Source organism: Colwellia psychrerythraea (assembly GCF_000764185.1).
Classification (GTDB): domain Bacteria; phylum Pseudomonadota; class Gammaproteobacteria; order Enterobacterales; family Alteromonadaceae; genus Colwellia; species Colwellia psychrerythraea_B.
This window is the reverse complement of record NZ_JQEC01000042.1, coordinates 1-115,343: the sequence shown is the minus strand read 5'-3', so window position 1 is coordinate 115,343 and position 115,343 is coordinate 1. Positions and strand designations below refer to the sequence as shown.

General features: G+C 38.5%; 89 protein-coding genes and 1 riboswitch (1 of these 90 running past the window's edge). Of the genes, 52 read left to right on the top strand and 37 right to left on the bottom strand.

Annotated features, from left to right (window positions below; genetic code table 11):
* From GAB14E_RS08050 to GAB14E_RS08120, 17 genes are all read left to right on the top strand, one after another.
* Positions 1–335 carry the 3' portion of a prepilin peptidase gene (locus GAB14E_RS08050; RefSeq protein WP_033083067.1) on the top strand. The gene continues 154 nt to the left of window position 1, outside the view, so 335 of the gene's 489 nt are visible here — the last part of the coding sequence; its start codon lies off the left edge, out of view; it ends in the stop codon at positions 333–335.
* Between the two features lie 26 nt (positions 336–361).
* Entirely contained in the window at positions 362–1,255 is an 894-nt protein-coding gene (gene cpaB, locus GAB14E_RS08055; RefSeq protein WP_033083066.1) for a Flp pilus assembly protein CpaB, read from the top strand.
* 1 nt (position 1,256) lies between these two features.
* A complete protein-coding gene (locus GAB14E_RS08060; protein ID WP_197061223.1) occupies positions 1,257–2,696 on the top strand; it encodes a type II and III secretion system protein family protein in 1,440 nt (479 codons plus the stop codon).
* 20 nt (positions 2,697–2,716) lie between these two features.
* Positions 2,717–3,319 (top strand): CpaD family pilus assembly lipoprotein, encoded by a 603-nt coding sequence (locus GAB14E_RS08065; protein ID WP_033083064.1) that lies wholly within the window; start codon positions 2,717–2,719, stop codon positions 3,317–3,319.
* Positions 3,319–4,614 (top strand): cellulose synthase operon protein YhjQ/BcsQ, encoded by a 1,296-nt coding sequence (locus GAB14E_RS08070; protein WP_033083063.1) that lies wholly within the window; start codon positions 3,319–3,321, stop codon positions 4,612–4,614. Before GAB14E_RS08065 ends, GAB14E_RS08070 begins: the two co-directional genes overlap by 1 nt.
* On the top strand, positions 4,614–6,101 hold the full coding sequence (locus tag GAB14E_RS08075; RefSeq protein ID WP_231562068.1) for a CpaF family protein: 1,488 nt from the start codon (positions 4,614–4,616) through the stop codon (positions 6,099–6,101). Before GAB14E_RS08070 ends, GAB14E_RS08075 begins: the two co-directional genes overlap by 1 nt.
* The gene (locus tag GAB14E_RS08080; RefSeq protein ID WP_033083062.1) at positions 6,098–7,030 is read left to right on the top strand and encodes a type II secretion system F family protein; all 933 of its coding nucleotides are present in this window, start codon (positions 6,098–6,100) and stop codon (positions 7,028–7,030) included. Before GAB14E_RS08075 ends, GAB14E_RS08080 begins: the two co-directional genes overlap by 4 nt.
* 12 nt (positions 7,031–7,042) lie before the next feature.
* Positions 7,043–7,942, top strand: coding sequence for a type II secretion system F family protein (locus tag GAB14E_RS24220; RefSeq protein WP_156115747.1), 900 nt, complete (start codon positions 7,043–7,045; stop codon positions 7,940–7,942).
* A gap of 71 nt (positions 7,943–8,013) precedes the next feature.
* Positions 8,014–8,802, top strand: a complete 789-nt coding sequence (locus GAB14E_RS08085) for a tetratricopeptide repeat protein (RefSeq protein ID WP_197061222.1) — start codon at positions 8,014–8,016, stop codon at positions 8,800–8,802.
* Between the two features lies 1 nt (position 8,803).
* Positions 8,804–9,286 carry a TadE/TadG family type IV pilus assembly protein gene (locus GAB14E_RS08090; RefSeq protein ID WP_231562076.1) on the top strand — a complete coding sequence of 161 codons (483 nt, stop codon included), beginning with the start codon at positions 8,804–8,806 and terminating at the stop codon, positions 9,284–9,286.
* Complete coding sequence (tadF, locus tag GAB14E_RS08095) at positions 9,270–9,896, top strand: tight adherence pilus pseudopilin TadF (RefSeq protein WP_033083059.1); 627 nt, start codon at positions 9,270–9,272, stop codon at positions 9,894–9,896. Before GAB14E_RS08090 ends, tadF begins: the two co-directional genes overlap by 17 nt.
* Positions 9,886–11,199 (top strand): TadE/TadG family type IV pilus assembly protein, encoded by a 1,314-nt coding sequence (locus GAB14E_RS08100; protein ID WP_033083058.1) that lies wholly within the window; start codon positions 9,886–9,888, stop codon positions 11,197–11,199. Before tadF ends, GAB14E_RS08100 begins: the two co-directional genes overlap by 11 nt.
* 11 nt (positions 11,200–11,210) lie before the next feature.
* Positions 11,211–11,747: a TlpA family protein disulfide reductase gene (locus GAB14E_RS08105; RefSeq protein WP_197061221.1), complete on the top strand. Its 537-nt coding sequence runs from the start codon at positions 11,211–11,213 to the stop codon at positions 11,745–11,747.
* Positions 11,744–12,364 carry a DUF4266 domain-containing protein gene (locus GAB14E_RS25355; protein WP_052093796.1) on the top strand — a complete coding sequence of 207 codons (621 nt, stop codon included), beginning with the start codon at positions 11,744–11,746 and terminating at the stop codon, positions 12,362–12,364. Before GAB14E_RS08105 ends, GAB14E_RS25355 begins: the two co-directional genes overlap by 4 nt.
* Before the next feature lie 35 nt (positions 12,365–12,399).
* Positions 12,400–13,599 carry a DUF3570 domain-containing protein gene (locus GAB14E_RS08110; protein ID WP_033083057.1) on the top strand — a complete coding sequence of 400 codons (1,200 nt, stop codon included), beginning with the start codon at positions 12,400–12,402 and terminating at the stop codon, positions 13,597–13,599.
* Between the two features lie 58 nt (positions 13,600–13,657).
* Positions 13,658–14,557 (top strand): FAD:protein FMN transferase, encoded by a 900-nt coding sequence (locus GAB14E_RS08115; RefSeq protein ID WP_052093794.1) that lies wholly within the window; start codon positions 13,658–13,660, stop codon positions 14,555–14,557.
* The gene (locus tag GAB14E_RS08120) at positions 14,557–15,441 is read left to right on the top strand and encodes a hypothetical protein (protein ID WP_033083056.1); all 885 of its coding nucleotides are present in this window, start codon (positions 14,557–14,559) and stop codon (positions 15,439–15,441) included. The genes GAB14E_RS08115 and GAB14E_RS08120 overlap by 1 nt, the downstream gene beginning before the upstream one ends.
* A 150-nt stretch (positions 15,442–15,591) precedes the next feature.
* Here the strand turns inward: GAB14E_RS08120 and GAB14E_RS08125 are convergent, their stop codons facing one another.
* Positions 15,592–20,241, bottom strand: coding sequence for an Lcl domain-containing protein (locus tag GAB14E_RS08125; protein ID WP_033083055.1), 4,650 nt, complete (start codon positions 20,239–20,241; stop codon positions 15,592–15,594).
* A gap of 575 nt (positions 20,242–20,816) precedes the next feature.
* Between GAB14E_RS08125 and GAB14E_RS08130 the strand changes: the two genes are divergently transcribed.
* The 3 genes from GAB14E_RS08130 (at position 20,817) to glpK (ending at position 27,814) form a co-directional block, all read left to right on the top strand.
* The gene (locus tag GAB14E_RS08130) at positions 20,817–21,254 is read left to right on the top strand and encodes a hypothetical protein (RefSeq protein WP_033083054.1); all 438 of its coding nucleotides are present in this window, start codon (positions 20,817–20,819) and stop codon (positions 21,252–21,254) included.
* Positions 21,255–21,664: 410 nt separating this feature from the next.
* Positions 21,665–26,092, top strand: a complete 4,428-nt coding sequence (locus tag GAB14E_RS08135; RefSeq protein WP_035126778.1) for a collagenase — start codon at positions 21,665–21,667, stop codon at positions 26,090–26,092.
* A gap of 240 nt (positions 26,093–26,332) precedes the next feature.
* Complete coding sequence (glpK, locus tag GAB14E_RS08140) at positions 26,333–27,814, top strand: glycerol kinase GlpK (protein ID WP_052093792.1); 1,482 nt, start codon at positions 26,333–26,335, stop codon at positions 27,812–27,814.
* A 108-nt stretch (positions 27,815–27,922) separates the two neighbouring features.
* On the opposite strand, the gene dsbC is transcribed toward glpK, so the two are convergent.
* The 11 genes from dsbC to GAB14E_RS08185 all read right to left on the bottom strand — a co-directional run bounded on the left by dsbC (position 27,923) and on the right by GAB14E_RS08185 (position 47,576).
* Positions 27,923–28,723, bottom strand: a complete 801-nt coding sequence (gene dsbC, locus GAB14E_RS0123170; protein WP_052093790.1) for a bifunctional protein-disulfide isomerase/oxidoreductase DsbC — start codon at positions 28,721–28,723, stop codon at positions 27,923–27,925.
* Positions 28,724–28,920: 197 nt separating this feature from the next.
* The gene (locus tag GAB14E_RS23755; protein WP_035126776.1) at positions 28,921–31,032 is read right to left on the bottom strand and encodes a M20/M25/M40 family metallo-hydrolase; all 2,112 of its coding nucleotides are present in this window, start codon (positions 31,030–31,032) and stop codon (positions 28,921–28,923) included.
* A 515-nt stretch (positions 31,033–31,547) separates the two neighbouring features.
* Entirely contained in the window at positions 31,548–32,549 is a 1,002-nt protein-coding gene (locus GAB14E_RS08145; protein ID WP_033083053.1) for a transposase, read from the bottom strand.
* 525 nt (positions 32,550–33,074) lie between these two features.
* Positions 33,075–33,449, bottom strand: a complete 375-nt coding sequence (locus tag GAB14E_RS08150; RefSeq protein WP_033083052.1) for a hypothetical protein — start codon at positions 33,447–33,449, stop codon at positions 33,075–33,077.
* Positions 33,450–37,526 carry an RHS repeat domain-containing protein gene (locus tag GAB14E_RS08155; protein ID WP_033083051.1) on the bottom strand — a complete coding sequence of 1,359 codons (4,077 nt, stop codon included), beginning with the start codon at positions 37,524–37,526 and terminating at the stop codon, positions 33,450–33,452. It abuts the gene before it with no gap.
* Positions 37,526–39,682, bottom strand: a complete 2,157-nt coding sequence (locus GAB14E_RS08160) for an Ig-like domain-containing protein (RefSeq protein WP_033083050.1) — start codon at positions 39,680–39,682, stop codon at positions 37,526–37,528. The genes GAB14E_RS08155 and GAB14E_RS08160 overlap by 1 nt, the downstream gene beginning before the upstream one ends.
* Before the next feature lie 370 nt (positions 39,683–40,052).
* Positions 40,053–41,396: a sensor histidine kinase gene (locus GAB14E_RS08165; protein WP_033083049.1), complete on the bottom strand. Its 1,344-nt coding sequence runs from the start codon at positions 41,394–41,396 to the stop codon at positions 40,053–40,055.
* On the bottom strand, positions 41,386–42,747 hold the full coding sequence (locus tag GAB14E_RS08170; RefSeq protein WP_033083048.1) for a sigma-54-dependent transcriptional regulator: 1,362 nt from the start codon (positions 42,745–42,747) through the stop codon (positions 41,386–41,388). Before GAB14E_RS08170 ends, GAB14E_RS08165 begins: the two co-directional genes overlap by 11 nt.
* Before the next feature lie 236 nt (positions 42,748–42,983).
* Complete coding sequence (locus tag GAB14E_RS08175) at positions 42,984–45,476, bottom strand: ABC transporter permease (RefSeq protein ID WP_033083047.1); 2,493 nt, start codon at positions 45,474–45,476, stop codon at positions 42,984–42,986.
* Positions 45,473–46,204, bottom strand: coding sequence for an ABC transporter ATP-binding protein (locus GAB14E_RS08180; protein WP_033083046.1), 732 nt, complete (start codon positions 46,202–46,204; stop codon positions 45,473–45,475). Before GAB14E_RS08180 ends, GAB14E_RS08175 begins: the two co-directional genes overlap by 4 nt.
* Positions 46,205–46,337: 133 nt before the next feature.
* Entirely contained in the window at positions 46,338–47,576 is a 1,239-nt protein-coding gene (locus GAB14E_RS08185; protein WP_033083045.1) for an efflux RND transporter periplasmic adaptor subunit, read from the bottom strand.
* A 509-nt stretch (positions 47,577–48,085) separates the two neighbouring features.
* Between GAB14E_RS08185 and GAB14E_RS08190 the strand changes: the two genes are divergently transcribed.
* The 7 genes from GAB14E_RS08190 to GAB14E_RS08220 all read left to right on the top strand — a co-directional run bounded on the left by GAB14E_RS08190 (position 48,086) and on the right by GAB14E_RS08220 (position 58,108).
* Positions 48,086–48,514, top strand: a complete 429-nt coding sequence (locus tag GAB14E_RS08190) for a hypothetical protein (RefSeq protein ID WP_033083044.1) — start codon at positions 48,086–48,088, stop codon at positions 48,512–48,514.
* Positions 48,515–48,535: 21 nt separating this feature from the next.
* Positions 48,536–49,258, top strand: coding sequence for a 16S rRNA pseudouridine(516) synthase (locus GAB14E_RS08195; protein WP_033083043.1), 723 nt, complete (start codon positions 48,536–48,538; stop codon positions 49,256–49,258).
* A gap of 138 nt (positions 49,259–49,396) precedes the next feature.
* Complete coding sequence (locus tag GAB14E_RS08200; protein ID WP_033083042.1) at positions 49,397–49,699, top strand: hypothetical protein; 303 nt, start codon at positions 49,397–49,399, stop codon at positions 49,697–49,699.
* A gap of 69 nt (positions 49,700–49,768) precedes the next feature.
* Positions 49,769–52,375 carry an EAL domain-containing protein gene (locus GAB14E_RS08205; protein ID WP_231562067.1) on the top strand — a complete coding sequence of 869 codons (2,607 nt, stop codon included), beginning with the start codon at positions 49,769–49,771 and terminating at the stop codon, positions 52,373–52,375.
* 241 nt (positions 52,376–52,616) lie between these two features.
* Positions 52,617–56,456 (top strand): bifunctional proline dehydrogenase/L-glutamate gamma-semialdehyde dehydrogenase PutA, encoded by a 3,840-nt coding sequence (gene putA, locus GAB14E_RS08210; RefSeq protein WP_033083145.1) that lies wholly within the window; start codon positions 52,617–52,619, stop codon positions 56,454–56,456.
* 137 nt (positions 56,457–56,593) lie between these two features.
* Positions 56,594–57,070 carry an Lrp/AsnC family transcriptional regulator gene (locus GAB14E_RS08215; RefSeq protein ID WP_033083041.1) on the top strand — a complete coding sequence of 159 codons (477 nt, stop codon included), beginning with the start codon at positions 56,594–56,596 and terminating at the stop codon, positions 57,068–57,070.
* 195 nt (positions 57,071–57,265) lie between these two features.
* Positions 57,266–58,108: an HDOD domain-containing protein gene (locus tag GAB14E_RS08220; protein ID WP_033083040.1), complete on the top strand. Its 843-nt coding sequence runs from the start codon at positions 57,266–57,268 to the stop codon at positions 58,106–58,108.
* A 216-nt stretch (positions 58,109–58,324) separates the two neighbouring features.
* Here GAB14E_RS08220 and GAB14E_RS08225 read toward each other — a convergent pair whose 3' ends face one another.
* On the bottom strand, positions 58,325–59,230 hold the full coding sequence (locus tag GAB14E_RS08225) for a hypothetical protein (RefSeq protein WP_033083039.1): 906 nt from the start codon (positions 59,228–59,230) through the stop codon (positions 58,325–58,327).
* Positions 59,231–59,480: 250 nt separating this feature from the next.
* Here GAB14E_RS08225 and GAB14E_RS08230 point away from each other — a divergent pair, with 250 nt between their 5' ends.
* Both GAB14E_RS08230 and GAB14E_RS08235 read left to right on the top strand, forming a co-directional pair.
* A complete protein-coding gene (locus tag GAB14E_RS08230; RefSeq protein WP_033083038.1) occupies positions 59,481–60,905 on the top strand; it encodes a sodium-dependent transporter in 1,425 nt (474 codons plus the stop codon).
* 133 nt (positions 60,906–61,038) lie between these two features.
* Entirely contained in the window at positions 61,039–61,938 is a 900-nt protein-coding gene (locus GAB14E_RS08235; protein ID WP_033083037.1) for a class I SAM-dependent methyltransferase, read from the top strand.
* Here GAB14E_RS08235 and GAB14E_RS08240 read toward each other — a convergent pair.
* Positions 61,919–62,854: a DNA ligase gene (locus GAB14E_RS08240; protein ID WP_052093788.1), complete on the bottom strand. Its 936-nt coding sequence runs from the start codon at positions 62,852–62,854 to the stop codon at positions 61,919–61,921. The genes GAB14E_RS08235 and GAB14E_RS08240 overlap by 20 nt on opposite strands.
* A gap of 139 nt (positions 62,855–62,993) precedes the next feature.
* Here GAB14E_RS08240 and GAB14E_RS08245 point away from each other — a divergent pair, with 139 nt between their 5' ends.
* Positions 62,994–63,545: a hypothetical protein gene (locus GAB14E_RS08245; protein ID WP_231562066.1), complete on the top strand. Its 552-nt coding sequence runs from the start codon at positions 62,994–62,996 to the stop codon at positions 63,543–63,545.
* 8 nt (positions 63,546–63,553) lie between these two features.
* Here GAB14E_RS08245 and GAB14E_RS08250 read toward each other — a convergent pair whose 3' ends face one another.
* Together GAB14E_RS08250 and GAB14E_RS08255 are read right to left on the bottom strand one after the other, a co-directional pair.
* On the bottom strand, positions 63,554–64,276 hold the full coding sequence (locus tag GAB14E_RS08250; RefSeq protein ID WP_081967843.1) for a DUF3581 family protein: 723 nt from the start codon (positions 64,274–64,276) through the stop codon (positions 63,554–63,556).
* A 104-nt stretch (positions 64,277–64,380) separates the two neighbouring features.
* A complete protein-coding gene (locus tag GAB14E_RS08255; RefSeq protein ID WP_033083035.1) occupies positions 64,381–64,659 on the bottom strand; it encodes a GIY-YIG nuclease family protein in 279 nt (92 codons plus the stop codon).
* A 67-nt stretch (positions 64,660–64,726) separates the two neighbouring features.
* On the opposite strand from GAB14E_RS08255, the gene arfB reads away from it, so the two are divergent.
* From arfB to GAB14E_RS08270, 3 genes are all read left to right on the top strand, one after another.
* Complete coding sequence (gene arfB / locus GAB14E_RS08260) at positions 64,727–65,140, top strand: alternative ribosome rescue aminoacyl-tRNA hydrolase ArfB (RefSeq protein ID WP_033083034.1); 414 nt, start codon at positions 64,727–64,729, stop codon at positions 65,138–65,140.
* Between the two features lie 130 nt (positions 65,141–65,270).
* A complete protein-coding gene (locus GAB14E_RS08265; RefSeq protein WP_033083033.1) occupies positions 65,271–66,122 on the top strand; it encodes a DUF2797 domain-containing protein in 852 nt (283 codons plus the stop codon).
* 114 nt (positions 66,123–66,236) lie between these two features.
* Complete coding sequence (locus tag GAB14E_RS08270; RefSeq protein ID WP_033083032.1) at positions 66,237–67,088, top strand: HDOD domain-containing protein; 852 nt, start codon at positions 66,237–66,239, stop codon at positions 67,086–67,088.
* 121 nt (positions 67,089–67,209) lie between these two features.
* Here GAB14E_RS08270 and GAB14E_RS08275 read toward each other — a convergent pair whose 3' ends face one another.
* From GAB14E_RS08275 to GAB14E_RS08295, 5 genes are all read right to left on the bottom strand, one after another.
* The gene (locus tag GAB14E_RS08275; RefSeq protein WP_033083031.1) at positions 67,210–68,883 is read right to left on the bottom strand and encodes an FAD-binding protein; all 1,674 of its coding nucleotides are present in this window, start codon (positions 68,881–68,883) and stop codon (positions 67,210–67,212) included.
* Between the two features lie 70 nt (positions 68,884–68,953).
* Positions 68,954–69,796 (bottom strand): PEP-CTERM/exosortase system-associated acyltransferase, encoded by an 843-nt coding sequence (locus GAB14E_RS08280; RefSeq protein WP_033083030.1) that lies wholly within the window; start codon positions 69,794–69,796, stop codon positions 68,954–68,956.
* Between the two features lie 89 nt (positions 69,797–69,885).
* On the bottom strand, positions 69,886–71,136 hold the full coding sequence (locus GAB14E_RS08285) for a pyridoxal-dependent decarboxylase, exosortase A system-associated (protein ID WP_033083029.1): 1,251 nt from the start codon (positions 71,134–71,136) through the stop codon (positions 69,886–69,888).
* Between the two features lie 31 nt (positions 71,137–71,167).
* The gene (locus GAB14E_RS08290) at positions 71,168–72,772 is read right to left on the bottom strand and encodes an acyl-CoA ligase (AMP-forming), exosortase A system-associated (RefSeq protein WP_033083028.1); all 1,605 of its coding nucleotides are present in this window, start codon (positions 72,770–72,772) and stop codon (positions 71,168–71,170) included.
* A gap of 99 nt (positions 72,773–72,871) precedes the next feature.
* Positions 72,872–73,711 (bottom strand): patatin-like phospholipase family protein, encoded by an 840-nt coding sequence (locus GAB14E_RS08295; RefSeq protein WP_033083027.1) that lies wholly within the window; start codon positions 73,709–73,711, stop codon positions 72,872–72,874.
* 197 nt (positions 73,712–73,908) lie between these two features.
* Here GAB14E_RS08295 and GAB14E_RS08300 point away from each other — a divergent pair, with 197 nt between their 5' ends.
* On the top strand, positions 73,909–74,673 hold the full coding sequence (locus GAB14E_RS08300; protein WP_033083026.1) for a S1 family peptidase: 765 nt from the start codon (positions 73,909–73,911) through the stop codon (positions 74,671–74,673).
* 292 nt (positions 74,674–74,965) lie between these two features.
* Here GAB14E_RS08300 and GAB14E_RS08305 read toward each other — a convergent pair whose 3' ends face one another.
* The 3 genes from GAB14E_RS08305 to gpmI form a co-directional block, all read right to left on the bottom strand.
* Positions 74,966–75,745, bottom strand: coding sequence for a divergent polysaccharide deacetylase family protein (locus GAB14E_RS08305; RefSeq protein ID WP_052093787.1), 780 nt, complete (start codon positions 75,743–75,745; stop codon positions 74,966–74,968).
* A 153-nt stretch (positions 75,746–75,898) separates the two neighbouring features.
* Positions 75,899–77,008, bottom strand: coding sequence for a murein hydrolase activator EnvC family protein (locus tag GAB14E_RS08310; RefSeq protein WP_231562065.1), 1,110 nt, complete (start codon positions 77,006–77,008; stop codon positions 75,899–75,901).
* Positions 77,009–77,193: 185 nt separating this feature from the next.
* Entirely contained in the window at positions 77,194–78,756 is a 1,563-nt protein-coding gene (gpmI, locus tag GAB14E_RS08315) for a 2,3-bisphosphoglycerate-independent phosphoglycerate mutase (RefSeq protein WP_197061220.1), read from the bottom strand.
* A 201-nt stretch (positions 78,757–78,957) separates the two neighbouring features.
* Between gpmI and GAB14E_RS08320 the strand changes: the two genes are divergently transcribed.
* Genes GAB14E_RS08320 through gpsA form a run of 4 tightly spaced genes read left to right on the top strand, consistent with a single transcriptional unit; the run spans position 78,958 to position 81,294 of the window.
* Complete coding sequence (locus GAB14E_RS08320) at positions 78,958–79,383, top strand: rhodanese-like domain-containing protein (protein ID WP_033083023.1); 426 nt, start codon at positions 78,958–78,960, stop codon at positions 79,381–79,383.
* A 56-nt stretch (positions 79,384–79,439) separates the two neighbouring features.
* Entirely contained in the window at positions 79,440–79,700 is a 261-nt protein-coding gene (gene grxC / locus GAB14E_RS08325) for a glutaredoxin 3 (RefSeq protein WP_033083022.1), read from the top strand.
* A 46-nt stretch (positions 79,701–79,746) separates the two neighbouring features.
* Positions 79,747–80,241: a protein-export chaperone SecB gene (gene secB / locus GAB14E_RS08330; protein ID WP_033083021.1), complete on the top strand. Its 495-nt coding sequence runs from the start codon at positions 79,747–79,749 to the stop codon at positions 80,239–80,241.
* A 48-nt stretch (positions 80,242–80,289) separates the two neighbouring features.
* Positions 80,290–81,294, top strand: coding sequence for an NAD(P)H-dependent glycerol-3-phosphate dehydrogenase (gene gpsA, locus GAB14E_RS08335; protein WP_033083020.1), 1,005 nt, complete (start codon positions 80,290–80,292; stop codon positions 81,292–81,294).
* Positions 81,295–81,366: 72 nt separating this feature from the next.
* Here the strand turns inward: gpsA and trmL are convergent, their stop codons facing one another.
* Positions 81,367–81,831, bottom strand: a complete 465-nt coding sequence (gene trmL, locus GAB14E_RS08340) for a tRNA (uridine(34)/cytosine(34)/5-carboxymethylaminomethyluridine(34)-2'-O)-methyltransferase TrmL (protein ID WP_033083141.1) — start codon at positions 81,829–81,831, stop codon at positions 81,367–81,369.
* A 138-nt stretch (positions 81,832–81,969) separates the two neighbouring features.
* Here trmL and GAB14E_RS08345 point away from each other — a divergent pair, with 138 nt between their 5' ends.
* Complete coding sequence (locus GAB14E_RS08345; protein WP_033083019.1) at positions 81,970–82,878, top strand: cation diffusion facilitator family transporter; 909 nt, start codon at positions 81,970–81,972, stop codon at positions 82,876–82,878.
* 43 nt (positions 82,879–82,921) lie between these two features.
* Here GAB14E_RS08345 and GAB14E_RS08350 read toward each other — a convergent pair whose 3' ends face one another.
* The 5 genes from GAB14E_RS08350 to rsgA form a co-directional block, all read right to left on the bottom strand.
* Positions 82,922–83,926, bottom strand: a complete 1,005-nt coding sequence (locus tag GAB14E_RS08350; protein ID WP_033083018.1) for an alpha/beta fold hydrolase — start codon at positions 83,924–83,926, stop codon at positions 82,922–82,924.
* Between the two features lie 121 nt (positions 83,927–84,047).
* Entirely contained in the window at positions 84,048–86,189 is a 2,142-nt protein-coding gene (locus tag GAB14E_RS08355) for a M56 family metallopeptidase (protein ID WP_033083017.1), read from the bottom strand.
* An 18-nt stretch (positions 86,190–86,207) separates the two neighbouring features.
* On the bottom strand, positions 86,208–86,588 hold the full coding sequence (locus GAB14E_RS08360) for a BlaI/MecI/CopY family transcriptional regulator (RefSeq protein WP_033083016.1): 381 nt from the start codon (positions 86,586–86,588) through the stop codon (positions 86,208–86,210).
* 157 nt (positions 86,589–86,745) lie between these two features.
* Positions 86,746–87,579, bottom strand: coding sequence for an archaetidylserine decarboxylase (gene asd / locus GAB14E_RS08365; protein ID WP_033083140.1), 834 nt, complete (start codon positions 87,577–87,579; stop codon positions 86,746–86,748).
* A 63-nt stretch (positions 87,580–87,642) separates the two neighbouring features.
* Positions 87,643–88,701 carry a small ribosomal subunit biogenesis GTPase RsgA gene (gene rsgA / locus GAB14E_RS08370; protein WP_033083015.1) on the bottom strand — a complete coding sequence of 353 codons (1,059 nt, stop codon included), beginning with the start codon at positions 88,699–88,701 and terminating at the stop codon, positions 87,643–87,645.
* A 115-nt stretch (positions 88,702–88,816) separates the two neighbouring features.
* Between rsgA and orn the strand changes: the two genes are divergently transcribed.
* The 5 genes from orn to GAB14E_RS08395 all read left to right on the top strand — a co-directional run bounded on the left by orn (position 88,817) and on the right by GAB14E_RS08395 (position 95,911).
* The gene (gene orn, locus GAB14E_RS08375) at positions 88,817–89,362 is read left to right on the top strand and encodes an oligoribonuclease (RefSeq protein WP_033083014.1); all 546 of its coding nucleotides are present in this window, start codon (positions 88,817–88,819) and stop codon (positions 89,360–89,362) included.
* A gap of 98 nt (positions 89,363–89,460) precedes the next feature.
* Positions 89,461–91,242: a DUF885 domain-containing protein gene (locus GAB14E_RS08380; RefSeq protein WP_033083013.1), complete on the top strand. Its 1,782-nt coding sequence runs from the start codon at positions 89,461–89,463 to the stop codon at positions 91,240–91,242.
* A gap of 288 nt (positions 91,243–91,530) precedes the next feature.
* Positions 91,531–91,613, bottom strand: a riboswitch (cyclic di-GMP riboswitch).
* A 255-nt stretch (positions 91,614–91,868) separates the two neighbouring features.
* Entirely contained in the window at positions 91,869–93,668 is a 1,800-nt protein-coding gene (locus GAB14E_RS08385; protein WP_231562064.1) for a tetratricopeptide repeat protein, read from the top strand.
* A complete protein-coding gene (locus GAB14E_RS08390; protein ID WP_033083011.1) occupies positions 93,668–94,204 on the top strand; it encodes a hypothetical protein in 537 nt (178 codons plus the stop codon). Before GAB14E_RS08385 ends, GAB14E_RS08390 begins: the two co-directional genes overlap by 1 nt.
* Before the next feature lie 93 nt (positions 94,205–94,297).
* Positions 94,298–95,911: a GGDEF domain-containing phosphodiesterase gene (locus GAB14E_RS08395; RefSeq protein WP_033083010.1), complete on the top strand. Its 1,614-nt coding sequence runs from the start codon at positions 94,298–94,300 to the stop codon at positions 95,909–95,911.
* Between the two features lie 9 nt (positions 95,912–95,920).
* Here GAB14E_RS08395 and rraA read toward each other — a convergent pair whose 3' ends face one another.
* Positions 95,921–96,406 carry a ribonuclease E activity regulator RraA gene (rraA, locus tag GAB14E_RS08400; protein WP_033083009.1) on the bottom strand — a complete coding sequence of 162 codons (486 nt, stop codon included), beginning with the start codon at positions 96,404–96,406 and terminating at the stop codon, positions 95,921–95,923.
* A gap of 210 nt (positions 96,407–96,616) precedes the next feature.
* Between rraA and GAB14E_RS24210 the strand changes: the two genes are divergently transcribed.
* Positions 96,617–98,620: a putative bifunctional diguanylate cyclase/phosphodiesterase gene (locus tag GAB14E_RS24210; protein WP_052093786.1), complete on the top strand. Its 2,004-nt coding sequence runs from the start codon at positions 96,617–96,619 to the stop codon at positions 98,618–98,620.
* Between the two features lie 296 nt (positions 98,621–98,916).
* Positions 98,917–100,776 (top strand): methyl-accepting chemotaxis protein, encoded by a 1,860-nt coding sequence (locus GAB14E_RS08405; RefSeq protein ID WP_033083008.1) that lies wholly within the window; start codon positions 98,917–98,919, stop codon positions 100,774–100,776.
* 105 nt (positions 100,777–100,881) lie between these two features.
* Here GAB14E_RS08405 and GAB14E_RS08410 read toward each other — a convergent pair whose 3' ends face one another.
* The 5 genes from GAB14E_RS08410 to priA all read right to left on the bottom strand — a co-directional run bounded on the left by GAB14E_RS08410 (position 100,882) and on the right by priA (position 106,209).
* Positions 100,882–101,259 carry a gamma-butyrobetaine hydroxylase family protein gene (locus tag GAB14E_RS08410; RefSeq protein ID WP_033083007.1) on the bottom strand — a complete coding sequence of 126 codons (378 nt, stop codon included), beginning with the start codon at positions 101,257–101,259 and terminating at the stop codon, positions 100,882–100,884.
* A 60-nt stretch (positions 101,260–101,319) separates the two neighbouring features.
* Positions 101,320–102,651: an HslU--HslV peptidase ATPase subunit gene (gene hslU / locus GAB14E_RS08415; protein WP_033083006.1), complete on the bottom strand. Its 1,332-nt coding sequence runs from the start codon at positions 102,649–102,651 to the stop codon at positions 101,320–101,322.
* Positions 102,652–102,735: 84 nt separating this feature from the next.
* Positions 102,736–103,254: an ATP-dependent protease subunit HslV gene (gene hslV, locus GAB14E_RS08420; RefSeq protein ID WP_033083005.1), complete on the bottom strand. Its 519-nt coding sequence runs from the start codon at positions 103,252–103,254 to the stop codon at positions 102,736–102,738.
* An 83-nt stretch (positions 103,255–103,337) separates the two neighbouring features.
* Positions 103,338–103,913 (bottom strand): SPOR domain-containing protein, encoded by a 576-nt coding sequence (locus GAB14E_RS08425; protein WP_033083004.1) that lies wholly within the window; start codon positions 103,911–103,913, stop codon positions 103,338–103,340.
* 85 nt (positions 103,914–103,998) lie between these two features.
* Positions 103,999–106,209: a primosomal protein N' gene (priA, locus tag GAB14E_RS08430; protein ID WP_033083003.1), complete on the bottom strand. Its 2,211-nt coding sequence runs from the start codon at positions 106,207–106,209 to the stop codon at positions 103,999–104,001.
* A 283-nt stretch (positions 106,210–106,492) separates the two neighbouring features.
* Here priA and rpmE point away from each other — a divergent pair, with 283 nt between their 5' ends.
* Positions 106,493–106,705, top strand: coding sequence for a 50S ribosomal protein L31 (gene rpmE / locus GAB14E_RS0123155; protein WP_033083002.1), 213 nt, complete (start codon positions 106,493–106,495; stop codon positions 106,703–106,705).
* Between the two features lie 182 nt (positions 106,706–106,887).
* Here the strand turns inward: rpmE and GAB14E_RS08435 are convergent, their stop codons facing one another.
* A complete protein-coding gene (locus tag GAB14E_RS08435) occupies positions 106,888–109,449 on the bottom strand; it encodes a zinc-dependent metalloprotease (protein WP_033083001.1) in 2,562 nt (853 codons plus the stop codon).
* Positions 109,450–109,772: 323 nt separating this feature from the next.
* Between GAB14E_RS08435 and GAB14E_RS08440 the strand changes: the two genes are divergently transcribed.
* The 5 genes from GAB14E_RS08440 to GAB14E_RS08460 all read left to right on the top strand — a co-directional run bounded on the left by GAB14E_RS08440 (position 109,773) and on the right by GAB14E_RS08460 (position 115,235).
* The gene (locus GAB14E_RS08440; protein WP_052093822.1) at positions 109,773–110,393 is read left to right on the top strand and encodes an RNA polymerase sigma factor; all 621 of its coding nucleotides are present in this window, start codon (positions 109,773–109,775) and stop codon (positions 110,391–110,393) included.
* Positions 110,386–110,976, top strand: coding sequence for a hypothetical protein (locus GAB14E_RS08445; RefSeq protein ID WP_052093785.1), 591 nt, complete (start codon positions 110,386–110,388; stop codon positions 110,974–110,976). The genes GAB14E_RS08440 and GAB14E_RS08445 overlap by 8 nt, the downstream gene beginning before the upstream one ends.
* A 79-nt stretch (positions 110,977–111,055) precedes the next feature.
* Positions 111,056–112,021, top strand: a complete 966-nt coding sequence (locus GAB14E_RS08450) for a DUF4097 family beta strand repeat-containing protein (protein ID WP_033082999.1) — start codon at positions 111,056–111,058, stop codon at positions 112,019–112,021.
* A gap of 201 nt (positions 112,022–112,222) precedes the next feature.
* Positions 112,223–113,641 carry a replicative DNA helicase gene (dnaB, locus tag GAB14E_RS08455; RefSeq protein ID WP_033082998.1) on the top strand — a complete coding sequence of 473 codons (1,419 nt, stop codon included), beginning with the start codon at positions 112,223–112,225 and terminating at the stop codon, positions 113,639–113,641.
* A gap of 676 nt (positions 113,642–114,317) precedes the next feature.
* Positions 114,318–115,235: a hypothetical protein gene (locus GAB14E_RS08460; protein WP_033082997.1), complete on the top strand. Its 918-nt coding sequence runs from the start codon at positions 114,318–114,320 to the stop codon at positions 115,233–115,235.
* Positions 115,236–115,343 lie beyond the last annotated feature (108 nt).

The window sequence follows — 115,343 nt, the reverse complement described above, 5'->3', positions numbered from 1 at the left end:
AGTTACTTGTTAGTGCACAGTTTTATGACTTCAGTCTGCGAATGATTACTGCTTTTTTGATTATAGTGGCGGCATTACCTGTTTATTACTTGGGTGGCTTAGCAGCAGGGGACATCAAATTTATTGCTGCATTATCGGTGTGGTTTGAATTTGAACAACTCAAGATTTTCTTACTACTAACAACACTCGTTGGCGGTTTACTAGCGCTAATAATTATCGGTTACAACGTAAGTTTGAACTTATTCAACTCACGTGACAAAGGTAATAAAACAACCATTATTACAGTTCCCTATGGCATCGCTATCTCACTTGGCGCGGCCTTTGTTTTAATTTAATTACAGATTTAGGAGTGCTGGTTTAGATGTTTTCGACCAGAAATATAATTTATTTAACTTTTAGCATCGCCGTTATTGGTGTTATTGGTATTTATTTACAGCTTAGTGGCACAAATTCACAAGCAATCAACGCTGTTATAGCCCATGATGAAAAAATTTCGGTATTAACTCTTAATACCGACTTAGATGCCGGCCAAGCCCTTTTAGCGCAGCATTTTAATTGGCAGTTAATCTCAGAGACACGAGCGCAAAAGCTTGTTGGTCTCATTAAGCGACAAGACTTTAACTTAGCAAGATTTAAAGGTGCTATTAGTCGCTATTCACTGAGTAGTGGTGATTATGTCCGTCTTGATAGTCTAGTTTTGCCCCATGATAGTGATTTTTTAACTAGCTCATTAACTAAAGATAAACGGGCTATGGCAATTAAGGTTGATGCCCAATCAGCTATTGCAGGCTTAGTTAGCCCAGGAGATAGGGTTGATGTGATTTTTTATCACAAACTAAAACGTAGTGAAGAGCAAGATGCTTGGCAGCTTGCTGCAAGTGCTTCAGTAAGGCAATTGGTTGTTAATGTGCGCTTAATTGCCGTTGACCGTCAACTCAACAAACAAGAAATTGATACCGATAACAATAGTAAAATTAAATATGATGATCACAGTACAGTAACCCTAGAAGTCAGTGTAAAGCAGGCGCAAAGGCTAGCAATAGCACAACAATTGGGTCGATTAAGTTTATTATTACGTGGTTCATCAGGACAATATGCCCAACTTGGTACCACTGAAAAACATAGCACTGATACCGTTTTTTCCGATATTTTACCGCAATTTGGCCAACATGCGCAGCGCGCACATATGGTCCTGATGCAAGGTGAAAAACAGGTACTTAGTCATGCTAAAGAAAAGCAATCAGGAGATGAATAACATGCGCTATTTATCTTTTATCAACCAAGTTAAATTAGTCTTATCTAGTTTGTTGTTTATCTATGCTGGGCAGAGCGTAGCATTAGAATTAAGCGTAAGTGAAGGTTATTTAATTAACTTACCCAGTAAAGCCACAACTATATTTATCGCTAATCCAAATATTGCCAGTTATCAGGTGCCAGCAGCTAATAAAATTTTTGTCTTTGGTCGTCAAGCGGGTAGTACTAACTTATATGCCCTTGATGGTAATGGTTCAGTGATTTTTTCAGACATAATCAAAGTGCAACACGATACTCGAGCACTCAATGCGCAAGTTACAGAATTGTACCCACAAGCAAGAGTTGAAGCTATTTCAAACAATGGCCAGTTATTGTTAAAAGGCACAGTCCCCTCAGCTATTATGGCAACCGCGGTAATTGAATTAGCGCGTAGCTATATGGTTTCGGCTAATAATGAAGCTGCCAGCGCGGGCGAGCAAAAAAATGCCAGTAATAGTAGCAATAATCAAGTATTAGAGCCTATTAATCAACTGGCGGTCACTTTACCTAATCAAGTCAATATCCGAGTACGTATTGCCGAGGTTGCTCGTACCGTTACTACCCAATTAGGTTTACATCCAGGTGAGAATTTTTTAGGTATACAAAATGCCAATTGGAGTCAGGCTAGTCTTGATAGTTCGAGTATGGATATCAATCAGGCAGTCGGTAAAGTGGTTGGTGTTGATATCTTTGGCAGCTTAAATAAAATTTTTGGTTTGAAGCTTAACTCTCACACCATAATGTTAGATGCTCTAGCAAAAGAAGGAGCTGCAAAGCTATTGGCCGAGCCCAACCTAACCGCTATGTCAGGCGAAACAGCTACTTTTATGGCGGGTGGAGAGTTCCCTGTTCCGGTGAGCTTAACGCAAAATAATCAAGTCGTTATTGAGTATAAAAAGTACGGTGTGTTACTTAATATAACCCCAACAGTGTTAAGTGACAGGCGTATTAGTTTAAAAATCGAACCCGAGGTCAGCAGCTTAGATTTAAATAGCGCGCAGACTTTTAATGGTTTATCTGTGCCAGGAATCAAGGCTAGGCGTGCAAAAACTACCGTTGAACTAGCCAGTGGCGAGAGCTTTATGCTGGCAGGATTATTGATGAATGACGAAAGTAATAGCGTCAGCAAATTTCCTTTTCTTGGTGATATTCCCGTGCTTGGCGCTTTGTTTCGTTCCACTAGTTACAATCGCAACGAAACAGAGTTAGTCATTATCGCCGAAGCCTACGTGGTCGAGCCATCACGTGAAAAAAATCTTGCCCTGCCGACCGATTTTTATACGCCATATAGTGATTTAGAACGTCTATTTAATGTTTCTTGGCAACAAGATGCTTTAGTGCCGAGTTTATCGGTTGATGACAAGCAACCTAGGTTGCTTGGTGACAACGGTTTTTACTATTGATAGCCACAAGAAGAAATTTTATGTTATTCCAGACACCGACAATGATATTAATACTGCTAGTTTTAACGGGCTGTAGTTATACACTTCCTCAGTATACTGAAGCCCCAGTAACGGCTAAGGCCGTTGCTATAGAGTTGGAGCTTGTTAATGCGCAACTGGAATTAGTGCCCTTAGGTCAAGCATTCAATAGCAAACAACAAATGCAATTGCACAGGTTTATTGCCCTGCAAGGTAATAGTTACCCCCAACGCGTCATCATCGCGGCTAATGAGCCGTTAATTACGCGTCACCAAGAGCAATTACGTCAATTGTTATTAAATCAGGGCGTACAAGCAACTAATATTGCTTTTCGTTATAGCGAAAAATCGGTTAATAGCGTCATTATTATTAGTGAATACTTTCGTGCCGTAGCGCCAGCTTGTCATCAAAGTGGCTATGCTGATTTAGGCTGTGCTAGCAGTCGTAATCTCGCCATGATGGTTGCTGATCCTGCGCAGTTAATACGCGGCGCTAGTTTAGCACCAACAGATGGTGTTAAAGCGACAGAGGCGGTTAAACGATATCGTTACCCGACTGAGGCGCCGAAAAGCGAAACCTTAGTTGATTTGACTAAGGTGAAATAATGACGAGTTCAGTTATCAATGCCTCAAAAAGCATTAAGCAACACAAAAATCAGCCTCAAGCAGATAGCCTACTCGCTTTTGTTACGGATAAAAGCAATGAGTTGTTATTGAATAAAGTGTTCAGTAACTTTTCAAGCTCTATGGCAAGTCTTAACGATGGCACACAGGGAAAACACGGCGCTACCACTAAGGCTATCAATGGCAATATAGATGCTGCCATTAGCTATTTGCGTGATAATCAATCGCCAAGAATCCTCATTGTTGATATCGATGATGAAGAGCAAGTAATTACCTCAATAAATGCACTAGCGCATGTATGTGAGCCCGGTACTCGTGTATTGGTTCTTGGCAGTAGTGACAATGTTGATTTATACCGTGAATTGAAAAATCTAGGTATCGATGACTACTTATGCAAACCATTAAATCAATCCTTATTGTTGCATGCCCTAGGCCGAGCCACTGGAAAAGTCCAACAAACAGCAAGAGTAGGTAGTGGTAAAAGTGTCGCTATTGCTGGTTGTTGTGGTGGCGTTGGTGTTTCAACCATAGCAGCAAACTTAGCTAGAGCATTTGCTAATCATGGCGCTAAAACCTTAGTCACTGATTTAAATTGTTATGGCGGTGATATCGACTTACTGCTTAATGCTAACTCAAATGCAGGTGTTGGTTTGGTGCAGTTACTTAATGAACAACAAAATGTTGATAAGTTACTGATAGAAAGATCTTGTTTACAAATCGAGCAGCGTTTGTATTTACTAAAATCTCTAGGGCAAAAGTATCATTTTGATAGCCAAAATTATCAGAAGTTAGCGCAAGTACTGGCTGAAGAGTTTAACTATTTGTTATGGGATTTACCGGCGCACTTACTGATTGAGCAAGGTATTGCCGACACTTTATTTAATGCCGATGTGCAAGTGCTTGTTTGTAGCCCAAGTTTGGCAAGTTTACGTCAGTGCAAAGCTTTATTAACTCAGTTGGGTGAACAAAGATATGCACAACGCACTTTATTGGTATTAAACCTATTGCATGGCAATAGTGAACACAGCCTATCACAAGCCATGTTGGAGCAGCACATAGGGCGCAGCTTTGACCATGTCTTGCCTTATGCGCCTAAAAAGGTGCTAAAAGCGGCTGAGCTGGGTGAATCTTTATTAAGTGAAGTTCATGGTGTTGGTCGAAGTTTATTGGCATTAAGTGAAGATATTTTAGGGGTTAGCCAACAAGCTAATAACTCATTGTTCGCACGCATTATGCCTTTACGCAACTGGTATAAAAAAGCCAGTGGGAAGGCGTAATGTTTGGCCGTAAAGTGAGTGGACCTCAAGGTCAACTCACTCAACCAAATACTGACCAGATGGCAGCGTTAGCTATTACTGATAATATTTTAGTTGCAGAGTCAGAACAACATGAAGATCAACATTTATCGAGAAGCTTCAAAGGCATAGCTACACAAGAAGGACAAGCAAACCTGCGTCATAATAACAGTGCAAGCATTATGTCGAACAATACTGTAGATGTTGAAATAGACTCAAATATATATCAACTGATCCGTGAAGAAATTTTTGCCAGTATTGACCCTTCAGTTGCCACCAAGTTAAAACATGAAGAGCTAACCGAGCGAATTTTACACGCGGTGACATCAATTGCCAATCAACAGCGCTTACCATTAACTTACCAAGCACAGCAGCAAATAGCGCAATTATTATTAGCAGATATGCTCGGCTTAGGCCCGCTACAGTCTTTGCTTGATGATGACAGTGTTAATGATATTTTGATTAATGGCTTTGATAAAGTTTATGTTGAGCGAAATGGTAAGTTATCACTTACTAACGCTAAATTTCGAGATGAAAGCCATTTATTGCATGTTGCACGCCGTATAGCCTCAGCAGTAGGTCGTCGTATTGATGAAAGTAAACCTATGGTTGATGCCAGATTAGCCGATGGTAGCCGGGTAAACATTGTCATTCCGCCGCTAAGTTTATCTGGAACCAGTATTTCAATCAGAAAGTTCTCTACCATGGGGTTACAGTTACAGCACTTAGCCGATAAAGGGGCTATGTCGACAGGCATGGTTAATTTTTTGAAAATCATTAGCCACTGTCGACTTAATATCTTAGTTTCTGGTGGTACAGGTGCGGGTAAAACAACACTGCTAAATGCTTTGTCATACCAAATTGATGAGCAAGAGCGCATTGTTACTATTGAAGATGCCGCCGAGCTTAAATTACAACAAGCTCATGTGGTAACCCTTGAAAGTCGTCCCGAGAGTTTAGAAGGTGGCGCTGAAGTATCTCTTCGAGATCTCCTGAAAAATGCCTTACGCATGCGGCCAGATCGCATCATCATAGGTGAAGTTCGTGGTGAAGAAGCTTTTGAAATGATGCAGGCAATGAATACTGGTCATGATGGTTCAATGTCTACTTTGCATGCTAACTCTGCGCGTGATGCTTTGATTCGATTAGAAAATATGTTGTTAATGGGACAAGTGAATTTACCGCCTATAGCCCTTAAAAGGCAAATGAATTCAGCCATTGATATCGTTATGCACGTTGAGCGTATGCGTGACGGTAAACGCCGTATTACCAGTATTAGTGAATTGGTTGGCATTGAAGGTGAAAACTTATTAGTGCAAGACTTGTTTAGTTATAAATTTAGTCGTGAGTTAACCAGCGGTGAACTCGATGGTGAATTCATCAGCCATAAAATACAGCCTCATTGTCTTGATAAAGTTCGATATTATGGCCTTGAAACTCAAGTGTTACAGTCACTGGAGTTGTCATGATTTTGTTATTGCTAATACTTATTTTTTTAGCAATAGCTTGTGTAGTTTATTGGTTTAAATATCAAAAAGACCGACATCTACATTTATCTCGCATTAATCGTTATCTTGACTTAGCGCCCGCAAAACCTAGTGGCAGTGTTGAGGTTTTATTATTTAATAAAACTAGCCAATACCAAGGCTGGCGGCTGTGGCTATTTACTTATCAACAACGATTACTTGCCGTAGTACCCGTGAAGCTGGCAAGGAAACTTGGTGTAGTTGCGGCTTTGTTGGCTCCTATTTTATGGTGGCTTACTGCCATATTGCCGATTTATTGGCAGCTAATAGTGATTGTTAGTTGCTACACTTTTACCTGTTTGGTTATCGTCCGTTGGTTGCAACAGCGGCAACGACAACGTTTTGAAGCTGATTTTCCCACGGCCATTGCCAGTATCAGCCGTGCGGTAAGTGCCGGTGTATCGGTACCTGCAGCCATTGCTCATGTAAGCCAAGAAATACCAGGCCCGGTCGGAGATACTTTTTCCCGTATTAATGACTTATTAGCGATAGGTATTTCAATGGATCAAGCCTTACAAGATGCAAGTTTGCGAGTAAAGCTAGCCAGCTTTAAGTTTTTTACCGTGACACTGCTGTTAAATCAGCATGCTGGTGGTCAATTATCACAAATATTAAGACAATTGATGGAAAACCTACATCAGCGCAAAGCCTTGCAGCAGAAGGTTTTATCTATGACAGCTGAGCCTCGTACCTCAGCAAAAATTATTGCGACAATGCCGCCGTTATTTCTTTTGCTATTTTGGTTTAAAGCTCGATACATTTTTGATTATTTACTTTATGACGAGCGTGGACAAGTGATAGCTATATATTCCGCTATTAGTATCGTTTTAGGGCTTTATATCATAGCTAAAATGAGCAAAGTCGATGAGTAGGGAGTATTAGTTTTGGCTAATTTATGGATGGAAATCAGTATTTTTCTTTTTGTTACTGGTTGCAGTTTAACCTTGTTACTCGCCAAAAAATCTTTGCGTGAAGAGCGACAACAACAACGTTTACAGCGTCATATTCACAATAATAGGCAAATTGATGCCACGGGTGATTTACTTTTTGCCAATAAAGATGATGTGCACTGGTTAAAAAAAGAAACGGCAAAGATGCAAGCTGCGCTTCATGGCGCTGGTTTTTTTCAAGCTAATGCGTTGTGGTATTTATTACTGACAAAACTGTTTTGTGCCTTATTAGCATTTGTATTGGCGTGGACTTTTTTAGGATATGAAACGGGGACGGGTAGTAGCAAGTTATGGTTATTTGCTGGTATGGCCTTTATAGCTAATTTAATGCCAGATTATTACTTAGAGCATATACAAAAGCGAAATCAGACAGAGATTTCTCAAGCTTTACCCGACAGTTTAGCGCTGTTAGTCATTTGCTTAGAGTCAGGGGCAACACTTGAGCGTGGCCTTACCATGGTCAGTGAGCAATTAGTTGATGTATATCCACAACTGTCTAAGCAATGGCAATTAACGCTGGCACAGATGAAAATTGATCCGGATAAAAAAGTAGCATTAGCCGCTTTGGCTGAACGTAATCCATTAGAAGAGATTAAGGCACTGGTTACTGTGTTGATTCAAGCGGAGCGTTTTGGCTCACCGTTGGCGCTAACATTGCGTAATTTCTCAGGTGAAATTAGAGAGTTACGCAAACTTAAACTAGAAGAAAATATCGCTAAACTGAGTTCTAAAATTACCCTACCTATGTTGCTATTAGTCTTTTTACCCTTGTTACTTATTTTAGTTGCGCCGCAAGTGGCGCTGTTAGTTGATGCCCTTAAAGGAATGCAATAGTGAAGAACAAATTGATAACTAAGCCACTAGCTAAGCCAATAAAATTTATATTGCTAATACTGAACATTTTTATGTCTACTTTATTAAGTGGTTGTCAAACGCCAGCGCCAGAAATTAAAGCGAACTTATCTGAAACTACCTTGGCTAATATTGCCCTGCAAAGTGGTGATATGCGCAGCGCTATAGCCTTATATCAAAAGATATTGCTTAGTGCCGAACAGCAGGTAAATGAAGACAAGGACTATACCGAGAGCACAGCTGAAACCGCGGATAGGGTTCATATCTTATTATCTTTAGGTTTAGCGTATCGGGCTATTGAGCAAAATGAATTAGCGGTGCACTACCTTAAAAAAGTCACTGAACAGTCGGAAAAAAACTTAGCTGCATGGCGTCAATTAGGGCTGAATTATTTAGATCAGCAAGATTATAAAGCGGCAGAGCAAGCATTTAGTCACGCGATTGCTATTAATGCTTTTGATAGCACAAGTTTGAATGGTTTAGGTGTAAGTTATAGCTGGTTGCAATCTTACCAAGCTGCCCATCAATACTTAATGCAAGCTCTGGCATTATCCCCCGGCAGCTTAGAATTTAAAAATAACCTCGCCTTAAATTATATTTTACGTGAACAATATTTAGCGGCAATAAAATTATTATTACCTTTATATCAGCAGCAACGCAGTAGTGAAAAAATGCGCAATAACTTGGCTTTTGCTTTAACCCTTAACGGTAATGAAAAACAAGCGAAGCGGGTTTTGGCTAATGATTATAATCAAGAGCAAATTGAGCAGAATATAAAATATTATCTGCAATTTAGTCATACCAGCAAACTTGATTTAACCACGAGGCAAGACCTTGGTTAATGTGAATATGGGCAGTTGGCAACATGGTCAGCATAAACGTACTAAACACTATAAACAACGGGGCAGCATGGTGCTGGAAGTCGCTTTTTTATTGCCAATATTTTTATTTATTGTGTTTAGTGCTTTAGAACTGGCGCGCGGCCTTATTTTGTATGCCAGCCTTAATCATGTAGTGAGCGAAGCGGCTCGCCAAGTAAAGTTATCTGCTGCCTCGGGTGCTAATTATCAAGGCAAACTATTACAAGCAATAAAGGCTAATCCCGCTTCATTATTAGACAGCAGTAAACTGATGGTTGAGCAGGCTAAATTTTATAGTTCGCCAGAGGAGCTTGCTAACCAAGAGGCAAATAATAGCGTTGTAGATAAAAATGGTTTGCTGGCTAAATATAGCGTTTCTTATCAAGTGACTTTACTGAGTCCTTGGTTGCAAGATTTGTTTCCTTTTAGTGCTGACATTTTGGTGAAACATGAACCAGAACGCTAATTCTAATTTTAATCTTAAGTTGCGGGCTAACTTGAGTCTTAATACTTCATCCGTCCACCGTTGCTTTGCTCAGCAACAAGGTGTTGTGCTGGTAGAGTTTCTTGCGGTATTACCCTTTTTATTGATGATCGTTTTACTGACATTTGATTTAACCAGTTATTTGCAAAAACAGAGCAAACTTGAGCGCTTAAGTTATAGCTTAGCGACCATTATTAGCCACAGAGAGCAATATTATGCTGAAGATGCGCTCTCTGATGAACTGCCACTTACTCAAAAGCAAGTCACTGAGTTAACACGTATTGCCCGTAATGAATTGTCGCAACAGGATATCGCGGTAAAGGTCTATGAATTTAACAATCAATATGCTGGTGGTGAGCCTATTAGTTTTAGTCATGGTAGTGGTGATTGTGCTTGGCGTAGCGCTGGTGTCGTTGCCGAGAATTTACCACAAGCAAGTAATGGCACAGTTGAGCCTGGATTATTTATGGTACAGCTTTGCCAAGACATCAAGGGGACGAGTTTATTTGCCAAGTTCAGCAACTCCAGCGATTTTAGTCATTTATATGCCCGTTCAGTGATGGTGAAAAGGGAGAAACGACATGATAACTAAGCGTATAAAAAGCTTACCTTATTGCACAGTCTCTTTACAAAAACAACGGGGAATTATTTTTGTTGCGGCATTATTGGTTGCCTTGCCGTTAATTGCTTTTGGCGCGACGGCTATTAGTGTTTCTGCTATTTTTGCCAAACAAATACAGCTGGGTAATGCCAGTGAAGTGGCCAGCATGTATATCGCTTCACGTGAAGATAAACAAACAGGCTCTGATTTATCGGCAGCGACAGCAATTATCAAACAGTTTAATGGCTTAGCTGATATCAATACTGACAGTGTTCATATCAGTAATGAAAATGGTGTTTATCAGCTAAGCATTACCAGTGAGTCTGAAAATTTTTTACTGGGTGAACAAGAAGCTATTAATATAAAAGGTTCAACTAATCTTGTCAGTGGCGTTAACCAACATAACCTCGAACTCAGTATTATTATGGATTACTCCGGCTCTATGTACGGAGAAACTGATGAGATGCAAGCAACATTGGCACAGCTAACTGATTTACTTACCATTGAAAATGGTCAATATCAGCAAGCCAAGGTGGCGATTACACCGTTTAGTGATGGTATTACTCTCTCATTAACGGGTGATTATTATGAACAGTCAAATCACTGCTTTGAATATTTAACCAGTAGTAGTAATGACATCTGGAGCCCAAATTACCCTTGGATAAGCCAATACCTAGATTATGGCCAATTACAACAATCAGTAGATGCCAATTTAGAGTTGGAAAGTAAAGAGTCTGGTTGCTCTGGCCCCAATGCTGCACGAATATTATTAACCAATGAGCAAGCAATCATCGACCAAGCCATTGTTGATGCTGGCAAAAGCAATGCACCAAGTGGTGGCACCAGTATAGATCAAGGTTTGTTATGGGGCCTGCGTATGTTAACGCCACAATGGCAAGAATATCAAACACTCTCAGATGAAGCGTTACCAAGCGAATTTAATGTTGTCGGCACAGAAAAGGTAGTCTTGCTCATTTCTGATGGTGACCCAGGCGGTAGTACTCCTTGGTGTAAGTTAATTGAGCAAGAGAGCCGGTATTCCGCGGGTGGTTACGATATTTGTCGTTTAGATAAACTACCGCTGTGCAGTTATATCAAGGAGACCCTTGGTGTACGTATAGTCTCCTTGTATTTCCCTAATAGTTACAACGACCAAGAAGCTGAGCAGCGTATGCGTTATTGCGCCAGCGACAACTCTTTTTATACCGCAAATTACGCCAGTGACTTAAAAGGCGTTTTTAAAGAAATTATTGATAAATTAAATGATGAACGCACCTTAGTGCTAACCCCTTAATGAGGCCCCAGATGAACACTAGATATTTCCCCAATAAGCAATATTTGACCCAATTACCGGTAGATAAAATTTTCAAAGGCACTATGGCGGTATTACTTAGTTTAACTATGTTACTTGCCATGACAGGCACTGCACAAGCATTGCAGCGCGGTGATAGTTTACCTGAAGAGTTGGCAAATAAATTAGCATTAGATCCCGAAAAAATTACTATGGTTGATTTTTTTGCCTCTTGGTGTGTTTCTTGTCGCATAGAACTACCTGAAGTTGATCATTTGTCAAAAGAGCTAAAAGGTGAAAGCGTGGAGTTTGTTGGTATACAAGTTGATGAAGATGTTGAAGTAGGAACAAAGTTTTTAAAAGAAATAGGGTTATCGTTCCGTGTTATCGACGATCAAAGTCAGCAAGTGATTGGTGTTTTTGAACCTATTGGTATGCCAGCCTTGTATTACATTCAACATAATAAAGTTTTGGGCATTAGGTTTGGTGCTATCCCGCAAATTGGCGAGGTCATCAAGCAGGATTTAACCCAATTGGGAGCGCTTAAGTGAATTTGGTTATTAACCTGGTAATCAGCGCTGTAGTACTGGTTTTTTCAGGGCAAGTTATTGCTGCAGAAAAACTAGCGGTACTGACAGCTGATAAACAAGTGATCAGCGAAGAATCCAGTTATGCCCTTGCCCAAGAAAGTAGTCAAGCAACAAGTAATGCTCGGGTGGTGAAAAAATACAAAACTAAGGGCCGTACTAGTGCAACAAATCAGTATCCCACATCTGATCAACACACCAATCAAGGTAGGAAACATGGAAGCGGACAAGGTCAATCGTTGGCAAAAACTACCTTGGCTGAAAAGACGAACACCAATGGAAATTCAGAAGGATCAGCTAAGCAGATTAAACCTTTGTTGACATTAGTGGCAATAGATCAAAAGCCACCACCGTCGGTTAGCCCAGCAGGGCAATGGCTAAATAAAGGTTTTACTTGGATTGATGATTGGTTTATCGACAAAGAAGTGAAACCTTGGCAAAAAGCTAAATTAGCTGAGCCAGTTATGTTGCCGGGCGGTGTTGCACCCGTGATGAAAAAGTTTTCTAGTAAAATATATATTTCAAAAGCGGCCACGCTTGGCGGCGATGGTGTTGCTGGTGGTGGTTGTGGTTGTAAATAAAGTGCATTTATTTACAACGAGCGAAGAGAGAAGTTATGAATAAAAAAATTAAAATCAGTGTACTGGGTTGTACCGCGATTAGCGCTGGTTTAGCGCAAGCAGAGCAAGTATTGTCATTACATCAAATGCAATATCAAGAAGATGACGATCGTATTAAAGTTGCTGATACCTCACTGGCATTAAAACTAGATTTTGGTGTCGATTATAGTTTGGACTTATCACTGGGTTATGATTCGGTAACAGGTGCATCTCCGACTTGGCAAATAGCGAACACAACTGGACTTTCAGGCACTGAGCTTGAACAAGGGCAAGCTATGACCGATGAAACCTTACTCGGCTACGCCCATGATGTTAGTCAGTACCAAATAAAAAGAGTGCCATTAGAAGATACCAGGAAGTCAGCAGCAGCTTCGTTAACCGTTCGTGATAGTTATCGAAATGAATGGTCTTTTGGTTTAGCTCATTCAAAAGAGAGTGATTACAAAAGTAATAGTGTTTCCGCCTCGTATTTGATGTTTTTAGATAAAGGGAAGAATCGCTCAGTTAATATAGGTTTAGCTTATTTGAATGATGAGACCTTGGTGTTTGGCACCGGTTATCAAAGTCGTACTGAGGAAAAAATACAAGTGATTAACTTTGAAACAGGTCTTACGCAAGTATTATCCCCGACCAGTATTTTTGATTTAAAACTGTTTTTTAACCATGATAATGGTTATTTAAGTAATCATTATTTAACTATTTTACGCGGTATAGACCTTAACGAAGATAACATCATCACCGATGATGAATATTTTTTAGCCGCCGATAGCAGACCTGATGTGCGCAACGGTTATGGCACTAAATTGAGTTATTCAACACAATTTTGGTCATGGCTTACTGGGCAGTTTAGTTACCGCTATTATCAAGATAGTTGGAGTATAAAATCACATACTGTCAGTGCAAGTTTAAGTTTTGAAGTGTTTGATGGTTTATTTATTACACCTGAATATGTTCGCTACCAGCAAAGCCAAGCAGATTTTTATCTTAACCCAAATGTCAAAGAGCCTTATTTCTCTGCCAGTGGTGAAGGGAGTAATGATACTCGCTTAGGTGATTTCTCCGCTGATACCTATGGTTTAACCGTCAGCTATCAAGTAAATAATGAATGGCAGCTTGATTTATCGGTAAACCGCTATCAACAAACCAATCAATTTGCGGCTAGCTGGGCAGTATTGGGAGTGAATTATCGTTTCTAGTCATCAAGCGGTAGTTTCTTCCAAGCAAAAGCAAATTTATAGTTGGCAGTTTAATGCGATGACGGTTAACTGCCAATTGTTGTTAGTGGCGAGTGATAAAAAACATGCTGATAAAGTCGCTAGGGATGTACAAAAACAAACGTTGGCGTTAGAGAAAAAATATAACTTTTATCAGCCTGACTCTTGGTTAAATCAAGTGGTGAATAATCGCGCCTTATCGCAAGTTCATCTTGAGCCTGATAGCTTAGCCATTTTTACTCGCGTGCATGAGTTATCACAAGCAAGCCAAGGTATATTTGATATTTGCATTGGTACCATTAAAAAAGCAGCCGCGCACATGCCGCAGTTAACTAAGTCGCAGTTATTTACCAAATACCAAGAGGCTATGGGATTGGCTAGTTGGCAAGTGAGTGGTAATTTTTTACAGTTTAATGACAGTAATACTCAGTTTGATTTGGGTGGCGTGGTTAAAGAATACAGTGTTGATCTTGCTATGGCGTTATGCAAAAAACAGGGCATAACGGCGGGCTTAATAAATTTTGGTGGCGATATTATTTCTTGGGGCTGTAAGCCGGATAACAGCGCTTTTCGCGTCGCGATTCAGCACCCTAAAGTTGCAGACAAAATTTGTGGCAGTATTTCTCTGACTGATCAGGCATTAGCTAGTTCGGGTCATTATCATAGAAAGTTTTCTTTTGGTTGTGAGCAAAGCTCACATATTTTGGCGGGTCAAGGTGTTGCCCAGCAAGTACTCGCTGTTTCTGTGTTGAGCCAAAGTGTCCTTACCAGTGGTGTATTTAGTACGGCACTAAGTATTGAGCCAAACCTATTAAAGGGCAGTTTTGCTCAACAATATATCAAAGCAATATTTATTGATGAAGCAATGGGCTTTCATCAAGATATTGAGTTTTTATCAAATTCAGTCTGTTTTAATAACAGTCTCAAGGAAAAAATTTAATGAACAAGCAACAAACGGCAATTAAGTTATCGCCATTAACATTAACCCCGTTAGCATTCGCCATTACCTTAGGGTTAACAATTGCTAATCCAAGTGCGGTTCAAGCAAAAACGTATCAACTGCAAAGCGCTTCAAATAAAAACCTTTCAATGGACGATTTTTCATATCAAGAGAAGTTCTCATGGTCAATTTTTGCTGGTGTCACTAATGGTGGAGATACCATAGCCCTTGGTGATACCGAGGTGACTTATAGTCGAGATGGAGAGCAGGTAACTGGAGTTAGCTACAGTGAAAAACTTAAAACGGGCGGCTTTGCCGTATTAGGGCTAGGTGCAAATTATATAATAGATGAGCGTTTTAGCATTCAGTTAAACGGTGCTTATCATTGGGATCGTATTAGTGATCCTGATATAAAATTTACTCGTCTTGAACTGGAGCTTATCCCTTACTACCAACTTACCGATACTTTGCAGCTTGGCTTAGGGCTTGTTAGTCACCTTAATATTAAGTTAGATGAGCAATCTACACCGCTTTTGGTAAAATCGGCACGAAGTGAAGAAGATACTGAATTACGAGTATTTAACGAATTCCCTGAAATGTTAATGCCACAGGCACAAGGACTCATTGATGGACAAACACGCACCGATGATGATTTAGTCATTAACACACAAGCTGATTTTAGTACTGCGACAGGTTATTTGGCCTCACTGGTTTATCAGTTACCACAATGGCACAGTAAGGTGGAATTTAGAGCGGTATTTATTGATTATAAAGCCGATGTGACTAGCAATATTACTAACCCACAGCAGGTTCTAGACACTAACACAGGTGAAGTGGCGTTTGATGCCCGCCATGCAGGTATTTATTGGCACTTTGTTTTTTAGTTATTTATTGCAAATAAGCTAATAATATAAAACCGACTAAACGTCGGTTTTTTGTATCAGGACTTTTGTTGGTTTAAGCTGATTTCGATTAAGTTTAGGTAATAAAAAACCTCGAACCAGTCGAGGTTTTTTTATTAACCAGTAAGGCTGCTATTTAACACATATAAAGCCTTGGTTGGTGCTGACATTTTTACTAGCATAATCAACATTCCATACACCGCTACTAACTCTAATTGAGTAGGCATAACTGGGCCATGAATCTTTTTCTTTAAGCCAATATTGTAAGCTTCTGTCCATACTTAAGCCCGCTTCCATTGCAGTCCAATCAATACTGGTATCTTTTGAAATAAGTGCTGCGCCTAAGCTTAGACAATGTGCTATAGCGTCATCATGTGTTTTCCCTTCATTAACTATAGTATAACAAAGGCCATTATCCTGATAACCGATACAGCCACTTTGGGAAATATATTCTTGCTGCGCTTGTAATGCTTCGCCCGTCGGAAAATATTCAGTTGGTTGGGCTTTAATTCGAACCTGCATGTCACCAATAGCTATCTTTGCATCGTTAAGTGCTTGTGGATTGTTGCTAACATCGTACCATTTAATCCCACCATCAATCGTGTATTGATAGTCGCTTGGGGTCGGGAAGCCGCTGACATAATCCCAACCAAAGCTGTTAATATCGGCGCTATCAACGACTACACCATTCGTTGGAGCAGCTGGTGCAGCCTTAGTTGGTTCACTTATCATCATGTAAGTATATTGATAAGGCGGCGCACCATTATAACTTTTACGACTACAGCTTGAGCTATTCTCGCTACCATTTAGTGACAAGCAACGATTTCGTGAATATGACCCAATATCACGAGCTAAATAATAATCTTTATCGTTACTATCATCACTAGATACAGTCCAATGCTGAAAGAAATCATGGTTCAGCGGGCTAGTATATAGTGATTGTAACTGTGCCAACGTTGGTAATTGCCAATTTGTCTTTCCACATAAAGGTTGTGGTGCAGTATTTAGTTCATTGGCAATATTATTGCTTTCAACTGTGCCATCATCGTTAAGGCCAGTGATTTTAGCGACGGTTTGATAACGGCTACTAACATCTGCAGTTTTTGGCAACTGCCAAATGAGGCCTGATTGATCTTTAGCACAAAAGGCATCTGCGATATCGGTGACGACATTGCCATCATTGTCTAATAGTTGTTGCTGTTTTTGGCGATATAAACGAGCAAAGGTTAAGTAATTTTGGTCACCTTGATTACTGATATTACGGTTATTAGAATATCCACTTTCTGTGCCCGAATATTCATAGGCGGCATGCTGGGTATTTGATGATGCGGATTGATTACTCCAATAAAAATAATCTTCAATAGAGGCTCCTTGATGATGAGGAAATGCCGTAATATCGATGGTTTTTTTACTGTCGGAGTAATCAGCAGTTGCTAATGACGCTAATAGATCTGGTGTTGGGATAGTCCAATCACTAAAACCACAAATGGCATTGCTGTTGTATTGTTCTTGTAGACCATCTGCTTCGGTTAAATTTTGTCCGCTACCACCGGCATAAGCGACATTATCAATACTACCACTAGTGCCTTTTTCCATTAGCGACCAAATACGGCCTTTATCGTTGTGTCTAAGATCAGTAACACAGCGCCAGCCTTGTTGGAACGTGGCTGATGTCGGCATATAATGGCCCGCTAAATCGAGTTTTGCAAAATGTGTACCGACCATAGCATCAGCGACAGTTGTGACAAATCCCGCTTGGTATGCGGTCTCAAATGCTTGTTTAATGCTTTGATGATCATTAATAAAGCCTGCCTCGCTAAATGGCAATACTGCAGCATCAAGGTTGGATTGTGTTAATGTCAGCTCAGCTAAGGCATCAACATGTAATGCCGATGGTAATGCATTTAATAGACTTTGGTATTGACTTAATTGCTTGTTGGCTAAGGTAAATTGCTCGTTTACTTGATACCAGCTCGTTGCTGCTTGCATTGCCAGGTTGTATTGCTCACTACCACCTAGGGCATTTATAGCTGCTGGGTAACTAGCATGTGCTGTTGTTAATGCTGCTGTTGAGCTATCAAGATCAGTTTTACTCGCTAAGGCTGCATTAATGTTTATTAAGGTTTGCTCTAATTGGCTTAATTGCTGTTGCAAGGAAATTAATTGTTCATCATTATTTTGTTGCTTGGTTAACTCTGTTGTTGCCAAAGTTACTGCCGCTTGTGCCGCTTGTTTTTCTACAGCAGTTGCTAAAGTATCTTGACTGACAAAGCTTGCTAAAAATGACAAGCTATTAATGTCATTAGTGCTGGTGACTAATTGCGCGTTAACTAATGTAGTGCCAGTAGTTAAGCTTGTCTGGCTAGCCACTAAGTTATTATTTATTGCAAGGTAATTGGCAACGCTGGTTGCGCTAGTGTATGAAGCTAAAAGTGCATCAGCATCTAAACGGGCAGTATCATAATCACTGGTATTACTTGCAATTTCAGTTTGCAGTTTAGTTACTAACGCATTAATTTTAATAATCGCTTGGCTAGCACCAGGATATTGCCATCTTAATAAAATACCCGCTGATTCATAACTGCTGTAACTTCCTTGTACTACAGCATTTTTGATCATTATTAGCTGATCAGAGTCATTTTTGGTGAAAAATTTATCATAACTACCTTCAAAATCAGCAAGTTCGCTATCAGCTTCAGTTTGCGCTAGGGTAATTAATTCGCTTTCAGATAATAATTGCCAATCACTGATGCCACAGGCTTTTTTATTTATCGCTTCAGTAATTTTTGTTTCAGCATCGCTTCCATAGCTACTATTAATTTTGATCCAGTAAGTTGGGGTTGGAGCATTGTGATCAATTAAACAGCTAGTCTCGGATGTATTCCAGCTACCGTAAGTTGTTAACGACTCTGACTCTTTCGCTTTATTCATCCAGGTATAAGGTAGTGCGACAAAAAGGCTATCATCATCGCTATCTGCAACCCAACTAATTTCACCGGCGGCAGCACCTTGACCGTTAGCAAGCTCTTTTACCCGAACGCCGACATCAGCCCTTGCATAAGCTTGATGGCCGACATGTTGGGTTTTACTGGTGGCATCCTGCCAAGTCACGCCTTTGTTGTTGGTATATTCATAATGTTCAATTTCTGGAAATTGGCCTAACATCTCCCAGCGTATTCCATTATTTTTATACATATATTGTATAGTTACGGCTTTTGGTGCTGGTCCTAGGTTAGGAGTAAACGCTTCTTGGTTACTTAGCGTGGTACCGGCAAGGTTACCTGCGGCTAGGTTGTTAGTAACCCTAACTTGCACTTGGTTTATTGCATAGGTCTTTTCTGTTAAGACGATTGGGTTAACAGTTACTGCTTGCCAAGTTTTACCATTATCGCTTGAATACTGATAATTGCTTAATTTGCTAAAGTCAGGAACCAGGTCAAAGGCGAATGTGCTGCTAGTACCAACATCACCGTTAGTGACAGCGCCATTATTTGGTGCGATGGGCACTAAGTAATAAGCGGTACTGCTCGCTAATATTGCACCGGCATTACGAGATGTTTTACTGTCAGCTTTTACTCGAACTTGTACTGTTCCTGCTGGATAATACTGGTTCGTTAAAAGCAGAGGATTAGCATTTACATCATGCCAGTTTGTGCCGTTGTCACTTGAGTATTGATAGTCACTTATTTGGCTATAACCAGTAACAAGAGTCCAACCAAATGTATTGGCTGCATCGTTAACAACAGCATTTGTTGGTGCTGAGGGATTCATTATTGTTGGTGGCGTAACTGGGGCAGGCGTCACTGGATCAGGTGTCACTGGGTCAGGCGTCACTGGATCAGGCGTCACTGGGTCAGGTGTCGCTGGGTCAGGTGTCACTGGGTCAGGTGTCACTGGATCAGGTGTCACTGGATCAGGTGTCACTGGGTCAGGTGTCACTGGATCAGGAATAATAACAGGGGTAATTTTTCCGTTATCAACTTCGTTTTTTGAAACAATTAAACTTGGTGTGTTTTGTAAAAAAAGTTCAGCAAGTGTGTTGATTTCATCACCTGTGCTAATAGCATTATTGACTTGCTCATTTATCTCTTCAATGGGTAAGTCTGCTAATTTATCGGTAAATAACTTGCTTACTTGAGGTCTTTCTTCATCGCTAGTATTGCTTGTCGATTGCGCCAAACCTTGGGCGATAATATCAGTAATTACTTGAGACAAAGTATGGAGGTCACTGTATTTTTTTCTTTGCTCAGTAGTTAAGTTTAGGTCATTTTTTGCCGCGACAAAATCACTATAAAGCATGCTGCTATCAATTAAACCTAGTTGCTGTACTAGCACTTGTTCAGCTTGTGTTTTATTACCTAAAGTCTGCATTTTTGCATAAACGAGAGTGGTAAGTGGTGAAACCACTTCAGGCTTTTTATAATCACTTAATAAGTAATAGGCTTGTTCAATAGTTTTTTCTGGATAATCACTATCGATGCTAACACCTGCCGAAGTGGTAACTAGTAATGGCGCTTTAACAGTTAACTCCTCAGGAGCAACTATTTCGAATCGACCATCTTGGTCAGTAAGTACTTGATACTCGCTGTCGCCATCACACTGAAAGTTATTGTTTAAATCTATACACGCTTTTGCCATGGCTAAGTAACCATCGACGGCAACACCTGAAATTTTCTGAATTGCTGCTACTGGCTCGGGCTCTGCTTTATTGTCTGAACCACAACCAGTTAAACCTAACAATATCGAAGAAAGTGCCAGCAATTGGGGGCTGATAAGTTTCATGAGTTATTTCCTTTATTAACTAAATATACTTAACCTTGAATGCTATTAAGTTCTTTGTTTAATAAAAGAAAGATTAAGCTATTTGTTAAGTATCGGTAAAAAATTCATGCGAATTATAATGCGAATCGTTATCATTTGTAAGTGTTTGTGTTGTTATTGTCGATAATTTATTGATTATTTGTCCAATGTGGTCTACTTGAGTGATAAATTGTGTTTTTTCTACTGCTGAGTCAGTTGTCTTCCGTAACGCTATATTGACTTTTTAGAGGTTGGAGCCAGTATTTCTGCTTATAAGAATGGGAGAGTCTCTAGTCTTATTTGTCAGAAACTTTGGCTTTATTTAAAGGTTGCTTCATTAATCGATGTGCTAATTTCTATAGTGAAAATCCAGCAGGTTAAGCTACTGACATAGAATGAAATTAGTGAGGAAGTAGAAAGGTATTTTTAAAGCCGTAGATGATTTTTCAAAACTATAGTGCGGTGACGGGAACATAATTAGCCTTGCACAAAATTCAAATTTCATGCTAGCTTATTGTATTCAATATACAGTCTTTTTGCTAATTGGAGTTTATAAAGTGAATAAAAATAAAATAGCCCTTGGGGTCTTATGTGCAGTACTCGCCAGTGGCTTTGTATACCAGCAAATGTCATTATCAAACCAAGATCAGCAAGGAACTAACCGCAGCTCCGCTGAAGAAGTGAATAAACCCACTGTAGCGAGTGCAATTGAAAATAGCACTCCCACAACAACTCATAGTGGCATCGACAGACCTTTGTTAGCACCCCCTCAACCAAGTGACATACACGTTAATACTGACAGTAGCTCCGTAACTAGCAGTAAAACTAAAGACAGAGTAGTTGCACAGTCGCATCAACTGCCAGCTGATCATCGCAGTGCTTCGCAGCCAAAAGCACATGGCCATGAAAACCAACATAGACACCCCGAAGATAACTCTTTATTACCACCGGGAGAACCGAAAAAACCGCTACCAACCGAAGAGGGTAACGGTTAATTCTAATTAATTACTGATAGGGATATCAGTAGTTTTTTGATGATAATGTCGTTAATTTTATAACTCAGTTCACCTAGTCCACTTTAAATTTCTGTTACTCACTTCTGCTTTTCTATCAAATCTGACCACTTTTCCTACTTTCAACGTCTAATTATTTACATGTTGTAACATCCTAATAACAAACGATAAAACACTTATTAATAAAGTACGAAGAAATTCTTAGTTATTTATAACTTGAATATTGTATACAAAATATTATATAAAACGTGTAGAAACATTTTTACACACTTGTTTCTATCAGAGAGGGATGTACGCGTTAGATGCAATTTGAGCAATAAAAAATATAACAAGCTTGCATTGCCACACGGACGAAATACCTAATCGCTATAATAAGAATAGGCTTAAGAAATATGAAACTAACAGCAAAGAAGACACTACTCGCAAGTGCGATATTTTTATCGTTAAATATGGCAAGCGCTCAAGCAGCTCAAATGTGTGGGGCTAAAACTTTAGACCGTCAAGGCGAAGTTCCTGCCAATCAAACTCACTGTATTACGGATTACGGACATTATTTGTATGTAACTGTACCTTATGAAAACAGTAACGTAACTATTACCACTTCCGGCGGCACATTCAACGGCAGTGATGCTGGTATTAAGCTGTATGACGGTAATGATTGGAGCGGAAATGTTGAGTTAAGCAGTACTAACCCAGGTACAAATGAAGAGAGCATTACTTTTGTTTCTCGTGCTGGCGAGCGTTACTTCAAAGTTGATGGCAATATTGAGCAAACTAGCTTAACCGTTACTATTAGTGGTGGTGATGTACCGCCGCCAATGGGCGACTATGTTATCTACAATACCAATGTTGTTGTTAATGTACCTGCTGCTTCTATTTCTTCTAAAGCAGAGTACAGCTCGGCTGTTTCTGCCATTTTAGTCGGCAGTTATGATGATTTTGCTGGTATTGCGGGTGCAGCTAATGATCCTATTAATGGCGTTTCAGATGCCATACATTATTTAGCAAAAGCTGACGATTTAGCTGACCCTGATCTAAACCAATTATTATATTTCTTAGCCTCTTATAAATACAATGCAGCTGCAATGACTGATGCAGAAGCATCAAAGCTAAGCACAGCATTATTAGCGGTAAGCCAAATGAGCAACTTTATTGCTCCAGCTGGCAGCGTTATCCAAGAGGGTTATGCAGCGGCACTAACAAACTTTAGAAATGATGCAAGTGCGGCTTATTTTAAAGACCACCTTCCGCATTTATTAGCCGTCATTCAGTATTATTCAGTGCAAACTAATCCATTTGGTATTAGCAATGGTGGTGATACTACCATGGCACTAATGGGCGCTCTTGGTGATGCTGCTTATTATGGTGATGCAAGTATAAAGTCAGCTATTAATACTAATATGTTAGATGTGTTATCAGTAATGCGTTCGTTTATCTTCTTAGGTGAAACGTCTTTAGATATGCGTTGGTCTACAGAAGCAGACAGAAAATGGATCATGCCTCACTCATTTATTACTATGGGTAAGTTAGCATCAATTGCTAGTGATGAAGCGAAAGCGCGCTTTGACAGTACTATATTAGAAGCTCGTACAAAGGTTATTGCAACTATCTCTGTTGTAACAACTGAAACAATTATCACCAAAAAATACTTAGAAAATGCTGGACGTACGTGTTCAGTAGGTGATCCGTTATTTGGTAGCTGTGTTGTACCACCAAAAGAGTCTGATATTTTAACGGTTAGTTATGACTGTACTGCTAATATCACTATTCGTGCACAAGCTTCTATTAGCCAAGCAACACTTGATCAATCTTGTGCTGATATGGCATTACAAGAAACTGAATTCCATGCTTTTTTCAATACCGCAGGTACGCCGGTTACAGGGGACATAAATGAACATATTGAAGTTGTTGCCTTTGCTAGTCCTGAAGACTATGAAAAATATGCGCCAGAATTTTTTGGTATTGCTACCGATAATGGCGGCATGTATTTAGAAGGCACACCAACAGCGCAAGGTAACCAAGCACGCTTTATAGCCATGCAATGTCCTGACTCTTGGTTAGGCTCTTCATGTCAATATATTGATCAAATATATAACTTACGCCATGAATTCGTTCATTACCTTGATGGCCGATATAATAAAGCTGGTTCATATGGCACTTTTGATCCAAACGCAGCCTGGGCTGAAGGTATGGCTGAATACATGGCCATGGGTAAAGGTCATACTCGTACATTGAAAACGCTGAAAGGTGAAACTATTCCACCATTGTATAACATCGTCTTTATGGGATATGAGTACGATAACTTATATCCTTGGGGCTACTTTGCAATGCGTTACTTAGGTGAAGAGCATAAAAATGAAGTAGAACTTATTGCTGCAACGCTAAAAGCTGGCGACAATGCTGCTTATAAAGCCGCTCTTAAAGGTGCAGTAGAACGTACTGGTGCTGGTTTTGAAGCTTATATGCTGGCCAACTCTGAAACTGTTGCGCCAATTGCTGCACAAATACCTGCACAGGATATGATTGGTAGTTGTGATTTAGCACAACAATATACTCGTTATTTTGATGCAGCAACCACCAACTTTAGCTTTACCAATACTACCGATACACCCGTGTCACTATTCTGGGTCGATAGCACAAAAGGTACAGCTAACTTTGGTAAGAATTACAAAACACTTAACCAGGGTGACAGTTATACTTCTAGTTCTTGGAAAGTGGGCGATCGCATGATGTTATCTGATAACAACATGAATTGTTTAGGTGTGGCGATAATGGCTGAAAATGATAATACTTTCACCATTAATGCTGATTTAGTAAAAGATGTTGTACCTGAAGTGATTCCAGCAATAAATGAAATGGGAAGTTGTGCTTTAGCACAGCCGCATTTGATTATGGACCAATCACATGAATTTACTATTACCAATACCTCAGATACCGCAGTGCGTTTATTTAGAATTGATAATGCTAAAGGTTCTATCATCACTACAAGTGGTGGTACTGGCTTTACTCATGGTTATGGTGTATTAGCTCCAGGTGCTACTTATAACAATGCTGTTTGGTATGGTGATCGCCGCTTAATGGTAACTGACAACAGCTTAAACTGTTTAAGTGTTGGTGTGTTAAACAATGCCGTTGCTAGCTTTACTGTTGACCAAACTATGGTTGCTAATGCCGCTGCTGCAGAAGTTATTCCAGCAGCAAATACCATTGGCAGTTGTGCATTGATGCAACAACATTTAACCGGCCCATTTGAAGCTGACTTCTCATTCATCAATAACAGCGATAAGCCGGTTCGAATTCATCGCGTTGATAATGAAACGGGTGAGCTAAATGTTGACTTTGGCTTTACTACCCTTGCCACTGGCGAAAGCTATGACAGTGTAGCTTCATGGAAATGGTTCGGTAATCGTCGAGCTGCCATTACAAATGAAAGCAACCAATGTTTAGGTGTTGCGGTAATGACAGAGGAAAATACCAGCAATGATTATATTATTACTAATGAACTAGGTGGCGGCGGTACTCAGCCACTAGATTCAGATGGTGATGGCGTAATTGATAGCTTAGATGCTTTCCCATTTGACCCGACTGAAACCGTTGATAGCGATGGTGATGGTGTAGGTGACAACGCTGATGCCTTCCCATTTGACGCATCAGAAACTAAAGATACTGATGGTGACGGAATTGGTGACAATAGCGACCCAACGCCAAATGGTGATGTAGATACTGACGGAGATGGTCATTTAGATAGTGTTGATGCTTTCCCAAATGATCCTACTGAATGGGCTGATAGTGATGGAGATGGTCATGGTAACAATAGTGATGCATTCCCTAACAATGCCGCTGAATGGTTAGATACAGATGGTGATGGTGTTGGTGATAACAGTGACGTATTCCCAACAGATGCAACAGAATGGGCTGATAGCGACTTAGATGGTTTTGGTAATAACAGCGATGCTTTCCCTAACGATGCAACTGAATGGTTAGATACTGACGGTGATGGTTTTGGTAATAACAGTGATGTTTTCCCTAACGATGCAACTGAATGGTTAGACTCAGATGGTGACGGTATGGGTGATAACTCTGACCCGTATCCAAATGATGCAACCAACGGCGGCGGTGTTACCGTACCTGATTGTGGCGCAGCAACTATTACTAGTGGCAAATTAACGCTGGAAAGTAACGAATGTGTTGCTGGTGGTCGTGGTTCATTTTATGTATGGGTTGAACAAGATAATACCAACTTATTCTTAACCACTGCGGGTGGTAATGGTGATGTAGGTATCTATTTCAACGCTGATAACTGGGCGACTAAAGATAACTATCAGTCAGCTTCTGCAGCGACAGGTACAGTGCAATCATTACAAGTTACAGCAAACCGAGGCTGGCGCTACATTACATTAGATAGTGCAAATAGCTATGCTGATGTAACGTTTAAAGTGAGCTTATCTGGTGATGTTGCACCACCGGTAGAGCCACCTGTAACTGGCACAATTGCTAATGCATGTACCACTTCTGCACCGTTTACTTATGGCGCTATCGCTTCTGGTACAGCACTTTGTACAGGTAATGGCCATAATAGTTACTACGTCTATTTAGATAATAGCGTTACTAGCATTGAAGTGAATACGGCACATGGTAATGGTGAAGTAGAGCTTTATACGGGAACTAGCTGGCCAACAGCTGCTAGCCACACGCAAAAGTCTACAACTGCCGGTACTACTGTACAAAGCATCACTGTTAATAACCCTCCAACAGGTTGGTTTTACATTGCAGTTGAGAGCACAGGAAGTGACGTAGCAGTACAAGTTGATGTGAAATAACTTGTTAGCATAAAAAGCTAAAAAGAAGTAATTACTGGTAACGGTATTTACTAAAAATAGAACGGGCCTTTTGGCCCGTTTTTTATATCTATCAATAAACTACGCCTTACTTCCCTTAAAATTCGTTAATAGCGTTGGTTATATTTTTGTTTTATCCTAGCTAAACTTCAATAAGTGCAACCTTTTCCTTTTTCGCAGTGGGTTAACGAGTTCAATAAAGTAACAGTTAAGGTTTAAATAATGATTCTAGCTATAGATCAAGGTACTACAGGAACAACCATTAGCATTACCACGAGTCAAGGCCAAGAAGTGGGGCGCGCCTATAAGGAATTTCAGCAGTATTACCCTAAGCCAACTTGGGTTGAACATGATCCGCTAGAAATTTGGCAAGTAACCCAAGATGGTCTTTTGCAGGCTCTAGAGGCTGCAGAATTAACCGCCGGTGATATAAGTTGTATTGGTATCACTAACCAAAGAGAAACCACAGTTGTTTGGCATAAAGAGACTGGTGAGCCATTATATAATGCCATTGTTTGGCAGTGTCGACGTTCAGCAGAGCTTTGCCAACAAATTAAGAAATCAGGTAAAGCAAATTGGCTGCATCAAAAAACAGGCTTGATGGTTGATGCCTATTTTTGTGCGACAAAATTGCAATGGTTATTCAATGAAAAGCCAGAATTAAAAGCCTTGGCAGAGCAGGGTAAACTTGCCTTTGGCACTATAGACTCATGGCTGATGTGGCAGTTAAGTGGCGGAGAGGCCCATTGTACTGATCACAGTAATGCTTCGCGCACCCTATTTTACAATATTCATCAGCAAAAATGGGATGATGACCTACTGGCTTTTTTTGATATTCCTAAATCAATATTGCCAACCATTAAAGCCTCGGCAGGTTTGTTTTGTCATAGCTCCGCGAAAGGTTTTCTTGGCGTAAAAATTCCAATTACCGGTGTTTCTGGCGATCAGCAATCCGCTTTATTTGCTCAACAATGCACCCAAGCGGGTATGATCAAAAATACCTATGGCACTGGTTGTTTTATGCTGATGTACACCGCAGACCAAGCATATTTTTCTGATAACGGTTTATTAACAACAATTGCTTGTGATAAAAATGGGCAGCCAGCGTATGCACTTGAAGGGGCTGTATTTATTGCTGGCGCAGGGGTGCAATGGTTAAGAGATCAATTGCAACTTATTGACCATGCTGATGAAACTGAAGCATTGGCGTTAAGTGTTACTGATAATAACGGTGTTTATTTTGTGCCAGCCTTTAGTGGCCTTGGCGCACCTCATTGGAATATGCAGGCTAGGGGGCAGATCTCAGGTCTTACCCAAGGCTGTACTAAAGCGCACATTGTCAGAGCGACGTTAGAAGCCATTGCCTTTCAAAGTTATGATCTGATGCAGTTGATGCAACAAGAAAGCTCGATAAAAATTAAACAATTAAAAGTAGATGGCGGCGCTTGTGCTAATAATTTTTTGATGCAGTTTCAAGCTGATCTATTAGACATTACCATTAACCGACCTGCCAATATTGAATCCACTGTGCTGGGAGCGACAATTTTAGCGGCAATGGGAAATAACATTTGGTGCGCCGAAACTGTGCCAGAAATTCTGTATGGTAGAGGAGATAGTTTCAGCGGACAATTACCAAAAACAGCCTGTAATAGTTTGGTGGCTGATTGGCATAATGCTGTCAAGAATTGCCTTGTGGATAAATAAACGATACCACTAGCCAATAAATTTTTTTGAATGCAGTGTAACCCCTAAATCACGATGCAGTGAAAAATATGCGCTGATCTATCAAAGGTGGTTCATCAACTTTACTGTTCACTGTAATTTATTAGCGCTTTTCTTTAATATTGATAACAATGCTGGTGCTGATTTATAGCCTGCGATTAAGGTGCCATCATCTAATATGATCGCGGGTGTTCCTCTGATACCAAATGATTTTCCTGCGTTATAGTGTGCTTTCACCGGGGATTTGCAATTTTCCACGGGTTTAATGTGTTTCCCCTTATTGAGTTTTGCTGCGGTGAGTGCTTTTTGAGGATCATCACTGCACCAAATATTTGCTAAGTTGCTAAAGCCTGAACCTTTTAAGCCATACCGGGGATAAGCCATATAACGTATGGTAACTCCCGCAGCCAAGTAATCATCAATTTCGTGATGTAATTTACGACAGTAACCACAGGTGATATCAGTAAAAATCGTTACAGAAAACTTCTCGCTTGGCGATTTATAGATGATTGTAGAGTCATGATTTTTACTCACTGCTTCAGCACGTAACTGCTTTATGGCGTTTGTTGTTATATTAGTACGGCTTTTTATTTCAATGACACTGCCTTTAATCAAGTACTTACCATCAGCGCTAATATACATAACCCCTTTGTCGGTTATTAACTCTTTTAAGCCCGAAGTGACATTATTGCTTACTGAATTAACTTTGATACCCAAGCGTTTAAGATCGTTAACTAGGGCTGGAGAAAGCTTGCTTGTATTAGTATTAATCGTGGCTTTTACGGGGGTAATCATTATCACGTTACTGTCACTAGCATAGGATGTAATGGTTATATTTATCGAAGCTAACCCTAATACTATCAGCAGGTTTTTTAAATGAAAGTTTGTCATAGTAAGCTCTTAGTCAGTTTATTATTCTAGCTATACCTAGATCGGTTGGCAGGTTTGTTGTTTAACTGTTTGTTATTTTACTTTTTATAACTTAACTGTTTGAAATGACTGGTAAAGGTGTTATCAGTAACTGCAAGAGCTGATGCTTATTTCTAACAGTCATTTCTCGCGCAGTTACTTGGTAATGGCAGTGAGTATTATTCAGCAGTCGCCGTTAAGGTAACTCCTTCAAAAGAGCCCCAAGCAGAGAGCACAATATAATAACTCCCCATTTGTGTAGCTTCAATAGTACACAACTCATTGGTATCAGAATTACTTGAACCGCAATCTTTATCCCACATCACCGGTGCTTCACCAAACTTAACAAATAAGTCGACATCACCTGTACCGCCCAATGTTTGTACTTTTAGCGTTTTACCGGCTTCAACATCTAGGGTAAAGGTAAGCTTTTCTGTACTGCTTAAGTTACTTTCATTTAAACCAGTATCATTGCTACAACTTTGCTGCTCAGGTGTTTCAGTACAATCAATGGGACAAGTATTGCTTGCTTGGCAATCATTTACAGCAGCATAAGTAGCAATTAATGATAAGTCATCAAAGCTATCAAATGCGTGCACCATTACATGGTAAGTACCTACTTGTGGCTCATCTATAGTGCACTCTTCATTTGATGAAGAGGTATAACCTCTGCAGTCATAAACCGAAGTAGTCGGCTCTGCGCCATATTGAAGGTATAAGTCAGCATCTCCATTTCCTTGTGACGTTGTTGCAATGCTTAATAGTTGCGTATTCTCAGGTACATCAATGGTAAAATATTCCATCTCTTTATCCGCTAATGACAGCGATACCGCGCCGCCATTTACTAACACAGTAGTTGTTGGTTCTTCAATACAGCTAGGCTCATTGACATTGTCAGGATTTTCACAAAAACAAGGCTCATCAATTTCACAGATAACAACACAGCTTGGGTGATCAGCATTTACTGGGTTTTGACAAAAACATGGCTCACTGATACTACACGACGGAATTTCGCCGTCATTTCCGCCCATTTTATAAGCGAACAACAAACCCATTTGAGCAAACTTGATTGGTTGGTCGATATGACCATTTTCTACAGTATCTGAAGGTAAATGTAGATTAGGGTTGAAGCAGCATAATACCCCTTCTTCATGTTCATAAGGTGCTTCAAATGGGAATGATGCGGGGAAACCTTGTTCATGGAATGGATAGTGATCTGAACAACCGTATCCACATTCTGTTTCGCCATAAGTAACATCGGGTAGGTAGTCATCGATAATACTTTTTAATAACTGATTTTGTGAAACATCGGTTAAGTCAGTAACAAAATAAATGTCTTTGCTCCCACCTTTATATAAAGTCATATCAAGGTTAAGCATACCCAAAACATTCACACCGGCATTTTTATAGGCTCTTGATATTTCGCCTGAGCCTAAAAAACCATTCTCTTCACCAGCAATACCCATAAATTGGATAGTACGCAGTGGTTTGTAGTTTGTATCGCTCAATACACGCATGATTTCGGTGATAGTTGCGACACCTGAGGCATTATCATCAGCTCCTGGAGCAAGATCAGAATTCATAGAACGATTCGCTATTGAATCAATATGAGCACCAATGATGACTATTTCATCTTTTAAAATGGCATCTGAGCCTTCAATAGTTGCTATGACGGTAGATTGATCTGTCCACAAATGTTCATATTGTGTCACCGTGATATCGGTATGACTTGCCGTCATATTTGACCAGGTATCAAATAACCAATTTGAAGCGACTACCCCGCCAGGTTCATTATTTTTACGGGTATCAACTAAGTTCGAAAAATCACTTGCTAGATCAATAATATTGCTTTGCTCCAATAAAGGAACATTAGTAGCAGCCCAATCGGATGCATCGTTTATCAAATGTCTTTCTACCAATTCAGGCTCAATCAGACTGTTAATTGATATTTCATTGCTCGCTAGTATGTTCATTTCAGCTAACGCGACAGGAAGCGATGTTTGAACATATAAACCACCGCAGCGATGTGAGTCTTGATGATGTGCTGTAGACGCTTGTTCAATTTGAGCCATGGTTAATTGAGCGGTAGTGACCTTGCCGATAGTAATTTGATTAAATGAATCTTGCCCTGGTAATTTCGCTACTTTGGTGAATATATTTTGTGCTTCTGATGCAGGGAAGCTAGTCCAATGTAAGGTATTGTCCTTAACGGTAATATCTATGGGTTGTAACTGCGTTGCAAATGTCATGGTTGATGCCATAGCAAGTGCACATAAAGTGAATATTTTCATCGTTTACCCTCGAATTTATTAGAGCCAATTATGTTTTTATTTTTATTAAGTTTTACTAACTAAGTTAATTGGTAGGTGTTTTTATACGCTAATAAAATTATAAAGTACTTGCATGAGGGAATGATTGCGAACTTGCTAAACTATTGTCTTTTATTAGCAATAAACACCCATAAATCAAACGATAACGACATATAAATCATATGAAGTTAAAATCAACAGATGTTATCACCATGCATATTCACCTTGGTCTAACGTGATGCTTAAGTATGAGCAATACTGTTAAAAGAAGGGGGAGCTAAGCACTAAAAAGTTCAGCTTTAAGGCTCTTAAATTCAATAGTTTTTAAGTTCAATAGTGGGCCAACTGAGGTGGGGGGTAATTATCACAAGCAAGGTGAAATGGCTTAGTTGGAAGTGGGTTACAACCTTATTGCGACATAGTTTCGGCATAGTTTCGGCATAGTTCGATATAATTACGACTTGCCATCGTGCAGTCAACAAATGTCTTATTAATAACTAAGAGAACAGTTTTTGACAAATAGATACGGTAGCGCGTTTTTTTAAATGTTGATGTTGGCAATATTTACTTAATGCTTCTTTATTACCAACAGCACCATGAAAGCACTTTCTAAACTGAGTCGCTAATATCAACCAGTTTTCAGGGTTAATGTTTAATCTTATTAATAACTCTGCTTGGTTATCATCAATATATCCGCTTTTATCTTCTCTTATACAACGGCCGGTAAGTTCAACAAGTTGGATATAATCAGTTAACTCAAAGGGTAAACCTTTAGGCATATTACTTTTTGGGTTGCCAATAAAAGGCAATAAACTAGGAGGTTGCTGCTGTTTTTGTTCTTTCATTTCGCCATTTAACTTACATACAGCACCAATTCGCTGTTTTATACTGGTGTAACTTGATGATTCAGGCGTTTTAGCTATGCTGGCTCTGACTGGGTTTAAATCAACATAAGCCATGCATGCAGCCAATGCGGCTTCATCAAGTAAGGCCTGTGATTTAAAGCGGCCTTCCCAAAATCGACCCGTGCAGTTATCTTCTTGGTTAGCTTGTCTGGCAATGGACTCGTTTAATAAACGCATAAACCAACTAATATCCATTAACCGCTGACGATATATTTCCGCAGTATCCACGACCATTTTTTGCAAGGGTTCAATTAACGTGTCGCCACGCAAATACTGTTGAGTTAGTAGAGTACCTTTAAACAACGTATGCCAACGACTTAGTACTTCATCCATTGACCAAGATAAAGCTTGTTGTTCATCGACAAATAACACCATATGGGTATGATTGCTCATCACCGCATAAGCACAAATATCAATAGCAAATATCTGACTAAGCGCTAAGAGTTTATCTTCAACCCACGCTCGTCTATGTTCGAAACTTTGCCCTGTAGTTTTGTCTTCACCGCAAAGAAATGCTCTGCGTACACAACGTGAAATACAATGATAATAAGGGGTATCAATTAAACTGATTTGTTGCTTTCTTGGTGTAGCCATAATCATCACCTTTAGTGATTTGTTGATGATTATTTAAGCGTAGTTTAGAAGATAGCAAAACACCATTTGAGTGGGTGTCTGCTATTTACTACTTGTTTTCATGGTTTCTCTAAGTTTATAGAAGATAGCAGAATACCATTTGAGTGGGTGTCTGCTATCTACATTTCTGCTCAATGATAATAAGGGGTATCAATTAAACTGATTTGTTGTTTTCTTGGTGTAGCCATAATCATCACCTTTAGTGATTGTTGATGATTATTTAAGCGTAGTTTAGAAGATAGCAAAACACCATTTGAGTGGGTGTCTGCTATTTAGTTATGAGTGGGTGTCTGCTATTTATCCTGGTGTCTGCTATTTATCAGGTGTCTGCTATTTATCACGATTATTCAAAATAAGACGCTATAAACAATAAAGCCCCGACGAGCGAGGCTTTAGATAAAGCTGTATTAGTTCAGCTTAGTTTCAACTTTTACTGAGCTGTTCTAATTTAGGGATGTCCCTTTTTATTTCTTATTCTTATTCTTTTTACATTCTTTTTATACTTTCTACTTTTTCATCACCAAAATAACTTCTGGAAAAGTATATATTTTCATTATCAATACTTTTTAAATTAATAACATCAGACTTGGCTTTTAATGCTCTCAAATCAAAAGTATCTAAATTAACCTCTGTGAGAACGAAACCATTAAAAAAGATACTTTTTTTTCTAACTGGTATATATAAACAGCGATCTTTCACCAAAAAAGGCCCACCAAAGTACATTGACGGGAGAATTAATTTATCACCTATAAACAGCCGACCTATTGTTGGTCCTCCTTGACATACCTCCTGTCGGTATTTAACACTAACTATATCTCCGGATAAAGTGGTTATATCACTATAAAAAACGGGATCACTCATTTACCTCACCACACTAGTTGATTTCCCAACTACCTTATTAGAGTTTATTAAAAATTGAACTAAACCACCAGGATAGCGAAAACCTTGTGAGCCAACAAGCCCGAAAGTAATGGGTGTACCTTTAGGAATAGTGCCTATAGTTAGAGTTGTTAATGGGTTCCATGATGGCTTAATTGCATTAAAAGTTCTATTTACAAATACTCCACTCCCAACTCTGAGTCCCCAATGTTGTGCTTCAGTAGCTCCGATAGAACCAAATCTTTGTACTGATATATTGACAGGGGTTTTAATCGTGATACCGCCTAATAAAAAACCTTTTGCCGTAGTAAAAACACCTTGAAATAATGAAGCCCCACCGACTAGATAGCAAGTAGGGCAAATAGTATCAACACCAGGTTCATCAATTGGTGCAGGAGTTTGTGTTATTGGAGGCATTGCAGGTATATCAGCTTCTTTAATAGTGTTACTCGAACTATAATCAGTAACACTCACTCCACTACAGCCCCTGTCTTCATCTTTGTACTTACCACATAAGCCTGTAGGATCACTCATATTAACCGGATCATTGCCCACATAACCATACCAGTTCATACCATCTTTGTAGCCAATAGGATCTGTCTGCATAAACCGCCCAAGCTTTGGATGATAAACCCGTGCTTTGTAATAATATAACTCGGTGCCCGGTAACAAAATCTGGCCAGTATATCTAAAGCGCGAAGTACTGCTATTGATCGGCTCACCAAAAGGTCCATATTTGTGTGTGCCACTTATACTACCTGTTTTAGTTGTCTCGGCAATAATTGAACCGCGCTCATTGGCGAGTAAATAGGTCGGGTTCGTTGTGCCTGAGCCAACATACCACACTAAAGGATCATCCGTGCCTATACCATGCACATAACGGTTTATTAAGGTACCAGTACTGTTATATTCAGCAACTAATTCATCACCATCGTATAAAAAGCTGGTTTTGCTGCCATTTAGGGTAGAGCTTTGTAAACGCCCAGTAGGGTCGTAAGCCAAACTTAACGCCGTGCCGCTTTTTGCTGCGGAGGTTAACCTATTATGAACATTGAAATTATAGGTCCAGCCATCATAGTTGGTTAAGTTACCCGTTAAGTCATGATCAACATTCTTACCACCGACATTGGTATATTGGTTTAAATTATTTACGTCATATACTTGTGTGCTTTGGCTAGGAATATTAATTTGAAAACTGTCATTACTGACTTCTCGGCTAACAATTTGGCTAGCAGCATTGTAAGTAAAGTTGGAATTATTAATCAAGTTATGATTAAAGTCAGTAACGCGGCCAAGTGTATCTTGGCTTATCGATGACGTTACGCCGTTATTGCGAGACATCGAGGTTAATCGGCCTAAATTGTTATAACCGTAGTTAACTAAAGAGGTTGTATTATTTTCTTTAATCGCTGTTAAGGCACCGGTGGCGTCATAAACATAATGAATATTAAAGCCATCATCATGGGTCAGTTTTTCGCGACGACCAGCAGCATCATAATCATAGGTTAAGGTGCGTGCATTTGAGGTACTTGTTTTTAAACGACTTAAATCATCATAAGTGTAAGCTACCGTATCAGTGCCTCTTTTAACTGAGGTTTGTCTGCCTATGGCATCATAAGCAAAGATTATACTGCTTTCCCCTGGTACTAAGGTGTTCTTTTTGGCATTGATGGCATCATAATTGTGCGTCAAGGTAAGGCCGTCACGCTTGCGCCAAGTTTTTACATTACTATTAGCGTCATACGTATTTTGTTCGTAAGTGTTATCTGGAAAAAAGGTAAACTCTAATCTATCAAAGTCATCGTAATTATAAATAGTTTTGTTACCGTTACCGTCTTTACGCGAAATAACTTGACCGTTTTCGGTATAACCAATTTCAATATCGATGCCTTCAACCGCAGTAGCATAACCTGAAACCGTTTTAGTTAAGCGCGATAAGCTATCATAGCTATTTTTTGTGATACGGTCTGGACCAAAGTCACCTTCACTGCCTAAACTACAAGCTGAGCTAGGTGCACTGCTAAAGGCTGCCGAATTCATCCTTGTTACTTTACATTCCACTCGATTAGCGCTGTCGTATGATACTTGTGACAGGCTGTCAATTTTACTGCTGGTGCCAGCCATGGTTTTAGTAAGCAAACCAAGGCTGTTAAAGCTGTTAGTGATGACATTATTAACAGTAAAGCTTGAGGTCATTGTTGTGGTTATTGGCGCACTCACTGCAGCGTTTAGGGTGCCTGTTTGTGAGGTCAATACTTGACCGTCTTGTGCACGGTAAGTCGTTTTAGTGGCTACACGGTAACCTTGTTGATTAACAGCCCCTATGCTCCAAGTTTTACGACCAGATGTATCATAGGCAAAAAAGACTGCATCGTTGGTTCCGGCTAATGGCCCATCTTCTTCAATTACTCGCCCAGCTGTATCATAGCCATAAGTGATAGTGCTACTAATACTTCCTGTACCGCTAGTTTTCTTCACGCTTTTAGGTAGTTTAGTATTGCCCCAATAGCTATATTCGGTAACTTGTTCGTCTTTGCTGCCACATGTTGAGCCACCACAGACAGAGGTTTTTATTAGGCGGTAAATGCCCTCCGCTTTTAAGTACTCATTTGTTGTTACTCTGCGAGTACCATTTGCCGCTGCAGGCTCGGTTTTAGTGAGCATGCCACCATGCCCGGCAAAGGTATAATCGGTACGTTTTCCGTTGGCATCGATGTTATATTCAGGTTTGAAACAAGCTATCTTAATGAAGCCATCATCACAGCTATAAATATCGTAATATGCACTGGTGACAATATCGGCCATGGAGGAACTAGGTTTAGCGATAAGTCTTTTTTCTGTAACATTGCCGAGACGATCATAACTGAATTTTACTTTATTTCCTTCGGGGTAAGTGATTTGCGTAAGCCTATTCTCCGAAGTATAAGCATAAAAGGTTTCATGGCCAAAGCTGTCTACTTCGCTTGAAATACGCTGGCTCTTTTTAGGGTATTTATCTGTAGCCAGTTTTATCGTGCGGCTATAATCTTCCGGGCCCGTTATATCTATTTGTTCGAATTGTTTTCTTGGGTCTTTGGTCGAGGCTGTGACTGGGGTGTAATTATAGCTATAGGTTTTGCCATTATTATTAACGGAGGTAACAAATAGACCATGGCTCGTATTATTGTAAGTACGAGTTTCGGAATAAACACTAATATTATCACTACTATCATCAGGTAATTTACTGGAAAATATACGAGAATAATCTTCAAAGCTGCTATCACTGCCAAAGCCACTATATTGCCACTCTCTACCTTGTAGGTTGGTAACACCGGATAATGAATAGGTGTTTTGGGCTAAAATAATGCTAGTCTCACTCGTTTTTACAATAGTAGCACTGGCGGTTTTCCCCCAGTGACCAGAAGCCAGATCATTAGAGAGATAGGTAAACGATATTTGGTAGCCAGTATTACTGGTGATTAATGTCGGTCGATAGAAAATATTAGGTGGTAAGCTGGAATCAATGTCGTAACTTAAATTGAGTACTTCTCCATCAGGGTAAATAATTTGACTGGCATAAGAGACACCTCTTTCAAAATATGAACCGTATTCCTCATCTGTGAAGTAAGCCGATTTTAAGGTATAACGGACAATTATACCGGTTTTACCTTGGTGATAAGTAAAGGATTTATTGCTCATGTTGCCCATTAGGGTAGAGCCGGTGTTATTGGTTGCAACACAAGTATGGTCACTACAATTAAAGAATTCAGAGGTACTGCCGCCAAAGGTAACGGAATAAGACTCTTTTCGAACAGAGCCTGCAGGAACTCTGTGCCATGTACCATGTATTCTTGAATTTAACTTTTGCACAGTACTAAACGATAAACGAGGCGCAGCAGGTATGCCTAAGGTAGTTATTTGTGGGTAGTACTTACCCGATAAAAAGTCGACACCATTAACATCTGGGGCGATACTTAATGGTTTTATATACCCGTCACTCTCCACATCCTCTTGAGCTGCAGTATTAAAGGTAGTTAAGGTTGAAAGTAATATAAATAATATTATTGCTAAGTTTTTCATTAGTTTGCTTTCCCTGCAGTTGTTCTATTTCCGGCATCATCATATGCAAAAGAAGTTTCTTCTTTTGCAGAGCTAATCACTGATATTAATCTTCCTCGTGCATCGTATTTATACTGCACGGTATTGGCAACTACTGTGACTGCTATGGTTATATTCGCGGTTTTATTGCCATCACTGACTTGTACAACAAAGCTATCAATCTCATCAGCTTGTGCGTTGGAGTTTGAGGTATAAGAAATAACACCAGTGGTAGCATTCGCGCTTGCTAGTCCTTTGTTTGCTTGGCTTTTAATTGACCAAGTTAATGAACTATTATCGACATCTGTAGCACTTAAGGTGATAGTTTTTGTGGTGCCTTTAAGTAAGTTAATTTCGTGATTTGTGCCTTGAGATATTATCGGCGCGTCATTAATGGGCTTTACGGTAACAATAAAGGCATCTGATTTTTTTACGCCACCAGCATCTTCAACGGTTACGGTAATTGTGGCACTGCCATGTTTATCTGTTAATGGCGTAACCTTAATTGTTCGGTTAGCCCCTGAGCCAGCAAGCACTAAACGACTGGTTGGTATGAGGCTGGGATTAGTTGATGTTACCGACAGTTTTAGTGAACTGGTTGCCGTCTCAACATCACCAATAGTAAAGCTTAGGTTACCAGTATTGCCGTCTTCATCGATAGTTTTAGCCGTAATATCGGTAATAGTGGGGGCATCGTTAACCGATTTCACCGTAACCACAAAGGCATCTGATTTTATGCCTGCATGTGCATCCCTTACGGTGACTGTGATTGTTGCACTACCATATTGATTGGCAAGCGGTGTTACCTTAACTGTTCTGTTTGCCCCTGAGCCACCAAAAGATATGCCACTGGTGGCTATTAGGCTCGTTTTACTGGATGTAACAGAAAGTACTAAAGAGCTTGTTGGTGTTTCTATATCACCAATGGAGAAGGGGATATAGCCGGTATTACTGTCTTCATTGATGGACCTATTAGTAATATTAGCAATAGTAGGTACGTCGTTAACTGAGTTTACCGTCACTATAAAAGCATCGGACCTTATGCCACCGTCGCTATCCTTAATATACACGGTGATGGTGGCACTACCATATTTGTTTGCTAACGGCGTAACTTTAACCGTACGGTAATAACCAGAGCCGCCAAAGCTAATTCTGCTGATTGGTATGAGGCTGGTATTGTTTGAGGTAGCAGAAAGTGACAGTGTGCTGGCAGGTGTTTCAACATCGCTAATGGTAAAAGCTATATTACCGGTATTGCTGTCTTCATTGATGGCTTTATTGCTGATATTAGAGGTGCTGGGAATATCATTAACCGAGTTCACAACCACCAAATACGCATCCGATCTTGTGGCGCCATTGCCATCTGTTACCGTAACTGTAATTCTTGCTGTGCCATATTTATTGGCTAATGGTATGGCTCTAATCGACCGGTTAGCGCCAGAGCCAGCGAGATTTATTCTACTGGTAGGTATAAGTGCAGTATTATTTGATGATACTGAAATTGAGAGTGAATTAGTTGAGGTTTCAACATCGCCAATAGTAAAAGGCACATAACCCGTGTTGCTATCTTCACTGATGGTTCTACTCGCAATGTTTGAGATTGTTGGCGCATCATTTATACAATTTACTGTTACATAAACCGTTATTCTAGTTATGTGATGTATGGTGCCTAAGGTTGTTGCACCTTTAGTGGTTTTTGATACTGTAATTTGGCTGACATCGTCAGATAAGGTTAACTGGGCTGGTAAAGAAGCTGACTCTTTAGCGGCCGAGGGTTGTGATACTGCGTTTAAATTAGGTGGTCTACCGCCACCGCCACCGCCACCGCCGCCAGAAGAGGTGTACTTATGCAGTGAATAAGTGTAAGTGTCGCTACCACAATAGTTTGCCGTTGGTTTATAGGTAATGTACTTGGTGGATGAGTTATAAGTTAAACTGCCATGGCTTGTTGAACTATAGCCTAAATATTGATAGGTGGTGGATTCTGAGCCATAAATACTATGACTTTTTGATGAATCTTCGTTAACAGAAAAGGCTTCTGTTTTGTCGTATTGGTTTAATGCTAATGTCGCCTGACTGAAAAATACTAAGCTTAATATTGTTAGCCAAACAAAAAATGAACGTGATAGTTCGAACATCTAAATTCCCTTTAAATTGTTGTTATTATTTTTAAGGTCGGTAATAGAACACAAATTGTTACATTGTGCAATTTTAAATCACAACGTTTTTGTTACTAAAAAGTAACAGGTTACTAACAAAGTATAAGAATAGTAACGATATCTGCACAGTATTGCGGAGGTTATGGTTTGTTGATAAGGCTAATAAAGGAGTTTTTAACCTGTTAGTTTTAAGCTTTTATTTTTAACCTGTTATTTTTAATTGAAGGTAAGCGAATTGTCGGCTGATTACCGCGTTTAAGTTGTCGGATAATTACTGCGCTTTACCGCTAACAAAGTAAGGTGGCGTTATAAAACACAAGATAAAATACAGAGGTAAAGCTGATTAACTTTATTGTTGGTGCGCTTCATTATCTACCGGCCATACCATAGTGATTTTTGCGCCACGGTCGACTGTATTTTCTAACGTGAACTCACCACCATGATTGCGGGTGATTTCAGCACATAGTGATAGCCCAATACCTGAGCCATTACTTTTAGTGGTGTAAAAAGGTGTTAAAGCATTATCAAGGTTGGCAAAACCTGGGCCGTTATCAGTGATCTCAATAACCTGTTTGGTTTGCTGAAACCCTTGTGAGTTTTCTTGTTGGTAGTACAAACAAATGTCAATCTGACATTGTTCTTGCTGACAAGCTTCTTGGGCGTTCTTGAAAATATTAATTAATATTTGCGCCATCTGTTGTACGTCAGCAAAACATTGGTCAGTGCCCTGATAATTGATTAAACAAGGCTCGGTGATCATGCCTTTTGCTTCATCAAGTAAATCATTAAAATCAAACCAGCTTAATTTCGGCGCCGGTAATTGACTCAATTGGCTATATTGCTCAATAAAGCTAAGTAAGCGTTCACTTCGTTGCTTAATCCGACACAGTACCATGCGTACTTGTTCTTCATTAAAACTATCATTACATAACAATGTGTCAGCCATTGAAGCCATAGGTGTTAATGAATTACGTAGTTCATGGGCTAATACTCGAATAATATTTTGCTGAGTAATGCTTTGTTGCTGATGTAATGGCTGGGAAATATCTAATGCTGAAAAAATGTGACAGCGTTTTTGTTGAAATAAGTAACTAACACTTTGGCATTGCCATTGTTGGTTAAACTGGCTGTGAGTTAGGTTGTCATTTTCTAAAATAAAACCTAAATCCTCCGCGGCAGTACCAATAAGCATGGGCTGTTGTATTTTTTCTTTCATGGCGATATTACGGTAGCTTAGCTGGTTATTTTCATCAAATAAGCACACCGGAATAGGCCAAGAGTCGAGAATATGACTTAGCACATTTTCCAGCGTTTGGTTTTGTTGTACTTTATTGGCGTTACCTATGGCTAGGGCAGATATTTCTTGCTGCAATTCAGCCAATAAATTGTCTTGGTGTTGGCCTTTAAAACGTAAGTTGGTTTCACCCTCGCGCACAACCTGCGTATAGGTGGTGAGTTGCATAATGGCTTGTCGCCAAAAGTTATAACAGCGCCAAGCAAGCCAAATAAGCGGATACGATAGAAAAAACACTAATGTAGCAGTTGCCAGTAGGCTCCAACCAAGTTGGTAAGTTAAGGCAATAACTAACGCTAATATAACTAACACGGTACTTGTTAAGCCAAATGCCAGCCATTGCTCATGACTGAGCTTTAAGCTTACGGGTTGCCTTGATGTTTTAATGTTATTCGGCATGTTGAATAGCAAATTTTTCTAGGCGACGATAAAGCGCATTACGTGAAATATCGAGTAATTTGGCTGCTTCTATTACTTGACCGCCAGTAACGCTCATAGCCTTTTCAATCAATTGTTTTTCAGCTTGTTCAAGTGGTTGCAATATTACCGCATCATTGGCGTTATTGGCGGTCTCCATGCTTTCTACTAATAATTGCTGCGCAGTGATTTCGGCGGTATTGCTCAGTAGGACAGCACGTTCAATGACATGACTAAATTCACGGATATTACCCGGCCAGTTGTGTTGTTTTAATTTATTGAGCGCACAAGGGCTAATGGTTAAGGTTTGCTTGCGATATTTTTCACTAAATTTAGCGATAAAGCTAATGGCTAAGTCTGCAATATCTTCAAGTCGCTCACGTAGGGGTGGAATGGTAATAACGATGGTATTTAAACGATATAACAAGTCTTGGCGAAAGGCTTGCTCAGTTACTAATTGATTAAGATCGGCATTGGTGGCGCTAATTAATCGGGCATCAGCCACTTGTGTTTGGCTTGAGCCTAACACCTCAAATTGGCCGGTTTCTAATACCCGTAATAATTTAGGTTGCAGGGTTAATGGCAAGGAGCCTATCTCATCAAAAAACAAAGTACCTTTATCGGCTAATTGAAAGCGGCCGATACGGTTTTGTTTAGCATCAGTAAAGGCACCTTTTTGATGACCAAAGAGCTCGCTCTCAAATAAATTTTCAGGAATAGCGGCCATATTTACTGCTATAAGTGGCGCCTGCTGGCGCGATGACAATTGATGAATACGTTCAGCGAGTAGGGATTTACCGGTACCATTTTCACCTAATATTAATATATTGGCGTCTGTTGGTGCTATCTGCTCAACTAAAGTTTCAATGGCCTGCATTTTAGGTGATTGGCAGACCCAAGATTTTTTATGGTCAGGCGCCAGTAATTGTCGGTAACCTTGGTTTTGCTCTTTTACCCGAGAAAAACTTAACTGCTGCTTGATACTGTTTAACAGCTTTACTTTATTCCAGGGTTTTTCAATGAAATCATTGGCGCCTTTTTGCAACCCTTGTACTGCCAGTTCAATTGAACCCCAAGCCGTCATTAAAATCACCGGAATATTTAACGGTTGTAACTGTTCTAAAATTTCTAAGCCTTCTTGACCACTGGTAGTATCTCGAGAAAAATTCATATCGAGCAGGACTAAATCGGGTTGTTGGCGATTACTTTGTATGATGATCTCTTTAGCGTTAGCCGCTTCAATGATCTGATAGCCCTGTGAGCTGAGTAATAAATTTAATGCTAAACGAATGTCTTCGTCATCATCAGCAATTAAAATAGTGGCGTTGGTCATAGGGGTTTCCAAAAATTGAACGATTTTGCTTTATTAAGGTAAAGCATAATAAAGCAAAGGAAATGAACTGTGTCGTTTCCTTTGCTAACTTTAGGCATTCTTTGCAGATATTAACCCTGAAGGTATTAATCTAGTCAGTATTAGTATGCCCATTACACTAGCCGATTGGCTAGTGTAATAACAATAAAAGCGATAGGTATCGGACTGTTTTTGCCGAGCTCTGATTACTTAGGCAATTATTCTTCTCTTAGGGCTTGCATAGGATCACTACTGATCACTCGCCATGCCGGCATAATTACTGACAGAATAACAATAACCACTAAGGCGGCATCTAATGAGGCCATCGCTAACCAATTAAAGTCAGGTAACATTTCCAAGCTTTGTGCTATTTGTTGATAAGCAAGTACCGAGACAATAAAACCTAAACCTAAGCCGACCACTAACATTGATAAGGCGTCTTTTAAAATAAAGTTAACCAATCTAGCTTGCTTGGCGCCAGTTGCCATACGTACGGCGAGTTCGTATTTTCTATGATTGGTGGTCATTTGTGTAAGACCGGCAACACCAATAGCAGCAAGGAATAGTGTTAAGCCGGTCATTGCCAGCACTATCCATAAACTAAGGCGTTGATTTAACGTTTGTCTCTGCCACACGTCAGCTAATGATTGTACTACCACATTAGTTAACCGTGGAAATTGGCGTTTAATTTCTTTGCTTAACATATCAGCAGTAACTGTTTTTCCTTCAGGCAACATCACAGTAAACTGCATGGTTGTACCAGGTCTAATTCGGTGAGAGTAGATGGCAGGCAAACCTATCGGGTCAGCAATACCCGTTCGACTCAAGGTATTTGCAACAATGCCAGTAACAATTGAAGGAGGGATTGAGCTATCAGGACTCGTTTGAATAGTTTTTCCGATAATCTCTTGGTAAGTTAACTCTGAAAATAGTGTTTTTGCCATATTTTCATCAATGACAATTCTATCTTCATCATTATCAATTTGTGCTTGGCTTAAATTAGCGCCTGCTAATACTGGGATATTGAAGGTTGAGAAATAATTTGCACTTAACGTTTTTATTTGGTGGATAACTCGCTGACCTGAGTCTTCATCACGAAAAGCGTTTACTCGTAATGAGCCAGACAAAGGACCATAGTTAGGAACAATGACTTGGCTATCACTTATTTCTTGTTCTATTAATTGAGATAAGCCATCAAGCAATTGTTTAGCTTCGCTTTTACCGTAAGAGTCAAAGTCATTCAATTGCGTAACGTACTCTTCGTCGCTAACCGTGATACTAATTTCATAACTATTGCCAAGTTCATAACCAAGATCTTGGTAAACGGCTTGATAACTTTGCATAGCGATCATCACCGAAGCAGTGAGTAAAATTGAAGCAATTGAAAGCTGCAATACCATTAGTACCCGGCTTAACCATTGATTACTTTGTGCTTGAATGCCTTTACCACTACTGTTTAAGTTATTACCCAAAGCCTGTTTATCAATATCAACCAGTGCCAAGGCGCTAAATAAAATGCTTAATACTAAGATGATGACAATTGAGGCTATGATGGTTGTACCATCGATAGCAATGGCGTCAATCATAGGTAAACTATCACCGGCAATTAGCGGTAAACTTTTTATTGCCCAACCAGTCACTAATAAACCGGTTAATGCCGCTAAAATAAAACTAGGTAGGTTTTCAAGTAATACCAATAAGCGCATTTTTGTTAGACTTGCGCCTAGGCTTATTTGGATAGCGAACTCTTTGGTACGCCCTTGGTAATGTGCGATAAATAAATTAAGTAAGTTAAGTGTTGCCATTAACAACAAGCCAATTACCGCGGTAAATAAGGCAATAAGTAAACTTTCAGTTTCCCCTAACATATTGCTGCGGTAGCTACTGCCTTTCGCGACTTTATTGGTGCTATTCATAAAATCCATGAACATTTGCACTTGGTCGCCATCAACATTGCGGGTGACATAATCTTCTAACCAGGCATCAACTTCTGTTTGTGATGGTAACCGCGCTTGGCCATTTGTCGATTTTAGAATGAGGTTATCAATATCATTACTAATGTTACCAACGTTATCCGTTTGCGCTTTTATCTTCGTTAGGTTGGCGATAAACCAAACTTGTTGCGCTAAAACCGCTTGATTACTTTTTATCGCCATTACATCTTCAATAACACCGGCAATGATATAGTTTTTATTGGTAATGGTTACTTGTTTACCAATAACCGATTTAACACCAGCAAAAGCACTTTGCCATAGGCTGTTTGATATCCACACATATTTCTCTGGCGATTCAACTGTAACGTCATCTCCGAGTAATAATTGGCTACCTAATACAGAAAGAATGTTACTTGAGGCGTCATAACGGGTGGTCGCAAAGGTGGTGTTGTTAACAACCACATCTTGCTCAGAAGGGGCAATGCCCGCCCATTCACCTATATCGCCAAAATGTTCACTAAAATCGACCAAGCGATTCATATTCCAATAGGAAACACTCAAGGTATCTGACATATTAAAACGATAATCAAAGGTTTGCAGCGAGGCCTCATTTTTCACCCCTTGCAATGGTTGATATAACAAAGTTGATGAAATTGAAATAACACTTAATACTGCGCCTAAGGTTAAGCCAAGGGTTAAGATTAACGGCACACTTAAACGCGGCAATGAAAAGACCCGTGTTATGCCTTGGAATAAGGCTTTTTTTAATAAACTCATGCAACCCCCTGCAATGATCTTTCATTTGGTGTTTTTGCGTTTAGCTCAGTATTAATTTCTGAAACAATTTGGCCGTCAAGTAATTGGATTTGGCGACTGGCACAACGAGAATAACGACTATCATGAGTTACCATCACTATGGTGGAACCGTCTTTATTAAGTTGCTCTAATAACGACATAACTTGGTCACCATTTTTGCTGTCCAAGTTACCCGTTGGCTCATCAACTAATATTAAGTCGGGTTTACCAACTAGGGCACGCGCAATGGCAATACGTTGTTGCTGGCCACCGGAGAGTTGATTTGGACGATATTGCTGACGGTGTAACATATCAACTTGACTGAGTACTTCTTCTACTCGCTGTTTTATTTCTGCTTTTTTACAGCCTCGGTGTTCAAGCGGTAATGCCACATTTTCGAATACGGTTAGGTTATCGATTAAGTTAAATGATTGAAAAACGTAGCCAATATGTTCATTACGAATTTGTGTACGTTGGTCTACTTTCAAGCCATTGGTGGCAATATTAGCCAGCTGATATTGGCCTTCGCTGGCAGAGTCCATTAAACCCATAATTGATAATAAGGTCGACTTGCCGCAACCAGAAGGGCCGGTAATGGCAACAAACTCACCTTGATTTATTTCTAAGCTAATACCCTGTAAGGCATGGGTCTCTATTTGTTGACTATCGTAACGTTTGTGAATGTTTGCCATGGTAACTACGTTTTTCATCGGATATTCCTTAATTTTTATCATCGTTGCTGCAGATTTAGCTATCAGCTTTAGTGTTCGTTAATGTTCGCTAGTTTTTATAGTTATTATTTATTGTTGCAGTTCTGTGCTGCTCAGTACTGTTATTTAGATTTTATTCAATCAGAAAAAGTTGTTGGTATTTATTGTATTGTTGGGTATCACTACTGACTAGCTGCTCGCCAGCTTTCATTCCTGATAAGATGACTAATTTGTTTTTTGATAACACACCAAAGCTGACATCTTTTTGTCTTAATAAGTTATTGCTGTCACGAACAAACATACTTTGCTTAGTGCGTGGTCGTAGACCTGGAGCTTGTTCTATATAGTTAACCTCTTGTTGATGTTGAACAAATACTTGTGCTGATATTGATAACGCCGGACGGGCATTTGACGTTAATGCCTCATCAATTACAGCCTCGGCTAATACGGACCCGTTGTTAACTACACTCTCTATTCGAGTAATATGGCCTTTGATAATGCCTTTTTGGGTATCAATCAATACGGCTGCATTGATGTCTATTTGATCTGCTTGGTTTTGTGGTAAACGTAAACGTACGATGAGATCTTCATCACTACCCACTTTTGCTAATGATTGCCCTAATTGCACACTTTGACCTAATTCAATTTCTAAGGTTTGCAGTGAGCCGTTAATGCCAGCTTTCACTTTCATATCTTCAAGTTGCTGCTCAAGTAAGTTAACTTGTGCTTGTTGCTGTTTAATAGTGATGTCGCGTTGGGTTAATTGATGGCCTTGCATTTCAATAAATTGTTTATATTTTTTCTTTTCAAAACCAAGCTTTTTGCTTTCTTGCTTAACTGCTAATTTAGCGCGTTGTAATTCTATTTTTGAAGATACGCCTAGATCCATTAGGTTTTCGTTTACCGATAATTCCAGTTGTGCTTTTTCAATTTCAGCTTCAATATCAGCAATGCGGCCTTGATAATTTAGGCGTTCACTTTGTTGTTCGTATTTAAATGCTTCTCTTTGTGCTAACTCTTGAGCAAGTTGGCCATTGGCAGCATTAACTTCTTGCACAAGTTTAGGGTTCACTAGGTGCAAAATAATCGTTTCAGGCGTTACTTTTGTACCAGGACGCACTAATATTTCAGAAACCTTGCCCAGTGCTGGCGCGGTTAATAAACGCTCTTTTGCGGAGGCTAACTCGCCATAGGCATTCGCATAAATATCTAAGTCACCTTGTTGTACCGTTTGAAAACTTAATTGACTTAACGATACTGATTTTGTTGCTTTACCACTGACGCTATACCCTGCGTAGCCCATTAATAAAATGAAGCTGGCGATGGCTGTCCACTTTTTCCACGGTTGTTTTTTCGTTAATGCAATTTTCATAAAGTTTCACTGTGATTTTTAACTGTTACAGTGAGTAATGAAACAACTGTGCCAAAAGTTTAATTCATTTAAAATCAATGTGTTATTGTTTGTTACGGTTTTATGAAAGTTAAATTTGTTCGCTTTTAAAGGGCTTATGTTCGAAAGTGATTATTATTGGCTGTTATTCAGATCACACTGGCTGTTGGCGTTATTTAGCCAAAGTGCTGTAATGTTGTGTAATGTTATCTTTTTGATATGTCAGGTAAATTAATTATGACATATGTCAACGCTTTAATAGCTTAAGTAGCCATCTCTGATATGCGTTGAGCTAATTTTTGCAGCAAGTAAGCACATTTCATTTTATATATTATGTATTGTTAAGTTAGTAGCGGTTACTCTATTGAGTGAACATGCTGAAGTTTACCTACAAGGCGGTTATGATATGAGATATGAAGATTAACCATTAAAATTGTGTTGAGGTTGAGTCTCTACGGAAATTTTATTGGTTGTAATATTAAGAGATCAAAATGACCGAACAGCTACCGATAACAATTAATGTAAATAATGGACTATCCAATAAATTTCTTAAGATAAAGTCGATTTGCCATAAGCTTGAAGCCCTGTTTAATTTTCAGACCTTAAAGGCTAATTGGTACGGTGATGAAGAAGAAATTTTAACTATAAAATTGTGCTTAGAAACGCCAGTAAGTTTTACCGAGTGCCAAGGGCGTTTGAATAAGTTAACTGCAGGTGAAGTTATTATCAGCCCCTTTTCTGATGATGTGATTAGTTGTTTAAATGAAAGTGAGCAGCAATTACTTTGTTATATAGCTGTTACTGATTCAGAGCTTGTTTTACTTGAGCAACAGCCAAAACTATTAACGGGGTTATTACAGGTAAAATTAAATAAAGTATTGAACTTAATAGCTAATCAGCAGTATTTGTCACATATATGAATTCAGAGGTAATTAAGGTACATGGCTATTAGCACGACAAGATTAGACCGTTTTATTAGTGACTATTGCCAAGTTAACCGTAAATCAGTACGACTGATGTTGGCACAAAAGCGGGTTTATGTTGATGGCCTTTTAGCCACTGATATAGGTAAGGTTGTTGATAAATTTTCTTATATAACAATGGATAATGAAGTTTTGCAGGCTAATAAAGCGCATTATATTATGCTTAACAAGCCTATTGGTGTGGTTTGTGCGACCAAGGATGAAAAACATAAAACGGTTATTGATTTACTCGTTGATAAGTTTGATGACGAAATTACAACGAATTTACATATAGTAGGAAGGCTCGATTTAAATACTTCAGGTTTGGTGTTATTAACCAATGACAGTCGCTGGTCTGAGCGGCTAACATCACCAGAACATAAAGTGGCTAAATGTTATCAAGTAACACTTGAGGATCCTTTAACAGCTGAGTATATCAGCGCTTTTGCAAACGGAATGTATTTCTCATATGAGGAAATAACCACACAGCCTGCGAAACTGTTGATTATTTCTACTTATCAAGCACAGGTAACTTTAACCGAAGGACGTTATCATCAAATAAAACGTATGTTTGGGCGTTTTCGCAATAAGGTAGTGGCATTACACCGCCATTCAATAGGTCAGTTAAGTTTGGATGAAGGATTAAGTTTGGGCGAAAGTAGAGTGTTAACTGCCGATGAAGTAGTAAATGTAGCCGATTAAATATCAGTCGAAAAAAGTGAATTTTTATACTAACAACTTGATATTGTTAATAACAATATCGGTACTCGCAATTTAGTCTTGCTTGCGTATAATGGCTTGCAGTAAGAATTTGTTTCCCAATGTAAATGGAATAGTTAAATGAATAAATCAATATTTTTATCACTTTTTGTCGTTACTTTTTTAGCAAGTTGTTCAAGTTCAGATAATGCCTGTGAAGATGTCACCTTGGCCTCAGAGCAAATTCAAGAATGTCAGGCTTTACATAAGCGTATTATTAATAGTAAAGGTGATGTACTTTTCCGCACAGAATTAGAACGTCGTTATCAGCAAGACTGTATTGATATTCGTTATTATCGCGATGAAAAACAAGCGGCAATTTGTGGTAATAAACATAAAATTAAAGAAGTTAACAACGCGGCTAATGCTGAAGCTCAACAATAATAGAGCTTCGCATACTTATACAAAATACTTTATAGATACATGTGTAATTAATTAAACGGTATGGTAATTTTGAAATCAGAAAAGCGACAGGCTAACACTACTCAAGTAGATAGAGAGTTAATACGTGCTAAAGAGGCAAGTATTACTGAGCTGTCTGGAGAAGTTGATTTTCTAGAACAAAAAAATGCTGATTTGCAAGCTCGCTATACCGCACTGTTTAAATTAAACCAATTGTCACAAGACTGTAATGAACTTGATGGTTTTTATGCGCAAGTACATAACATCATTGCTTCATTGATGACCGCAGAAAATTTCTTTATTGTTTTATACGATCAAACTTTTGAAACCCTAGAGTTTGCTTATTTCATTGATGAAAAAGACAATAAACCTTCAGGGCTGATCGATTATCAAGACTATGAAGGTTCATTTACTAATTTAGTTATTGAGTCAAAACAGCCGCTTTTACTGACCCCCGAATTAGAACAACAGTTGTTTGATAACTATAAAATTAAACAATTTGGCGCTCGCGGAACTGATTGGTTAGGTGTACCACTACTGCATAATGGCTTAGTGATAGGTACTATTACCATACAAAGCTATGATGAAAAAATCCGTTATAGTGAAAATGATTTAAACCTGCTTACCTTTGCCGCCCAACATGTTGTTGGGGCTATGGTACGTTTACAAGATCAACAGCGTTTGAAAAACGCCGTTAGTGCCCGTACTAAAGAATTGATGGCACAAATTCGTGAACGAGAGAAGTCAGAATTATTACAAGAGTCTTTGTATCGAATTTCCGAGTTAACTACTGATATTGAATTAGATATAGATACTTTTTATAGTAAAGTTCACAATATTATCGGCCAGTTGATCAACGCAAAAAACTTTTATATCGCCAAGTATGAACAAGTAAGCGATACCCTACATTTTTCTTATTATGTTGATGAACATACCCGTGATTTAGCCAGAGCGTTCAAACCAAGAAAACTCTCTAATGGTTATTCTGAGTTAGTACTTCGTCGTCGTGAAACTGTGTTGCTTACCTATCAAGAAATGATGAGCTTATACCTAGAAGATGAAACAGCTAAACCTCAAGACGATATACACTCTTGGCTTGGTGTGCCTTTGATTTATTCAGGTAAACTGCTCGGTGTTATGGTTTTGCAAAGTTATCATTATAAGACCACCTATAATCAACAAGATGCAGAGTTACTTAATTTTGTTTCTAACCATGTTTCGGCGGCTATTAAGCGCCGAGAATTGGCTGACTTTGAAAGGCGTAGTCACGAATTACTTGAACAACAAGTTAAATTACGTACTTTGGCGCTGGAAGATGAAATAACTCAGCGTAAACAGGCTGAAAAGTTACTCAAACATACTGCTGCCCATGACAGTTTAACAGGGCTAGCGAACAGGACTGTGTTTCTCGATTTACTTAACCATGCCATTGCTTGTACTAAGCGAAAAGAAGACTTTTCTTTTGCAGTGCTGTTCTTAGATTTAGACCGCTTTAAAGTGGTTAATGATAGTTTGGGTCATCATGCTGGAGATTTATTATTAAGAATTATCGCCCGAGAGTTATTGGCAATTGTCCGTAACAAAGATACCGTTGCTCGCCTAGGTGGTGATGAATTTGTTATTCTTATTGAAGATTTAGCTTCAAATGAAGAAGCGTTTGAAGTAGCTAGACGTATCACCGAGTTTCTTCAAGAGCCGTTTACTATTGATAATCAACTCGTCTATACCGGCACCAGTATTGGTATTTCGTTTAGTCATAAACGTTACGAAGATGCCAACACTATGCTTAGAGATGCCGATACGGCTATGTATCATGCTAAAGATAACGGCAGAGGTCGTTATGAAGTATTTGATGCCAGTATGCATCAAAAGGTACAAAATGCTTTAAGTCTTGAGGCTGATATTAGAGAAGCCATTGCTTGGCAGGAGTTTATTCCTTATTTTCAACCCATACTGAAATTAGACAACTTAGAATTAACAGGCTTTGAAGCCCTTGCTCGTTGGCAAAGCACTAAGCGTGGTTTTGTTTATCCTAATGATTTCATTCCGCTGGCGGAAGAAACAGATTTAATTCAAGCTATTGATATTCAAATTATTGAAAAATCATGTCAGCAGCTAAGATTTTGGCAAGATGAATTCGGCTGTAAAGACATTTATGTGAGCTGTAATTTATTTTCCAAGCAGTTCTTTAGCACTAGCTTACCGCAGAGAATTGAGAAGGTATTGCTGAGTACCGGTTTAGCCCCACATAATTTACGTATTGAGTTGACCGAACGTGCTTTGTTGGAGAATGCTGAAATAGTACTTACCAATATGCAAGCGTTAAGAGATATGGGGGTGAAAATATTACTTGATGACTTTGGTACTGGCTACTCAAGTCTAGGTTATTTACACCGTTTCCCCATTGATGTCTTGAAAATCGATCGCTCTTTTATTAGTAATGTGCATGAACATGATAATCACCGTGCCATCATTCGCACCATTGTTGATTTGGCTAATAACTTACAAATGGCCACCGTAGGTGAGGGCATTGAAAACTTAGCCGATGCCCAACTATTGCAACAAATGGATTGCCAATACGGACAAGGTTATTATTTTGCTAAACCTATGTCACCTCAACATGCCGCTGACTATATTATTAAAAAAACACTTAAATAAAACTTTGGCTTTCTATGATGAAAGTATAGAACAAAGATTTTCAGTAGATGATACTGCCAATTAAGTTTTTCACCCTATAATTCTTCGGAAAATGCCGAAAATAACCAGCACATTCTGTGGTTGCCCTCCTACAATGCACATATTAAATTTATTTTGTTTGTCGCTATGAAAGCTTTTATTAGCAGGAATAATGACTATAACTAAAGCAGGATTTAACCTGCTTGCATTTGAGGAAAACGTTATGCTTTTTACTGGTTCACTAATCACTGATTGCCCAATAAGACAAAAAATTCGTGAATTCTATCGTATTGACGAGAATGTTGCTGTTGACCATATCTTACCTGAAGCGGAAGTAAACGTTAGTGCACGAAGTCGTGCTTGGGAACGTGCCCGTAAAATGGTCTTACAAATACGTCAAGATCAAGAAGGTAATGGCGCTATTGATGCACTGCTAAATGAATATTCACTTTCTTCAGAAGAAGGAGTGGTATTAATGTGTTTAGCCGAAGCATTATTACGTGTACCAGACAAGCACACCCAAGATGAGCTTATTCGTGACAAAATCTCCCAAGGACAATGGAGTTCTCATTTAGGTGCCAGCGACTCTATATTTGTGAACGCCTCGTCATGGGGTCTATTGCTGACTGGCTCTATGGTTGATTACGCCGATAAACGTAAAAAAGATCATTTTGGTTTATTGAAAAAAACCATCGGCCGTTTAGGTGAGCCGGTTATTCGTAAATCAATGAACTATGCCATGAAAATCATGGGCAAGCAGTTTGTTATGGGCGAAACCATTAAAGCGGCGACCGTACGTGCGGCGACCAAAGAGCAACAAGGTTATGTATATTCATACGATATGCTGGGTGAAGGCGCACGCACCATGCCAGATGCAAATAAGTATCTGGTAGCCTATCAAGATGCTATTACCGCTATCGGTGAAGTTGCCGTAGCATCAGGTAAGAACGATCCACGTAAAGTGCCGGGTATTTCCATTAAATTATCTGCTATTCATCCTCGTTATGAGTTTTCTCATCAAGGTCGGATAATGGAAGAATTGGTGCCTAAGTTAAAAGCACTTTGTTTACAAGCTAAGCAGTACAACATAGGTTTGACCGTTGATGCTGAAGAATCTGAACGTTTAGAACTATCATTAGATGTAATTGAGGCGGTATTTAGTGATAGCGACCTTGGTGATTGGCAAGGATTTGGTTTAGCGCTACAAGCTTATCAAAAACGTGCGATTTTTGTTGTTGATTGGATACGTGACTTAACATTACGTACAAACAGAAAAATGATGGTGCGTTTAGTAAAAGGTGCTTATTGGGATACTGAGATTAAAAATTCTCAAAAAGATGGCTTAAGTCATTTCCCAGTTTTTACTCGTAAGTCATCTACCGATGTTTCATATCATGCTTGTGCAAACAAACTACTTGAATATCGCGATAGTATTTATCCACAGTTCGCAACTCATAATGCATACACAGCAGCAACTATTGTTGAATTAGCCGGTGATGATAAAGCAGGCTTTGAATTCCAATGTTTACATGGCATGGGTGATTCTTTGTATGATCAAATTGTTAAAGATGAAGCCATTCAATGTCGAATTTATGCGCCAGTTGGGCAACATGAAGACTTACTAGCCTATTTGGTTCGTCGTTTATTAGAAAATGGCGCTAACTCTTCATTTGTTAATGCCATTGTTGATGAAAGCCAACCGGTTGAATCATTATTAGAAGATCCGGTAGAAAAAACTCAGCGCTTAAAAGTTAAATATAATAATCAAATAACTATGCCAATTGATCTTTATCGTGGTGAAGAGAAAGGTGAATCTGAAAAAGGACGTGATAATTCAAAAGGTTTAGATTTAACTGACATTAATGACATAACACCACTAAAAGCTTCGTTAGATACTTGGTTTGTTGCGCATTTACTAAACAAAAATGAATTACCAGAAGGCGCTAATGCGGTAATGAACCCCGCTAATCGCAGTGAAATTATTGGCTTCCATAAACATGCTAGTAAAGATGATATGTTGGCGATGATTGATAAGGCTGAAACAGCTTTTGCTACTTGGTCGAAAACACCCGTTGTTGAACGTGCTGAGTTACTTTGTCGCATCGGTGATATTTTAGAGCGTCATATGGATGAGCTTATCGCTTTGTGTATCAAAGAAGCGGGTAAAGTTGCTCAAGATGGTATTGATGAAGTGCGTGAAGCCGTTGATTTTTGTCGTTACTACGCAGCCCGGGCAATTGAGTTAAGTGATGATGACAGATTAGAAGCTCGTGGTGTGGTGTTATGTATTAGCCCATGGAACTTCCCACTGGCTATTTTCTTAGGACAGGTTGCTGCAGCAATTGCCACCGGTAATACAGTATTGGCCAAACCCGCAGAGCAAACTGGTTTAATTGCGCTACGTACAATTGAATTAATGAAATCTGTTGGTTTACCTGAAAACGTAGTACAAGCTGTGATTGCACGTGGTAGTGCGGTAGGTAATACCATTATTCCAGATAGCCGTGTGCAAACGGTAATGTTCACCGGTTCAACAGAGACAGGTACACATATCTCACAAACGTTAGCTGAACGTGGTGGTGATCAAGTACCACTGATTGCTGAAACTGGTGGTCAAAATTGTATGATAGTTGACTCGACTGCTCTGCCTGAGCAAGTGGTTGACGATGTTATATCTTCGGGTTTCCAAAGTGCGGGTCAACGTTGTTCTGCGCTGCGGGTATTATTTTTACAAGAAGATATTGCTGATCAAGTTATTGTTATGCTGCAAGGTGCCTTAGCTGAATTACATATTGGTAATCCAGCTAAATTAAGCACCGATGTGGGTCCGGTTATCGATCAAAAAGCACTTGATGCCTTAAATGCTCATGCTGATTATATGAAGTCACACGGTAAATTATTATATCAATGTGAATTTTCAGATGAAGTAGTTGATGAAGATGGTCACTTCTTCTTTGCACCACGCTTATATGAAATTGATGACATTAGTGTGTTGACCAAAGAAGTCTTTGGTCCTTGTGTACATATTGTGCGCTTTAAAGGTGAAGAAATCGAAAGTGTTGTTGATAAAATAAATGGCACAGGTTTTGGCTTAACTATGGGTATTCATACGCGTATAGAGCACAGAGCTATTGATTTAGCCAAACTATCACGCGCAGGTAACATATACATCAACCGTAATATGATTGGCGCTATTGTTGGTGTACAGCCTTTTGGTGGCCGTGGTCTTTCAGGCACAGGTCCTAAAGCAGGTGGTCCAAACTACTTAACTCGTTTAGTTAAAGAAAAAGCGACTCCAGCTCCTGAGAAATTCAACTTTCCTGAAGAGAGAGTTACAGTTCTGTCGGGGGATGCAGCGCAAAGCCATGAAGCAACACGTTTAATGGATAAGGCAAGCTGGGCAGAAAAAGAGTGGCGCTCAGCAGAGTTGAATACACGTATTTCATGTGTTCGCCAATTACTTGCTAAGATAGCTCATGTAGAAATTGTTGATGATTTGGCCGATGATTTAAACCATACCTTAGCAGCGGCACGCTCGCAGCTTATTAGTATTGAAAAGCGTTTGAAAAAACCAAAACAATTGCCAGGACCAACGGGTGAGTCGAATATAATATACCTAGAAAACCGTGGCAATATTATTTGTTATGCAGATAAAAATGTTAGTTTTCATTTTTGGGTACAATCAATTGTTACTGCTTTGGCGACAGGTAACACAGTAATCACAGTTGTTTCAGATTTATTCTACCAAGAAGCTTTGGCATTTAGAGATAAATTCATTGCTACTGGCGCAAACAAAGATGTATTCCAAGTGGCTAAATTATGTCACCTAGAAGCCATGTTAGCTCATCCTGCATTATCAGGTGTGGTTGTTGATAGTGGATGTGAGAGCAAACATTATGTTAGTGAAAAACTAGCTCAACGTGTTGGCGCTATTTTACCGGTAATAAGCTCTGAATATTTTGATAACTTGATTCAGCGATTAGTTACTGAAAAAACTATTAGTATAGATACCACTGCCTCTGGCGGTAACACCTCATTAATGACTATGGTTGAAGAAGACTAGCCTTAAATCTAACCTTTTTGTGAGATTTAAAATAAAACGCGAATTTTTACTATTGAGTAAAGTTCGCGTTTTTTTAACTTCTTTTGCTAATGTTACTATGGCAATATTGCTGAACCCCCCTATTAAGTAGTGCTGATATGAATAATAACAAAACAAAGCCCTTAGATCGTATTGATCTCGTTATTTTATCTACTCTACAAGGCGATGGTAGAATATCAAATGTTGATCTCGCACAAAAGGTTAACTTAAGTGCAAGCCCTTGCTTGGATAGAGTAAGGCGCTTAGAAAAAGACGGTTATATAAAGCGCTATGGTGCCTTTTTAAATGCCAGTAAGCTAAATCTTGGTATGACTGCTTTTGTACAGGTGACCTTGAATAGAACAACGTCGGATACATTTAAGTTGTTTAAAAAGGAAGTGGTTAATATAAAGGAAGTGGTTGAGTGTAACTTAATCGCTGGTGGTTATGATTATTTGTTAAAAATACGTTTTGCTAATATGGAAAGTTATCGTTTGGTATTAGAAAAAATTGGTGCCCTGCCTGCAATTGCACAGACGAGTACTTACATGGTCACTGAAAATATTAAGGAAGACAGCGGTGTGCCGTTAGATTAATGACATTTAAGCGTTATTTGTTGAATGTTGAATGTTATATTTAACTCTGCTTGTTCAATTAGTCATTAATACTAGTCACCCATCGAGGGACTCAGCTGAAGAAATCAACATTGTTAACTGGCTTAAGTTTTGCTATATATTTAAGGGACTTATATTTAGGTGAATTTCATTTAAGCGCTTATTAAAAGGATAACTATGAACGCACATGATTATGCATTGCAAGCTAATGGCTCGTTTGCCTTACCAGACGCCTGTTTTAAAGTTAAGGCGTTAATGGCAAATGAAAACTCTGAGATTTCAGATTTTGCTGATGTGATTGGTATTGACCCATCAATGACTTCGCGTTTGTTGCAAATAGCTAACAGTGCCATTTATAGTTTTCCTGGCGAAATTAGTACCATCTCACGTGCGATTACTATCATAGGCACACAGGCCATTTATAACATGATGTTGGTTGATGTTGCGGCTTCTGCTTTTAAACATTTTGAAAACCAAGCCATCGACTTAAAGCGCTTTTGGCGTATGAGTGTATTTTGTGGTTTAGCTTCTAAAAATCTGGCTATTAGTGCAGGCATTCGAGACATTGAACGGTTATTCATTGCTGGCTTATTACAGAACTTTGGTGAATTGCTTGTGGCGAAAATAAACCCTGAACTTGCGCAGCGTTGTGAGCAGTACGATAAAAACCAGCTGCCTTGGCAATTACAAGAACAGGCTTTAGGTTATACCTACACAGATATTTCAGCTGATTTATTGAAAATTTGGCAAATTCCAGAAAAAATAATTTTACCGATTCGACATTTTAACGCGGCATCTTCTATTGAAATTAACAAGGATATTAAAATTCTAAATTTAGCTTCACGGTTGGCACTTATTGATAGCGACAGCGAAGAGTTCTCATATGAAGATGTTATTGATGAATCTTTATGCCGGCCATTGGGTTTATCATCTGATGATCTAGTGCAAGCCGCTGATTTTGCTAGTACAGAGGCGACATCTATATTGTCGATTATGAACCCTAAACTATTTTCTAAATAAATCCCCCGTTATTCATAAACGTTTTGCCTTGATAGTCGAATAATTGAAAGATTGATAACATATATCGCTATTTAATCCGGTGTGTTCCATTGTTAAGTGATATTAACGTATTGTTTTTCTTAGGTATAAGTTGATTGTTATCCAGAGGCCAGGTTAAATAACTCAGCTTTCATTAGTGCTAACATAATGGGCGCTAATGATATTTTCTTTCTAAAATCACAAAGTTGAATCAACCGTTTTTAATGGAATATCAACTTTAAATATTGTTTGATATGCTTGATTAAAATCAGCTAAATCAGCTTTATCTAGATATCGTGTATGGGCCTGATAAAAATCATAGCTTCGATATAACTTTTGTAATGCATTATTAATATCTTTAATGATCTCTTGTCCTATGCTGTCTTTACTACAAGCAACATAACCGACGATATAATCGGGAGAACCTGCGATTTCTAATGACTTTAACGCTACGTCTGTTGGTATTATATTTAATGCTTGATTAACGCTAATGGGATAATCAATGATGTAGTCGATGCGATTTTTTGACAGCATTTTAACGAGTGACGTGGTGGACTCACCGCCACTTCTTATTATTAGATTGTGTTTTTCTAATGACGAGATTTGCGCATCTAAGAAAATACCCAATGAACGACCATCATCAATGCCTAAGGTGGAAGTTGATTTACCGGTAAATAATGAGGCGATTGATATTAACTGCTGCTCATTATTAATAGCACCTGATATTAATGCTTTAAGTGTTGTGTCTGCTCGATAATACAAACGTAAATTCAGGGCAATATTAAGCGGTAAACTATAGGTATTCTCTTTTAAGCGTTCAGGGGTTTTCACTCTATTGGGCGCGCAGCTGTTGGGCAGCTTTTTTAATAAACGCCCTATGCTTGGGCTGTGAGCAAATTCAATGTTGAATTGGTATTGGGGTAAGGCTGCCATTAATAAACGTGTGGTGTCCGTTACTGTTGATATAGCAACAGACATGGGTTTGATTAATTCAACAGCATCTTTTTCATTATTACTGAACCAGTGGATTTTATTTTGTGCATCGCTATTAGCGCAATAGCCACAAAGATATATAAAAGTGATAAAAATTATCGGTTTTTTCATCAAGAAACTGACCTATAACTGCAGTTAACGTATGGGCTATTTTCTAAAAGAGCATACTTTAACTGTATAAAAATCAAAAAATGAGCTGTTTTACTTGCGTCCGTAATCAAGAGTATACACAGTACCACTTTACTACCTTTTTGGTAAAAGCAAAGCTTGGTTAAAAACAAGACAAAGTAAGAAAAGCTTGTTAGCATCATTAGTTAAATTATATCAGAACTCTCCATAATAATTATAAAAAAGGATAAATATGTCGGCTTCAAGAGAGCACTTTAGCTCACGAATTGGCTTTATATTAGCCGCTGCAGGCTCAGCTGTAGGCATTGGTAATTTAGTTGGCTTTCCGGTTAATGCCGCTAAGAATGGTGGTGGTGCCTTTTTGTTAATGTATGCACTGTTTGTTTTTTTAATTTGTTTACCTGTAATGATCGCTGAAATGGCCGTTGGCCGTAATACCGCTAAAGAGCCGGTAGGTGCATTTAAAAAACTAAGCCAAGGCAATAAAATTTGGGGTGCTGCGGGCTTTCTAGGTGTGTTAACTCCTTTTATGATTGCTGTATTTTATATGGTTATCACAGTGTGGATATTTGGTTATATAACGTTAACAGTAACCGGCAATTTAGATTACCTAGCCAGTGGTGCTGGCTTTGGCGAGTTTATTAACAGCCCATATTTGTACCTTGCACTAGTGGTTGTCGCAGGTATTGTTAGTTTTATTTTGGCGGCAGGGGTAAAAGACGGTATTGAAAAAGCTGCTAAAATATTGATGCCGGCTCTGTTGGTTATGCTTATTATCATGGTTGCTTTTGTATTAACTCTCGATAATGCTATGGCCGGAGTGACTTTTTTCTTAGTGCCCGATATTACAAAAATAACGCCAAGCGTTGTAAATGGTGCTTTATCACAAGCATTTTTTTCATTGTCTTTAGGTATGGGGATTTTATTAACCTATGGTTCGTATATTGACAAGCAAACTAATATTCCCAATTCAGCAAAATTAGTTGCGATAACTGATACTAGTGTAGCGTTTATTGCGGGTTTGATGATTTTGCCGGCGGTATTTTCATTTAATCCTGAAATTAACCCTGCTGAGCTAAGTGACAGCTCAGTATCATTAATTTTTACTTTTTTGCCTAAAATATTTTTAGCGCTGCAAACCTCATTAGGTTATGTTGGTGCTAGTGCCGTAGCCGCTTTCTTTTTCTTATTGGTATTCTTTGCCGCAATTACATCATTGGTTTCTATTATAGAAGTGCCAGTCTCATATTTAGTTACCGAGAAAAAACAAAGCCGTAAAAAAGCGTTAGGTTATTTAACCGTTACGGCTGGTATCTTAACTTTATTTGCTATGGCGTCTTTTGGTATGGTGTCATTTTTTACTGAGTTTACCTCATATGCTGGCGGCACAAAGTCATTTTTTGATATTGTTTATGATGTTTTCTACGATACTATTTTACCGCTTAATGGCTTTTTAGTGTGTGTGTTTGTTAGTTATCGTTGGAAGAAGAAACAATTGTCAGAAGAGCTTAGTATTGGCAATGAAAACTATAAGGGATCTTGGGTGGAAAAATATATTAACTTCTCACTTGGTACTTTTATTCCTGCCATTGTTTTACTTATTTTTATTAATACTGTGGCAACTAAGTTTTTTGCAGTAAGCCTGTTTGGTTTTTAGTTAAGCGTTTTAGAAAATTTAAAAGCGCTAACTTATTTAAACGCTCAGTAGTAACATTGCCGCCATTTCTTTATGCGAAATGATATCAATGATATTATTGGGCGTTTTTTATTAACCCGCAAATTACCTCGCCATGATTGAACATATTACCAGTACAGATTTCACCGATGCCCAACGACTATTTCACGGGCGTGGGCACGTTTATCCTAATTTAAGCCACGTAAATGTTGACTGGTTGTCGCCGGTTATTCTCATCACCTTATATCAAGCTGTGGATAGTAAGTGGCTAGCGGAACAAGCGAGTGCATTAAAAGCTTTGATTCAAAACTGCCGCTCTGTGCAAGTACAGCATAGATACGAAAAGTTTTCACCGACTGAGTTATTATTAGGAGAGCCGATAAGTAATACTATAGTCAGTGAGCAGGGACTAAATTACCATATTGAATTTGGCAAGGCGCAAAATAGTGGTTTATTTTTAGATATGAGTAATGGCAGGGCTTGGTTAAAAGAACGTTCCACAGATAAGAATGTATTGAATTTATTTGCCTATACCTGCGCTTTTTCTCTAGCCGCCATAGCGGGTGGTGCTAGCAAGGCTGTGAATATTGATTTAAGTAAATCATCGTTAAGTAAGGGAAGGGAGAACCACCAACTTAATCAGCTGGCGAAAAAACAAGGTAAAAAAATTGTTTTTGAAGGGGTTGATATTTTTAAATCAAATAGTCGTATTAAAAAATATGGCCCGTACGATATCTTAGTTTGCGATCCGCCGTCATTCCAAAAAGGAAGTGTTAATATCGAGCGTGATTACGCTAAAATAATTCGCCGTATTCCACAGTGGATGAATGCTGGCGCTACATTGATGTTATGTTTAAACTCTCCTGACTTAGATGAACACTTTTTAAAAGCGGAAGTCGCGCGAGAGTGTCCTGATTGTAAATTTGAGCGACGTCTTGAAAACCCTGAAGTGTTTAAAGAAGCACATTCAGGTAAAGGCCTTAAAGTTTTGATCTTTACATATCAGCCAAACTAACTACATGGCTCGTTTGAGCATCTTCTGGTTCAATTACTTTTATACGCCAAAAACGGGCAAACCTAGGGATACCTGCTTGGGTTAGCCCATTGTATTTAAAGGTAATGGTTGAGCCAATTTTTGGCGGATTGCTACGTTGTAAATCAGTAAAGCCTGAGCCTATCTTAAAAGTCACCCCATTTTCAGTTTCTACTTCAATGGCACCAAGTTTACCTTGATACTTACCTTTGCCCTTGGTATGAGCAATAACAATAGCCTCTGCATATTGATGTTTTTTAAATTTCATTAAGGCTGAATTTCGGCCAGTTTTATAGTGTGCACTGGCAAGGTGTAACATAAGTCCTTCTCCCTTGGTCGTGATAACATCATTCAATTTTTTCTCAACAGTATCCATGCTTTTAAATTGAATTTGGCTGATCATGGCTAAATAGGGCGATGGTACTTGCGTTAACAAGGAGCGCATTTTTTTTACTCTGCTGGTAAAATCTCCTTGGTATGTAGGCAAGTCAAACATCATAAAGCGGATGTTTCTCCAGCAGCTAGTCATTTGATTTTCATCTGCTTGGTGTTTGCTAATACATGACATTAAGGGTTGGAATTGACCTCGTGCTAGCCACAATTCACCATCCATAGGGGCGCTAGGCCAGTACAAAGTAAACCATTTAGGGCTATTAATTAAATTACCTTGGCGAGTGATTAAGTTTTTTCCATTCCAATATCCACGGATACCATCGAGTTTTTCAGAAACAAAATACTGGCTGATATCTGTGACTTTACGATAGCTAATGCCGTGTTGCAGTTTAGGTTTAGTTGGTTTACTACTTTGTTGATTGTCTTGCCGGTATTGTTGTGCGGCTTGGGGGTCTGTGCATAGTAAACTCAGCATAAATAAAGTAGGTAAAAGATACTCTCTCATCACTAACATCCTTGTAAGGTGATCTTGGTAAAAAATAAAGTCTAGTCTATATTTGAGAAATGAATACCTTAATGATAAAGGTATTTTGTTGAGATTTTTGGTGAAGTTAACAGGATTAACTCGGCTAGCAAGGATTGCTATGATGAAATATTTGTCTTTTTCTATTCTGATTTATGCCGCTATCGCGATGTTTCTTTTAACATTAAGTACCGTCACTTTAGCTAAAAAAAGGTGTAAACCTTTTCTCGAAAAATTGCATAAGGTTCAGACTATGCAACGTAAAGGTTATTCCTTAAAAAAAGGGCAATCTTTACGTGTAAAAGAAGATAAAGCGAGGAATAAGTGGTGGCAATGTGAGCGCAGTTCTTTGGCGTCTTTTAAGGCTAAGTACGGCAAAAAAAAGAAAAAAGCAAAGAAAAAATCAACTAAAAAAAATCTGAGCAAAAGCACCACTAAGCTCTCAAAGAACAGTAAATATGTTCTGAAACCACAACAGAAAATAACAACATTTAATCAAGGTAGTGCGATTGTTATTAAGTCTAAATTTCAAGGCGAAAAGAGACAGGCTTGGCTGCAGTTTTATCAGCAACCAATCAAGTGCCAACGGCCCAAAAATATTAAAGTTTTTGCTTATTGCAGTGAAGAAAAATTACAGCAACAAGCTTTATTTCAACAAGGATACAGCGGGTGATGCTTAGCCTAGCCTTGGTAGCTTGCTTTACTTTCATGGTATTGATTAACCATGGCATCGATAACTTCTTGCTCATATGGGCGAAGGCCACTTAAGAGCATATGTTTCTTACCATGACCAATTACTTCACCGTTTGATAATAAATCAAACTCAAGCCAAGCATCGCCACGCTTGCCTTCAATAGTCAGACTCGTTTGTGAAAGTTTCAGTGTGACTGATTTAGCATCTAAGGTATGTAAGTCGATAGACATTGATTGGTACATTACCATAGGGCGCGAAGGGTTGATCATGACATTGTTTTCAGACATTAATTTAACTAAAATATCAGGAAAAGTATGTCCAGAAAAATCTACATAGGCTTTAGTTAGCGCATTGATGAGTTCAGGATTATGTGTTGATTCGCCGCTTGCACTAACGCTTAAGCAGGTTTTATCTTTATCATCTTTAATATCGTATTGCTTATCAATTTTCTGAGGGAAAGTGAGACTTACATTGTCGTTAACCATGCCTGAAAAATCGAAGGTCATTTTTTTATGAAGCCCTGATTTAGCAATAATGATTGAAAAAAGTAAATCACCAGGTACACAGAAGCGTTTCGCATCAATATTGTGCAACGGGTTAAAATCATCTGCAACTTGCTTAGCAAAGTCGCTACCTTGTTGGCGGGTAAAGCTGATTTTATCAGCGCTAATAGCGCAGTAATTCTCAATAAACATTTCTTTAATAGACATCAGTACAACTTAATTTTTGATTAAAACGTATTCGATCGCAGCATTCTAACAGTACTTTAGTGTTAAATCGAAAAAAGTTGTATATATCTAACTGAGCAGACCAGCTACTTTGGCTTATATTTACTGACCAGCAGTTCTTTCTTATTTTTGCTGAGGTGGCGTATTTTATACTCTTTTTTACAAGCTGAACTTTTATTGTCAGCCTGCTCAAGGTAAGCCAAGTTTACTGGTCGTCTCGCTCGGGTATATTTTGCGCCAAGTTTACTGTTATTATGTTCGTCAACTCGTCGATGAATATCTGTGGTAACACCTGCATATAAGCTATTATCATTACAGCGTAGTAAATAAACCCACCAAGTAGCTGTCTTGTTATGTTCTGTCATGCTCTTTTTTTTCATATAACACAATAATTAGTATCGAAGAAAGTTAAGTCAATAATGGTAAATAAAAGTGCTTGAGATATCAAATAATGTCAGCTTAGCTGATTGGGAAATAGAGTTAAGTGCAATACGGTCTATGGGTAATGGGGGTCAACGGGTCAATAAAGTAGCGACTGCTATTCACTTACGTTTTGATATTAAGCGTTCTTCATTACCTTCAGTATATAAGGAGCGCTTACTTGCTTGTAAAGATAGTCGTGTCACCAAAGACGGTGTTGTTGTTATTAAGGCACAGAGTTTTCGTACCCAAGAAATGAATAAAGAAGATGCGTTAGCTCGACTGAAAGCCTTTATTCAATCGGTAATGGTAGTACAAAAAAGTCGTCGTGCGACAAAACCGACCAAAGGCTCTGTGCAAAGACGCTTAACGGGCAAGGCAAATCGTAAAGGTGTTAAACAAACCCGAAAAAAAGTGCAGTTTTAGCGCAATTATCACCTTTATTTCCATCTTGTAATTGCAGATAAATATTTAAATTCTAAACAAGTTAAAGTCCTTTAACAAAACAGCAAACTAAATACCTAGTACATTATAAATAAATAAATAGAGAGCAAACATGCCAATTAGTGAAGTCGGTGCCGTAGAGAAGCTTACCGCACAACTTGATAGTAATAATCTAGTCCAATATCAACTACCTTTAGCTAGTCTTAATAGAGACGGAACTAAACAAAGTATTGAGTTAAACCCCTTAATAGGAAAGCATATAAGTCTACATTTTTCCGGTATTATTGCCTGTAAACATTGTGGAAAACGCACCAAAAAAAGTTATTCACAGGGCTATTGTTACCCATGTATGAGTAAACTTGCCCAATGTGACATGTGTATTATGAAGCCTGAAACTTGTCACTTTCATTTAGGAACTTGTCGTGAGCCTGAATGGGGTGAAAAGAACTGCTTTGTCGACCACTATGTTTACTTGGCAAATAGTTCAGGTTTGAAAGTTGGTATTACTAGGCATACCCAGTTGCCTACTCGCTGGATTGACCAAGGGGCTTGTCAAGCCTTGCCAATATTTAAGGTAAGTACTCGCTTACAATCTGGTTTAGTAGAAACAGCGTTAGCTGAATTTATTAGTGATAAAACCAATTGGCGCGCTATGCTAAAAGGTGAGCCTGAGCCCCTAGATTTAAAAGCAAAAGCAGAAGAGTTAATCCCTGAGATTAGTTTACGTTTATCGCAACTTAGGCTTAAATTTGGTAGCGATGCGGTAATAGAACTAAATGAAGAAGTACAAGAGATTCATTATCCGGTAAATGAGTACTTAAGCAAAATTAGTTCTTTTAATTTTGATAAAACAGAGACGGTCTCGGGACTACTTTTGGGTATAAAGGGCCAGTATTTAATTTTTGATAAAGGCGTTATAAATATGAGGAAGTTTAGCTCATATCAAATAAGTATTGACTATTAGTAGCTTGAACTTGAGAATAAGTGTTTTACTTAGCTATAATTGGTTATAGAGCGATTAAAGTTGCTAAGAAACTTAAGATGTCGAAACTTAGACTGCTGTATTTAAGGTATTAAGATGACCGCAGATGATTATGTAGAACAAGCCAGTGAAATTTTTGTATTATCAGACTCTTTTATCAGAATCAGAGAGTTAATCGATGATGAAGCATCGACTATCGACGATATATCAGAAGTCATTCTGCTTGACCCTGCTCTTGCAGGTACGGTTCTAAAACTGGCTAACAGTCCGTTTTTTAACTATCCAGGTAAGATTGATACTATTTCAAAAGCGGTATTAGTATTAGGCATCACAGAAGTGTATAACCTTGTTATTGCTTATTTTACCACTGAAGCTTTCAAAAAAATAAATGCTAACCAAGCTTATCTTGATGATTTTTGGATCAAAAGCATTGATTGTGCTTTGCTGATGAAGTTCTTAGGAACAAGTTTAGGTATTGTCCATGCAGAGCGCTTATTTATTTTAGGTTTGTTACATAATTTAGGAGAGTTGGTGGTTCATCAACTCACATTAGAAAAACATACGGCTTGTGAAAGTAACGATATCAATCTATTGCCTTGGCATAAGCAGCAAGACATTTTAGGCTTTACCTTTGGTGAATGCTCAGCTGGCTTACTCAAGGAATGGCAATTACCTTATAACATATTTGCAGCTATTCGAGACCAAGATATTGACGACTTAAGTCAATATAACGTAGAAACACAGTTACTATATATTGCTAAACGAGTGATGAGTAAAAATCAGGTATTTAAAGGGCAAAGTCTTGATTACAGCTCTTTGGTAACTAAAGAGCAATTGGAGTTGCTTTGTCTTGATAAAAATATGTTAGAAAATGCTGTTGATTACTGTGACCTAGAGCGCTTAAGTTTGTTAGCTATACTAAACCCAAGAGCCTCAATGCTTTACTAATTTTAGCTTATGTAAACGATAGACAAATCATTTTACCCATATCTATAAAAGCCCGATAAATGCAATTTTATCGGGCTTTTATATAAACGGTAAATATGTTTACATCATGATAAATGAGTCATTATCGAGGGTTGTACCTTGCTTGGCTTAGAATATTATGCGGATCTAAGCTACTTTTGATTTTATTGACAGTTTGCCAAAAGTGACTGTCTTTATTGAGTAAATATTGTTGTTGATCAATATTAAGTCTATAAGGTACAAAGCCTTTTTTTAGTCCCTCTTCAACTAAAGATTTTAAACAATTATGGGCATCTTCAACGGCTCTAGGATTACTTAGATCAAAGACAATAGGGATAGTACTATCAATACAGTCATGCTTTAGATTGGTGAAAGTGATAAATGGCTCAATATTAAATTTGGGACAGGTATTCCTAATAAACTCGACAAATTCCCGTACTTTTCCAGCTTTCATAGTAATTAAGGGCGCATACCAAAGTAAACCGCAGCCATCTTGACCGGGAGATAAGTCATTTTTATCAAAATTATCACTGCCTTTATGACGCCAGTAAGCAAGTTTCAAAGCGACTTTATTCGGTTTGCCCAACATAATTTCTTTACCTTTATTAAATGAGTCGAGTTGCTCTGATACCTTAGACAAAATAGGGGTTTTACTGATAAACCAAGTGGGTAGGCTATTAATAACCTTATTCGCAATAATAATGGTAGAGCTATTTGAATAAATCCGCTTACAGGGCAGTTGTTTGAATATTTGGTTTATTTCTTTCTTTACCGCTTTAACAACACCTATACTGCCGTAAATACTGCCAACAATAGTCCAACTGGGGGTACGTAACTCTTTTGCTAACTTATTAATATCTTTATTCGCCATGACTTGATGAGAGTCATTACCGTTGGGGTTCTTGGCAAACATTGATAATAAGCGGCGCTGATCCATTAAGTTAATTGAACCGACTATGCCTTCATAATCTTGTAAAACCTTTCTAATTAGTGGGATTGCTCGCTCAAGCAAGTCATCATCCTGCATTTGGATAAAAAAGGAAGTGAAACCAGGCTTTATCTTAGCTAAACGTATGGTCATTTGACTAACAATACCAAAGTTTGATTGAGTAAATAGCCCTTCTAAATAAGGACCCAGCCCCCATTTAAATGTCTTATCGACAAACTTACCTTCACTGCTATCTAACTCACTGATAGCTGATTGATAAGGAGTACCATTACCCCAATACCCTTGAATACTAGTAACGGCACTAAAATGGTCTGTATAAGGCGTTATACCGTAACCACGCTCTAACGCATTAGCCAATATTGAGCATTCAGGCCCTGCGCCAGTAACTGGTACCATATAATCATAATTATGTTGTTGTAAAAAAATACTTAATTGCTGCTGGGTAACTCCAGGCTCTATGGTTACCAGTCCTAACTCGTTGTCAAAGTGACTTATCTGGGTTAACTGACCTAGATCTAATAGAATAATATTTTTACTTAAGCCTGTTGGTTGGCTAGTACCATAACCCCAGTTTTGTCCGGTACTAACTGGATAAAGTGAAAAAGCGAGAGTTTCATCGGTAGCACATTGATTAGCTAAATCAATGAGTGCTTTGATTTCATTGGCTTGAGTTATAGTAATAACGGCCATTAGTTGTCGTTGTTTTGTTGAAAAGCATTCTAATCCTTCGGTGCCAAGCATAGATCTGGCCAGTAGCTGAGGTTCAAATGACAAACTCGAATCAGTTGTGAGAACATTTTCAATGAGAGAGGCAAGTTGTGGTGACATGATGAGCACTTAGCGGTTAACCGCTGTTTGGTGGGTGAAGTTGTTTACTCTTTGGTTAAGGGTAACTACATTAAGTTGCTTTATTACCTTTAGCTAAATCTAGTTGATTCAGTTGCAAACAAATGTCTTTTTCAATGGTTCTATAAAGGCTTTTAAATCCAGGTGAAAGGTTTTTCATAAAGATTTCAGGGTTAATATAATAAGGTGCCCGCAAACCGTGATAATCAATTGGTGGACCAAGTTGCTGAAAGGTAATGCCAATGAATTTCATGCTGCGGGCAAGTCGAGGTTCCATCATGACATAAACATGGCGAATTCCTGTATTCATGCCCATGGTTGCTGCAGCCATGTATAAACCAATAGCAATAAAAGGGAAGCAACGTAATTCTGTTTCCGAATAGCTAATTTCACTAATTACACCTGTGCCAGAGCCTTTAAACGTATCTGCTTTACGACGACGAAAGTCTGACTTAACAGCTAAGCGTGATATTTCTGCTATTTCAGCGCGATTAAAGCGCTCAGGACTAAGCTCTTCATTGGTGATTGAGTCCATACAGTATTTTTCTATCGGTAGTAATTCATCAGGGCCACTTGAAGTAACCAATCTTACACAGCTGGTAAATGTTTCTGAAGGTTTGTGCTTAATTAAAGAAAAGAGTGATTGAGGATCAAATTCATCTGTTTCTTGACCATCTTTTCTAACATCTTCAAAAGCCAGCTCCTCACAGTAAACATTATGACGAATTTTAAATGCTTCTTCTTTTAAATGTTGATCTGAGGCTATATAAGGTTGTAAAAATTGGGTGAAATGATCTGAAATACTATGCGCTTCTCTACTGGCCTTAGCAGAGACAATTTTTTTAGTGATAGTAGCAATCACCGGTGTGCTTAATAATCGTTTATTCCAGTTCATTATTATTCCACGATGAAATTGTAAATAACTAGGTTAATACCAGTATAGCCGTTAACCCAGTTTAGCTATAATTATTGTTTAGATGACCTCTACAGTAGTATTTCTCTTAGGTTTGGCTGACTAAGAAAGTCCTTAGGGCTGGCTGAAGCGCCATAAGCGCCAGATTGAAAAACTACAACATAGTCGCCTAGATTTGCCTTAGGTAGCTGAATTTTATCGGCTAAAATATCGAGTGGCGTACATAAAGGGCCGACTATATTAACTTGCTCTAGTTCCTTATTATTGAGTTTATTACCTATGGCAAGCGGATAATTTTTTCTAATTACTTGGCCAAAATTACCTGAATTTGCAAGGTGGTGATGTAAGCCGCCATCACAGACTAAATAGGTGGTGCCACGAGAAAGTTTTTTATCAACCACTTTACAAACATAAATACCCGCTTCAGCAACCAAATAACGGCCTAACTCTAGGATTAGCTCTAAACCATCAACTAAACTTGCATATTGCTGTATCAGTGTTTGTAAATTGTCGGCTATTAAAGCAACGTCCAGTGGTTGTTCGTTAGCAAAGTAAGGCACGCCAAAGCCGCCACCGATATTAAGGTAATCTATTTTAACGCCAGTCACCTGAGTTGATAACGCTACTAACTGTTGTGCTAAGGCGAATGTTTGTTGTTGGGCTGAAATTATTGCCTTTGCATTGAGGTTTTGTGAGCCGGCAAAAATATGAAAACCGCGTAATTTTATGTATTCTAGAGGCAAGTTTTTGAGTACTCGAGGGACTTCTTCTTCATCAATACCAAAAGGTTTTGCTCCGCCAGACATTTTCATGCCAGAGGATTTAAGTTCGAATTTAGGGTTTACTCTAATGGCTATATTAGCTTTAAGGTTTAATGCTCTTGCAGCAACTTCTACTTTAGCTATTTCACCAACCGACTCGACATGTAAAGTTACTCCGGCAATGATAGCCCCTTCAATATCGTCAACACTTTTTCCTGGACCAGCGAAACTAATGTTATTAACGGGTATTCCAGTTTGAATAGCCAGCAGCATCTCTTTTTTTGAAGCAACATCAAAGCCTGAAACATGTTCTGCCATCAATTGAACTAAGCTGGGGTAAGGATTTGCTTTGATTGCATAATGAACTGATATTTGTTTTGGTAAGCTAGTCAGTAATTGTGTCACTCTATTGATTATGAGCTGACGATCATAGGCATAAAAAGGTGTACTACCGGTGAGCTTGTCAATTTTGCTAATGGAGATGTCGCCAACACTGAGTTCATTGGCTTGTGGAGAGAAGTTTTTGAGTGAGGTTTGTAAAATAGGTGCTGATTGAGTCATATTGCTACCAGTTGTTATCAGTTATTTTAGGTTAGTTAATATTTATTGTTTGGCTATATTGCATTTCTAAGCGCTTAGAATCAACTTTACCATTGGCATTACGAGGTAATTCACTTAAGAATATAATCTCTTTTGGTACCATATAATTAGGTAAGTTGAGTTGGCATTGTTTGAGTATACTTTTCTTAGTTAACGCTTGTTCATTGCTTGTGCTGACAATGAGAGCGATAATTAATTGACCTAGCTCAACAGAAGGCCTGGGTATAACAACGGCTTCACTGACTTGTGGTAGCCCTAATAAAACAGACTCTATTTCAGTTGGACTAACCCGGTAGCCAGACGTTTTAATCATGGTATCTTTTCTGGAGACAAAATAGAGGAAGCCATCAGCATCACGCTTAACAAAATCTCCCGAAAATACCGCCAATTCCGTGTTGTTGACGTTGAACGCTTGCCTAGGTGTGTTTTTAAAGCGCTCTGTTGTTGCTGACAGGTTCTGCCAGTAACCTAATGTCACTAACGGACCTATATGAACTAATTCGCCGACCTCATTATCGTCACAACTGCTACCATCTTCTCGTAAAATTAGAATTTCGGCATGAGGGATAGCCTTGCCAATGGAATTGGGTCTATTGTCTATTTCCTCAGGGGATAAAAAACTAGAACGGAAAGCTTCAGTTAAACCGTACATGAGATAAGGTTTTGCTTGTGGCATATTTTGTCTTAGTGACGCTAAAGTTGACAGCGGTAGCACACCCCCAGAGTTAGTGAAATATCGAATTGAACTTGCACAGTTATCAGGCCAGGCAGCTTTACTAAGCTGAGTCCATAAGGGGGGCACAGCAGCTAAGCCAGTAATTCCATATTGACTGATGGCTTTAACAACATCGTTCGCTAATAAATAATCGAGCAATACACACCTTGCTCCTACTAATAAACAACTGGTTAATTGATTTAGGCCATAGTCAAAACTTAGCGGTAATACCGCGAGAATATTATCATCAGCGGTCAGTTGCAAATATTGGCCAACAGATTTCGCGCCAAGAACAATATTTTTATGACTTAGCATTATACCTTTGGGCAGACCAGTACTACCTGAAGTATATAATATGGCAGCAAGGTCATCTGAGCTTCTTGCTTTTGGTAAAGCGTTGACTGATTTTTTTTGATAGTTAAAAGACTGCCAACTCAGTATGTTAATTGAGGGTGGATAGACAATACTCTGTAATTCTTGCTCACTTGCATCAACGACAATAATCGTTTTTAGCTCGGTACAAAGACCTAACGAAGGAACCATTGCTGTGAGTCTAGCGCGATTGGTGATCAACAGTTTGACTTGACAATTATTGACTATATATTGAACTTGTGGGGCTTTTAACACGGGATTGATGGGGACAAAAACGGCGCCTATTACTGAGCAGGCGAACATGCTCTGCACATTCTCTAAGTTCTTCGCTAAGTAAATGCCTATTCGATCACCTTGCATGATTGCTAATGACGAATAAGTTAGCGCTAGCTGGTTTACTTTTTCATTAAGCTGGGCATAACTAAACTGGCTATTCTTTATTTGTAGCGCAGTGGCATCGGGAGAGCGTTGTGCGCTATGGCTAATAAGCTCATGAACAAAGGTGGTCATCTGTCATCCTGAAAATTTAATTTATAGCATTTTTATCAAGGCTATTATGACCGCGAAAGAGTGATGTAGGCAAGTAGGAGTTCAATAAATGCTTATAAGTTAATGCGCTATTTGATGTGTTGTCATATTTACTTTTATTGGAATAACCTCCATTGCGGTTTGAAAACCTATTTTATATAACTGGTGTTTTTGCTCTTTCGTCATTTTAAAATCAACCGCGGAATGCTCGCCTATGTTAATCACTATAGTGTTGTGCCAAAAGTTTTCGTTAATGTATTCACGGGAAATAGTGGTCATAAAAGTGCGAATGAGTAAGGTTACATAATTAAAAATAGGAAAGAAGCCGTTAACATTAAGCTGGTCATATTCATGTTCACCACGTAAGCGAAAACAGAGTACCGGTGTACCTTTATGGTCCCAGTCTCTGTGTAAGGCATCTTCAGATAATATGCTGCCATCAACCATGATACGTTTGCCAAAGGATTTAAAACTAAAAACTAGCGGAATAGACATGGAAAACCTCACCGCTTGGGAAACTTTCATATCAGGGGTTAATTCAGCGTCAAAGATGACCGGTTTTCCATTAGTGACATCGGTAGCAACAATATGAAGGTTTCGGTCTAATTGAGCGAAAGTTTTACCTTGTAGGTTTTTATCTACCCAACGTTCAAAGGCGTCACCTGAGCTCAAACCGCCATGGCGAATGAGCTTGAGTAATGAAAATTCTCGAAATTGATTGTAGTTTGTTTGTAATGCAATTTTCTTGATATCATGCAGCGGTAGACCGGCAGCATAAAAACTAGCGATAATACTGCCACCTGATACCCCAACTAAATCATCAAATGGGATGTCGAGTAACTCAAGGGCTTTTAATACACCCAAGTGGGCTGGCAACCGAGTACCACCACCAGCTAGGATAGGTACAATAGTCTTATTCATTTAACTCCCCCTTAATAGCAATGCATAGAACTATACTTCGATATATTGAGCAGGCTTAAACCTTAATTATGTACAAAGTTAGCAATTTTGCGAAATATATCGCTAGAAGATATTGGCGAATAACTTTTCTATGCAACATGCTTTAAGGTAGACTTTGTTTTGGATAAGCAATATCAGTTAAATTATGAGGGAAAAATATGATACGTGTCATACAAGTGCTTAGTTTTATTGCCTTATTTTTTATGGCAAATACTCAAGCTGAGTTTGTTGATATTGTTGCTAAAATTAAACCAGCAGTTGTTGGTATTGGTATTCATACACCGACGAGCCGGCCGCAAAATATTTTGCGGGGGACAGGGTTTGTGATTGGTGATGGCACTTATATAGTCACTAATGATCACGTACTACCTACACTGTTAAATGAAAGCTTACTACAAAAAATGGCCATTTTTGTAGGCTCTGGTAGGAATGCGAAAGTGAGGGAGGCTGAGATAGTTGCCACCTCAAGCTTATATGATTTAGCTATTTTAAAAGTGTCAGGGCCAGCTTTACCAGCAATGAAATTGGCCAGTGGTGATTTTATTGCAGATGGCAGTTATATTGCTTTTACCGGTTTTCCTATTGGCGGTGTGCTTGGCTTATATCCGGTAACTCACCGAGGCATTATAGCGAGTACTACACCAACAGTTGTACCAGCCGTATCAGCTGAGCAAATTAATTTAAAAATGCTAAAACGCATGCGCAACCCTTACCTAGTTTATCAGCTTGATGCAACTGCTTACCCAGGAAATAGTGGCAGCGCTATGTATGATATGAAAACAGGGCATGTGGTTGGCATAATCAATAAAGTATTTGTACAGGCGACTAAAGAAGCGGTTATTAGTAACCCTAGCGGTATAACTTACGCAATCCCAGTAAAATTTTTACATCAAATACTTAGAGAAAATAATATTCAATTATAGCTAGGTATAGGTCAATTTTGGTTGGACATTCGATGTTTAAACTTAGTTAACCTGAACTCTAGATAATGAGTATTTGATGTTTAAGTAAACACAACAACTTAGATTGTTAGCAACAAAATTAAGTGACGATAGAGCCTATCAATGTTTCAATTTATCCGATTATCAAGGCAAAACGTTTGTGAATAACAGGTTATTTATCTAAATTTTAACGCTGAGGATCGGATATAGGGGAATCTTGAGCAAGTGCTGCTTATCCATAGTTTAGATTAGTTAATTTTATTTCTCTCAAAAGCTAATCACTACTCAATATGAGATTATTGTCATGTGGCGCTGGATATAAGCTTGATAAAGAGACCAGTTCAATGCCATGAAACTTTAACGTAGGGATCAGTTTGTTTAAAGCGGCTATCGTTTCAGGGTGAGGGTGGGCAATTGCAATTGCCATTTGATGCTTTTGAGATAAGTTAATAAGTTGTTCAAATTGCTGACTTATATATTTATCTGTTAATTCATTGTCCAAGAAAACATGTCTCGAATGAACGGGCACACCATAATCAATAGCCGCTTGTTCCGCTTTTGAGCGTGAGCTTGTTTTACTGTCTAAGAATAATAACTGATGTTGCTTTAAAAAATCCATGGTCCAAGCCATTGGTTGGTATAGTTGCGTGAGATAACTACCCATATGATTATTAATACCAATAGCAAAAGGAATTTCGGCAAATGATGCAGTTAAACTTTTTTTTATAGCGTCTTCATTCATATTACTTGTAAGAGCACCAGGACCTAACTTCTTTCTATTTTCTGCCTCCATAGGGATATGGATTAAAACATCATGGTCGTCATTATTAGCTTGTTTGGCAAGTTTTTTACCGTAAGTTGTGTGTGGCAAAAAGGCATAAGTGATAGCGCCAGGTAAAGTTAACGCGTGTTTATCAGTATAACGGTAACCCATGTCATCGATAACAATGGCTACTCGGTTGGTTTGTGCTTGGGCTTGAGCGTTAAGTAGGATAAAACCTAGCAACACAGCAGAGAGAGAAAGAAAAATTTCTTTTAAAAGGGTATTTTGCACTGAGTGATAGTTGTCTTTTTTAATTATTATAATAAGTAAGCCTAGCAGTTATTTAACAAAAAAATATAGAGATTTAGTTAGCAGCTGCAATTTAAATTCGCTGTGGATAAATCACTGTTAATTTCTATATTCAGTTTAGGTGGTATAAACTAACTACCGACACCATAACTTAGGGTTAAGCGCTTTTCCTTGGTGACGAATTTCAAAGTACAGCCCTGACTGTTCTTGGCCGCCACTTTGCCCTACTAAGGCTATTGGTTCCCCTGTTTCGACACGATCACCAACTGATTTTAATAAGGTTTGATTATGGGCGTAAAGGCTCATATAGCCGTTACCATGATCAATTACAGTCAATAAACCATAACCTTTCAGCCAATCTGAAAACAATACAGTGCCATTGTGGATTGTTTGTACTTGACGACTAATTGGCGCTGTAATTAATACGCCTTTCCATTTTAAATAACCTTGCTTTCGTGTACCAAAGCGATGCAACATTCGACCTTTAACTGGCCAGGATAACTTTCGCTTTAATTTACTTAAACCGGTTAAATCAATTTCTGCTTGGATAATTGCTGCAAGTTTGCTTAAGGCTTGATTTAAATTGTTTTCTTCAGCTTTGAGCTTATTCAATTGTTGTTGGCTGGAAAGTAAAGTACGACTCAATTTTTTAAGCGTTTTACTTCGCTGGCTTTTATTCGCTCTTAATTGATTACCTTGCTGTAATTGCTTTTCTTTTAGTTGCTGCAAGTGCTCAATTTGTGCTTGATGTTCTGTGCTCACTTGTAAAAGTTGGGCGATGGTAGCTTGAAACTTATCAATCTCCTTCATTCTTGCCTGATTTAAATATTGATAGTAACTAATGGTACGTTGAATTTTTTCACTTTGATCTTGATTAAGTAATAACTTGAGGTAATCATGCTGACCAGTAGTGTATGCAGATCTAAGTTGTTGCGCCAATAAGTTTTCTTGCTTTTGTTTGGCAATAGTTAGCTGTTTCTTCTCTATTGCTAAAGTAGATATTTTATCTTGAGTGGTGATCAGGTCAACTTCTATTTTGTTGATCGCTTTAGCCACTTTTGCAATCGCTAAGTCATCATTTTTTAGTTGCTGTTCTAGAATACTGCGCTGTTTGTTGGCATCAAAAATATTAGATTCTTGCTGTGAAATAGCTTTTTGTACGTCACTGAGTTTTGCGCGGTTCTTTTTTTGGACACTTTCATTACGATTGTTTTGCTCTGCCTGCGAAGGAAGAGCAAACAGCAAACTTATTATTAATAAGCTTGCTGTGGCTATATTTGATAGGTATTTACTTGCTAGATATGTGTGGATAAAAATCTCATATTCAATGATGGCAATAAATCTACAATCAATATATCACCTAAAGCAATGTTATCTCAAGACGAAGCGTTTATCTTAAGATATCAGAGAGATGGATTATTGATTTAATCTCACTTAGCTAACTGCATTAGTACTGAGCCAGTCATTTCTTCAGGTTGTTCCATGCCCATTAAGTGTAAAACACTGGGTGAAATATCACTTAAGGTACCAGATGCTGCTGGCGTCGCTTTTCGACCGACATAAATAAGCGGTACTGGTTCGCAGGTGTGTGCAGTATGTGCTTGTCCTGAAATGGGATCTTGCATTTGCTCGGCATTACCGTGATCGGCAGTAATTAAGCATTCACCACCGTTTCTTTGTAATGCTTCTACAACTCGACCAACACAAGTATCTACTGCTTCACAGGCTTTCACTGCAGCATCAAAGCTACCGGTATGTCCAACCATATCGCCATTAGGGTAATTACAGACGATGAAGTCATACTTCCCACTGTCAATTGCGCCAACAAGTTTGTCGGTAAGTAGGGTCGAATTCATTTCCGGTTGTAAGTCGTAGGTGGCAACATCAGGTGATGGCACTAAAATACGTTCTTCACCGATAAAAGTATCTTCCTTACCGCCACTAAAGAAAAAGGTGACATGGGCATACTTCTCAGTTTCAGAAATTCGTAATTGAGTTTTGTTATGTTTTGCTAACCACTCACCCATAACATTATTAAGTGTTGCGGGTGCAAAAGCTGATGGTGCATCAATCTCTGCTGAATATTGTGTCAACATGACAAAATCGCTGATTTGAGGTGTACTTTTTCTTTCAAAACCAGTGAATTTTTCTTCAGTAAAACAGCGGCTAAATTGACGGGCTCGATCTGCTCTAAAATTCATAAATATTAACGCATCGCCATCATTTACTTTAATCGGTTCACCAGATGGTGTGGTGATGGCGCTAGCACCAACAAATTCGTCATTCTCATCACGGTTATAAGCGGCTGATAGAGCATCTAATGCATTAGCATATTTGTGTAAACCGACGCCGCTAACCATCAAATTATAAGCAGCTTCAACACGATCCCAGCGTTGATCTCTGTCCATGGCATAATAACGACCAATGACTGATGCTATTTGACCTTCGCCAGTACCTGCTTCAGTAAATAACTCTGCGAATTTTTGTTGGGCTTTTTCTAAAGAAGCTTGTGCGCTGCGCGGTGGCGTATCACGACCATCTAAAAATGCGTGTAAATATACCTTTTGGGCGCCACGATTTTTGGCGAGCTCCATCATAGCGAAGATATGATCTTCATGACTATGAACACCACCTGGAGAAAGTAAACCAAAAATATGCACGGCATTATCACCTGCTATAGCGTTATCGACAGCATGGCATAAGGTGGGGTTTTCAACAAAATCACCATCCTTTATTGATTTTGTAATACGAGTGAAATCTTGATATACCACACGACCAGCACCTAAATTGACATGACCTACCTCAGAGTTACCCATTTGACCTTCAGGTAAACCTACGGCCATGCCTGAAGTATCGATGAGCATATTAGGGAAGTTGGCCTTTAAATCATCTAATACTGGTGTGTTTGCTTGGTGAATCGCATTTGAGCTAGTTTCTTCTCTATATCCCCAACCATCGAGAATCATCAGTACCGTTGATTTTTTATTCGCCATTATTTTTCCCGTTATATTAAGTATCTGCCATGTTTTATGGGCAAGTATTGTACACTCTCAGATAGTGTTATTCACTAAGGATTTAACATAGAAATGTTCCATGTTGGCTTACCAAGTTTAGCCGTGGCAGATATGTTCGCAATTCTACGTGATTTGCGTATAATGTGCCGATTCGAAATTTGATAAAAACGGTCTTTATTTATGGAACAATTGATTACTTTTGCAGGCAATAATGGCATGCTCAGCGCGGTTTGGGTTGCCCTAGTGGTAATGATTATCGTCACCACAATTAAAATGAAAATGTCGCCAATTAAACAAATTAGTACACAAGATTTAACTTTTTTGATGAATAGAGAAGAAGGTATTGCTCTTGATATCCGCAAGGAAAAAGAGTTTAAAGCGGGCCATATCCTTGATGCTATTAATTTACCAAATGAAAAAATCACTAAAAATGGCTTTGCTAGTCTTGAAAAATACAAAGACAAACCCATCATTGTAGTATGTGCAGCAGGTATGAGCGCAGTACAAATTGCCGGCAATTTATTCAAGGGTGGTTTTACTCGTGTTAGTGTACTTAAAGGTGGTATGAATAGCTGGACTGGTGCAGGCTTACCTGTAGCTAAATAGTTATTTACTGGTTTACATAAAAATCCATGTCACTAATCAATGACAGAGAAATTAAAATGGCAAAAATTGATATTTATACTAAAGCATACTGCCCATATTGTACTCATGCTCTTGGCTTATTAAAAAGTAAGTCGGTTGAATACAATGAAATTAAGATCGATGGCGATATGACTAAACGTAGCGCTATGATAGAACGTAGTAATGGTGGATATACAGTTCCGCAAATATTTATTAATGATGCTCATGTTGGCGGTTGTGATCAACTAGTAGCATTGGAAATGAACAGTCAGTTAGACGCGCTATTAAACGCAGAATAAAACTAAACTCAATTACATAATAAAAATTACAATAAAGGAGCCACTCATGGCTGAAGAAAACGAAGTAGTAAATAACGAAGCAGCACAATCTCCAGAGTTTGCAATCCAACGTATTTATACTAAAGATGTTTCATTTGAAACGCCTAATTCTCCAGCAGTATTTCAATTAGAGTGGAAACCTGAGATTAAATTAGACCTTGATACACGCTCAACTAAGTTGGGTGATGATACCTATGAAATTATTTTATCGGTAACTGTAACTGCTACTGTTGAAGGTCAAACTGCCTTTTTAGCTGAAGTACAGCAAGCGGGTATTTTTACTATTAGTAACGTGGATGAAGAGCGTTTAGCTCATACTATCGGCGCATTCTGCCCTACTACGCTATTCCCATATGCGCGTGAAACAGTAGCAAGTTTAGTAAATCGTGGTTCATTCCCACAATTTAACTTAACACCGGTTAACTTTGAAGGTTTATATGCTTCTTATGTGCAACAACGTGCGACACAAGAAAACATACCACAAAGTAGTGAAACACATTAATCACTAGCTATTGTAAAAATTAATATTAGCTTATAAGTAGGGTTGTACATGACGTTAGCTGCAAAAATTACTGTGCTGGGTGCTGGGTCTTATGGCACAGCCCTGGCAATTTGTTTAGCCAGAAATGGTCATGAAACTTTGTTATGGGGGCGTGATGCCAATCACGTCGCAGCCATGGCGCAAGATAGAGAAAATAATAAATACCTTGCTGACTGTGCTTTCCCTGAAACTTTAGTGTTAGAAGCCGATTTATCAAAGGCAGTACAAGCAAGTGATACTATATTAGTTGTAGTACCCAGCCATGCCTTTGCAGATATGCTTAAACAAATAAAGCCAATGTTAACAGGCAATGAAAAAATTGCTTGGGCAACTAAGGGGTTAGATCCTGATACTGGCGATTTATTGCAAAATGTCGCCAAGAGAGTACTGGGTGATAAGGTATCTTTAGCGGTTCTATCCGGCCCTACTTTTGCTAAAGAAATGGCTTCAGGTCTGCCTACGGCTATTTCATTATCTTCTGAAGATGATGATTTTGTTGCACAGTTATCAGACTTACTGCACTGTGAAAAAATGTTTCGTGTTTACGCCAATAAAGATTTTGTTGGTGTTCAACTCGGCGGAGCTGTTAAGAATGTTATTGCTATAGCTGCAGGTATCGCCGATGGCATCGGCTTTGGCGCAAATGCTCGTACTGCGTTAATTACCCGAGGTTTGGCTGAAATGATCCGATTAGGCTCAGCATTAAAGGCAGAGCCAGCAACTTTTATGGGTATGGCGGGCTTAGGTGATTTGGTACTTACTTGTACTGATAATCAATCTCGTAATCGCCGCTTTGGCCTTGCGTTAGGCCAAGGTAGTGAAGTTGAACAAGCTATCAGCGATATTGGCCAAGTAGTTGAAGGTTATCGAAATACCAAAGAAGTTTATATGTTGGCTCAACGCCATAGTATTGAAATGCCAATTGTTGAGCAGGTGTATGCGGTACTTTATCGTGGTAAAGATGCCAAATTAGCGGCAGCAGATTTACTCTCTCGTGATAGAAAGTTCGAATAATACCCTCACTGTTAAAATAACTGTAAACCTTTCAAAAAATAGATTTACAGTTGTTCTTATCTAATACTGTTTTTATACCGCGTTAGGGAAACCAAGTTGACGCCAGGCATCGTATACAATGACGGCTGTAGCGTTTGATAAATTCATGCTACGGCTTTCTTTTAGCATGGGGATTCTAATTTTATCTTCATCCGGTATTTGTACCCGTACTTCTTCAGGTAATCCGGCTGTTTCTGAGCCAAACAATAAATAATCACCCTCGGTAAACTTAACATCACCATAAAAGTTATTGGTTTTAGTGGTAATTGCCAGTACTCGTTTGGGTTGCTCCTTACTCATAAAAGCATCAAAGCTTGCGTGGCGTTGAATAGCTGCAAATTCATGATAATCTAGACCGGCTCGGCGTAGTTTTTTGTCATCTAAATCAAAGCCTAATGGTTCTATTAAATGCAAACGGAAGCCTGAATTTGCGCATAAACGAATTATATTACCGGTATTGGGTGGGATTTGTGGTTGAAAGAGTACAACATCTAGCATAACAATCATCATGTGATAAAATTTTTGTTATTATATACCCGTTACTGGTCAAAGTGCACTCTGAAATACACATCTTGAGTTGGTCGAGAGTTAACGAGTAATGAATTTCAGGTATTAATTTTTCTTCAAGGATTAGCTATGCTCACAAGTACAAAGTCAACGGACGAATATGCATTCTTGGTACGATTAGCGGCTATATTTTCTACCTCAACGGCTTTCATTTTAGTGGTCATTAAACTTTATGCTTGGCTGGTTACTGACTCGAGTGCCATGCTCGCTTCTACTACTGATTCTATTCTTGATTTATTTGCTTCAATAATGAGTATCGTTATTTTACGTTTTGCCTTAGCTCCGGCTGATAAAGAACACAGTTTTGGCCATGGTAAAGCTGAAAGTTTAGCTGGTTTGGTACAAGCTTCTTTTGTGCTTGGCTCTGCCATTATACTTATTTTTAGTGGTGTCTCGCGCACCCTTAATCCACAGGTGATAGTACAAAGTGAAGTAGCTATTTGGGTAACTATTGTTTCTATTGTTTTAACTCTCATACTCGTTGCTTTTCAACGCTATGTAATAAAGCGTACAGGCTCCATTATCATTAGCGGAGATGCATTACACTATCAATCAGACTTATTACTAAATTTAGGCGTATTAGCTGCCATCATTTTAAGCCAGGGCATATGGTTGCAAGCGGATGGTGTTTTCACTATCTTAGTCGCTTTATTTCTTGTCTTTGGCGCAGGTCAAATTATGGTGCAAAGTGTTTCCCAGTTAATGGATAGTGAGCTTAGTGATGATGAGGTTGCTCAAATCAAGGATATTGTCTTAGCCCATGAACAAGCAAAAGGTATTCATGAACTAAGAACTAGACAGTCTGGAGCGCAGAGGTTTATCCAGTTTCATCTTGAGTTAAGTGATGAGTTATCGCTATTGGAGGCACATGGCATAGGCGATGAAATTGAAGGTAAAATATGTCAAAAATTTGCCCCTTGTGAAGTCCTTATTCACCATGACCCAAGCTCGGCTGTGAAAGGTGGGAAGGTAACGTAAGCAACTCATGGTCAGTATCAATAGCTGAATATCGTTTAAGCTATTATTTATGTTGTTTAAACCAAGTAATACTCTGCTTTATTGCTTCATCCCTCTGCTCATCCACTTCAAAAAATAGCTCATGGTAAGCGCCTTCAAAAACAATGGGTACGCCACTGGGGCAAGATTGTGGTTGGATAGTGTGCAATTTCTGACAAAAGTCCACTTGTGCTTGCTGACATACCACTATGTCACTGCCAGCTTGTAGTAATAAAATAGGCGTTCTGAGTTGAGGTATCTTAGCGAATATCTCTTTCTGTGCAGCAATCCCCTGCGCTAACCAATGGCTAGTGACACCACCCAGTTGAATGCTTTTATTCTGTTTATACACGTTGACAAAGTGTTGATAACGTAAGGGGCAGTGAGTTAATTTATTATTAGTAAAGTTGACTGGATAATAGTCCTTTTGACCGAAAAAATACCAGGGCGTATTACTGATAATAGAATTGACTGCTAGCTTTGCAGCGACAAGAGCCTCAGCTAAGGATTTTGGTAATAATCCTGAATTGAACCCGAACATAGGAGAAGATAAAACCGCAGCTTTAACCGCATTAGGGCAGTCTTGCATAAACCGGGTTGCAATGGCTCCGCCCATCGAGTGAGCTAATATATATGGCTTAGTGGTACTAGAGTGGCCAACTATATTTTCAATGAAATATTGAAAATCATCAACGTAGTGCTGGAATTTATTCACATAACCTTTATTTAAATTAGTCAGTAATCGTTCTGATAATCCTTGACCACGGTGGTCGATAATAAAGATATTGTAGCCTTGCTGATACAGATCAAATATCAGCTCTTGGTATTTTAAGTAAGCTTCACAGCGGCCCGGTACAATGACTATGGTGGGAGCTGCAATTTGCTCCTGTAAAAATTTTGCGTAGTGAACTTTTACATTGTTAACACCCGAAAAAGTATCAAAGAGGCCCTTTTTCCAGAGTGCAGTTGTTCCATCAGCTAGGTTAGCATTAATTTTTTTTTCTTGGTTAAATTGTATCGATTGACTCACGCAGAGACCTTAATAATAAGCAGGAACTATCACTTTAGTAAGTATATAAGAAAATACTCCATAAGAATAAGGCAAATTACAGTACTATATTTTAGTGCTAAGGGTAAGCGTTTAACGGATGTTATGCGTGTAAGCTAAATGAAAATATTTTACTCATTTTGCTTTCAATTTTAAGGTTGTTTTTAATGGCTGGTTTAAAACGCCATTTACGGATGGCTGATCGTATAGATGATTTAAAGTAGATAAGTTTACTTTGCTGAGCAAAGATAATATCTTTTACTTTACCATTTCGACCGATAGTGAAATTTACTTTAACTTCCATCTCAATGCCGCGGCGTTTAGCTAGATTAGGGTATACAGGGCTAATTGAATTCAAAAGCTTAGGTTCATGGTATGTGGTTGTTTTTTTTGAGGGTGACTGTATTTCATATTGCTCAAGAACTTGTTCGCTGTTAGAGCTGAAGGCATGGGAATCTTGGTAGATACTATTTTGTAATGCTAATTGATTGATCTCTTGATTATATGAAATCTTAGCGTAGGGGGTACTTTTACGATAAAGCCCGTTTTTCAAGTTTATTGGTAGTGTTGGGTTAACTTTAGCCAGTTGATCAAGCTTAGCCGATAGCGAACTTACCTTAGTCACATTATAAGTGTGAGCTGATTTTCTTGGCTGGCTAACCGTCGAAAGAACAATTTTAACGTCTGGGATCACAGCATGTTGTGCTTCTGTTTGTATTGTTAATTGTTCATCAAGATCATTTACTTCTAAGTTAGCCGTGCTTATTTTCGGCTCTTCTTTTATTGATTTTTTTGGGTTTATTAGTAGAGGGAGGTTGGCAATATTTACTTTTTCTGTAGAAAAAACGTCGCTAGGAGAAGCCAATACTTTAAGATTTTCTTTATCAATTATCAGTTTTTTGCCTATAGCTGATGTTTCAAACTCAGATGATTCAAGGGGTAATTGTTCAACGTTAGAGGGAATGCTGGCAATGTTATTACTTATTTCTTCCCTTGTATCACTTGTTGCGATTCCCATTAATGGTGTTTCGCTAGCTGAGTTCTCTCGGTTGAGCAGTTGCTGAGCAATTGAGTCACTTGTTAGTATGAAGGCTTTGTTGTCATCTCTCGTTTTATCAAGTCCGATTGTTGCTACAGTAGATTGAAAAATACTTTTACTCAACGAGTTACTTTCTTGCCAAGGGAATTGATTATTCAGTTGGTGGGCGAAAGGCATTGTTAATATTTGATTTATGCTAAGTAGTGTCAATGCCAATAACAGACTGATGGCGGCAAGCCACTTACTGATATTATTACTTGGTGCACAATGGTGATCTACAAGGCGAAGTACACGTGCTTTTAAATCACCACCGGATGCTGCCATTGCCATAGTAGGGATAGTCTTAAAGTGTTTTTTAGCACATAACGAGGCGGTGTCAGTTAATGTATGTGCGTAAGCGATTGCATCACCGCAATGTTGTACAGCAATGTCGTCACTACAATATTCACGTTCGTTACGCATTTGCTTACCAATCCAATGCACGCTTGGGTGGAAGAAAAATAATAATTCGATAAGTGTTTGTAAAAAATTAACTAAATAATCATGACGACGAATATGAGCAAGCTCATGTAAAATCAACATCTCAAGCTGAGCAGAGTCTAAACCGGTGACCATACTAGCGGGTAACAATACCACAGGTTTTAGCCAGCCTATTGCCATGGGAACTTCTGCTTTTAGCGAAATGAGTAGCCTCGGTGTTTTCGGAAGCTTAATTTGCTTAGCAAGCTGGTCAAATCGTGCTAACAAAGCTGAAGAGGGAGAAACACTCGATTGTAGTGGTAAGTTATTAACATTACGTACTTCGATCAAAAGCTTACTGGCAAGGATTGTTATAGTTGCCAACCAAAGCAAGGAAATATAGGGTAGTGAGTAAGCCAATATTGATGGTAGTAACTCTTGATAAGTTAACAGAGTATTTTGCTGGGTTAATTCATTAACTAAACTCGTTAATGGCATCGGGCTAAGGTTACTATTAATACCTGAGCTAGTATCGGGGTACACCATAACAAAGGTAAGCAGTGCGAGTATTAAATTTGATAACATCGCAAAGGCTGCTACGCCATAGCGCAATTTTGATTTGTTTTTATCAATAATATATAACGCTGACTTTAGAATAAGAGCTACCAGTAAACCTTGCCATAAAAAATGCACTAAGGTTAGCGATAAGCTATATAAAAAAGGGTTACTAAATAATTGTTCAAACATGGTCAAAATAGAGTGCCACTATTTTTCTAGTGAGTTTAACAGCTGACGAATATCATTAATTTCTTGAGCACTGGTTGAATCGTCTATAGCACGCATGACTAACTTCGACGTTGAGCCACCAAAGGCTTTACCAATGAGATCTTTAATGAGAGATGATTGTGTTTGTGTTTGACTATTGGCTGCGGCATAAACATGAGCACGATTAGTTTCATCACGGATGACCAATGCTTTTTCATGCATTATCTGTAATATTTTTAATACTGTGGTATAGCCTGTTTTTTGCGTAATGCTAACAACATCATGAACCTGTCGTACTGTAGCGGGCCCCATATTCCAGAGAACATTAAGTAATGTTAACTCTGCTTCCGTAGGCTTTACGGTAGAATTATCATGCGCCATGTACACTTCCTTTTTTGATAGTTTTAATTAGACTAATCATTTTTATAAGACTTAGACAAGTTACGAATTTAATCGTATTTAGCCTAAGCTTATATCGAGTACACTAAATGAGCAACAGTTTTGTTACTTGATAGTACTACTGAGTAAATAGTCTATTTTATGATCTAACTAATGACGCATAAAAATCGCCAAGGCGAGTAATTGAACCTGGCCCCGCACTTGATGCAAAATCATTAAGCATGTTTGGAGCGAAAGTACTAACAACAGTGGAACCTAATTTAAAGCGGCCCATTTCATCACCTTTTTCAAAGGTAATGGCATTAGCTCCATCTTTAGGGTACTGCCATCTAAAGATATCTTTTCCTGCTGGCGGGGTAATAGTGCCAGCCCAAGTTGTTTCAATACTGGCAACAATTGTTGCGCCAACTAATACCATAGCTAGTTGACCAAATTCTGTATCAAAAATGGCCACAACACGTTCATTTCGGGCAAAAAGATCAGGCACATTTTCTGCAGTAAGCGGGTTTACTGAAAATAACTCACCAGGTACATAAATCATTTCACGTAAAGTGGCTGCCATTGGCATATGAATGCGATGGTAATCTTTTGGTGCAAGATAAATACAAGAAAATTTACCGCCTTGAAAAGGTGCAGCAGTTGTCTCATCGCCACCAAGTAAAGAGGTTAAGCTGTAATTGAAACCTTTAGCTTGAATAAGCTGGCCATCAATGATGTCACCTTGCTGGCTAATGGCACCGTCAACTGGGTAACATATAGCATTTTCATCATCATTAATGCTACGAGCGCCTTCTTCTAATTCGCGGGTGAAAAAGTTATTAAAGGTATCAAAGTCACTGGCCTTCTTTAGTTTCGCTTCATCCATATTGATACCGTATGCTTTAATAAACATACTGATAAGTTTCGTGGTTAACCAACCCATTTTTGCCGCGGCTAACTTGCCAACTAAACGTGAAATAGCGTGTTTAGGCATAATGTATTGTAAGGTTATTTTAATTTTATCGCTAATACTATTATTTGAAGACACTCGTTTTCCTTAATTATTAAAACGTGAGGTTAATTTATTATCATTGAGACTGGCTAATATGCGTTGGAAGCTAGCTAAACGAGCAGGATTAATTTGTTTACTCTCTCCGGCGGCAATTAGAGCACAGCCTGGATCGGTTTGATGCTTACAATCTCTAAATTTACATAAACCAAGGAAGTCGGAGAATTCGATAAACCCGTGGCAAACTTGCTCAGGTGTTAAGTGCCATAAACCAAATTCACGAATACCAGGAGAGTCAATTAAGTCACCGCCTTCATTAAAGTGGTATAAACGAGCAACAGTGGTGGTATGTTGTCCTAAACCAGAGTTTTCGGATACTTCTTTGGTTAACACACCTAAGTCAGGCATAAGCGCATTAACTAAGGTTGACTTGCCAACACCAGACTGGCCGACAAAAATACTGGTATTTTGTGCCAACTGCAATTTAAGTTCACTTATGCCATCTCGAGATTTACTACTGGCGTAAAGTACTTGATAGCCAATATCTTGATAAATCTTTAATTGCTTGCTTATTTTCTCTTGTTCATCAGCCGTAATAGTGCTTAATAAGTCAGTCTTATTCAGTACAATTACTGGGGTAATACCTGTTTGCTCTGCAGCAACGAGGTAACGATCAACAATATCACTGTTAAATACAGGTAAGACCGAAGATACAATGAGAATTTGGCTGATATTTGCGGCAATGGGTTTTACGCCATCATACACATCAGGGCGGCTTAGTACCGAGTTTCTCTCATGCACTGCTTCAATAATGCCAGTAATCGAGTGCTTTGTTTCCTTACCCGCTCGCCATTGCACTTTATCGCCACAGACAAGTGAGGAAATGGAACGACGCAAATTGCAGCGAAATATTTCACCCATGTTATTTTCGACATCAGCGTGTTGGCCAAAACGGCTAATAATTATTCCTTGTTCTTGGGCTCCTAAATCGTCATCCTCCCATTGCACTTTATCTTTATTTTTAGTGTTTTTGCCATGCAACTTTTTATCATGATTGGCTTTAATACGCCTTTGCTGACCTTTAGTCAGTTTTTTTACTTTAGCCATTAGACTTATTCATACTATTTAATTTGATCCGACATTTAATTTGACCCAACTTGGTTCTGACGTATTATACTAACAATTATATATGAATGCTTGTGCATTTTTTTAAGGGAAGTTTATGGCGGGAAATGACAATAATTTAATTTGGCTAGATTTGGAGATGACGGGGTTAGAGCCTGCAGTAGATGTTATTTTAGAAATAGCTATCATTATCACCGATAGTCATTTGAATATCTTAGCGCAAGGCCCAGTTTTTGCTATAAATCAAAGTGATGAGATACTAGGCAATATGAGCCAATGGTGTATTGAACATCATGGGAAGTCAGGGCTTACGCAAAGATGTCGTGATAGTAAGTTCAGTTTAGCAGAGGCAACTCAACAAAGTCTGGCTTTTATACAGGAATGGGTACCTCAAGGTAAATCCCCAATGTGTGGTAATAGTATCGGACAAGATAGACGCTTTATTAATAAGTATATGCCTGACTTTGAAGAGCATTTTCATTATCGTAATTTAGATGTAAGTACTATTAAAGAGTTAGCAAGGCGCTGGAAACCCGAAGTATTAGAGTCGGTTGTTAAAACAGGGGCACATTTAGCATTAGATGATATTAAAGAGTCTATTGCCGAGTTAAAAGTGTATAGAGAGCTTTTTTTCAAACTGTAGCTTAGGCACGCGTTCTAACAATAAAGATACAAAAAAAATAAGGCACGAAAAATAATATTACGTTATTGTCGTGCCATCTTTCTTTTTGAGTTACTTCAATGAAACCTATATTCACTTACCTAGTGCTGTTTATCATTAGCACTTGCCTGTTTAATTCCAGTTACGCCGCTGAAGTTGAAAAAAATAATTTTAATGAAGATCAACAATTAGCACATATTATTCAAGAAAATGAAGAGCGTTACCTCCAATCAAGCCCTTTTAATCAGCCAGGTATCGGCGGCAACAATGCAAAATTACCCGACTTATCAGCAGCAACCTTATTAGCACAATACCAACAGCGGTTAGCTTTATATCAGCAGTTAATCGGTTTAGATACTGAAAAATTAACACAAGAAAATCAGATTAATTTATCGGTACTCACTTATAGCCTAAAAAACCAGTTAGATAGTTACACTAATAAAGAGCATTACATGCCTCTTACGGCAGAGTCTGGCTTTCATGTTTGGATAGCAAGTATTTCAACACAGGTTGATTTTAAAACCCTTGCAGATTACCAAGACTATTTAGCAAGGTTAGCTGCTTTGCCACGTTACTTTTCACAGCAAACTTATTGGATGAAAGAAGGCCTTAACAGTGGGATTAGCCAGCCTAAAGTAGTTTTGAAAGGTTTTGAGCAATCTATCTTAGCCTATATTAAAGAAGACGTAACTCACAGTGGTTACTACAAACCATTCACTAAAATTTCTACTTTTATAAGTAAAAGCCAGCAGAAAGATTTACAACAACAAGCTAAGAAAGTTTTGAACACTAAAGTGATGCCAGCATATAAAGCTTATTACGACTTTATGGTAAACGAATACCAGCCCAATGCCCGTGATAATATTGCCGCCAGCTCTTTGCCCAATGGTAAAAGGTACTATCAAAACAGGTTAGTTCATTATACCACGCTACCTATGACCGCAGAGCAGGTGCATCAGCAAGGCCTTGCTGAAGTCAAACGTATACGAGTTGAGATGGACGAGATCATTAAACAAGTTAACTTTGATGGTAGTTTTAGTGAATTTGTTCAGTTTTTACGTACTGACCCGCAATTCTATGCCAGCACACCGACAGAGCTATTAAAAGAAGCTTCTTTTATTGCAAAACAAATGGATGCCAAATTGCCGGCATTATTCAAAACGTTACCAAGAACGCCTTACGGAGTGATGGCAGTCCCAGAAAATATTGCTCCAAAATATACTACGGGTAGATATGCTGGTTCATCTCGTGATGACCAACCAGGTAATTACTGGGTTAATACTTATAGACTTGATAGACGACCACTTTATGTATTAACAGCCTTAACACTCCACGAAGCAGTGCCGGGTCATCACTTACAGATATCTTTAGCGAAAGAAATGCTTGATGTGGCTAAATTTCGTAATCGCACTTATATCTCAGCGTTCGGTGAGGGGTGGGGTTTATACTCTGAATACTTAGGGATCGAGGCTGGCATGTATGAAGATCCTTATAATAACTTTGGCCGGTTAACTTATGAGATGTGGCGAGCGTGCCGATTGGTCGTTGATACAGGCATGCATACTCAAGGTTGGAGTAGAGCACAGGCGATAGATTTTTTAGCGAGTAATACCGCTTTGTCATTGCACAATGTAACCACAGAAATAGATCGCTACATATCTTGGCCGGGGCAAGCTTTATCATACAAAATGGGTGAGTTGACAATTAAGCGCTTACGTAAAGAAGCGGAGCAAGCATTAGCTAAAGATTTTGATTTAAGAGACTTTCATGATCAACTACTCAAGCATGGATCTATGCCATTATCTATGATGGATAAGGTTGTTATGCAGTATATTCATAAGCAAACAGCACATAATAAATAGCTGTGCTAATTATTGATATTTATCCCCGTTAATAGTCTGATTTTGTTTAGGTGATATTAGGCTATTCACTTTATTTAGTGGTGTAAATATTGAGAGAGAAAAACGGCACTAGAAGTTATTGATAGCTTGAATTACAGATATAAAAGTTTAAAGAGTAATTTGTGCAGACAGGGATAGTTTGACTAACTTTAAGAGTTGTAAAAGAATAAGGGAGAGGGAGCACGCAAAGAAAACGGAAGAAACAGATAGTGAAATATCGAATTAAGATAAGCCCCCACTATATCTAAACTTGGCAGTCCCGCTATCATAGGTTTCCCTTTAGACCGGTAACTTTGCGTCTCTAACTTTCATTAGATTTGCCCTTATCAAGCTGTAAAGCTCATAGTCATTATAGGTTGAATTTTATAAATGTAAACAAAAAAGGCTACTTTAAATTAGCTATATAAGGTAAAAGTAGTAATAAATACTTTTGGGCAACGCCAAAGGTTTATGTTTCAATCACTAACGGTATGAATATGTTTAATCGGCGCTTCTTGTTTTTCAGGATTTTCACTCTTATTATCGTCATGTCGCCTTTATTTATAACAACTAAGGCATATACGCAGGAAGCTTCTGAGCAAACTGTATTGAGTAATCAAGTTCAACAACTATTAAAAGTAAATAGTGAAATGCTCGACTCTATGGAGATAGCTAAGTTATCAGAAAAAATTATTGATAATCGCCAGCATTACTCAAATGATATACTGGCCAAATTATTTCTGTTGTCTGCCAGAGCTGCTAGTAACCAAGGGGATATCAACCAAGTGTATTACTTTGCTCAAAGTGGTTTGGCAAGTAATAGCAGAGATAAAAAAACTAAGTTGTCACTTTTGTTAAAGTTGGCCGAAGTCTATATTGCTAGAAAGGAATATGAACAACTTCTGGTGTTAATTCAAACAGCTGTAAATAATAGTGAGTTTAGCGGTCATTTAAAACATCAATTACTATTGCTTAGTTATCGCAGCGTGGCATATGTAATGGTTGGTAAACATCAGCAAGCTTTAGCTGACTTGCAACAAGTTGAGCGAGGTATTAGTCAAAGTGAATTAACTGAGCATATTGAGCTGCTGACAATATTAACAATTGCTTATCACCAGTTAGGTGATTATCAAACATCACTAACAATGCAATTAAAGATACTGAAATTAAAATTTGAGATGGGGCAATTGACTAACCTTGACCAAACTTATTGGTATTTAGGCTACGCCTATTTTTATTTACAACGGTTTGATGATGCTTATAACTCCTTTTGGGAATCTAGAGAGCATGCAGAAAATAAAAATGCGGTTATTAGTGTAGCAAATGCCAATAAAGGGTTAGGCATAGTTTTACTCAGTCAAAAGCAGTTCATTCATGCTATAGAGCCATTACACCAAGCAATTAAAATATTTAAACAACATGGTATGTTAGCGGAACAACTTGAAAGTATGGTTGCATTAGCGAAAGCAAGATTGGCTGTAGGAGAGGTTAGTGCTGGTTATGCTATATTAAATAGCGTCATTAAGTTGCTTGATGGTAAGGATATCTCATTAGAATTTGCCGGGTTTTATCGCATGGTGTCGGAGATGCACTTTGCAGAACTTAATTATCACAACGCTTACCTTTGGCGAGTGAAACATAGCCAAGTTTTGCAACTTAAGCTGAATGATAAGAAGAAGGCTTCTAGTCTTGTACACGGACTGTCTCATTTGACTCTTGGAACATCAACAATAATTCAACCGATTGAAGAGTCTAGAAAACTGGCTGTTAAGCTTGCTAAGAATAGCGAGTTATCGAGTAGTTTTGTTGGGAAATATCAAAAACAGCGTGTTATTATTATTAGCTTATCTGCGTTAGTTTGTTTACTTATAATTACCATACTTGCTTTCTTCTTAAGGTTTCGTTCACAAAGACGAAGCTTAGCTTATGACGAAATTGAAAAGCCGAGTTATGTTATCCCAAATGCGATGCAGACTAAATTTGATTACCAGTTGGCCTTTAAAAAAGCGCGTAAGTTTCAATACCCTTTAAGTGTAGGTTACCTCGTTGTAGAGAACTGGCAAGAACTGACCTTTCATTTTAATGATAAAAGCATCAATGAAGTTGCTAAAGATATAGCTAGTTCAATTAATGAGCAATTGTCAGATTTCGATTATGTAGGTTTATTGAACGAAGGGGAGTATTTATTACTTTTCGAACACTTAGACAAAGAAGAGGTAGCTGTGAAAATTGATATTATTGTACAGGCTTTAAATAGCCGAGCTTTTGCTAACTTAGGAGGCTTTTCTATTTCGATGAAATCCTATATAAGTACGCCTGGATTTAAAGACATTGATCCTTATCTATTTTTGGCACGCATAGCTGAATCTGTTAATATTAGCCACGTTAATCAGGCTAAGGTGTCTTAATGTTCTTTGTTTTAATTATAACTTTTGTCTTTGTTGTGGTTAGTATTTATTTCTTCTTTCGTGCTGAGAAATTACAACGACAATTAATAAGTCAAAAGCGTGATGTTTTAGCTACCAGTAAAGAAAATAAAGTGTTAGTTGACTCATTGACACTCATAGCGACTCGTGGTCAAGAGTTCGCTAAACAAAAATTGGAACATTTAAAAGTACAGGCAAAAGAATGTGAGTCTGAACAACTAATAATACACCTTGAACTGATTAGCCCATTAATCAATAATTACAGTATTATTTTCAGGGAGTGCTTAAAAGGCCGAGGTCGCCTTAAAGCAGTCAGTAAGAAATGTTTTGAAAATCATGATAGTGCAGCTTTTAAAAAATTTGTCGCCTTAATAGTCACGGGTGATAAGCGATTGAAGCGTTATTGGTCAAGTGACAATTTAAATGGTTTTCTTTTTTTAGTCGATGCTTTACTGACCGCAGATGATAGTAGTGTTGGATCATTGGCAAAGAATAAAAAAAGTATTTGTATCCCTTAAGTTTAAAACATAATTAGTATTGCTGTACAAAAGGCAATATTTTGATTAGGCTAGCTTTTTTAGTAAATCGTCCTAGGGTAAGTGTGATTAAATATGAGTAGTTTTAACGCTAAATACTTTTTTGTTTTTGTTATATTTATTGCTGTCATTGCGCTTTCAGCACTATTTGCGCAACTATATAGTGAACAATTACCTATCGGCTTGATGGCAATGGTTAGTTATTTGGTTGCTATCAGCATAGCAATCATTTTAGCTTGGTTTTTAACTCAGAAAATATTTAGCGAAACTCCTACTCATTCAGGCAATGAAACCATCAGTGTCGAAGAGCTTTTCATCTACACCCACGACCCAGTAACGAACTTACCGACAGCACAACAAGCGTTGAAAACATTCGAGTCTGCCATCAAATCAGATAAAGGCAACCGTTATGGCGCTGTGGTATTCAAACCTATTAATTTTCAACAAGTAAATAGTTTACTAGGCTATCACAACTCAGACCTCTTATTATTGCAACTTGCTTATTGTTTACAGCAAAGAATAGCAATCAACAAAAAACTATTGAATTTTGGTATCAGCCCTGAGCCTGTTCGCATTGCTCGGTTGCAAAGTTTACAATTCTTAGTGGTTTATGATTTAACTCAAAGCCGTTACGATGATAAAGCGATACTCGATGAATTGTGTCAACAGTTAGGTGAAGCAGTACCCAATGCCATGAGTTTTAAAAGTTTCTCTCTAAATTTTGAGCTAGCTTTTGGCATCGCCATTTCAGACGAAAACGGCGACAGTGTTGAAGAGGTTATCTCTCATGCCGGTGATGCATTGCTAAATGGTTTGAAATCTCAGCAAATTATTAGTTATTTCGATAATAGCAGTATTTTATATACTCAAAGCCAACTTGCTCGGATGGAATCATTTCGCCAAGACATTCAAGATAAAAAATTACATTGTTACCTTGAACCGCAGGTTAATATTAATAATTACAACATTGTTGGTTTTCAATTAAAAGTTCATTGGTATGAGAGCAGTAATGCAAAACCACTTGAATTATCAGATTTCTCAAAGCTTGCTGAACAAAGTGGGGAGTTGTATGGCTTAACAAAACAGATGCTTGATCAGGCATTTACTACTCTTGAAATTCTACATAGAATTGGTGTCTATCAGCGTATTTCTGTGAGTTTGGCTAATGAAAGTTTGTTTGAAGTCGATTTGGTCGACTTTATCGAGCAAAAATTACAGCAGTATGGGATAGCAGGAAAATATTTAATGATCGAGTTGAATGAGCAAGTTATGCTTAGTGCTAGTCATCGAGTAAAAAGCATCATAGATCAATTAAAATCGTTAGAGATAAATATTTCCATATCAAACTTCTCTGGCAGTTATGAATCATTACGCTATGTACGTAAAGTGGCTATCCATCAATTGAAGGTAAACTGTCAACAGTTAAGTAATGATAGTAGTAACCGAGTAGATAAGGCCATCACTAACGCACTGGTTACCTTAACTCGCAGTATGAAAATCCCACTTATTGGTACTAATATTGATCGCCATGATTCATCGCAGGCATATATTGCTATGGGAGGGGAGCTTATGCAAGGAGATATTATTCACTCAGGTGTTGTGCCAGAAGAGATTGAAATTTGGCTAGAGAAGTGGTATTTACAGCACCCAGAATCTATTCCTCCAGAAGCTAGGCCGTCTATTTATTAGCACTTAAGTCTATTCAATATCTAATGCTTCAGGTGATAGTACTATGCCAGTGTTATCAGCATAAATATAATCATCTGGTAACACGGTTACACCGGCAAAGTTAATGGCAATATCTGTTTCACCGGTACACTGAATACTTGCCCCAACGGGGATTGCCACTAATGCTTGAATACCAATATCTATATCCTCTAAAGCATCTACATCACGGACACTGCCGTAACAAACAATACCTTCCCAGCCATTGTCAGCAGCTGATTGGGCAATATTCACATCAATAAGCGCGCGGCGTGTAGAGCCGCCGCCATCAATAACAAGCACTTTTCCCGTACCATTAAGGTTAACTAATTCACTGATCAGACCTAAATTTTCAAAACACTTTAACGTGACAACCTTACCAGCAAAAGAACTACAACCACCATAATTACAAAAGATAGGATCAACAACATCAATTAAATCGGCATAAAAGTCACATAATTCAGAGGTATTGTATTGCATGCTAGCTCTCTTTTATTTGAGGGGGGATAATCAATGTCAGTATATCTTGTTATGTATAAAATAAAACCTATTATATATTTAGTGGGTATTACTTGAATTTTAAAGTAAAAGCCTTTTTAATAGCACAGTTGTTTGGTGTTTGAATTTACCCCACCCCCTAACAATAACTCACTCAAAACTGGCTGTAGATAGTTATGATAAAGCATTTTTATGATCGAATATTTTAAACCTCAGACATTTTTATATGCAACGCAAGCAGTAGCTTTTTCGGTGTTACTATTTGTCTTTGTTGCTTATTATCAAACGTTTTTTCGTAAATATGTCAAATACTGGTTAGTCTGTATTACGGCCTTAACTGTTAGTTACTTCATTAAAGCGGTTTCCCCTAGCATAACTGGTAATTGGCTATTGATAGCTGAGTTTATTCAACAGGTATGTCAGTATTACTTTTTGTTTTTTCTAATACTTGGGGTTTATAATGCCAAAAAGAATAAAGAAATTCCCAAAAAAATATCATGGGCTGGTGTCGGGGGAATTATAGGGATTAGTTTAGCCACGACAGTTCTTTTCGCTTTTGATCCGGACCAAGCTTTCAACCACTTTTATTTGACGGTTAGCTTACCTAGTTTTATTTTTGGTTGCAGCTTATTCGCATTAGCGACTTACCTTTTATTTGATAAAAAAAGTTATTTCTCTAGCCAAGTTTTAATGTATTTCTCTGCTGTTTTTGGCCTGCGTTATCTTATCCACTCTTTTATATCAATTGTGGCTTTAACAGAACCTTGGTTTCGCCAGTTAGAATTATTTCTAATATATTTTGATGTTGCAGCGCATAATATCCTAGGCTTTACCTTACTCATTTGGATGCAAGGGGCAGAAAGGTTTGCAGCGTTAAATGCAATTAATCGTGCTCAATACCTAGGTAAACATGATTCATTAACCGGCGCACTTAATCGTGGACAAGTGATGGCACAATTGTCGGATAAACTGCATGAGCTAAGCGAAATAAATATCAGTAATACAAATCAGCTGAAGTTAGCTGTGTTTTTAATAGATATTAAGCAATTTAAATTCGTCAATGATACTTACGGTTTGAAGGTCGGGGATTACATTCTTGGGGAAATAGCTAGACGACTTAACCACAGTGTTTTCATGCCACAAGCTGTAGGCCGATTAAGCGGTGATTCCTTTATGTTTGTGATCGAGTTTGAGCAGCTATCTCATGTTGATAGAGCGGTAAGCCATATTCACGAACTTATTGAGCGTAGTTTTCGTTATGAGAAACAAGAGGTTACCATCCAAGGAAGTATAGGTTACTGCTTTTATCCGGATGATGCGGATAAATCCGAAGATCTGTTGCAAAAAGCAAACCTAGCCTTACATCATGCAGAAACCAACAATATTGCCACTGTTGCCTTTGAAGAAGGCATGCAGGCGCAGGGACGGCGTTTGGTGTTGTTGGAGAAGCAGTTAAGAGCAGGATTAGAAAATGATGAATTTATTTTATATTATCAGCCACAATTGAATCTATTAACCAATAAGTTGGAGGGGGTCGAAGCATTAGTTCGTTGGCAACACCCAGAGAAAGGATTACTTCCTCCTAGTGAGTTTCTTGCCGAAATGGAAACCTTGGGCATGCATAAGGAATTTGATAATTATATTTTAATTAAGGCCTGTCAAACTAGTGCACGTTGGTTTGAGTTATATCAACGCCGTATCGCTATTGCCATAAACATTACCGCTGTTGAATTTCAAGATGAACAGCTAGTAACTAACATTCAGTCCTTGTTAAAAGAATACTCTCTACCCTCTAGCTATATAGAATTAGAAATTACTGAAAATGTAGTAATGACCGATATTACCAGAGCAATGGATAGCATTGTTAAATTACAGAGTATGGGAATTAAAGTTTCGATTGACGATTTTGGTACAGGTTATTCATCGTTAGCCTATTTACGTGAATTGCCCATAGATAAAATAAAAATTGACCGTAGTTTCATTAAAGAAGTTGCCAGTAATGATTCTGATCTTACCATTGTGAAGTCTATGATAGATCTTTCACACGGGTTGGGTAAAAGAGTTTTAGCTGAGGGGGTTGAAACCGTAGAGCAGCTTAATGTATTGCGGCACTTAGGATGTGATGCTGTTCAAGGTTACCTTATTAATAAGCCTTTACCTGAAGAAGAACTCGTTCGTTACCTTAAAAGAAAATAACCGTGTAAACTGTTTTATCACCCTCTGAATGCCCCTATTCGGATAATTACCCACAAATGATAAATTTTTAATTTTTAGTGAAAATAAATTAAAAAAAATCTGATACTTACCGATACATGTCTATACTAAGAAAGAGGAGGATCCCAAGTGATGCCTCCTTTTTCTACTATTGTAACTACATTGTTATTTTTGAATATAATAACATCAGTAGAAAAGGTGAAAATGGGCTATGGATAAGCAATATTTTCGTTTTATCATTCTTTATTTATCTAGGCACACTTTGAAGGTTTAACTCTATGCTCATCAAACATAAACTAATCGCTAACACCACCATATTAATACTAGCAATGAGCTTGATGCTGATGTTACTGAATTCCGCAAGCTCGTCCTTACAACATGATATTAATATTGCTAAGAATATAGGTAATATTAAAGCTTCTGTATTAGAGCTTAGGCGTGATGAAAAGGACTTTATTTCACGTAAGACACTTAAATACCAAAATAAATTTAACAGTCAAATGGCAAAGGCACAACAGCAAATTATTACGCTGACAAAAGACTTTTCTCAAGTCGGCTTGTCTATGCCTGAGTTAACCAGTACTGGAAGTATCCTAGCTGAGTATCAGAACCAGTTTAATAAAGTTGTTCTCTTGCAAAAGAAAATTGGCTTGGACGCTAAAGCTGGTTTATATGGTGAGCTTCGCTCAGCGGTTCATAATGTTGAAACGTTGATTGGTAATAATAATTATCGTTTGCGCAGCGAGATGTTACAACTTAGGCGTAATGAAAAGGATTTTATGTTACGACTTGATGATAAGTATGTCGGTAAACTGCAAGGTAATACCAATAAATTACTTTCGAGTGTGCAAGACAGTGATTTTTCACCCGCTAAAAAGCAGGAAGTGAGCAAGTTAATTAAAGGCTATCAAAGTGCTTTTTTAAACCTAGTGACTGCGCAAAAAGAACTAGGTTATAACGAGAAAACTGGCGTGATGAAAGAGATGCGTAATGTAGTTCATCAAGTTGACAACGAACTAACTAAACTGGTTACTAACAGCGAGATAGCAGTAAAAGAAGATGTCGATTTTGTCAATACGTTAGCTTACAGCCTGTTTACTGTTGTTCTAGCCGTGGCTTTAGTAAGTGCTTGGTTAATTGGTAAGAGCATTTTAGATCGAATCAATAACTTACAGCGAACGATGAACAAAATTGCTCAAAGTAATGATTTAACCACTGGTGTTGAAGTAAGTGGCGGTGATGAATTATCCGATATGGCGGAAGTTTTTAACCATATGTTAACCAACTTTCGATCACTTATTGTTGAAGTGAACCACTCAGTAAACACCCTTAATACAGCTACAGGTAGTTTAGCTGAAAATATTTACAATGCTAATGAAGGTGTGGATACCCAAATGCAACAAACAGATCTTGTTGCGACGGCAGTAACCGAAATGGTCGCTACAGTAGATGAAATTGCTACTAATACCCGTGAAGCTGCACATAAGGCCGAGTTAACTAATAGTAATGCCGGTAAGGGTAAAGCTGGAGTTGAACAGACTATTAATCAAATAGGGCAATTATCAGAGAAATTATTAGACTCAGAAAACGTGGTTAAAGAGTTGGAAAAAGAAAGTATTACCATTGCCTCAGTTTTAGATGTTATCCGTGGCATTGCCGAACAAACAAATTTACTTGCTTTAAATGCGGCTATTGAAGCAGCTAGGGCTGGAGAGCAAGGTCGAGGTTTTGCCGTGGTAGCAGATGAAGTGAGAACATTGGCTAGCCGAACACAGGACTCAACGCAAGAAATAGAGACTATCATTGGTCTATTGCAAAAACGTACTCAAGAGATTGTGATTTTAATGGCGCAATGTCGTACTCAAGGGGAAGAGAGCGCTGAACAAGCAAGTTCAGCTGGCGCCATGCTTGACGAAATAACCCAAGATGTTGCTTTAATAATGGATATGAATAGTGCTATTGCAACGGCTATTCAAGAGCAAAGTACTGTTGCTTCCGAAGTTAACGAACACGTGGTGATGATTAGAGATGTTACCGTGCAGTCGGGCGAATCAGCCAAGCAAAATGAGCAAATGAGTGAGGAGCTATCACAACAAGCACAAGTACTAACCACAGAAGTTAGCCGCTTTACAGTTTAACGTTGCCTAAAGTTGTGCCTTAATCACATCAGTACTATTTTATATAAAAAAAGCCTTAACTTTTATAAGTTAAGGCTTTTTAATAATTTAAGTGTGGGCTCTTTATTACAACTGTTTAATATTAATCATCGCTTCACGGGAGTGACCACTGACCTTTAATTCAGTTAAATAATGTTGCCAACGTACTTCATGTTCATGTACTAATGTATGGATATATGCTTCAGCATAGATAGCATTGTGACCATCATTAAAAATTAAGCGATAACCATGTTTGGCAACACTTTCAATGTTAACTAGAACAACCTCTTTTTTATGACTCGTTACTTGAGCCTGGCCAGACTTTAGATTTTTAGCTGAGTTTACTGGTGAGCTAATGCGTAAATATTCAAAGCTTAGTTGTGCGCTCTCCATATTTTTACTATCAGAAAACTCAATAGTCAGATTGTTTTGCTTATTGTCTATTATAAAGCTAATAATTTTCATTGTGGTATGCCACTTACCTTTTATCAATTTAATTCAGCCAGCCCAATCTATCTCTTAAAACTAAAGAATAAAACGACTTAAATCTTCATCTTTAACAACGTCACTTAATATTTTAGTTACATAAGCTTGATCGATAGTGATTGTCTCACCACTACGTTGGTCTGCATTAAAGGATAAGTCTTCAACCAAACGTTCCATCATAGTATGTAAGCGACGCGCACCAATATTTTCAGTGGTTTCATTAACTTGCCAAGCTGAATCAGCAATAGCTTTAATGCCATCATCGGTAAAGGTTACAGATACACCTTCTGTTGCGAGCAAGGCAATGTATTGCTCAGTCAGAGAAGCAAAAGGTTCTGTTAATATTCGGACAAAATCATCAGCCGTTAGCGCTTGTAATTCTACACGAATTGGCAAACGACCTTGTAATTCAGGAATAAGGTCTGATGGCTTAGACATTTGAAATGCGCCTGAAGCAATAAATAAAATATGATCAGTTTTAATCATGCCATGTTTAGTGCTTACCGTTGAACCTTCAACTAAAGGTAATAAATCACGCTGTACACCTTCACGAGAAACATCACCGCCACCTGAGCTTTCAGCACGCTTGCAGATTTTGTCAATTTCATCGATGAAGACAATACCGTTTTGCTCTACTGCATCAATTGCTTTTTGCTTGATATCATCTTGATTGACAATTTTAGCGGCTTCTTCTTCTTGTAAAGCTTTCAAAGCGTCTTTGATTTTAAGTTTACGTTTACTGGTTTTATCACTAGACATGTTTTGGAACATGTTTTGTAATTGCGACGTCATGTCTTCCATGCCTGGAGGTGCCATGATCTCAACGCCGACTTGAGGCGCGGCTAAATCAAGCTCAACTTCTTTATCATCTAATTTTCCTTCACGTAATTTTTTACGGAAAATTTGACGAGTATTGGTATTTTCACTTTCTTCATCATTACCAAAGTTGTCACGTGCAGGTGGTAAAAGTACATCTAAAATACGCTCTTCAGCGGCTTCTTCAGCAAGATGTTTAACACGATCCATTTCATGTTCTTTAACCATTTTTATCGCCATATCGGCAAGGTCACGAATAATCGTTTCAACTTCTTTACCAACATATCCTACTTCGGTAAATTTAGTTGCTTCTACTTTAATAAATGGAGCTTGAGCAAGCTTTGCTAAACGACGTGCTATTTCAGTTTTACCAACACCAGTTGGCCCTATCATAAGTATATTTTTAGGGGTCACTTCGTTACGTAAGTCTTTATTAAGCTGCATTCTGCGCCAACGGTTTCTTAGTGCGATGGCAACAGCTCGTTTGGCATCACTTTGACCAACAATATGGCTATCTAATTCATGGACAATTTCGCGCGGGGTCATGTTTGACATTCTTTATTCCTCGTTGTTGCTTGAGGAGTGTTGTACTCATACTCAGGCAGCATATTAATCTGTTTTCCTAGTGAAAGCGCTAGGTTAGAGTTCGTCTATTGTCTGTTCGTGGTTGGTAAATACACAAATATTGCCAGCAATAGTTAATGATTTTTCGACTATCTCTTTGGCACTTAATTCAGTGTTTTCTAGTAGGGCTATGGCGGCAGATTGGGCAAAGTTACCACCACTACCAATAGCAATTAGATCATGTTCAGGCTGAACAACGTCGCCATTGCCAGTAATGATTAATGATGCGGTTTCATCGGCAACAGCGAGTAATGCTTCGAGCTTTCGCAACGCTCTGTCACTACGCCAGTCTTTAGCAAGCTCTACCGCGGCTTTAGTTAAATGTCCTTGGTGTTGCTCTAATTTGCTTTCAAAACGCTCAAACAAAGTAAATGCATCGGCCGTACCGCCGGCGAAACCAGCTAAAACCTTACCATTATACAAACGGCGAACTTTACGGGCATTGCCTTTCATGACGGTATTGCCAAGAGATACTTGACCATCACCACCAATGGCCACTTTGCCATTACGTCTTACTGAAACAATAGTAGTCACATTAACCTCATTTTAACTCAATTCTTTGATGCTAATGTAATTGGGGGTCTTTATGATTTTTTCAAGGAAAGCTGAAACATTAATTATTGCCATAACCAAATTTGACAACCATTAATGTTGTTTCTTTTAAGCATATGTTTGTCTTTTTCAGCAAGGCGTTTACGTGGGTACGGGCCTAAAAATACTTTAGTCCAAGTACCATTTTTTCCGGCAACACTTTTCACTTGTGCTTCAAGCCCGGCAAAAGCTATTCTGGCTTTTAGTGTTTCGGCTTGTTTTTGTGTTCTAAATGAACCACATTGCATTTTATAAGGGCCTTTTTCTTTTACCTCATATTTTCCTACTTCAATTTCTTTGCTTGCCAAGTCTTTAACATAAGTCCACTTCTCTTTAGGGGGCTTAGGTAATTCGTTAGCTTTGTTGGCCGCCTTTTTATCTTTAGCGGTTTCTACGGGCACAACTAAGGGGGTTTTAGTGTCAGGATCTGTTTTTAATGACCATAAGCCATAAGAAAATCCTGCAATTAAGAACACCAAAAGTACACTGATTAGCTTAGCTTTTAGCGGCATTGTATTAGTGTTTTTTGTCGGTTTTTTACCGTTGCGAGTATTTTTTTTCTTTTTTACAGGAGCGCGAGAAACGTAATCTTGATTAGCCATGAAAAGAGGAGCGGTCACTAGGGGGAAATTTTAGCTAGTGTAACTGAGCTAACAGTAAAAAACACCGTTAGCTTCGAGTTTTTTGTTACCAGTTAAGATCAATCGGGTCTACATCTAAGCTCCAGCGTACTTTACCCTGCCACTCATTGTTAGGTATCTGGATGAGAAGCTGTAGAATTGCACGATGTAAATCTTTTCGAGACTTAGCTTGAATGATCAAATGAAACCTAAATTTACCGGCCTTTTTCTCCATTGCCGCAGGGACCGGTCCGGCAAACTCACAACCCTCTATACGCCGTAGTGTAAGAGCACGCAAAAATTTTTCTGGGTAGGAAGGATAATTAGAATCAGCACGCAGTAAGGCTTGAAAAGTAAAAGGAGGTAATAATGCTTGTTTTCGTTCTGTCAGTGCTTGATGGGCAAAATGATGGTAACCGTTGTGAACCAGATCTTGTAATAAAGGATGATCAACATAATTACTTTGAACGAGAACCTTGCCAGGTTTACTGGCACGTCCAGCACGACCAGCTACTTGTATTAATAATTGTGCCATCTGCTCACTAGCGCGAAAATCAAAGCTAAATAATGCACCATCAACATCAAGTACCGCAACTAAAGTCACATCAGGGAAATGATGGCCTTTGGCGAGCATTTGAGTACCAACAAGCAGTTGATGTTTTTTATCACTGACTTCTTGCAGCAACTTAGCTAGTTCACCTTTTTTTCGGGTACTATCACGATCAATACGTACAATGGAGCTGTCGGGGAATAGTTCTTCTAAACGAGACTCTAATTGCTCGGTACCTTGTCCTAGCGGCGCTATTCGAACACTGCCACAACTAGGGCACTGAGGTGGTACACGTTTTTGACTACCGCAGTGGTGGCAAATCAGTAACTGCTGTTTTTGGTGTAAAGTATAAGGTTTATCACATCGCTGACATTCAGCTAACCAATGACATTCTTGACAGTTGATGGCAGGCGCATAACCTCGGCGGTTTAAAAACAATAAAACTTGCTCACCGCGCGCTAAGGTTTTTTTCATTTCATCTTTAAGTGTGCCAGATAGCCCAAATTCAACTTGCTGATGATTCATATCAATAAGGGCTATTTTAGCCTTATTACTTTTACCCGCTCGGTTAAGAAGTTGATGGTAACTATACTTCCCTGACAAAGCATTTTGCAAAGTCTCAAAGCTTGGCGTAGCGGTACCTAAAACAATAGGGATATTTAATTGTCGAGCCCGTAAAATGGCCATATCACGACCATGATAGCGAAAACTATCTTGTTGTTTTAGTGACGAGTCATGCTCTTCATCGATAATGATTAAACCCAATTGATGCAAAGGGGTAAATATTGCTGAGCGTGTACCAATAACAATGGCAGCACTGCCTTGTTGGGCGCTTAACCAAGTCGCTAAGCGTTCTTTATCGTTTAGTCCTGAATGGTGTAGGGCAATTGGCACATTAAAGCGTTGTTCAAAGCGATTTAGTGTTTGTGGAGTTAAACCTATCTCAGGCACTATTACTAATACTTGCTGGTTTTTGGCAAGTACACCTTCCATGGCTTGCAAATACACTTCAGTTTTACCACTACCAGTAACACCATCAACTAAATGGCAAGAAAAGCTTGATAAGGAACTATTAATTGCACTAACAATGATAGCTTGTTCACTTGAAAGTAGTAATTTATCTGCTTGGTTAAGCGTATCTTCTTGCCAACTAAATTGGCTAACTACCTGTTCTTGTTCAATGATTAAATCTTTGCTTTGCAGTGCGTTTAACTGCGCTTTACTGTAGCCCAAGGTACGAAGTTCTACCCAGCTAATACCATGGTGACTGTTAATGAGTTGATATAAGGAAAATTGTTTTGCAGCCTTCTTTTCAAGTTTTTTGAGTGATGTTTCTTGTTCTTTATTAGCTGTTTTCGTCTGCCAAACCATAGGTGGACTTAAGGTGATATTTTCTATTTTTCGTAACAGTACCGGCAGAGCTTGCTGAAAAACATCACCAACTGGGTGATGATAATAATGGGCACATAACTGTAAAAAGCTAACTAGTTGCTTACTTAAATTAAAATTATCGTTCAGGCGACCGGTAATATTTTTAATTTTATTTGGTTCGAAATTACATTCGGCTTGTTCATCAATGACGAGCCCGATAACTTTTCTCGGGCCGAAAGGAACGACTACGCGTTCGCCTACTTTTATTGCTGGTGAGCATAATGAGGTAGGTACACGATAAGTAAATAGCTGTCGCATAGGGACAGGGATTGCAACTTGAATATAATGTTCAGACAATGTTAATCAGTAAGTTTGGTTAGCAATAATTGCTGCTATTTTGCCCCGTGTTATCTAACCTGCCAAGTAACATTCTTACTTTGTCAGTAAATAATCGAAATAAGTTGCTTTTTAGCCATATTATGACTTTTTATGTTGAAGTTACTCAAACTATACTTTATTATTCGCCACCATTAATTTTAAACTACGTATGGTGCTTAGCATTTGGTCTATTATAACGATAGGCACTAATGAATGGCTAAGTGGCGATGCGCCCAAATTCTCAAAAGAGATAGAGGTTCCCATGAAAGAAGGTATTCATCCTAACTACGCTGCGATGACAGCAAATTGTTCTTGTGGCAATGTAATAGCAACTCGTTCTACTTTAGGTAAAGATATTCACCTAGACGTATGTTCTGCTTGTCATCCATTCTACACAGGTAAACAAAAAGCTGCTGAAACTGGTGGTCGTGTTGATAAATTCAACAAACGTTTTGCTGCGATTGGTAAGAAGTAAATTCTTATTTACCTGCAATAACGTAAAAAGCGCCAATTGGCGCTTTTTTTGTGTCTGAAAATTGCTGACTGTTTTCATATCTCTAACGAATACATAATATAATTAATACCCACAAAAAAGCCCGGTAATATATACCGGGCTTTTAGTATTTACTATGCCTATTAGTACTAAATATCTAGTCGTTAAACTTTAAGTGCTTTGTTTATCATTAAGCTGATATAAGCATCTTGTGATTTTTCTTCCATACTCTTACCAAAACCCATTGAAGAGCTTTTATCCAAAATTTCTGTAAGCTGACCAACCGCTGCGGCTTTAGCTAGATTGTCATAAGTTGACGGTTTAGCAACACCGGCAATAGCGATTAAGCGCTTAACATATTCAACTTGAATGTTACGACTGAGGGAGCTAACTTTTTTACTCTCATTAAAAATAGCCTCCGTTAAATCAGACATTACAGCCGTTAGCGAATAGTCATTACCGTATAAACTAGTATCAGAAATACGCTTTAATACATTTTTATGCAGCAGTTGATTTAATACCGACTTTTGCATATGCAAAATCATATCGTGTGCTTTAGGGTCTTCATTTTTATTGTAATGATTAAAACCACGACGTTGATGTTGCATGTAACTATATAACGGTTGCATGCTTGCTAAAGTATCACCAGCAAAAACATAATTAGTTAATGCTTGCATAGCAGCTTGCTGAGTTACCATTGGTACAGGCGTATACGGCAAACTTTGTGTTTTAGTGCTATCAACTACATTACGCTCTACATAAACGCCACCAATTTGACGAGAAATTACATCCGCCTGGCGCCTGTATTGACCAAACAGTGAATTGGCAGAAATTAATAGTTGCTGATGAGATTGACCATCAATAAGTGTTTTATTTTTTAGCTCAGTAAACAAAGATTGAATTAATACCATACGCTCTTTGGCATAAGCAACCGGGTTAGATGATAAATCGCCAGTCATAATTCGCGGGTCAATATGACGACCAGGAGCACGCATATCATCGGCATCATTACCAAAAGCTAAACCTTTTTCGTCAGAGCGGGCAAGTATTTTAGCCAGACGTTTTTGCTCTTCTTCAGAGCTCTCAAGGGCTATAGAGTAGCCATATTCAATGGCCCAATCATCATAAAGACCTGGCTCTGTTTGAAAGTAATCACCTTGAGTAGTGCCTTTAGGGGCAACATTAATGGGGGAGTAATCCATTACTGAGCCAGTTAATGCACCCTTAGTAAGTGACTTATCATGAATCTCGACTTCATCCCACAAAATAGATGCTTTCATATTGTGGTTTAAACCTAGCGTATGACCTACCTCATGTAAAACGAGGTGACGTAAGCCTTCTTTTAACACCGCTTTATGTTCAATGTCACTACCACTTTCCATAGCTTGGCTAAGTAATAAACCTTGTTGCAATTCATGGCCGGCACTACAATTTAATGCATTACTCGAATCTGGCGTTGAACTACTATTTACTCCATCACTACTAAAACCAATACTAGCTGCGCCTTGGCTATATAAGCTGTTATATATCCAACGGTTTTTCATGAAAATAAATTCAAGCATTATATCTGCGCCAAGCATCTCACCCGTTAATGGATTGGCTAAAGAGGGTCCATAACCACCAAAACGGGGTTGCGGTGAAGAAGTCCAACGCAGCACATTGTAATTTAAATCGCCTGCCTGCCAAGTCGCATCATCGGGTTGAACTTTAACTTGCATAGCGTTTTTAAAACCCGCTTTTTCAAAAGATGAATTCCACGCTAATACCGCGTCGCTAATAGTGTCGCGCCACTCTAAAGGTGTGGTGTTTTCAATCCACCAGACGATTGGCTCAATTGGCTCAGATACCGCAGCGCTGGGATCTTTTTTCACTAGGTTCCAACGATTAATAACATCTTTATAAGGTGCCCAGCTACTGGAGGTCATTTGATCATATTGAGTGCCAAAATAACCAATGCGGGCATCTTCATAACGTGGAACAAACTCTGCTTTAGGCAGCTCTATAAAAGAGTGTTGTAATTTAATGGATACCGAGCGAGGATCTGAAACCGCTTTAGAGCCATAAACACTTGGGTTGGGGTTATTGAAAACATAATCAACCACGATATCAACATTATTATCGTAAGCGCGTTTATCTAAAATACGTGATTTTTTACTGTTTAATTTTCCGACTTTAAAGCGTTTTTTAGCTTTTTTATCACCGGCTTTGGCCCATGGAGATACTTTATGTAATGCTTCACTTAAAAATAGTTTATCGACTTTTAAAGCGATTTGACCGTCTTCTACCTTCTCAATTTTTAAACTAGCTAGCACCGCTTCACTGATATTGGCACCTTTGGCACGGCTAAGTGGGTTATTTTCATCAAACTGATAGCGAGAAGTCTTTGTTATTATATCAACACGATCAAAATAACGTCTAAATTCAATGATCTTTTCACCGCGATAACCACCACGAAAATGTCCAGCATCAGCAAGACCATCAACGGTTTGGGCAAAATGTAAAAAAGGCGTGTCTAATTGACTTTCATCAAGCAACATTAAGGTTTCACCAGTCTTTTTATCTTGATAAAAATCAAACAGGCCAAGTGTGGCTGTTTTCTCTTTAATCATTTGCTCAATAGTTTGATCTTTCTTTTTTGCTTTAGATTTCTTTGTATCTTCGGCTAGTGCCATTTGGCTACTACCTAAGGCAAGTGTAAGAGCGATGGCAAGACTGGTTAATTTCATTGAAGTTCCTTTTGGGGAGTTTGTTATAGTTATAATTTTAGATATGCTAATTTACACATGATTTTAGATAAAAGTAATAAAGCAAAATCGGCAAAACGTAACAAGATGTTACAGGTGGCGTAGCTTTATTAGGCTTTTGAATATTTTTGCTATTTTATTGAAATAGCTTTAAACCTTTTAATCACCATCGGTATCTTAATTAATATTGCAGAGAAGGTCAGTTAGTTACATTAAATCGTTATACTGGAAAATTATTATGAACCTTATTGAGGCTTTAACACTTGGATAGCCAAGCAACACAAGATGAACAGCAGAAAAAAGTCATCGATGGCCAAGCGCGATTTAATGGCAGTAAACATCATAACTCCGGTGATAGTGATTGTGAACTGGCATGGATAGCACAAGCTAAAAACGGCTCTCAAAGTGCTTTTTATCAGCTCTATGAAAAACATCATAAGCCAATTTATGCGTTGTGCTGGCGAATGCTAGCAGACAAAGACAGTGCAGAAGATGTCTGTCAGGAAGTTTTTGTCGTGCTATGGCAAAAAATTAATAATTTTAGAGGTGAAAGTAAATTCAGTACTTGGTTACACAGCGTTGCCACCAATGTTGTTTTGGGGCACTTACGCAAACATAAGAACTGGTTGCAACGTGTTTTTAGTATTGAAGAGCAAGCAGCAAATGTCGCGGAGCCTAGTGTTGGTTTAACCGATGACTCAACGTTGACGATACTAGACCAGCACATAGCCAGATTACCTGAACGAGCACGGTTAGTTTTTGTATTATTTGCTGTTGAAGGTTATCGCCACGAGGAAATTGCTAAAATGTTAAAAATGGCTGTCGGCTCTAGTAAATCGCAGTATCACAGGGCGAGAAACTTATTAAAAGAATCATTAACGGCTAATGATTTTGTATCGATTACTGAGGAATTTAATCATGAATAATAAAACACCTCAAGAGCATATACATCAAGATAAGATAGACGGAAATAGGGTAGTTTCAGAAAAAACATTGGCCGAACAAGTGGCGATACTACCCAATGAAATGATGCCTGAACGAGATTTATGGCCTGGCATTGAGCGCGCGATTAATCAGAAAAGCCAAGAAAATTACGATATCAAAAAAAGTAATGTCTTTATACCTAGTGCTTGGGCTGCCTCTATTGCCATGGTAATGCTGATGTCTTGGTTTACTTTTTCACCCGCGATAAATGAGCAAAGTACATCGGCACTGGTGAAAAATAATGAACAAGTAAATCCAAGCTCAGGGCAGTTAGTTAATTTTATGCAGCAAAGTTTTAAGCAACAAAAACAAACGTTACTTGCTAGCTACGGGCAACCATCGCTTGAAACGTTACCTGCGGCAATGCAAATAGAATTAACACAACTGGCAGACGCCAGAGCATCAATAAGAAAAGCACTGCTAACGGATGAAAATAATGTCGATTTATTGAATTTATTAGACTTTACCCAACAGCAAGAGCTGAAATTATTACAGCAATTATATCGCCAATATCAAGTGATATAGCTATTTATTAGACCTAATAAAAAAGCAAAGCTAACGATTAAGCTAAGCACAGTATTAATTACCCGAGAAAGAGGTTCTTATGAACAGATTTAAAAGAAAGATACAACAAGGCATAAACATCATTACCGTAGCAACCTGCATAATACTTAGTGGTCAAACACTGGCAACGGTTGACGTTGCTGAAAGTATATCGAGTGATAATGTCACCAACGTATCTATTAATAACCACAGTGGTTTTATCAATGTCATTGGTTGGAATAAAGATAAAATATCAGTGACAGGAACCTTAGATGATGATGCAGAAAAGCTTACTTTTGAGCAAAAAGGTGCACAAGTATTGATTCAGGTTGAATACCCAAGTATGGATGGCTGGAATGCAGACGGTTCTAAAATCACTGTTTTTATGCCAAAAAACATCCGCATGAAAGCATCAAGTATTTCTAGTGATATTCATTTATCCAACTTACACGCTGGTGTTGAAGTTAAAAGTGTTAGTGGTGATATTCTGGCGAAAAACATTACCCAAAGCATTGAGATAAATAGTATTAGTGGCAATATCAATAGTCATAAACTGGCAGGGAAAGTATCGTTAAACGCTGTTAGTGGTGATATCAAAGATACCGACTCGACTGGGCGCTTAGAAATTAGATCGGTTAGTGGTGAGGTTGTTGTTAATAGCCAAGCTAAAGAAGTTTTTTTCAACAATGTTTCCGGCAGTAGTGAACTGAATTTAGCTGAAGTTATCGAGTTACGTATCAGGACTGTTAGTGGCGATTTAACGGCAAAACTGACTTTAAATGAAAAAGCATTACTGAAAGCTTCAACGGTTAGTGGTGATTTAGAGTTTAGCTTTCAAAAAGGAATTGATGCGGACTTTAGCCTTAAGTCGAGTGTTGGTGGCGATATAAATAATAAAATAAGCAAAGCAAAAACTGATCACGATGAATATGGACCAGGCGCTAAATTAAACTTTCAAACAGCTAACGGTAGTGCTTTAGTAAGAGTATCAACGGTTAGCGGTAATATTAAGATTAAGAGTAAATAAATAGTTTGCCTTACAGTTTTTTAGAAGAATTTTATATTCCCATAAGGCAAATTCTGCTACATTAGCACTCCTTTTTTAGATACTCGCAATCGTTGTTTTAGCTTAGTTAAAGCCATAGTAAAGATAAAAGCTAAGGTGATAGTTAAAGAAAAATTCAACACAAATGTGAGTACGGTGATGTAGCAGAGTAGGGTTAAGGTAATGGCCGACAAAAAGCCACGTAAATTTGCAAAAGAACATCAATTTATCAAAGACAAACAGATTGATGAATTGAAAGTACCACCGCACTCATTAGAAGCTGAGCAATCTGTGCTTGGTGGGCTACTACTTGATAATGAAACTTGGGACCGTGTTGCAGAAAGAGCGGTTGCCGCTGATTTTTATAGTCGCTCACATCGTCTTATTTTTGAAACCATTGGTGCTTTAATTGAACTAGGTGAGCCGGTTGATTTAATTACTTTATCTGAAGCATTAGAAAACGATCAAAAATTGGATGATGCTGGTGGTTTTGTTTATCTCGCCGAGATGATGAAAAATACGCCAAGTGCCGCTAACATCACCGCTTATGCTGATATCGTTCGAGAGCGAGCGGTAACTCGTGAAATGATCAGTGTTGCCAATGAAATTGCTGAGGCAGGTTATGATACACAAGGGCGCACCAGTGCGGAACTACTCGACTTTGCCGAAACCAAAGTTTTTGCCATTGCTGAAAAACGCGCCAATAAATCAGAAGGCCCTGAAAGTCTTAATTCAGTATTAGAGAAAACTGTTGATCGCATTGAAAAGCTTTGTTCGGCGCCTTCCGGTGGTGTAACGGGTGTACCAAGTGGGTATGCTGATTTAGATAAAATGACCGCAGGTTTACAAAAATCAGATTTGATAATTGTTGCTGCGCGACCTTCTATGGGTAAAACCACGTTTGCGATGAACTTGGCCGAACATGCCGCCATGACGCAAGAACATCCCGCGCTTATTTTCAGTTTAGAGATGCCTGCAGATCAAATCATGATGAGAATGTTGGCTTCTTTAGGGCGCATTGATCAAACCAAAATTCGTACGGGTCAATTAGAAGATGAAGATTGGGCACGCCTTTCTTCAACTATGGGCTTGCTCATGGAAAAAGGTAAAATGTTCATTGATGATGCTGCAGGTCTAACGCCGACAGAAGTACGCTCAAGAGCACGAAGAATACACCGGGATCATGGTGGTATTAGTTTGATCATGATTGATTATTTGCAATTAATGCGCGCACCACAATTTTCTGATAACCGTACCTTAGAAGTTGCTGAAATTTCTCGCTCACTTAAAGCCTTAGCTAAAGAGTTAAAAGTACCCGTGGTGGCACTTTCTCAGCTAAACCGTGGTCTAGAGCAGCGTAGCGATAAGCGGCCAATTAACTCTGATTTACGTGAATCAGGTTCAATAGAGCAGGATGCCGATTTAATCATGTTTATTTATCGTGATGAGGTTTACCACGATGATAGTGAGTTTAAAGGCATGGCAGAAATTATTATTGGTAAACAGCGTAACGGGCCAATCGGCCGTGTACCTTTAACCTTCCAAGGTAAGTATTCGCGTTTTGATAACTACGCCGGACCGCATGTATTAGAAGAAGACTAAGTGAATAGCTAAATAGTAATCATCTTGTCGCTGTAATGCTCAATTTAGTTGTCAGCAGTACTCATTGACTAACGTCAACTCCGTGCAGCTTCCTTTAACTTGAACAATACAGCTTAAAGCTGAAGACTATTTTCATTCTTGCTTATAATTTAAAAAATCATTTTAATACCCGAAGGCTAAGGCTAAGATAAAAGTTCAGTCTAGAGAGCATGGAGTATGGACTAACGTTAACTCCATGCTGCTTCCTTTAACTTGAGCAGTACAGTTTAAAGCTGAATACTATTTTGCCTTATCATAATTGCAACAAGTCAAATGTTACTCCCGTGGGGTGTTAGTCGGGGATCCAATTTGCAATCCCTTAGCTCTCTACTCACCATTAATCGTGGCGACAGTCGTGCGATTATTAGCATGGTTTCTATACTCACCTAAATATACTCCCTGCCAAATACCTATATTTAAGTGGCTATTAGTAACAATTAACTAGGACAGTTGATTGAAATATAAACTCTTAGCATAACAACTCAGCACTAATCACAGCCCTTAATTTATACTGACATCTCGATGTTGATGTTTTTACCATGTATAAAAATTAACATGTGTTATTGTTTCCAGAAAGGTTGTTTTATAAGCAAGTATCCTAATTGTTTAGTTAAAACTGTTCCCGCAGGATAATGAAATGAGTAATATTTTAGAAAAATTTTTAAGAAAGCAAAATGCAGCTAAAAATAATGTCAAAAAGTATGCGAATGTTTTTGAAAATAATGAGCAGGAGTTATTATATTATGCAGAGCATGGCAAAGTTAGCAGAGAGCTTCCGCCTCAAAGGAAAGAGTTCGTTCACATACCATGGACTATATTAAAATCAGAAATGGTTATTCCACAAAACTACTTTGAAATTCATGCAGAAGTAGTCTTCATTAAAGAGGGGGAGATTTCTAGGTGCTGGCTAGTAAATGTTTTAAAGTATGGCTTGATTAACGCAGCTATTTCATTATTTGCCTATCAACGGGCTGCAAAATTATTGGGACGAGAGGCAAAAGGACGAGTTAGCCCAGATAAAATATTTAATCTATGTATTGCAGTGATGTTAGGAGATCTTGATAAAGCGGACAACTTGTTTGAATTTTTAGCAGAAGCCTATAGTCGTGGTTGGCTAAATCGTTCAAGTAGCCATATGACTGACTTTATGCTTTTGCTATATTCAAGGTATCGTAATAATCATTTACATTCTGCCATAGCAGGCTTTACTTACCAGCACATTGTTGATGACTGGGATACGTCTAAACCTGATAAAATAACAGCCTACATAACGCTGTTATGTGATGACCAAGTGATGCAAGTTGCCGCGCCGCCAAGTAAATGCTTTTTTGAGTTTAATAATCTCAATTGGCAGTTTATTCCTTATCCGGCATTGATGTTATTAGCATTGCGTAAAGTGCGTGGTATTGATACACCAGATATAGAACACCCTGCTTTTGGCAAACTTACTGATATCCGACTTGTTGATGGGGAGGATGTGCATGATGACGTTTTTGAGAAATTAACTGCCAAGCTTAAACAACAAGGTTTCGACATGAGCACCATTTATAGTTAAAGCAATTAACTAGAAAGCAATTAACTAGGACAGTCGCTTAAATTTACTAATACAAATCATGCTGATAAAAAACTGCAAAGCTATTTTGTTGATAACTTTAATAACCAG

Excerpts from the sequence above, each read along its gene's own strand:
- cpaB (WP_033083066.1), top strand. The coding sequence starts at position 362 with ATGTTTTCGACCAGAAATATAATTTATTTAACTTTTAGCATCGCCGTT.
- GAB14E_RS08060 (WP_197061223.1), top strand. The coding sequence starts at position 1,257 with ATGCGCTATTTATCTTTTATCAACCAAGTTAAATTAGTCTTATCTAGT.
- GAB14E_RS08065 (WP_033083064.1), top strand. The coding sequence starts at position 2,717 with ATGTTATTCCAGACACCGACAATGATATTAATACTGCTAGTTTTAACG.
- GAB14E_RS08070 (WP_033083063.1), top strand. The coding sequence starts at position 3,319 with ATGACGAGTTCAGTTATCAATGCCTCAAAAAGCATTAAGCAACACAAA.
- GAB14E_RS08075 (WP_231562068.1), top strand. The coding sequence starts at position 4,614 with ATGTTTGGCCGTAAAGTGAGTGGACCTCAAGGTCAACTCACTCAACCA.
- GAB14E_RS08080 (WP_033083062.1), top strand. The coding sequence starts at position 6,098 with ATGATTTTGTTATTGCTAATACTTATTTTTTTAGCAATAGCTTGTGTA.
- GAB14E_RS08085 (WP_197061222.1), top strand. The coding sequence starts at position 8,014 with ATGTCTACTTTATTAAGTGGTTGTCAAACGCCAGCGCCAGAAATTAAA.
- tadF (WP_033083059.1), top strand. The coding sequence starts at position 9,270 with ATGAACCAGAACGCTAATTCTAATTTTAATCTTAAGTTGCGGGCTAAC.
- GAB14E_RS08100 (WP_033083058.1), top strand. The coding sequence starts at position 9,886 with ATGATAACTAAGCGTATAAAAAGCTTACCTTATTGCACAGTCTCTTTA.
- GAB14E_RS08105 (WP_197061221.1), top strand. The coding sequence starts at position 11,211 with ATGAACACTAGATATTTCCCCAATAAGCAATATTTGACCCAATTACCG.
- GAB14E_RS08110 (WP_033083057.1), top strand. The coding sequence starts at position 12,400 with ATGAATAAAAAAATTAAAATCAGTGTACTGGGTTGTACCGCGATTAGC.
- GAB14E_RS08115 (WP_052093794.1), top strand. The coding sequence starts at position 13,658 with ATGACGGTTAACTGCCAATTGTTGTTAGTGGCGAGTGATAAAAAACAT.
- GAB14E_RS08120 (WP_033083056.1), top strand. The coding sequence starts at position 14,557 with ATGAACAAGCAACAAACGGCAATTAAGTTATCGCCATTAACATTAACC.
- GAB14E_RS08125 (WP_033083055.1), bottom strand. The coding sequence starts at position 20,241 with ATGAAACTTATCAGCCCCCAATTGCTGGCACTTTCTTCGATATTGTTA.
- GAB14E_RS08135 (WP_035126778.1), top strand. The coding sequence starts at position 21,665 with ATGAAACTAACAGCAAAGAAGACACTACTCGCAAGTGCGATATTTTTA.
- glpK (WP_052093792.1), top strand. The coding sequence starts at position 26,333 with ATGATTCTAGCTATAGATCAAGGTACTACAGGAACAACCATTAGCATT.
- dsbC (WP_052093790.1), bottom strand. The coding sequence starts at position 28,723 with ATGACAAACTTTCATTTAAAAAACCTGCTGATAGTATTAGGGTTAGCT.
- GAB14E_RS23755 (WP_035126776.1), bottom strand. The coding sequence starts at position 31,032 with ATGAAAATATTCACTTTATGTGCACTTGCTATGGCATCAACCATGACA.
- GAB14E_RS08145 (WP_033083053.1), bottom strand. The coding sequence starts at position 32,549 with ATGGCTACACCAAGAAAGCAACAAATCAGTTTAATTGATACCCCTTAT.
- GAB14E_RS08150 (WP_033083052.1), bottom strand. The coding sequence starts at position 33,449 with ATGAGTGATCCCGTTTTTTATAGTGATATAACCACTTTATCCGGAGAT.
- GAB14E_RS08155 (WP_033083051.1), bottom strand. The coding sequence starts at position 37,526 with ATGAAAAACTTAGCAATAATATTATTTATATTACTTTCAACCTTAACT.
- GAB14E_RS08160 (WP_033083050.1), bottom strand. The coding sequence starts at position 39,682 with ATGTTCGAACTATCACGTTCATTTTTTGTTTGGCTAACAATATTAAGC.
- GAB14E_RS08165 (WP_033083049.1), bottom strand. The coding sequence starts at position 41,396 with ATGCCGAATAACATTAAAACATCAAGGCAACCCGTAAGCTTAAAGCTC.
- GAB14E_RS08170 (WP_033083048.1), bottom strand. The coding sequence starts at position 42,747 with ATGACCAACGCCACTATTTTAATTGCTGATGATGACGAAGACATTCGT.
- GAB14E_RS08175 (WP_033083047.1), bottom strand. The coding sequence starts at position 45,476 with ATGAGTTTATTAAAAAAAGCCTTATTCCAAGGCATAACACGGGTCTTT.
- GAB14E_RS08180 (WP_033083046.1), bottom strand. The coding sequence starts at position 46,204 with ATGAAAAACGTAGTTACCATGGCAAACATTCACAAACGTTACGATAGT.
- GAB14E_RS08185 (WP_033083045.1), bottom strand. The coding sequence starts at position 47,576 with ATGAAAATTGCATTAACGAAAAAACAACCGTGGAAAAAGTGGACAGCC.
- GAB14E_RS08190 (WP_033083044.1), top strand. The coding sequence starts at position 48,086 with ATGACCGAACAGCTACCGATAACAATTAATGTAAATAATGGACTATCC.
- GAB14E_RS08195 (WP_033083043.1), top strand. The coding sequence starts at position 48,536 with ATGGCTATTAGCACGACAAGATTAGACCGTTTTATTAGTGACTATTGC.
- GAB14E_RS08200 (WP_033083042.1), top strand. The coding sequence starts at position 49,397 with ATGAATAAATCAATATTTTTATCACTTTTTGTCGTTACTTTTTTAGCA.
- putA (WP_033083145.1), top strand. The coding sequence starts at position 52,617 with ATGCTTTTTACTGGTTCACTAATCACTGATTGCCCAATAAGACAAAAA.
- GAB14E_RS08215 (WP_033083041.1), top strand. The coding sequence starts at position 56,594 with ATGAATAATAACAAAACAAAGCCCTTAGATCGTATTGATCTCGTTATT.
- GAB14E_RS08220 (WP_033083040.1), top strand. The coding sequence starts at position 57,266 with ATGAACGCACATGATTATGCATTGCAAGCTAATGGCTCGTTTGCCTTA.
- GAB14E_RS08225 (WP_033083039.1), bottom strand. The coding sequence starts at position 59,230 with ATGAAAAAACCGATAATTTTTATCACTTTTATATATCTTTGTGGCTAT.
- GAB14E_RS08230 (WP_033083038.1), top strand. The coding sequence starts at position 59,481 with ATGTCGGCTTCAAGAGAGCACTTTAGCTCACGAATTGGCTTTATATTA.
- GAB14E_RS08235 (WP_033083037.1), top strand. The coding sequence starts at position 61,039 with ATGATTGAACATATTACCAGTACAGATTTCACCGATGCCCAACGACTA.
- GAB14E_RS08240 (WP_052093788.1), bottom strand. The coding sequence starts at position 62,854 with ATGAGAGAGTATCTTTTACCTACTTTATTTATGCTGAGTTTACTATGC.
- GAB14E_RS08245 (WP_231562066.1), top strand. The coding sequence starts at position 62,994 with ATGATGAAATATTTGTCTTTTTCTATTCTGATTTATGCCGCTATCGCG.
- GAB14E_RS08250 (WP_081967843.1), bottom strand. The coding sequence starts at position 64,276 with ATGTCTATTAAAGAAATGTTTATTGAGAATTACTGCGCTATTAGCGCT.
- GAB14E_RS08255 (WP_033083035.1), bottom strand. The coding sequence starts at position 64,659 with ATGACAGAACATAACAAGACAGCTACTTGGTGGGTTTATTTACTACGC.
- GAB14E_RS08265 (WP_033083033.1), top strand. The coding sequence starts at position 65,271 with ATGCCAATTAGTGAAGTCGGTGCCGTAGAGAAGCTTACCGCACAACTT.
- GAB14E_RS08270 (WP_033083032.1), top strand. The coding sequence starts at position 66,237 with ATGACCGCAGATGATTATGTAGAACAAGCCAGTGAAATTTTTGTATTA.
- GAB14E_RS08275 (WP_033083031.1), bottom strand. The coding sequence starts at position 68,883 with ATGTCACCACAACTTGCCTCTCTCATTGAAAATGTTCTCACAACTGAT.
- GAB14E_RS08280 (WP_033083030.1), bottom strand. The coding sequence starts at position 69,796 with ATGAACTGGAATAAACGATTATTAAGCACACCGGTGATTGCTACTATC.
- GAB14E_RS08285 (WP_033083029.1), bottom strand. The coding sequence starts at position 71,136 with ATGACTCAATCAGCACCTATTTTACAAACCTCACTCAAAAACTTCTCT.
- GAB14E_RS08290 (WP_033083028.1), bottom strand. The coding sequence starts at position 72,772 with ATGACCACCTTTGTTCATGAGCTTATTAGCCATAGCGCACAACGCTCT.
- GAB14E_RS08295 (WP_033083027.1), bottom strand. The coding sequence starts at position 73,711 with ATGAATAAGACTATTGTACCTATCCTAGCTGGTGGTGGTACTCGGTTG.
- GAB14E_RS08300 (WP_033083026.1), top strand. The coding sequence starts at position 73,909 with ATGATACGTGTCATACAAGTGCTTAGTTTTATTGCCTTATTTTTTATG.
- gpmI (WP_197061220.1), bottom strand. The coding sequence starts at position 78,756 with ATGGCGAATAAAAAATCAACGGTACTGATGATTCTCGATGGTTGGGGA.
- GAB14E_RS08320 (WP_033083023.1), top strand. The coding sequence starts at position 78,958 with ATGGAACAATTGATTACTTTTGCAGGCAATAATGGCATGCTCAGCGCG.
- grxC (WP_033083022.1), top strand. The coding sequence starts at position 79,440 with ATGGCAAAAATTGATATTTATACTAAAGCATACTGCCCATATTGTACT.
- secB (WP_033083021.1), top strand. The coding sequence starts at position 79,747 with ATGGCTGAAGAAAACGAAGTAGTAAATAACGAAGCAGCACAATCTCCA.
- gpsA (WP_033083020.1), top strand. The coding sequence starts at position 80,290 with ATGACGTTAGCTGCAAAAATTACTGTGCTGGGTGCTGGGTCTTATGGC.
- trmL (WP_033083141.1), bottom strand. The coding sequence starts at position 81,831 with ATGCTAGATGTTGTACTCTTTCAACCACAAATCCCACCCAATACCGGT.
- GAB14E_RS08345 (WP_033083019.1), top strand. The coding sequence starts at position 81,970 with ATGCTCACAAGTACAAAGTCAACGGACGAATATGCATTCTTGGTACGA.
- GAB14E_RS08355 (WP_033083017.1), bottom strand. The coding sequence starts at position 86,189 with ATGTTTGAACAATTATTTAGTAACCCTTTTTTATATAGCTTATCGCTA.
- GAB14E_RS08360 (WP_033083016.1), bottom strand. The coding sequence starts at position 86,588 with ATGGCGCATGATAATTCTACCGTAAAGCCTACGGAAGCAGAGTTAACA.
- asd (WP_033083140.1), bottom strand. The coding sequence starts at position 87,579 with ATGCCTAAACACGCTATTTCACGTTTAGTTGGCAAGTTAGCCGCGGCA.
- rsgA (WP_033083015.1), bottom strand. The coding sequence starts at position 88,701 with ATGGCTAAAGTAAAAAAACTGACTAAAGGTCAGCAAAGGCGTATTAAA.
- orn (WP_033083014.1), top strand. The coding sequence starts at position 88,817 with ATGGCGGGAAATGACAATAATTTAATTTGGCTAGATTTGGAGATGACG.
- GAB14E_RS08380 (WP_033083013.1), top strand. The coding sequence starts at position 89,461 with ATGAAACCTATATTCACTTACCTAGTGCTGTTTATCATTAGCACTTGC.
- GAB14E_RS08390 (WP_033083011.1), top strand. The coding sequence starts at position 93,668 with ATGTTCTTTGTTTTAATTATAACTTTTGTCTTTGTTGTGGTTAGTATT.
- GAB14E_RS08395 (WP_033083010.1), top strand. The coding sequence starts at position 94,298 with ATGAGTAGTTTTAACGCTAAATACTTTTTTGTTTTTGTTATATTTATT.
- rraA (WP_033083009.1), bottom strand. The coding sequence starts at position 96,406 with ATGCAATACAATACCTCTGAATTATGTGACTTTTATGCCGATTTAATT.
- GAB14E_RS24210 (WP_052093786.1), top strand. The coding sequence starts at position 96,617 with ATGATCGAATATTTTAAACCTCAGACATTTTTATATGCAACGCAAGCA.
- GAB14E_RS08405 (WP_033083008.1), top strand. The coding sequence starts at position 98,917 with ATGCTCATCAAACATAAACTAATCGCTAACACCACCATATTAATACTA.
- GAB14E_RS08410 (WP_033083007.1), bottom strand. The coding sequence starts at position 101,259 with ATGAAAATTATTAGCTTTATAATAGACAATAAGCAAAACAATCTGACT.
- hslU (WP_033083006.1), bottom strand. The coding sequence starts at position 102,651 with ATGTCAAACATGACCCCGCGCGAAATTGTCCATGAATTAGATAGCCAT.
- GAB14E_RS08425 (WP_033083004.1), bottom strand. The coding sequence starts at position 103,913 with ATGGCTAATCAAGATTACGTTTCTCGCGCTCCTGTAAAAAAGAAAAAA.
- rpmE (WP_033083002.1), top strand. The coding sequence starts at position 106,493 with ATGAAAGAAGGTATTCATCCTAACTACGCTGCGATGACAGCAAATTGT.
- GAB14E_RS08435 (WP_033083001.1), bottom strand. The coding sequence starts at position 109,449 with ATGAAATTAACCAGTCTTGCCATCGCTCTTACACTTGCCTTAGGTAGT.
- GAB14E_RS08445 (WP_052093785.1), top strand. The coding sequence starts at position 110,386 with ATGAATAATAAAACACCTCAAGAGCATATACATCAAGATAAGATAGAC.
- GAB14E_RS08450 (WP_033082999.1), top strand. The coding sequence starts at position 111,056 with ATGAACAGATTTAAAAGAAAGATACAACAAGGCATAAACATCATTACC.
- dnaB (WP_033082998.1), top strand. The coding sequence starts at position 112,223 with ATGGCCGACAAAAAGCCACGTAAATTTGCAAAAGAACATCAATTTATC.
- GAB14E_RS08460 (WP_033082997.1), top strand. The coding sequence starts at position 114,318 with ATGAGTAATATTTTAGAAAAATTTTTAAGAAAGCAAAATGCAGCTAAA.